Origin of the sequence: Halopseudomonas sp., from assembly GCF_036960865.1 — a bacterium.
Classification (GTDB): Bacteria; Pseudomonadota; Gammaproteobacteria; order Pseudomonadales; family Pseudomonadaceae; genus Halopseudomonas.
Window position 1 is genome coordinate 287,290 of sequence record NZ_JBALWE010000003.1, and the last position, 115,343, is coordinate 402,632.

A 115,343-nucleotide genomic window follows, 5' to 3' on the forward strand; every position below is an offset into this window, starting at 1 on the left:
AATACGCCCATCGCGCGCGCTGGCGGCCAGGGTAAAGGGCTTGATGATCTGCCCGGTGAGAGTGACCTGCTGCAATGCCAGGCTGCCGTCCACGTCCAGGGAGGCCAGGCGTTCCAGCGGCAAAACCGCATCATCGCTCCACTCCTGTGGCGCTGCGGTCGACTTGCTGCCCCCGGTTGCCTGCCCGGCGCTGCCATCCTTCTCTTCAGCCGGTGGCAGGTAGTTGTCCAGGTTGAAGCTGTCGCCAGCCAGCTTGAAGCGCAGGGCCTGCCGATCAAAATCAGCCAGACCCAGCTCGCCCTTGAGCGTTGCGCCATCAACCACTAGCGTCAGATCTCTAAGCATCAGGCTGGCGGCGTTGCCGTCCAGCCGGGTGGCCAGCGAAATCTGCGACAGGGCGCCCGGGTCTGCCATGTCTGGCAGCTCTTGGCCTAGGTCACGCAGTAAATCACGGCCGTCAAAATCCGCAACGTTGAGCTGGCCAGCCAGCTTTGGCTCTTTATCCAGCGCGGTGACTTTCAAGGCACCGGTAGCGCGCATGTCACCCAGCGTCATGCGTAGTTGGTTCAACTCCGCGACCTGCGCTGTAAGATCAAGCAGGCCATCACCCTGCAGCTGCAGATTGACCGCACGGCCGGAGAAGGGCTCGCCGCTGGCATCGACTTTCATGTCGAGTGCATCCAACTGATAACGCTTGAGCCCCAAGTCAAACTGAGCAACCGTCTTCACATCCAGCCGCACGCGCAGCGCGGGTTTATCGGTGGTCAGCATGCCGAGGAAACTGACATCGAAGGGCTCGCCTTCAATCAGCGCGCCGGTGGTCAGATTCGCCTGATCCAGAGTCAGTATCTGGCCGCTCTGCCGATCCTCGTAACGCACGCTGGCGTTGGTGATCTGCACGCTTTCCACGGCAAAATCCATTTCCTTGTCTTTGGTACTGGGCGCGGGTGTGCTGTCGCCGCTCACCGAGGCGTCATCAGCAGACTGTTGCGGGCCAATATTGGCCCAGTTGCCCTCGCCCTCTGCCGACTTCACCAGCTGCAGACGCACATCGTCGAGAATCACATCACTCATGCGCAATTGCCGGCGTAGCAACGGCAATACCTTGACGCCCAGCCCAAGCGAGCCGACCTGCGCCAACGGTTGGTCCGGCTGCTCGGTGGGGGCTACACCTACGCCCTTGAGCTCGATACCCAACCACGGGAAGAGCGACCAGCCGATATCACCACCCAGTGTCAGTTCGATATTCGCCTGCTCACGGGCGGCTTGTTGAATGTCTTCTTTATAGTCATTCGGATCGAACATGCGCGTGAGAAAAAACAGTACACCAATGGCCAGCACCACAATGCCGAACACCACCAGCCCCACTACCTTGGCAAAGGCTTTCATCATCTCTCCTTATGTTGGCCTGCCGCGTATTTCCCGCAGGGCAGCGCAATTCAGTTCATGTCAGCGTCCAGCATCCGCTTGACCCTTTCGGCCAGCGCCAGACTGGCGGTCAGCCCTGGCGATTCGATACCGAACATGCTGACCAACCCACGCACACCATGACTTGTATGGCCTTGGAGGACGAAATCCATGGCCGGTTCCCCCGCGCCGCTCAGCTTGGCCCGCACCCCAGCGTAGGCCGGCTGCAAACGCGCCTGGTCGCACGCCGGCCAGTAACGTCGCACCGCCGCGCCAAACGCCTCGCGCAAATGCGCATCTACCTGATAATCCAATTCATCGGTATAGCGCACATCCGGCCCAAAGCGTAACTGCCCGGCCAGATCGAGGGTCGCGTGTACCCCCAGACCGGCGTTATTCGAATCCGGCATAGGGTAAACCAGATGGCGAAAGGGCGACGACCCGGCGTAGCTGAAATAGCGTCCCTGGCACCAGTGAACCGGCGGCACCTGTATGGCGCCGGCCACGCCCCGCTGCAGCGTTTGGGCGAACAGCCCCGCGGCGTTAACCACCTGGCGGGCACTGATGCTGAATGCCTGACCATCACTATGTCCGGTCACGCACAAACCCTGCTTGATTGGCGTGATGCCCTGTACCCAGGCACGACAGCTCAGCATGCCGCCGGCGCGCTGCAAGGCAGCCTCAAACGACTGCATCAGGGCGTGGCTATCGATTATTCCCGTGAGCGGCGAAAACAACCCGGCCACCGCGCGCACCTGCGGCTCCAGCGCGTGCACCTGCGCCGCGTCCAGCCACTGCAGGTCAACCCCATTGGCGGCAGCATTGGCCTGCAGGCGAGTCATCGCGGCAACTTCCTCAGGTTCAACCGCCACTAGCAATTTGCCGACCTGTCGATAGGCCACGCCGTGCTCGGCACACCAGGCATAGAGCAAATCCCTGCCCTCAACACACAACTGCGCCTTCAAAGAGCCCGGCGCATAGTAGATGCCAGCATGAATGACTTCGCTGTTGCGGCTGGACGCATGCTGGCCAATCCAGGCCTCCTGTTCCAGCACCAGCACGCTGCGGCCATCGCGTGCCAGGCGCTGGGCCACCGCCAGCCCCACCACGCCGGCGCCTACCACCACCAGGTCAAAATCAGTCGCCATCGTCTGCGCCCATGCTCCGCAAGTCACCACTGTCCTGCATTCTGCCGTGCTCAGTCACGCAATGACAGCGGGGAGCCCGGTCGGGGCGATCAGCACAGGCAATCAGCCGGCTGTAGCCCACTACCCCGCAGCCACGTATAATGCCCGCCTTTGACCGACAACTTCAGCGGAGATTAACCATGGCGGAGCGCAAGGCCAGCGTCGCGCGCGACACTTTGGAAACCAAGATCAATGTCGCCATCAACCTTGATGGTACCGGCGAGGCCGACTTTGATATTGGCGTTCCCTTCCTTGAGCACATGCTCGACCAGATCGCCCGACACGGCCTGATCGACATGACCATCAAGGCCCGTGGCGACCTGCACATTGACGATCACCACACCGTTGAAGACGTGGGCATCACCCTGGGCCAGGCCTTTGCCAAGGCCATTGGCGACAAGAAGGGCATTCGCCGTTACGGCCACGCCTATGTGCCACTGGACGAGGCCCTGTCACGCGTGGTGATCGACTTTTCCGGTCGTCCCGGCCTGCAGATGCACGTGCCTTATACCCGTGCCAGCGTGGGTGGCTTCGATGTTGACCTGTTCATGGAGTTCTTCCAGGGCTTTGTGAACCACGCCCAGGTGACCCTGCATATCGACAACCTGCGCGGTGTGAATACCCACCACCAGATCGAAACCGTGTTCAAGGCCTTTGGTCGCGCACTGCGCATGGCTATCGAGCAGGATGAACGTATGAGCGGCATCATGCCCTCCACCAAGGGCTGTCTGTAAGCATGTCGACTCATGTAGCCGTCATCGACTACGGCATGGGCAACCTGCATTCGGTTGCCAAGGCACTGGAGCACGTGGGTGCACAGCAGGTTGAGGTAACCAGCGACCCACAGGCCATCCTCAACGCCGACCGCGTAGTGCTGCCAGGCGTGGGCGCTATCCGTGATTGCGTCAGCGAACTGCGCCAGCTCGGCCTCGACCAGGTAGTGCATCAGGTCGCCAAGGAAAAGCCTCTGCTCGGTATTTGCGTGGGCATGCAGATGCTGCTGGAGCACAGCGAAGAGAATGGCGGCGTCGACAGCCTCGGCCTGTTCCCCGGCGAGGTAAAATTTTTTGGCGACGAACTGTACGATGGCGATGTGCGCCTGAAGGTGCCCCACATGGGCTGGAACCAGGTACAGCAGACCCTCGACCATCCGCTGTGGCACCGCATTGAACAGAATGCCCGCTTCTACTTCGTGCACAGCTATTACGCCGCGCCAGGCAAGACCACCCAGCTGGCCGGCCGCTGCCACTACGGCGTCGACTTTGCCGCTGCGCTGGCCCAAGACAACGTATTCGCCACCCAATTCCACCCCGAGAAAAGCCACACCAACGGCCTGCAGCTGCTGCAGAACTTTCTTGCCTGGGATGGGCGCTGGTAACGATCAGAGCCGCGAGGCACGGGCTGCAGGCAACAAGCACAACCGCTTGAGGCCCACAACCTGAGACTTGAAGCTCTTTTTCCAAAGGAAAAACTTATGCTCATTATTCCCGCTATCGACCTCAAAGACGGCGCCTGTGTGCGCCTGCGCCAAGGCCTGATGGACGATGCCACCGTGTTCTCCGACGATCCTGTGGCCATGGCGGCCAAATGGGTCGAAGCCGGTTGCCGCCGATTGCACCTGGTCGACCTGAACGGCGCCTTTGAAGGCAAGCCGGTCAATGGCGCGGCAGTCACGGCCATTGCCAAGCGCTACCCCGACCTGCCGATTCAGATTGGCGGCGGTATCCGCTCGCTCGACACCATTGAGGAATACATCAAGGCTGGCGTCAGCTACGTGATCATCGGCACCAAGGCGGTGAAAGAGCCCGAATTTGTTGCCGAAGCCTGCCGTGCCTTCCCCGGCAAGGTCATCGTTGGTCTGGACGCCAAGGATGGTTTTGTTGCCACCGACGGCTGGGCCGAGGTCAGCAGCATTCAGGTCATCGACCTGGCCAAGCGCTTTGAAGCCGACGGCGTCTCCGCTATCGTCTACACCGACATCGCCAAAGACGGCATGATGCAAGGCTGCAACGTGGAAGCCACGGCCGCACTGGCCAACGCCACCTCGATTCCAGTGATCGCCTCAGGCGGCATTCACAACCTGGGCGACATTCAGACCCTGCTCGACACCACCACACCCGGCATCATCGGCGCCATCACCGGTCGCGCCATTTATGAAGGCACCCTGGATGTGGCCGTGGCACAGGCGCTGTGCGATGAGTACGCGGCCAGCAACGAGCGATAAGCCGGCACTTGCTGGCACCGCCTTACAGATTTTGCTTGCAGCCTGAAGCGCACCGCTCCCAGCTGCTCTCGGAGAAAGCCCATGCCCCTGGCCAAACGCATCATCCCCTGCCTCGACGTCGATAACGGTCGCGTGGTCAAGGGCGTCAAGTTCGAGAACATCCGTGACGCCGGTGACCCGGTGGAGATTGCACGCCGCTACAACGAGCAGGGCGCCGACGAAATCACCTTTCTCGACATCACCGCCAGCCACCAGGAACGTGACACCACGCTGCACACGGTCGAGCGCATGGCCAGTCAGGTATTCATTCCGCTGACCGTGGGCGGCGGCGTGCGTACCGTGCAGGATATTCGCAATCTGCTCAATGCCGGCGCCGACAAGGTCTCGATCAATACCGCGGCGGTATTCAATCCGGAGTTTGTGGGTGAGGCTGCCGACCGCTTCGGCTCACAGTGCATCGTCGTGGCTATCGACGCCAAGCGGGTTTCCGCTCCGGGCGAGCCAGGCCGCTGGGAGATTTTCACCCACGGCGGGCGCAAGCCCACCGGGCTGGACGCCGTTGAGTGGTCACGCAAGATGGAACAGCTGGGCGCCGGCGAAATCCTGCTTACCAGCATGGATCAGGACGGGGTCAAGAGCGGCTACGATCTGGGTGTCACCCGCGCCATCAGTGATGCCCTGCACATCCCGGTGATCGCCTCGGGCGGTGTCGGCAATCTGCAGCACTTGGCCGACGGCGTAACTCAGGGCGGCGCAGATGCCGTGCTGGCCGCCAGTATCTTCCACTTCGGTGAATTCACCGTGCACGAGGCCAAGGCCTACATGGCCGAGCGCGGTATCGAGATGCGTCTCTAACCCACAGACGCCTCAGTGCGGCTGGCGCAGCAACGCCTGCACGCTAACCAGCCGCACACCTTCACGCCTCTCCAGCCCCGGCAACTGCCGCTCAAGAAAGGCCAGGGTTTCCGGATACGGATGGCCAATCAACACCGCAGCCCCCTGCTTTCGCGCCCGCTCCAGAGCCAGGCGAAACTCCCGATCCAGCTCAACTTGCGTGCGCTCGTTGTCGAGAAATACGTCGCGCGACACGCTCGGCACACCCGCCGCCTGCGCAGCGAAGGCCGCCTGGGTTTCCTTAGTGGTGCGACTGTCGACAAAGAACAGTTGCCGCGCGGCCAGCTGCGTCATCAACCAGTCCATGCGCTCACGGTCGGCGGTCAGCTTGCTGCCCATATGATTGTTGACGCCTTGAACTGGCGTGAAGGCATTCAGGCTAGCCTGCAGCTGGGCCTCAAAATCGGCCCGGGACATGCGCGTGCTGAGACCACCCTCGCCAATCGCCAACCCGGCCAGATTTTCCATCGGCAGATGCAGCATCACCGGCTTGCCGGCTTCAGCTGCCAGCGTGGCCAATGCTTGCGCGTTGCGGGTGAAGGGCATGATGGCCAGCGCCACCGGCGCCGGCAGCGCGATAATCCGCTCGCCAGCACTGCGGCTATTGCCGACGTCATCGATAATGATGCCCAGCCTCGGCAACGCCTCAGCTTCATCCGAGGCTGCAGGTGCCACCTCGGGTGACTGCTCAGGCGGTTCCTGCTCCGCTGGCTGCGGCGCGGGTAACGGCTCCAGCGCTGGCATGCCCAAACCATAGGGTGCATCGGCGCCATCAGCCGCTGAGTGGGCAGGCGCTGCCGACGCTATGGGCTCAGGGGGGTTATTTTCCGTCGGCGGCTCGGCGATTTCGGCTGCGGGCGCAGTGACCACAGACTCACTCGGCTGACCAGCACTCTCAGCCGACTCATCCTCGGAACAGCCACCCAGCAGCACGGCTGCCAACAGGACAGCAACCAGCACGCCTGCGCCACCGTTGCGGTGGCGCCTTGCTTTCGCCAAGAACACCGGCGGCGCTTACTGCACGCGGGTACGCGCGACGTTCAACCCTTTGAGCAGGCTCACTGCCTGGCTCAACTGGTAATCATCCGCCAAGGGGCTGTCACCACGCGCTGCCGCGGAGGTGGGCTTTTCGTTGCCACTGGCGTTGTTCAGGTGACCGGCCAGATCCGCTTCACGGTAGCTGATTTCGGCTTCATCCAAGGTCAGGTGCGCGCGTTCGACACGAATATCCGGGACTATGCCCTGGGCCTGAATCGAGCGCCCCTTGGGCGTGTAATAGAGCGCAGTAGTGAGCTTCAGGCCACGGTCATTATTCAGCGGCAACACGGTTTGTACCGAGCCCTTGCCGAAGCTGTCGGTGCCCATGATCACGCCGCGCCCAAGATCCTGCAGCGCACCGGCCACGATCTCGGAAGCCGACGCCGAGCCGCCATTGATCAGCACCACCAGCGGGATATCACCAGAGGGGTTGTTCGCGGTCGCACTGAAGCGCATTTCGGCGTTGCTCAGACGGCCCTTGGTGTAAACGATCAGCCCCTTGTCGACAAAGGTGTCCACCACTTCAACGGCTGACTGCAGCACGCCGCCCGGGTTGTTGCGCAGATCCAGCACCAGGCCGTTAAGCTCACCCTCGGCTTTCAGGCGGTTGAGGTTGGTACGCAGCTCGTCACCCGTATTAACCTGGAACTGGGTCACTCGCAGATAACCGTATCCGGGCTCCAACATCTCCGACTTGACGCTCTTGACCTTGATGATGGCGCGCTCAAGCTTGACCTCGAAGGGCCGGCCATTATTGCGTACCAGCGTCAGCCGAATGCTGGTGCCGGGTTCGCCGCGCATCTTGTCAACCGCGTCCATCAGGCTCATGCCCTTGACCGGCTGATCATCGATCTTGACGATCAAATCACCCGCTTCGATACCGGCCGCAGCAGCTGGGGTGTCATCGATGGGCGAGACGACCTTGAGGAAGCCGTCTTCCTGGCCAACCTCAATCCCCAGACCACCGAAGTGTCCCTGGGTGCTGTCCTGCAGGCCGGCAAACTCATCCGGCCCCATATAGGCAGAATGCGGATCGAGCCCTTCGAGCATCCCGCGAATAGCGTTTTCCAGCAGAGTGGCGTCATCGACCGGCTCGACATACGCCGTGCGAATACGCTCGAAAACTTCGGCGAAGGTCCGCAAATCGTTCAACGGCAGAGGTGCAGCAGCCTCCTGTTGTGCTTCTTGCGCATGGACAGGGACCAGACTGAGACTCAGGCTCAGACCGGCAACCAACAGACTACGCACTGCAATCATTTAACTCTCCCAACGCAAGAAAAGCGGACGATACCCCTGATGGCCTGGGGCACAGCGGCATGAGGCATCACCCCGACAGCATACACCACGCCAACGGGTCGAGGGCCTGGCCCTTGTGGCGAATAGCGAAATACAGCGAAGGCTCGGACAGGCCTCCGCTATTGCCTACCGTAGCAACGGCCTCACCCGGCTGCACCCAGCTGCCCACTTCACGCAACAGGGTCTGATTGTGGCCGTACAGGCTCAGATAACCATTGCCATGATCGAGAATCAGCAACAGACCGGAGCCACGCAACCAGTCGGCGAAGACCACGCGGCCGCCGTGAATAGCCTTCACTTGCGTGCCGACGGCGGCGGAGATCAACAAGCCATCCCATTTCAAGCGGGCATCACCGCCGCGCTGACTGCCGTAGCGCGAGGTGATCCTCCCACGCACCGGCAAGGGCATTTTGCCGCGTGCCTGGGCAAATGCCAGGCCGCCCGCCGACCAGCGGGCGGGCGCCTGAATCGCAATCGGGTTCTCACTGGAGCCTTGAGGTTGCGCCCGTGGCGGCTCTGGCGTAGGCAGACTAGTGATCGCCTCGTCCAGTTGCTTGATCAACTTGTTCAGAGCCGCCCGTTCGGACTCCCGCGCAGCGAGTTTCTGCGCTTCCGAGCGGCTCTGCCCCTGCAGCGAGGCCAGCAACTGCGTGCGCTTTTGCTGTTGCGTTTGCAGCGCACTTTCACGTGCCGCCAGGTCCTCGCGCGCGCTCTGCAGGGCGGCCTGTTCGCGCACGATATCGGCGCTGGCGAGCTGAATTTGGCTCAGGGTGTCGTTGAAGCGGTTGATCTCCTCAACGCGCGCCTGCCCCACGTACTCGTAGTAACGCATCATTCGCGCCATGCGGCCCGGATCATCCTGATTCAGCAGCACCTTGAGGTAGCCCTGCTGCCCGGCCATGTAGGCTGCTCGCACCTGCTGAGCGATTTGCTCCTGCTGCGTTTCCAGCGAGGCTTGCAAGGCCCTGGCCTGATCGCGCAGATCCAGCAGGCGGGTTTCGCCGTCACGGATCTGCTGCTCCAGCTCATTGCTTTCGCGCTTGAGTCGACCAATGTCGGTCTCGCTTTCCTTCAGCTCAGACTCCAGGCCGGAGACTTCCTGCTTGAGTCCATCCAGCATGTCTTTCAGGCGCTTAATGTCAGCCTGGGTCTTTTCCAGCTCGGCGCGGGCCTCACGCGAATCGGTTTGCTGTGCGCTGGCGGGCAGCGCCGCGCTCAGCAACAAGCCGCTCAGCGCTGCCGCCGCCAGCGGCAGGCTGTAACGGTGTGCCTGCTTCTTCAGCCACTCCATTGGCTCTGCCTCCGGTTTCAGGTGAATGGGTTTCAGTCCAGCTAGCGTCAGACCCGCGTCACTATCGAGCGACCGGTCATTTCTTCCGGCTGCGGCAGGCCCAGCAACGTCAGCATGGTAGGCGCCACATCAGACAGAATGCCGCCGTCACGCAGCTCGACATTGCGCGGCCCGACATAAACGAAGGGGACTGGCTCGCAGGTGTGGGCGGTGTGTGCCTGGCCGGTGTGGTCATCAGCCATCTGCTCGACGTTGCCATGGTCAGCGGTGATCAGTGCTTCGCCGCCAACCTTGCCCAGCGCCTCGGCAATACGGCCAATGCACTTATCCAGGCACTCCACCGCCGCGACCGCCGCATCGAATACGCCGGTATGCCCGACCATGTCGCCATTCGCGTAGTTGACGATGATGACGTCATAACGCTGCTGCTCAATTGCCTCGACAATACGGTCGGTAACCTCGGGAGCGCTCATTTCCGGCTGCAGATCGTAGGTAGCGACCTGTGGCGAGGGAATCAGGATGCGCTCTTCGCCCTCAAACGGCTCTTCACGGCCGCCGGAGAAAAAGAAGGTCACATGCGCGTATTTTTCAGTCTCGGCGATACGCAGCTGAGTCTTGCCCTGCTTGGCCAAATATTCGCCCAGCACGTTATCGAGCGACGCAGGCGGGTAGGCGCAAGGCGCCGGAATGGACGCCGCATACTGAGTGAGCATAACAAAGCCGGCCAGCTGCAACGCGCGTGGCCGGACAAAACCGCTGAAGTCGGGCTCGACAAAGGCGCGGCTCAGCTCGCGTGCGCGATCAGCGCGAAAGTTCATGAACACCACGGCATCACCGTCCTCAACCCGCACCGGCTCGCCCACGGTGGTGGCTTTGACGAACTCGTCGCTCTCGCCGCGCTCATAAGCTGCGGTCAGAGCGTCGGTCGCGGTCTGCGCAGCAAACTCGCCCTGGCCTTCGGTAATCAATCGGTAGGCGGCCTCAACGCGATCCCAGCGGTTGTCGCGATCCATTGCAAAGTAACGGCCAATCAAACTGGCGGTGCGGCCCTTGCCAAGGCGCGCGTAGGTGTCTTCCATCAGTTGCAGCGACGGCGCAGCACTTCTCGGTGGCGTGTCACGGCCGTCGAGAAAGCCGTGTACATAGATGTATTCGGCGCCGCGCTTGGCCGCCAGCTCGACCATGGCCGCGAGGTGCTCCTCATGGCTGTGTACACCGCCTGGCGACAGTAGGCCAAGCACATGCACCGCGCGCCCGGCACTGACCGCCTTATCGACGGCGGCGCAGATGTTTTCATTGGTGAAGAAGTCGCCATCGGCGATGGCCTTGGTTACGCGAGTGAAGTCCTGGTAGACCACCCGCCCGGCACCCAGATTCATGTGCCCCACCTCGGAGTTACCCATCTGCCCATCCGGCAGGCCTACATCCATACCCGAACCCGACACCAGGGTGTGCGGTGCACTAGCCCACAGCTTGTCCCATATCGGGGTGTTCGCCGCCATGATGGCGTTGGAGTCGGGAGTTTCGCTGTGACCGAAACCGTCCAGAATCATAAGCACTACGGGCTTGGGGGCTGCTGTCATACTGAAATTAACTCACAGGTTGAATTGGGCGAGAAGGGCCACAGCCAACCAGGGCTGCGCCAGGCGACAAAATCAGGCCCACAGTTTACTTGCCGCGCCGCGGCCTGTCATGCTCGACGCAGCAACCCTCGGGCTGCTAGCCTGCCTCGCTTGCTTGCAGCTGACCAACGCGCGCTTTTCCGGCGCAGCCTTGGTGTATACTCGCCCACTTTATCGATTTCGGAAGCATCCCCATGCAGTTTCTCCAACACCTGATTGAATTCATCAGCGCGCACTACCTGCTGACCACCGCCTTCCTCGTTGTACTCGGCCTGCTGCTGTTCACCGAAGGACGCAAATCCGGCGCTGCCGTCAGTACCCAGCAGGCTACCGCCATGATCAACCGCGAGAACGCTGTCGTGGTCGATGTTCGGCCGAAAAAAGACTTTGCCGCAGGCCATATCGTTGATTCGATCAACATTCCCTTCGATAGTTTGGCGACCCGCCTCAGCGAGCTGGACAAGCACAAGGGCAAGCCATTGCTGCTGGTCTGCGCTGCAGGCCAACATGCCGGCGGCTGTGCCAAGCAGCTCAAGGCAGCAGGTCACGAAAACGTAGCACGGCTATCCGGCGGTATCGGCGGCTGGCGCTCAGACAACCTGCCGCTGGTGAAATAACGTGGCCAAGGTCGTCATTTATAGCAGCAACTACTGCCCTTTCTGCATTCGCGCCAAGCAGCTGCTTGATCGCAAACAGGCCGATTACCAGGAAATCAATGTCGATGGCCGCCCTGCCGTTCGCGCAGAAATGACGCGCCTGGCTGGCGGCCGCACCTCGGTACCGCAGATCTGGGTTGGCAAGACCTATATCGGTGGGTGCGACGAACTCTTCGCCTGTGAGCGCGCTGGACAACTCGACAGCCTGCTGGCAGGGTAATCAGCCAGATTTATCTACCGCTTTAAACCACACTAACGAGCATATTGATTAAGGATCGAGCATGGCCGACGAAAACCAGAACAATCAAGCCGCCAACGGCGCAGCCAGCCAGCCGCAGTTCAGCCTGCAGCGCATCTACGCCAAGGACATTTCCTTCGAGTCACCCAAGGCGCCCAGCGTCTTCCAGGCCCAGTGGAACCCGCAGGTCAATCTCGATCTGAACACCCGTCACACTGAGCTTCAGGAAGGCATGTACGAAGTCGTACTGACCCTGAACGCCACGGTAACCAACGGCGAAGACGAAACTACCTTCATCGCTGAAGTGCAGCAGGCCGGCATCTTCGCCATCAATGGCCTGGAAGAAGCCGCACTGCGCCACACGCTGGGCGCTTTCTGCCCGAACATCCTGTTCCCCTATGCGCGTGAAGCGATCGACAATCTGGTTCTGCGTGGCAGCTTCCCTCCTCTGATGCTGTCGCCGGTCAATTTCGACGCGCTCTATGCTCAGGCAGAGCAGCGCCGCGCTCAGGAAGCAGCCGGTACCGCCTGATTGCAACCGATGTGGCGTGCCCTTGCAAAGACGCGCCACACCTTTCATCTGCCTGTTTCTACCGTCCACAACTACAGCCCCTCGTAAACCGACTTTTGCCTTGTGCGCCACGCAGCGCATGCTCTAAGGTAAGCAACCGCAAATTTGCAGAAGACGGACTATCGCATGACCCTGCCGGCCTCCCGCCCCCTTTACCTGCTTGCTTTCATCGTCTGTGTACTTCTGATGGGTACCGCCCTGTATCTGGAACACGTGGTTGGCCTGGAGCCCTGCCCGCTGTGCATCCTGCAACGCGTGGCGGTGATTGTGATTGGCCTGCTTTGCCTGGCTGCCGTACTGCACAATCCGACCCCACGCAACGGCAAGCGCACCGGCGCACGGATCTATGCCGTGCTGCTGATCGTTGCCAGTCTGTTCGGCGGAGCAACAGCCGCGCGCCAGGTCTGGCTGCAGCATCTGCCCGCCGACCAAGTGCCTACCTGCATGCTGCCACTGGATTACATGTTAGAAGCCCTGCCCTTCTGGGAAGTGCTCAGCCAGGTATTCAGCGGCACCGCCCAATGCGCTGAAGTCACCTGGACCTTCCTTGGCCTGAGCATCGCCGAAGGCACGCTCATTGCCTTCGTCTGCTTTACCGTTTTTGGCCTGATGCAGTTACTGCGCAAGGTCGACTGAACCCACCGGGAGCTCGGTATGAAAACGCTACTGATACTGCTGTTGTGCTGCACGCTGGCAGCCTGTGCCAGCTCCGATGTGGAGCAGTATGCCGCCGAGCAACCGGCGCTCTCCTTGCAGGATTATCTGAACGGAGATCTGCAGGCCTGGGGCATGTTCCAGGATCGCAGCGGCAAGGTCATCAAACGCTTCCATGTGAAGATGACGGGCCAATGGCAAGGCGATACCGGAACCCTGGATGAGCGCTTCACCTATTCCGATGGTTCGACCGAGCGCCGCGTCTGGACGCTCACCCGGCAAAGCGACGGCAGCTGGCAGGGTACTGCTGATGACGTTGAGGGCGTAGCAACCGGCAAAGTGGCCGGCAACGCCTTCCACTGGGCCTACCGATTGCGTCTGCCAGTGGATGGTAGAACCTGGGTCGTGGATCTCGATGACCGCATGTACCTGATAGATGACAAGGTGATGCTCAACCGCGCGATCATGAGCAAGTGGGGTGTCACTTTGGGCAGCATCACACTCAACTTTTATAAACCTTGAAGCACAGCCATCGACTGGCCTATTCTGTTGCGACAACGAGACGAGACACACCCATTTTGCCGGCATGCCGGCCCCTTCGACGAGGTGGAAGATGCTGGACAGTTGCACAAACTCCCAGGAGCGCTGGGGCGGCGTTCACCAGCTGATCGACCGCTGGCTTGCCGAGCGCAAGCAGATGGTCATGAACTACACCCAATTGCGCAAACGTCAGGCGCCGAGCAGCGCACCCGATACCGAACTCGCGGCCTTCTGCGATGCACTGGTCGACTACCTGTCTGCCGGGCACTTCGAAATCTACGAACAACTGATGCGCGAAGCGGAAGACTTCAAGGATCAGCGCGGCATCGAACTGGCCCATCAGGTTTACCCACGCATTGAAACCATTACCCGTGAAGCGGTGACCTTCAACGACACCTACGGCCAGCCCGATTGCGGCGTCGATGAAGAAACCATGCAAACCCGCCTGCATCACCTGGGCGGCCTGTTGCATGAGCGCTTCGAGCTGGAAGACTGCCTGATCGAAGTACTGCATACCGCTCACAAGGACATGCTCAGCACTGTCTGAGCCACAGGAAACCCCAGTGACCAGCACCGACAACAGCAAAGCCGCCAAAGCCAGCGACCCGGTATCCAACCCACTGCATCTGCTGCAGACCATGACCAGAACGCTCAACGAGCACCTGACTGACGCCTGCGCCCGAGCAGAGCAGGATGCCCGCAAGGCACTGGAAAAGCTGCAGCGCCAGCAGGAAAAGCTCGACCTCAAACTTAGCCAGACCCAGCAGAAACTCAGCAGCCGTGAAGCCGAGCAGCCTGACAAGCCAGCCAACAAGACGCGCAAGAAACTGGCCGAGCTGGAAGCTGCAAAGGTGGAACTGCATGAAGCGCGGCAAAAGGCCGAGAGCTACATCAAGCAACTGACCAGCGACGTGCGCCAGACGCTACGCCTGGCCAAAGGCCTTGAGCGAATCGACAACCAGGTTGCCCAGGCGCTCGACAAGCGTGACAACCCAAAGCCTGCGGCCAAGCCGCGTGCCCGTCGCCCAGCCGCCCAGCGCAGCAACAAGCCCGCCGCGCGGAAGCCGAAAGCGGCCGCTACCCCGCCGGCGAACTGAAACCGATCTGCGCCGCTGCTTCGGCAGCGGCCGCGTACCTCTCCAGCAAATTCTCCAAGCGCTCACCACAGCTCGGCTGCTGCACGCTACTCAGCGCCAGCAAGTGCTCACGTAATTCGCCGCCCCCGGCCTCCGCCACCGCCAGCGCCCAGTCCTGCAACCGTGCCATCTGCAACAACTCTGCTTCCAGCTCCAACCGCTTCGCCTGTTGATACAGCGCTTGCGCCGCCGGGTCCTGCTTCAGACGACGACGTACCACCCGCACGGGATCAATGACCTGATGCTGCCAGGGACTATGCAGCCCCACCAGCCAGGCCAGCTTCTGGCCCGGCACGGCTCGCCCCTGCGACCATAACCAGGTGACCGTCAGCAACAGCAGCACATCCTGCGCGCACTCATCTTGCAGCGCCAGCAGCGCGGGCGCTATGCCCGGCCGGGCATAACAGTCCAGCGCCCAACTACGTAGATCCGGATTAACCTCGTTCATTACTCACTCCACTGCTCACAGCGACACGGCGCGCTGATATACTCGCGCCCCATGATCACCATCGAATCCCTTACGTTGCAACGTGGCCCGCTGCGGCTGCTCGACAACGCGAATCTTACCCTGCATGCCGGCCAGAAAGTCGGCCTGCTGGGTACCAATGGCGCCGGCAAGTCCAGTCTGTTTGCACTGCTGCGCGGCGAGCTCGAACCCGACGGCGGCGAATGCGGTCTGCCGGCGGACTGGCGTATCGCCCATATGCGGCAGGAAATCGAAGACCTCGACCGCCTCGCCGTAGACTATGTGCTCGATGGCGACCACCGCCTGCGCGACATCCAGCGCCGCCTGCAACAGGCCGAAGCGCAGCAAGCCGCTGAGCAACTGGGCAGCCTGTACGGCGAGCTGGAGAGCCACGACGGCTTTACCGCCGACAGCCGCGCACGCACGCTGCTGGCCGGCCTGGGCTTTACCACTGAACAGTGTGAGCAGCCGGTGGGCGACTTCTCCGGTGGCTGGCGCATGCGCCTTAATCTGGCACAAGCGCTAATGCAACCCTCCGATCTGCTGCTGCTCGATGAGCCGACCAACCACCTCGACCTCGACGCTATTCTCTGGCTTGAGGACTGGCTGCGCGGCTACCCCGGCACCCTGCTGCTGATCTCCCACGACCGCGACTTTCTCGACGCCGTGGTCGAGCACATAGTGCACGTAGAAGGTCAGAAACTGAATCTCTACCGCGGCGCCTACAGCCAGTTCGAGCGCACCCGCGCCGAGCGCCTGGCGCAGCAGCAGTCCGCGTTCGAGAAGCAGCAGGCGCAGCGCGAACATATGGAGAAGTACATCGCCCGCTTTCGCGCCCAGGCCACCAAGGCCCGACAGGCACAGAGCCGGCTGAAAGCCCTGGAACGGATGGAGGAGCTCAGCCCGGCGCACATTGACTCGCCCTTCTCGTTCAGCTTCCGCGAGGCGGCCAATCAGTCCACTCCGCTGCTCGATCTCGACAAAGCCCAGCTCGGCTACGAAGGCAAACCCATCCTCGCCGACGTCAAACTGCAACTGGCACCCGGTGCCCGCATTGGCCTGCTGGGCCCCAACGGTGCCGGCAAGTCAACGCTGATCAAGTCGCTGGCCGGCACCTTGCCGTTGCTCAGCGGCGAACTGAAAACCGGCGAGCACTTGGCCATCGGCTACTTTGCTCAGCACCAGCTCGACAGCCTTGACCCCGCCGCCAGCCCGTTGCTGCACCTGGCCAGGCTGGCGCCCGATGAGCGCGAGCAGACGCTGCGCAACTTCCTCGGCGGTTTTGACTTCCAGGGTGATCGCATCGATCAGGCGGTAGAGCATTTTTCCGGTGGCGAAAAGGCCCGCTTGGCGTTGGCGCTGATTGCCTGGCAAAAGCCCAACCTGTTGCTGCTCGACGAGCCGACCAACCACCTCGACATGGAGATGCGCCACGCGCTGACCATCGCTCTGCAGGCGTTCGAAGGTGCCATGCTGCTGGTCTCGCACGACCGCGCGCTGATCCGCGACACTACGGACGAGCTCTGGCTCGTCGCTGACGGCAAGGTTGCCACCTACAACGAGGACCTGGACAGCTACACTCGCTGGCTGGCGCAGTTCCGTCAGCAGCAGGCTGCTGCCGCGCAGCCCGACAGCAGCAGTGCACCCAAGGTCGACGCCAAGGCGCAGCGCCGCGCCGCTGCCGAACAGCGGCAACGTCTGGCCCCACTGAAAAAGGCGGCGGACAAACTGGAGCAGCAACTGGCCTCAGCCAATGACGAACTCAGCGAAGTCGAGACCTTGCTGGGCGACAGCACACTGTACGAAGCGGCCAACAAGGATGAGTTGAAGCAATTGCTGGCCCGCCAAGCCAGTAGCCAGCAGCGCGTTGCCGAGCTGGAAGAGGCCTGGCTGCAAGCCCACGAAGAACTGGACAGCCTGCAGGCTGCATTGGCGGCCGAATGATTCTGTGGATTGATGCCGATGCCTGCCCCCGTCCGGTGCGCGACGTCGCGGTCAAGGCCGCGCGACGCAAGCAGATAGAGCTGGTGCTGGTGGCCAACAGCGCCCAGCAGCTGCCACCCGGACCCGGCGTGCGCCAGGTAATCGTCTCGGCCGGTGCGGATGCCGCCGATCATCACATCATTGAACAGGCGAGCCCCGGTGACCTGGTGATTACCGCCGACATTCCACTGGCAGCCGGCCTGGTCGACCGTCAGGTGACCGCGATCAACCCGCGCGGCCAAGTCTACGACAAAGCCAGCATCGGCGACCGACTGGCAATGCGCAATCTGATGGATGAACTACGCGGCGCCGGGTTGGCAGGGCGCGGCGGTCCTGCACCCTACAGCGACCGCGACAAGCAGGCCTTCGCCAACGCGCTGGACCGCCTGCTCACGCGGGGCGCCTGAGCCTCAGCCGCGCCCACTGGTAACAAACTGACTGACGTCGCCCTGTAGCTGACCGCGCACCTGTTCAAGCTCCGCAGCCTGTTGGGCCAATTCGGCTGCCTGCTCGGCGTTGGCCAGTGCAATGTCCCCAATCCCCTGCAATCGCTGCGCGACGTCGTCACCGACTGTTGCTTGCTCCTGCGTAGCCGCTGCGATACTGCTATTGAGCTTGGCGATGCCAGCAACTTCACCGACTATGCCGGCCAGCGTGTGGACGCTGTCGTCCGTGACGGTCATACAGCGTGTCACCGAGGCCTGACTCAACTGCATGGCACCGCGTGCCTCTTCAGAGGCCTGCTGCAGACGCGCGATAAAGTCTTGAATCTCTGCCGTTGAATGGGCAGTGCGCTGCGACAGATTCCGCACCTCGTCGGCGACCACGGCAAAACCACGCCCCTGCTCACCGGCGCGCGCTGCCTCAATCGCTGCATTGAGCGCCAGCAGGTTGGTCTGCTCAGCCACGCCCTTGATCACATCCACCACCTGGTCAATATCTACTGCCAGCTGGGCAGCCCCGTTAACCGCCTCCCCGGTACGCCGAATATTGGCCTCCAGCGAGCCCACCTCTTGACGGATGTCCTGCATCGCCTTGTGCCCCTGCTGTGCATGGCGATCGGCATCTTCCGAGGCACTGGCCGCTTCGGCGGCGTTGCGGGCCACCTCAGCGGTCGCATGACTCATCTCATGCATTGCCTGCACCATGTAATGGGTTTCATCCTGCTGGCGTTCAGCACTCTGGCGCACGGCGCCTGACTTGCTGGTTACCGTCTGACCTACCTGGGCCAGCCGCTGCAGATTGCCCTCCACATCCGCCACCATGGTGTCGAGACTCGCCACCAGGTTGTTAAACGAATCAATCATGGGCGTGCGCATCGGCACGCGGTAAGTCAGGTCAACACCTTTGCCCGAGGCCAGCATCATCGCCGTGGCACGCGCCATCGCTTCACCTTCAAGCGCATCGCGATAACCTAGCCGCGCCAGATAAATCAGCACTGCCGCCTCCACCAGCACGTAGCCGGCGTGGACGAAAACCAGCCCAAAGGTCACGCCCTTGGCGAGCCAGACACCCAACTGCTGGCTTTGCAGGTAAAAGAACATGAAATGGTGAACCGCGATCACCAGCGTCGCCACCGCAATTGGTAGCCAGTCACGGTAGTAGATGAGAAAGGCTAGCAGCACGAAAATGGAAAAGTGCATCTCCAGGGTGCCGTGACTCTGATTGATGTGCAGTGCAGCCATGACCATGAAGGCCGCCCCCATAGCACAACGAAAAATGCGCCGCCCCTTGGCCAGTGCGTGCAGGCCGTGCATAACCAGCAAGGTGCCGCCGCCAACAATCAGCGCCTGCGCCCAGGTGCCGTACCAACTGGCCAAAGCCAACGACGCCAAAAAGCACAGCCAAAGCACACCCAGCATGACCCGATCGGCCTGCAGATAATGAGCATCAAGGCTGAGGGATTGGGGAATACTCGGATTCATCGACAGACCTCTCACCAGGAACAAGATCACACAGGCAAGCCACCGCATCCTGGCGTGTGATGCTTACTTTTCGCCCGGCCAGCAAGGCTTGCACCACCGGCTCGACAAAACTGCTGTCCGGCGTACAGTGCGCTCCATCACTGTAGGGGCCCACATAGGCCAGATTCCCCTGCGCATCCCAGATGGCAATGGACGGCGCGCCCGGCCAGTCTTCCCATACCTCGGGTATCGGCCAGTAGGGCAAGGCCTTGAGACCATCGGTCAGGCCATCGGTGGCACGCTGACCGGCGCGCGCAAACTGTACACCCTGCGCGCTGAAACGCTGCGTCATTTCATCTACGTAGCTTTCGTGTCCGGCGCTACAAGGACAAACGGACTGCCACACATGCAGCACCTGCACCTGCCCCGGCGCAAAAGGCGGCGAGACCGCTTCACCCTGAAAGTACGCTGGGCGCTCGAAAGATTTGATATAGCGCGCCTCAAACCACCAATAAGCCCAAACCAGTCCAGCGAGCCAAACCAGTAGCAAAAGCACAGTGAGTAGTCGGCGAATACAGGGGCTCATTACATCGTTCCGGAGGCAGGTCAAGGACGCCGCGTATTGTGCCACACCCGTTCACCATACCGGCATGGCCGGGACGCGACATTGGCACATGGCCGGCGTATCGATCCAAGCCCCGCACCACAGCCTCCCACCGTGCGACATCGCACCGCACATGTGCATCGATTTGTGCAAACCCCGCCACATCTTGGCCAATCAGCCAGTCTTGACGCCTTTGCAGCCGGCCAAGCTTGGTTTACCGTTGCAGCAACCCGAGACAATACCCCGATTATTCCCGTGGGTATGGCAGCCGCATCCAGCAAGCTGCCGCTCTAGCCCATGGATGACTACGCACAGTGCCGGCCGCCCCCGCCGCGCAAGGACACTCTCTGCTGATGCTTGCCGCACTCGACCTCACTACTTTGACTGTCACCCTGACTCTGGTGACCCTGAGCATGACCCTGCTATTGGCATTGGCTGCCTGGCACGCCGGCACCGAGCAGGGGTTGCGGCATTGGGCGCTCGGCAACTGCGCACTGATGCTGGGCCTGCTGCTCAACGTCAACCAGGAGCACCTGCATCACAGCCTGTCTATCGTACTTGCCAATGGCCTGATGACCCTCGGGCTCGGCGTCATCTGGCTTGGCGTCAGGGCCTTCAAGGGCAGCAGCCAGCCACAATGGGGGACCATCTGTGCGGCCGCCGTGATCATGGTGTTGCTGTGGTTCTTCCGCTTTCAGGTGGACCGTCTCGACATCCGCTACGCGATCAGTTCAGTCATCCTGGGCGGACTCTGCCTGATGTGCGCCAAGGAATTGCTGATCCGCGCAGCGCAACCGTTGCGCACCGCCTACTGGTTCAGTGGCGGTATCGCCCTGCTGTACGGCTTCTGCCTGGTGGCCCGCCCGGTGGCGGCACTCTTCGGCTGGCAGGCCGAACTGCCATTACTTGATAGCCCACTGCAGAACCTCACCCTGCTGGGCGCGATGCTCGCACAGATCGGCATGGCCAGCGGCTTCATCCTGATGACCCACTACCGCACGGCCGAAGCCCTGCACCGGCTGTCCGAGCGCGATGCGCTGACCAACACCCTGAACCGCCGCAGCCTGCAGGAGCAAGCCCACGTACTGCTGGAACTCATGGCCCAGCGCAGCCAGCCCGTCACCTTGATCATGGTCGATGCCGATCACTTCAAGCGCATCAACGACGAATTCGGCCACCAAACCGGCGACGCGGTGCTCTGCCACCTGGTCGCGCGGATCTGTCAGCACCTGCGCAGCGACGACCTGCTTGGGCGCTTCGGCGGCGAAGAATTCACTCTGATTCTTCCCGGGCTCGACACCGAACGCGCCGCCCAGGTAGCCGAGCGCATTCGCCAGGGCCTGTGCAGCAACCCGTGGGAGTCCGAGTCAAAGCCGGTATGGTTGAGCGTCAGCTTGGGGGTCGCCTGCTCCGAACATCATGGTTACGATTTCAATACCTTGCTGGGCGCTGCAGACGCTGCGCTTTACCGCGCCAAGGCTCTAGGACGAAACCGCGTCGAGCTGGCACCAGCACCCGGCGCCGACCTTGAAGATCAAATGGCCTTACGTCTGCTGTCACAATTCCGTCATAATCTGGACGTATAAACGTCAACCAGATAGGTGCATAGTGGACCCCATTCCACCGCATCAACGGAGTTATTGTGAGCCAGTCTTTTGTCCAGCGTCCTTTCCCCCTCAGCCGTCCCCGCCGTATGCGCAAGGATGACTTTTCCCGCCGCCTGATGCGTGAAAATACCCTGACAGCTGACGACCTGATCTACCCGGTGTTTGTACTGGAAGGCGAAGGTCAGCGCGAAGCCATTGCCTCTATGCCCGGGATCGAGCGCCTGTCCATCGATCTGTTACTGGACGAGGCCGCCGAGCTGGTCGAGCTGGGCATTCCAGCTATCGCACTGTTCCCGGTCACCCCGCTGGAGAAAAAATCGCTAGACGCTGCGGAAGCCTACAACCCCGATGGCTTGGCGCAACGTGCTACCCGCGCGCTCAAGGCACGCTTCCCCGAACTCGGCGTGATAACCGACGTGGCCCTGGACCCCTTCACCACCCACGGTCAGGACGGCATCATCGACGAGCACGGCTACGTGATGAACGACATCACCGTCGAGACCCTGGTCAAACAAACCCTGTCCCACGCCGAAGCCGGTGCCGACATCGTTGCGCCCTCCGACATGATGGACGGCCGCGTGGGTGCCATGCGCGCAGCGCTGGAAGACGCCGGGCTCGTACATACGCGCATCATGGCCTACTCAGCCAAGTACGCCAGCGCCTACTACGGCCCCTTCCGCGACGCGGTTGGCTCCGCCGGTAACCTCGGCAAGGGCAACAAGGCGACCTACCAGATGGATCCGGCCAACGGCAACGAAGCCCTGCAGGAAATCGCCGCCGATCTGGCCGAAGGCGCCGACATGGTCATGGTCAAGCCGGGCATGCCCTATCTGGATATCGTCTACCGGGTAAAGGATACCTTCAAGGTACCGACCTTCGTCTATCAGGTCAGTGGCGAATATGCCATGCACTGCGCCGCAATCAATAACGGCTGGCTCAGCGACGCGGTGATTCTGGAATCACTGATCGCCTTCAAGCGTGCCGGCGCCGACGGCATCCTCACCTACTTCGCCAAAACCGCAGCGCGCCAACTGCGCGAACGACAATCAAACTGAACGAGGCCCCCATGGCAGAGCTCAACAGCAGCCGCGAAAACCGCCAGCCCGAAGCGGCAACCAGCACCGCCGAGACAGCCCCCAAGGTCGAACTGGTACCCCGCCCGGCCCCCGTCAGCGACAAGCCTGCGGATAACGCCGTCTTGGCCGACATCAACGCGCCCGAGCTCTACATTCACCGCGAGCTGTCGCAGCTGCAGTTCAACATCCGCGTGCTGGAGCAGGCGCTGGACGAGTCTTACCCGCTGCTGGAGCGGCTCAAGTTTCTGCTGATCTTTTCCAGCAACCTGGATGAATTCTTTGAAATCCGCGTGGCTGGCCTGAAGAAACAGATCACCTTTGCCCGCGAGCAAACCGGACCTGACGGTCTGCAGCCGCAACAGGTGCTAAGCAAAATCAGCGAAATTGCGCATCATCACGTCAGCCGCCAATACAGCCTGCTGAACGATATTTTGCTGCCGGCACTGAGTGAAAAAGGCATCCGCTTTGTGCGCCGCCACCAGTGGACGCACAAACAGACCCTGTGGATTCGCCGCTTCTTCCGTCAGCAGGTGGCGCCGGTCATCAGCCCTATCGGCCTTGACCCGACGCATCCGTTTCCACTGCTGGTCAACAAGAGCCTGAACTTCATCGTACAGCTGGAAGGCGTTGACGCCTTTGGTCGCGATTCAGGCCTGGCAATCATTCCGGCGCCGCGCTCACTGCCGCGCCTAATTCGGTTGCCTGACGAGCTGTGCGATGGCGGCGACAACTTCGTCTTCCTGTCGTCGATGATCCATGCGCACGCAGACGATCTGTTCCCCGGAATGAAGGTGCTGGGCTGTTATCAGTTCCGCCTGACCCGTAACGCCGACCTGATTGTCGACCCCGACGAGGTTGACGACTTGGCCCGTGCGCTGCGTGGCGAGCTGCTGTCGCGCCGTTATGGCGATGCGGTGCGCCTGGAAGTGGCGGACAACTGCCCCAAGCCACTGACCGACTTTCTGCTGCGCCAGTTCGGTCTGAGCGAAGCCGAGCTCTACGAGGTCAATGGCCCGGTCAACCTGACCCGGCTGTTCTCAATTACCGGCCTGGAAAATCACCCCGAGCTGCAATTTCCGACCTTCAGCCCGGGCATCCCCAAGCTGTTGTCGAGCGCCGACAACCTGTTCCAGGCCATCAGCAAGCAGGACATCCTGCTGTTGCACCCCTATGAGTCGTTCAGCCCGGTCGTCGACCTGCTGCGCCAGGCGGCGCAGGACACCAACGTGCTGGCGATCAAGCAGACGCTGTATCGCACCGGTGCCAACTCCGAAATCGTCAACGCCCTAGTAGAAGCAGCGCGAAACGGCAAGGAGGTCACTGTGGTGATCGAGCTGCGCGCGCGCTTCGATGAGGAGTCCAATCTGCAGCTCGCCAGCCGCCTGCAGCAGGCCGGCGCCGTGGTCATCTACGGAGTGGTTGGGTTCAAGACCCACGCCAAGATGATGTTGATCCTCCGCCGCGAAGAGAAGAGCCTGAAGCGCTACGTGCACATGGGTACCGGCAACTACCACGCAGGCAACGCCCGCCTGTACACCGACTACAGCATCCTGACCTCGGACCTGGCGCTGACCGAAGATGTGCACAAACTGTTTAACCAACTGATCGGCATGGGCAAGACGCAGCGTATGAAGAAGCTGCTGCAAGCACCCTTCACACTGAAAAAGCGCCTGCTGGAGCTGATCAACCGAGAAACCCTCAACGCCCTGGCCGGCAAGCCCGCACACATCATCGCCAAGGCCAACTCCTTGACCGACGCCAAGATCATCAAGGCGCTGTACAAGGCGTCGCAGTCGGGGGTGAAGGTAGATCTGATCATTCGCGGCATGTGTTGCCTGCGCCCGGGCATTCCCGGCGTATCGCACAATATCACCGTGCGCTCGATTATCGGCCGCTTTCTGGAGCACAGCCGTGTGTACTATTTCCTCAACGAGGGACAGGATCAGGTGTGGATGTCGAGTGCCGACATGATGGAGCGCAATCTGGATAAACGCGTGGAGACTTGCTTCCCGCTCGAAGGCAAGAAGCTGATCACCCGCGCCAAACAGGAGTTACAGGTGTTTCTGACCGACAACACCCGCAGCTGGATACTGCAGAGCGACGGTTCCTATGTACTCAGCTCACCCAGCGGCAACCAGAACCCGCGCAGCGCGCAAACCGCGCTGCTGGAGAAACTAGCCAACTCGCCTCAGCGCGCCGTCAACCTGTAACCGGCCTTGGCCCAATACAGCGCCTCCTGGTCGAAGTCAGCCTGCGTCAGCGGGTTGGCTTCGAGCCAGCCTTCCGGGAAGTTCAGCACCAGATAGTCTTGCCCTGCCTCCACCGCCAACTCGGGCATATCCTGATTACCCCGAATGTGATGGTAGAGAATCGCCAGTCGCAAGATCATGCACAGGCGTAGCAGAGTGCCTGCATCATCGCCAAATTCACCCAGACGCTCGGCATTCGGCAGGTTGCGTCTGTGCCCACGAACCAGCAACGCCAGCGCCTGCTGGTCCTGACGAGAGAAACCCGGCAGGTCCGAGTGCTCAATCAGATAGGCGCCGTGCTTGTGGAACTGATGGTGCGCGATATCCAGCCCGACCTCATGCACCCGCGCTGCCCAGATCAGCAGGTCTGCCTGCTTGCTGGCCGACAGGTGCCACTGGTCATCCACCTTGCGCATCAGGCGAAGCGCCTTGTCCTCAACCCGCGCGGCCTGCTCGAGATCTACGTGGTAACGTTCCATCAGCGCGCTCAGGGTACGCTCACGCACATCCTCGTGCTGCTGGCGCCCCAACAGGTCGTACAGCACCCCCTCACGCAGCGCGCCTTCAGAGTGCGCCATGCTTTCAATGCCCAGGGCGTCGAACATGGCTTCAAGAATCGCTAGTCCCGCCGGCAGAATTGGCTGACGGTCGGACTTCAGCCCCTGAATATCCAGCTTGTCGACATGCGCCGCCTTCAATACCTTGCGCTTGAGCCACTGCAGGCCCTCACGATTGACCTCGCCCTGCCCCTTGCCGGCGGCCTGAATGCATTGCCCGATCGAGCGGATGGTGCCGGAGGCACCCACGGCTTCGGTCCAGCCGAGGCGATGAATTGCCTGTTCGATATTCATCAGCTCCAACCGCGCCGCCGTGTAAGCCTGGCTGTAACGGGCTGCGGTAATCTTGCCGTCGGCAAAGAACTGACGGCTGAAAGACACACAACCAACGCTCAGACTCTCGCGCAGCAGCGACTCAAAGCGCTCACCAACGATGAACTCGGTACTGCCACCTCCTATATCGGCTACCAGCCGGCGCCCGCCATCGTCAGCCAGGGTGTGCGAGACCCCCAGATAGATAAGACGCGCCTCCTCACGCCCGGAAACCACCTCGGCGCGATGCCCAAGAATCTGCTGCACCTGGCGAATGAACTGGCCGCGGTTACGCGCCTCGCGCAGCGCATTGGTACCGACGATGCGTACCGCGCCAGGCGGCAGGCCATTGATCAGCTGAGCGAAACGACGCAGACAGTCGAGGCCGCGCTGCATGGCTTCGTCGCTGAGCATTCGATTTTCATCCAGACCCGCGGCCAGCTGCACCTTCTCGCCCAGCCTTTCCAGAATCCGTATCTCGCCCTGATCAACCCGCGCCAACACCATGTGAAAGCTGTTGGAACCAAGATCAATCGCTGCTACCAGCGAGTGGTCATTCTGTTGTGAGTCAGCCATGCATTCGTCCCTTGAGTCGGTTATGCCTCGATTCTAGCACCCGATAGGTGACAGTTGTCTGCTGCACCGACCACGCCAAGCGCTGTCTGCCCTCCAGCTTCCGCTTCGCCGACAGGTGGTGCTATGATGTTGCGATTCCGCATTTAGAAACCCTTGGAGAAACGCATGAGCGATTTGATTGTGCATGTCACTGACGGCAGCTTCGAAGATGAAGTGCTCAAGTCCGACACCCCCGTTCTGGTGGATTACTGGGCAGAGTGGTGTGGTCCCTGCAAAATGATTGCCCCGGTTCTGGACGAAATTTCCAAGGACTACAACGGCAAACTGAAGATCTGCAAGCTGAACATCGACGAAAACACCGACACACCGCCCAAGTACGGCGTGCGCGGCATCCCGACCCTGATGCTGTTCAAGGACGGTAACGTCGAGGCCACCAAGGTCGGCGCTCTGTCTAAATCACAGCTGGCCGCCTTCCTCGACAGTAACATCTGATACCTTGAGCCCCGGCCATTACGCTCCGGGGCTGACTTTTTCCGGCAAAACCTAGACGCCACGCCTCAGCGGTGCTAGATTTGCTTTCCAACTCCTGGTCGCCCCCTGCGACAGTGGCTTATCGTTACCACAGCCAAACCCATCGCCCCATTCCAATATGGCGGCCGAAACCCAACCCTTTCCTGCCGATACTACTATTGCTCACCGACCCTATGAACCTGACTGAACTCAAACAAAAACCTATTACCGAACTGCTTGAAATCGCCAACAACATGGCCCTGGAAAATATGGGTCGCTCGCGCAAACAGGATGTGATTTTTGCCATTCTGAAAAAGCACGCGAAAAGTGGCGAGGATATCCATGGCGATGGTGTGCTGGAAATCCTGCAGGACGGTTTTGGTTTCCTTCGCTCCGCTGACTCGTCCTATCTGGCCGGCCCCGACGACATCTACGTTTCGCCCAGCCAGATCCGCCGTTTCAACCTGCGTACCGGTGACACCATCGCCGGCAAGATTCGCCCACCGAAAGATGGCGAGCGCTATTTTGCCCTGCTGAAGGTCGACTCGATCAACTTTGATCGCCCGGAAAACACCAAAAACAAGATCCTGTTCGAAAACCTTACCCCCCTGTTTCCTGATGAGCGCCTGGTCATGGAAGCCGGCAACGGCTCCACCGAAGACCTGATGGCGCGCATCATTGATCTGTGCGCACCGATCGGCAAAGGCCAGCGCGGCCTGCTGGTCGCCCCGCCAAAGGCCGGTAAGACCCTGATGTTGCAAAACATCGCCTCGAACATTGCCCGTAACAACCCCGAGTGCCACCTGATCGTACTGCTGATCGACGAGCGCCCGGAAGAAGTGACCGAGATGCAGCGCACCGTGCGCGGCGAAGTGGTGGCTTCTACCTTCGACGAGCCGCCAAGCCGTCACGTGCAGGTAGCCGAGATGGTCATCGAGAAGGCCAAGCGCCTGGTCGAGCACAAGAAAGACGTCATCATCCTGCTCGATTCCATCACCCGTCTTGCCCGTGCTTACAACACCGTGATCCCCAGCTCCGGCAAGGTGCTCACCGGTGGTGTTGACGCGCACGCTCTTGAGAAGCCCAAGCGCTTCTTCGGCGCCGCGCGCAACATCGAAGAAGGCGGTAGTTTGACCATCATCGCCACCGCGCTGGTGGATACCGGCTCGAAGATGGACGAGGTGATCTACGAGGAGTTCAAAGGTACCGGCAACATGGAGATCCACCTGGATCGCAAGATCGCCGAGCGCCGCACTTTCCCGGCGATCAACATCAACCGCTCCGGTACCCGCCGTGAAGAGCTGCTGACCAGCGAAGACGAACTGCAACGCATGTGGATTCTGCGCAAGATTCTGCACTCGATGGACGAAGTCGCTGCGATCGAATTCCTGCTGGATCGTCTGAAAGATACCAAGACCAACGACGAGTTCTTCCAGTCGATGAAGCGCAGCAAGAACTAAGCTGCAGGCAACAAGCTGCAAGCGGCCCCGCGTTGCTTGCAGCTTGTTGCACTTTAGGCCACCCGACAGACTACGCTGTCGGCATAATGTGCTTCTGACCAAACACCCCAGGCTGCCGCATCCTCGCACTGCTTGCAGCTTGCCGCTTGAGGCTTGAAGCTGCCATGCAATACTCCGATTTACGTGATTTCATCAAAGGCCTGGAACAGCGCGGCGAACTCAAGCGCATCCAGACACCTGTCTCCCCCGTGCTGGAAATGACCGAAATCTGCGACCGCACCCTGCGCAAGGGCGGCCCCGCACTGCTGTTTGAAAACCCTACAGGCTTTGAGATGCCGGTACTTGGCAACCTGTTCGGCACGCCGGAACGCGTGGCCATGGGCATGGGTGCCGACCAGATCAGCGAGCTGCGCGAAATCGGCAAGCTGCTGGCCTTTCTAAAGGAACCCGATCCACCGAAAGGGCTTAAGGATGCCTGGTCGAAGCTGCCGATCTTCAAGCAGGTGATCAACATGGCGCCCAAGGTTGTGCGCGACGCTCCCTGCCAGGCCACCGTTTTTGAAGGCGACGACGTTGATCTGGGTAGAATTCCAGTGCAAACCTGCTGGCCCGGCGACGCTGGCCCCTTGATTACCTGGGGCCTGGTGATCACCAAGGGTCCGCACAAGGAGCGCCAGAACCTCGGCATTTACCGCCAGCAGGTGATCGGCCGCAACAAGGTAATCATGCGCTGGCTCAGCCACCGCGGCGGCGCCCTGGACTTCAAGGAATGGCAGGAAAAGCACCCCGGCCAACCCTTCCCCGTTGCCGTGGCGCTTGGCGCTGATCCGGCAACCATTCTGGGCGCAGTTACCCCCGTGCCCGACAGCCTCTCGGAATACGCTTTTGCTGGACTCCTGCGCGGCCAGCGCACCGAACTGGTGAAGTGCCGAGGCAGCGACCTGCAGGTACCCGCCAGCGCCGAGATCGTGCTGGAAGGAGTGATCCATCCCGGCGAAATGGCCGATGAGGGCCCCTTTGGTGACCACACCGGTTATTACAACGAGGTTGATCGCTTCCCGGTGTTTACCATCGAGCGCATTACCCAGCGCGAGAAGCCCATCTACCACAGCACCTACACCGGCCGGCCGCCGGATGAACCTGCAGTCCTTGGCGTCGCGCTGAATGAGGTGTTTGTGCCGCTACTGCAAAAGCAGTTCAGTGAAATCACCGATTTCTACCTACCGCCCGAGGGCTGCTCGTACCGCATGGCCGTGGTGTCGATGAAGAAGCAGTACCCCGGGCATGCCAAGCGCGTGATGCTGGGCGTATGGAGCTTCCTGCGGCAGTTTATGTACACCAAGTTTGTCATCGTGGTCGATGACGACATCAACATTCGCGACTGGAACGACATTATCTGGGCCATCACCACCCGCATGGACCCCAAGCGCGATACGGTGATGATCGACAACACCCCGATCGACTACCTCGACTTTGCCTCGCCGGTCTCAGGCCTGGGCAGCAAAATGGGGCTCGACGCCACCAACAAGTGGCCGGGAGAAACGGCGCGCGAGTGGGGCACCGCAATTCATCAGGACCAAAGTGTGATCCAAAGAGTTGATGCACTCTGGGCAGAGCTGGGCATTGATTGATGAGAGTAATCTTGCAGCCTTCGGGGCTGACCCTGAACACAGAACCCGGCGAACGTATTCTAGATGCGGCACGGCGCCTGGGATTTGATGCACCACAAAGCTGCCGCAACGGCAACTGCCATGTCTGCGAAGCCTCCTTGCTGAGTGGCCGCGTTAGGCTGGCCGACGGCACGCAGGTCAGCAGTGGCGAGATATACACCTGCGTGGCAACGCCCGAAAGCGACTGCGAACTGCAGTGGGAGAACATTCTGGCGCCCGGCGAGCTGCCCGTGCGCGAACTGGCCTGCCAGGTCAGCGAGTGTGTCGATATTGGCGCGGACGTCTGGCGGGTGCGCCTGCGGCTGCCGGCCGGCAAGCCCCTGCGCTATCACGCGGGACAGTATCTGTTGCTGGAACGTGAAGGCGCGGAGCCTGCGGCTTTCTCGATCGCCTCCGCGCCTCAGGAAGATCGCTCTCTGGAGCTGCACATTCTTACCCGCGACCCGCTGACCCAAGCCGTGATCGACTACCTGCAAACCCACCGCATCGCGCGCATCCAGGCCCCCTTTGGTGACGCCTGCACACGCCAATTGCCACAGCAGCCGCTGGTACTGATTGCCGCCGGTACGGGTCTGGCGCAAATGCAGAGCCTGATCGAGTTCTGCCTGGCCGAGGGCTTCAGCCAGCCTATTCATCTTTACTGGGGCGTACGCCACAGCGAAGATTTTTATCAGGCGCCACACTGGGAGCGCTGGCAGGCTGCACCGAATCTGTATCTGCACAAGGTGGTCAGTGACGAGGCACAGTGGTCGGGGCGGGATGGCCTGCTGCACCAGGCGGTGTGCGAAGATATTGCCGATCTGGCGGATTACCGCTTTTTCGTCAGCGGCTCACCGCCCATGGTCTACGCCACCCTGGATGCGCTGGTGGCCGCCGGCATGCCGGCAGAGCAGATGCATGCCGATGCTTTCGCCTACGCACCGCGCGAACCGATCAGCGACTGATCAACGGCTCGGCAGCGGCAGCGCCGGCAGGCTCTCTTCCATCAGCACGAAACCTTCGTCGATGATAGCGCGCGAGGCCTGTACCTCCCCCATGCGATCCAGCAAGCGTGCCAGCTCGGCACAGGTCTGAATGTCACGCTTGCTGGCGAAGCTGGCTTCAAGGTAATCCCGCGCCTTGCCCCACAGGCTGTTGCGTTGCGCCAACCGGCCCAGCGCCAGCAATAGGGTGGCGTTATTCGGGTGGGACTGCAGCCACAGCTCTGCAGTGCTCAACTGGCGGGCCGAATCCCGCCCCTGCAGCAGCCCGTATAGATGCACCAGGCGATCGTTGTAACTCGCCTGTAGGGCGGTACGCAGCGCTTCTTCCGCCAACTGCTCGCGCCCCTTGGCGCGCAACTGTAAACAGTAGGCTTCCACCACTACAGGGTCCTCGCGCATGCGCCTCGGCATGCGCTCCCAGGCAGCAATCACCAGGCTGGCCGGATCGGCATCAGCCGCCGCAGCACGCTGCCCTGCCTGTTGCAGTAGCGCACTGTGGACCTGATATTCCAGCGCGTCCTGCTCTTGCGGGGTGAGCACCTGCTGCTTTTGCAACTCGGGCAGCAGTTCCAGCAGGCGCGCCCAATCTTCCAGACGCAGATAAACCTGGCTCATCAACTTGAGCGCATAAAGGTGCTTGGGATGATCTTTGCGCAGACGCGTCAGCGTCGCCAGTGCTTGCTCCAACTGGCCTCGCCCCATCTGCAGCTGTGCCTGAGTCACCGCAATGGCCACATCGGCCTTGGGCGTGCTTTCGTAGGCTTCACGCAGCAGGTTGTCGCACTCGGCGTAATCCCCCATCTCCTGGGCTGCTCGCGCAGCGGCCAGGTAGTTGATCAGGGGCAGCTCGGCATGTGGCGCAGACTTCTTCAGCAACCGCAGCGCGGCCTTCCAGTGGCCTTCGGCAAACTCCAGCAAACCGCGGGTGGCAATCACGTTGGCGCGCTGCTGCAAATTGCGCCGAGACCAAGGGTTGATGCGACGGCCCGAGGCGTTCAACACCCGCACCAGTGCCCGCACCAGCAGCACCAGCAACCAAAGCGCCAACAGGAAACCCAGACCAACCCAGATACTGGTTTCAATGGAAAAATTACGCCAGGCGATCAGCAGGTAACCCGGATCTTCTGCCACGGCCATGCCCAATAGCGCAGCCACCAGCACTACGGCGAGGATCGCGATGTAGCTTTTACTCATCAGCGGCCTCCGGCTGCTGGGCAGCGCTGGAGGAGCGGCGAGCCTGAATGTAGGCGGCCAGGCTTTGTTGCAGCGGCGCCAGTTCAGGCGGATTCAGGCTGACCGCTTCGTCGTGCAAGGCCTGCAATTGCTTTTGCATGCCCTGCACCTTCGGGTTCTTCAGCTCGAAGTACTGCTGCAGCATCTTGTCTGCCCGATCCAGGCTGGCCTGATAGACCTGCTCTTCTCCGCGCAGCGCGGCCCATTGGGCCTGCTCCAGTGTCAGCTGCAGGGTGCGCTGGACGCGCTGCATCTCTGCCTCATCCAGCAGCGGGGTAATCACTTTGCCGCGCTGAAAATCAACTCGCACATAACGTTCCAGACGCATCAACACCCGATCCCAGCGATCGCGACGCTGCAGGCGGTCGGCATATTCTTCTTCGGTGGTTACTTCATCGGGATCAAATTCGGGCACTGGTAACAGCACCAACCGCTCGACCTGATCGCGCAGCGCCGCCAGACGCAGGAACACGCCTGGGCGATCCAGCTCGGGCAGAGCTTCAAGTTCGGCCTGATACTGCGCCAGCTGTTCGCGTACGCCATACAGTCCGCTATCGGGCATGGATTTGAGTATGCCGTCGACCGTCGTCAGCAGCTCACGCGCAGCACTGACATCCTGGACTGCCAGCAAGCGCAGCGATGCCAGACGCAGCAAATACTGCGCCTCGGCAAGTTTCCAGTCTTCCCGGCCATCGCCTTGCAGGATATCCAGACGCTCGCCAATGGCCTGCTGGCTACGCTGCATTTCAGCGACCAAGCGTTGCATGGACTGCCAATCGGCACCTTGCGGCACGCCTTCCAAGCGGTCATCCAAGCGTTGCTGACGCTGCTCGCCGCCGGCTTGCAACTGTTCCAGCAACTGCTTCAGTTGCGCTTGTTGTTGCTGCCATTGCCAACCGCTGAACGCAAGTGCGCCCAAAGCAATCAGTAACGCCAGCCAAACCAGACCGCGGCCGCCGCTTCTGGCGTTGGGCACACCGGCTTGACGTGGCGGCGCGGCAGACTTGGCCTTTTTCGCAGAAGCGGCTGGCTTAGCCTCAGCGGTGGGTTTTCCGCCATCGACTGGCGAACTGGCCGCCGCGGGAGAGGGATCGGGCTTATTGGCCCCCACGCTGCTCGCCGACGCATCCTGCGTGCTGCTTCTGTCAGTGTTCTTGTTTGGTTCGATTGGTTCCACGCGTATCCCCTTTAATCCTTCAGCGGGTGGGCTTGCACCGCCGCAAATATGGCTGCGTCATCCGCACCCCCGCAGATTACTACATCGTCACAGCCAAGGTCTGCGGCCAGCGCCGCAACCCGCGCACTGGGCACCCAGCATCGCCAATGGCGCTGCTGCGACCAATGGGCTCCGGCGCTCTCGCGCCAATGCGTCAGCGCCTGGGTGCTGAGCACCACTATTCCGTCGACACCAGTGGCAGCAACCGCTGCCAATTTGATCTCCAGATCCGGCGGCGGTTCACGTCGATACAATTCAAGGTAGTCTACCTGACCGCCTGCGGCACACACCTGCTCGGCCAGGTGCTCACGGCCACCCACCCCGCGCCAGATCATTACCTTCAGGTCAGCGTGGGAAAAATGCGACTGCCACAGCGGCAGGCGCATCAGTGCTTCGCTGTCCTGACCATCACCGGGAAACTGCACCGGCAACGCGTAGTCGCTCAGCGGTGCGGCACTGGCGGGCCCAACGGCCAGCCAGTCGATGCCGACCGGCGCCTGCGGCCAATAACGGTCCAGCAACTCGAGCCCCAGGGTCGCGGCCAGACGACTGACCACAATGACCACCTGATAACGATCCAGCTCCAGCATCAAGCGACGTTGCGTGTCCGTTTCTTGCAACGGAACCAGCGCCAGCAGCGGCAGGCTTTCACACGCCACCCCCAACTCGCACAATCGCTGTGCCAGGCGCTGATTATCGTCCGGCTGCCGGGTCAGCAGAATGCGGCTCACCGAGGCGGCTCACCTGCATAGACGGCATCCAGAATAGCCTGGGCCCCCTGGCTCAGCAGATCTTCAGCGACGGCGATACCCAGGCTTTCCGGATCCACCTCACTACCTCGGGCCTCGGCGCGCAGCATGGTGGTCCCGTCCGGGTCACCGACCAAGCCACGAAGCCACAGGCTGCCGTTTGCGCGCTCGGCGTAACAGGCAATCGGCACCTGGCAGCCACCATTCAGGCGGGTGTTCAGGGCACGTTCAGCGCGCACGCGCAGCGCGCTATCTTCATCGTTCATCTGCGCCAGCAGCGCATGCAGCTGAGTATCGCTAGTGCGACATTCGATACCTACCGCGCCCTGCCCGCCGGCAGGCAGGCTTTCCTCCGGTGGCATTGCGTAACGGATACGCGACTCAAAGCCGAGACGCATGAGGCCTGCGGCGGCGAGGATAATGGCGTCGTACTCGCCGGCATCCAGCTTGGCCAGCCGAGTGTTGACGTTGCCGCGCAGAAAGCGCACTTGCAGATCCGGGCGACGGGCCATCAACTGCGCCTGACGGCGCAGGCTGGAGGTGCCGACGATGCTGCCGGCAGGCATGCTGTCGACCCGGTCGTACTGGTTGGAGACAAAGGCGTCGCGCGGATCTTCACGCTCGCAGATGGCGTAGAGTCCCAGACCCTCCGGAAACTGCATGGGCACATCCTTCATCGAGTGCACGGCCAGGTCGGCTTCGTCGTTAAGGATGGCGGTTTCCAGCTCCTTGACGAACAAGCCCTTGCCGCCGATTTTTGCCAGCGGCGAGTCAAGCAACTGGTCGCCACGGCTGACCATAGGCACCAGGCTAACTTGGATGGAGGGATCGAGTTGTTCGAGGCGCGCCTTGACGTATTCGGCCTGCCACAGGGCCAAAGCGCTCTTGCGGGTGGCAATTCGCAGATGTCGAGTCATGGGATTCTCATTTAAAACCAGCCTGCATGATACGCCATGCCCCTGCTGGCATCCATGCGGGCGGCTGCCGCACTCGACTCACAAGCGATCCATCAAGCGGCGCACCCCCGGCACGTGACGTCGACTGACGGTCAGGGTTTCGCCCTCCAGATCCTTGAGGCAAAGCTCAAAGTGGCCCATGGAGGTGCGTTGCAGACATTCAATACGACTGCGCGCGACCAATGCATTCCGGTGAATGCGGACAAACTCGTCGCCAAACTCTTCCTCCAGCGACTTCAGCGGCTCGTCCAGCAGAACCTCACCATGCAGATGGCGTAGGGTGACGTATTTGTGATCGGCAATAAAATAGAGCACATCTTCAATCGGGATCAGTTCGATCCCCTTGCGGGTACGCGCGCTGATGTGGCTGCGCGCCTGGCCGGTCTCGGCCTGATTGCCGGCCTTGCCGAGGCTGGCCAGCTGCATGCGGTTGGGCCGCTGCGCCTTGGCCAGCGCGCTGGCCAGATCTTCGCTGCGTACCGGCTTGAGCAGATAGCCCACGGCGCTGACGGCAAAGGCGTCGAGCGCATACTCCCCGTGCGCCGTACAGAACACCACCGCCGGCGCGTCGCTGTCTTCACAGAGCTTGGCTGCGGTCTGCAGGCCATCGAGGCCTGGCATCCGAATGTCCAGCAGGATAATGTCCGGCCGTTGTTCCTCAACCAGGCGCAGCGCTTCGTGACCATTGCTGGCCATCTCCGGCAGCGCCTTGTAACCGGGCAAAGCGGCGACCAGGCGGGCCAGCCGCTCGCGTGCCAAGGGTTCATCGTCAGCGATCAGTACTTTCATGCCTCAATGACTTCTCTGCTGTAGTGAAGGCGTTTGCCTACAAGGATAGACCAGCCTGCTGAAGAAGCATGCGCCTTCACGCCACAGCTCCACGCGCGCCTGCTCGCCGAACAGAGCCTGCAGACGTGCGCGAATATTTTCCATGGCCATGCGGGCGCCCTGATGGTTCTCCGTTTGCTCAGGACAGGTGTTACGCACCAGAAGTTCAACCTGCTGTTCACTATAGCGCGCAGTAATTTCAATTTCGCCGCCATCCAGGCGTGGTTGCAGTCCATGCAGGATGGCGTTTTCCAGTAGTGGCTGCAGCGTCAGTAGCGGCATGGGCGTGCTGTCAGGCAGCGCCTCAACCTGCCAGCTGACGCGCATCCGCTCACCCAGGCGGTATTGTTCAATACGCAGGTAGCCTTCACACAGGCGTCGCTCTTCGCCCCAGGTTGCCAAAGCGTCCGCGCTGCCGAGATTGGCGCGAAACAGGTCGGACAAATCCAGCACAGACTGCTCCGCCTTGTGCGGATCAGAGCCAATTAGGCTGACGATGCTGTTCAGGCTGTTGAATAGAAAGTGCGGTCGAATACGCGATTGCAGCGCCTGCAATCGCGCGCGCAACTCTGCCTGGTTCTGCCGCTGCCACTGTTGCTGCAGATAAAAATAGCGCAGCAGCAGACTGGTCATGATCAAGGCGATCACGCCGTGGCGCAGCAACTGCTCGATTTGCCAGTGCAGCGCGCCCGTCATGCCGCGATAGACAATCCAGTCACCCAGCACGGTAAAGGCCAGCGTCAGCCCCACCACCACCGCAAAGCAAACGGCGATCGCCAGCCCAAGCGGGCGGCGCTGCATCCAATTGCGCAAATGGCACAGGAGCGCCGCAGAAAGCAGTACGATCCACTGTACAAACAACGAGGCCATCGCCAGCCCTAGCCAGTTGAAACCCTCGGTCACCGGCTGCGCCAGCACCCAGACCAGAACCACCAGTTGTGCCAGCACCACCAGGGTGAAAACAGCAACTGACGAGCACAGGTCAGGGAGGAAAAAATCCTCACCGGCGTAGGGCTGTTTAAGCAACGACCAGAATCCATTCTTCATTGCGCAAGTGTCCGCCAGCCGGGCGCCATCGTGCAAGCGTGAAATGGTATGCTATGGGCTTTTACTCGCAGCGGAACAGTCCGACACATGAGCCAAGACCAGACAACCAATCAATCCTGGGGTGGCCGGTTCAGCGAACCGGTTGATGCCTTCGTCGCCCGCTTCACCGCCTCGGTGGATTTCGACAAGCGCCTCTACAAGCACGACATTCAGGGCTCCATTGCCCACGCCACCATGCTGGCCAAGGTCGGCGTACTGAGCGACGCCGAGCGCGACACCATCATCGAAGGTCTGCGCGCCATCCAGACTGAAATCGAAGCCGGCGAGTTCGCCTGGAGCGTCGAGCTGGAAGACGTGCACATGAACATCGAAGCACGCCTGACCGACCGCATCGGCATCACCGGCAAAAAGCTGCATACTGGCCGGTCTCGCAACGACCAGGTGGCTACCGACATCCGCCTTTGGCTGCGTGACGAGATCGACGTCATCCTTGCCGAGCTGGAGCGCCTGCAAACCGGCCTTCTGGACCAGGCCGAGCGCCACAACGCGGTGATCATGCCCGGGTTCACGCACCTGCAAACCGCGCAACCGGTCACCTTCGGCCATCATCTGCTGGCCTGGTTTGAAATGCTCCAGCGCGACCGCGAGCGCCTGCTCGACTGCCGCAAGCGGGTCAATCGCATGCCGCTGGGCAGCGCCGCATTGGCTGGCACCACTTACCCGATTGACCGCAGCATCACCTGCGAGCTGCTGGGCTTCGATGCCATTTCCGGCAACTCGCTGGATGGCGTATCAGACCGCGACTTCGCCATCGAATTCTGCGCTGCTGCGGCCCTGGCGATGATGCACCTGTCGCGCTTTTCCGAAGAGCTGGTGCTCTGGACCAGCGCGCAGTTCAACTTCATCGAGCTGCCCGACCGCTTCTGCACCGGCTCCTCGATCATGCCGCAGAAGAAGAATCCGGATGTCCCCGAGCTGGTGCGCGGCAAGTCCGGCCGCGTTTACGGCCACCTGATGGGCCTGCTGACGCTGATGAAGAGCCAGCCACTGGCCTACAACAAGGACAACCAGGAAGACAAGGAACCCCTGTTTGACGCCGTCGACACACTGCGCGACTGCCTGCGCGCCTTTGCCGACATGATCCCAGCGATTCAGCCGCGCGAAGAGATGATGCGTGAAGCGGCGCTGCGTGGCTTTTCCACCGCCACCGACCTGGCAGATTACCTGGTACGCAAGGGCCTGCCGTTCCGCGACTGCCACGAGATCGTCGGCCACGCGGTCAAGTATGGCGTCGACAGTAAAAAGGATTTGGCCGAAATGAGCCTTGATGAACTGCGCCGCTTCAGCGATCAGATCGAGCAGGACGTGTTCGAAGTGCTGACCCTGGAAGGCTCGGTGAACGCCCGAGATCACATCGGCGGTACCGCACCGGCCCAGGTATTGGCCGCCGTGCAGCGCGGCCGCGCGTTACTGGGCGGCTAAGCCCTCCGGCGCAATAACAACAAACCCGCCAATCGGCGGGTTTGTTGTTATTGGCTGCGGGCCCGGGCTCTGCCGGGCTAACGCTGCAAACTCAACCTTCGTCTGCCAGCTCCACCGACAGGACGTAGGTACCGTTGCTACGGTCGTCGTAATCCTTGCTGATCAGCTGGTAGGTGCCGGCGTCCAGATAACGACCGATACGCGAATTGGTGCCGCCGGCACCATCATCGTCCTCCAGGTCCAGCCCACCACCTTGCAGGCGCAGCAGCGCATCAAAGTCCGCCGAGATCAGGTCGACGTGATAGAAGCCCGGCTCGCTGATAACCAGAGTCGTCTGGGTACCCTGCTCGCTAGTGATACGCCCCGCAATCAGCTCGCCCGGACGAATGCGATTGCCGTCACCACTGATAGGTTGCAGCGAGCTGGTCAGTTCAAACAGCCCCGCCCCGCCATCGGCGGTCGTCGCCCCTGCGCGGTAGGTACCTGGCTGCACCAGCGCGGTGATCAGGGCATCCAGATCGCCGCCGCTATCGTCATCCTCAACATCCACACCCGAGCCCTGCAGGGTCAGATAGCTGTCTACTTCAGATGAACTCATGCGCACCCGCAGCAGGGCACGTTCCGGCACCACCAACTGATACTGTCTCGGGCTGCTGTCCGCCAGACCGGAGATTGTCTGGCCAATGCTCAACTCGCCGCCGTTGGTCAACTCTACGCCCTGAGGCAGCGCACGCTGACTGACCTGCAGGTCATAGGTACCTTCAGCTGGCTGGTCCAGCGCGGTAGCGGTAACCTGGTAGTTGCCCGGCTGCAGCTGCGCAACCAGTTGCGAGTCGGTGCTCTGCCCGTAGTCATCATTTTCCAGCTCCAATCCACCGCCGCTGAGTTTGAGCACGGTATCGAGCTCATCCGAACTCATGCTGATCTGATAGAGCCCGGGCTCACTGACACTGAGCTGATAGCTGTTGGCGTCCTGCCCGGGGCTCAATAAGCCATAGATCGACTCATCCAGCACCAGTGCGCCGCTATTCTGCGGCGTGATCTTCTCCAGCTCCAGGGCAAAGGGGCCGTAGCCATTATCGGCGCTGCCGCTGACACCCAGGCGGTAGCGACCGCTGGCCTCGGGCGCCAGATGCAGGCCACCCTGGCGTGGACCGTTGACCAGTTGGCCACGCTCATCCAGCAGCGTCAGCACGGCGTCTTCCAGCGCACCGGTGACACGCACACGCACCAGATCGCCCTGCTGCAACTTCAGATCAAAAATCTGATAGTGCGAACCGTCGCTTATATTCAGCGGGCTCGAACTGGTAATTTCGCCCTGCAGGCGGGTGGTGTCCTGGGTTGTCAGATCGGTGGACGAGGGCAAACCGGCACAGCCGGTCAGCCCGATAGCCAGAGCGACAGCGAGAATGGAACGGGGATAGGGGAATATCGAGGCAGTAGAAGACCGCATGCAAAATCCTTCTGGAAGTTGAATCATCCTGCGAAGGCCTGAGATAGAGGCCTTCGCTGCGCAACGCAGAGGGATTATGCCGTATCGGCTTGCCGCGGTGCCATGCCCACTTTCGGGTATGTGCGCTACTGCCACTTTTCATGGCGCGGCATTGAGATATCCAGACTTACCAGATGAACGAGCACATACCGGCTTGCCCACGAGCCGCGCCGGTAGTCAATCCGGTAATCTGACGTCCCTGCGCGCAGGTCTGAATGTGCGGACCGCGCGGATGGAAACGCAAAACGGCGTTACACCCGAGGCCATCAGACGCTCCCGCTCAACCCGCCAGCGGCTGCTGCTGGGTAATGCAGTGAATATTGCCGCCGCCAAGCAGTATCTCGCGCCCCGGCACCGTGACCACCCGGCGCTCGGGAAAGAGTTGCTGCAGTATTTCCAGGGCGGCGGCATCCTGCGGGTCGTCGAAGGCGGGAGCGACGATACCGTCGTTGACGATCAGAAAGTTGACGTAGGAGCCGGCCAGTTGAATGGCAGGGTCGCGCGGCTGGCTGCCGGGCACGGTCAGCACACCGGCGCATTCTTCACTGGTGGCAAACAGTGGCCCGGGGATAGGGATACGATGCACCAACAGCTCACGCCCCTGCGCATCACGGGCGTCTTCCAACACCCGGGCCGCCGCCTGACAGCGTGCGAAATTGGGGCTGCTTTCATCGTCGGTCCAGGCCAGCAACACCTCACCGGGGCGGACGAAACAGCAGAAGTTGTCGACATGGCCGTCGGTTTCGTCGTTATAGAGCCCGTGCGGCAGCCAGATGACTTTGCTGATGCCCAGGTGGTCGGCCAGCATCAGCTCTATCTCTTCGCGCTGCAGGTGCGGGTTGCGATTGGCATTGAGCAGGCACTCCTCGGTGGTCAGCAGCGTGCCTTCGCCATCCACATGAAAGGAGCCGCCCTCCAGCACAAAGCCCTCGGTGCGATAACGCGGGCAGTGCTCCATGGCGAGAATCTTGTCGGCCACCTGATCATCCAGCGTCCAGTCAGCGTACAGGCCACCGTTGTGTCCACCCCAGGCATTGAAGGTCCAGTCCACCCCGCGCAGGCCGCCCTGGCCGTTAATCACGAAGGTGGGGCCGGTGTCGCGCACCCAGGCATCGTTACTGCTCATCTCCACCACACGGATGCCCGGGTGATCCAGCATGGCTGACGCGTTGGCATAGTGCGCCGCACTGGCGCAGACGGTCACCGGCTCGAAGCTGGCGATCGCCTTGGCCACGTCGGCAAAGGCCTGTTGCGCCGGAGCGGCCTGATCACGCCAATTGTCGGGCCGCTCCGGCCAAACCATCCAGGTCTGACGGTGCGGCGCCCATTCGGCGGGCATGAAGTATCCATCCTGGCGCGGCGTGCTGTGCAGGGTATACATGGGTCTCAGGACTCCTGTGAACCGTCCAGGGTTTTGATCGGGCCGTACAGGTTAGGCCGACGATCACGAAACACACCCCAGGCGCTGCGAATGTGCTCCAGCGCATCCAGATCGAACTCCTGCACCAGCACGCCGGTTTCAGTCTCGTTCAGTTCCTGCACCTTTTCACCAAACTGGTTGGCGATGAACGAGGAGCCATAGAAGGTAATGTCGTAATCGCCCTGCTCTTCCTTGCCGATACGATTACTCGCCACCAGCGGCATCAGGTTAGCCCCGGCGTGCCCCTGCTGCACGCGCTGCCAGTGATCGCGCGAGCTGATGGTGGCGTCGTGCGGTTCGCTGCCGATAGCGGTGGGATAGAACAGAATCTCGGCGCCCATCAGCGCCATACTGCGCGCGCACTCGGGGAACCACTGATCCCAGCAGATGCCCACGCCGATTTTGGCGTAACGGGTCTGCCAAACCTTGAAGCCGGTATCGCCGGGGTTGAAGTAATACTTCTCGTGGTAGCCGGGGCCATCTGGAATATGGCTTTTGCGGTACACGCCCAGGTTGCGGCCGTCGGCATCGATAATCGCGATGCTGTTGTAACGTGCACGACCGGCCAGCTCAAAGAAGCTGATCGGCAGTACCACGCTCAGCTCCTTGGCCAGCGCCTTAAAATGGGCAATAGCGGGGTTCTCGTCCACCGTAGTGGCGAGCTGCAGGTAGTCGGCATTCGGCTTTTGGCAGAAGTAAGGGGTTTCAAACAGCTCCTGGATCAGGATGATCTGCGCGCCCTGCGCGGCAGCCTCGCGTACCAGCTTTTCTGCCTGCGCGATATTGGCTTCACGATCCCAGGAACAGCTCATCTGGGTTGCAGCTACGGTGACAGTACGGGTCATGACGCACTCCTGACGAGAAATAAGTTTGACGCATTTATATTCGATAAATATCGGCAAATCAACAATAAAACAGCAGCCTGCCGCGTGCCGACACCTTGCTTGCCGAATAAAATCGGCTTTATCCGCTGCAGGAACGACTTTAGCGGCGCTGGCAAACGCCCCTCTTAGCCTAGCGCGCGAGCGGCGCGGTGCGTACCGGCGAGCGGGTCTTGCCGATAAAAATCGGCCAAATGGCGGTAGACCTTAGGCCAGGTGTGCTGCAGCACACCTGGCCGCTCAAAAAAGGTTTCTGACAATACGGCGAAAAACTCGGCGGGCGCTTCCAGCGCATAGGCATCAATCGGCAACGGCTGGCCAGCGGCGGCGCGCTGTCCCAGATCCTCCCAGGCAGCGGTCATGTCTTGCTTCCACGCCGCCGGACTCATGCCATGGTGCAGCGGCGGCGCGCCATTGGCACCCTCGTGCAGCATATCAAGGGTATGCGCCAGTTCATGGATGACCACATTGTAGCCATCACGCTGGCCGGAGAGCCGTACGTCCGCGAGCGACAGCACCACGGGGCCACGCAACCAGGCTTCGCCACTCAGTTCACGGCGTCCCTCATGCACTACGCCAGCTTCATCCTGCCAGCTGTGTTCGGCATGAAAGGGGCCGTCATAAAGAATCAGCGTGCGCCAGCGTTCGTACCAGTCCAGTCCCAACTCCAGCACCGGAACCACCGCCATTCCGGCAATGCGCAGGCAGAGCTCATCACTGGCCTCGGCGTCGCCGGCGGCGTGCAGATTCTTGCGCAGCAATAGTCGCAGCGCCATATCCTGCAGCTTGTTGCGGCGCGCCTCACTCAGTTGCTGATATACCGGCCAGTCGTCAAGCGCCTGCTGCCACTGCGCCGGGCTGATATTCAGCTCCGCCAGTTGACGATCCTCACGCCACTCAGCAAAACGTTTGAACAGACTCATCGCGATTCCTTGTCGGCGGGCGCCAGCAGCGGTGGCAGGTAAAGGCCAAGATAGGCCGTTAACATGCGCGTGGCTTCACGGCACAGCGCAGGCGTTAACTGCCCGTGCTGTTGGTAGTCAACCGCCAGCAGCTTGTCCGCGGCCTGCATGGCCAGGGTGAACACATCTACATCGGAGGGCAGCCTTGGCAGTTGAAAGTAGTCTTCCAGGCAGGCACGAAAACGCAGCCCCAACTGGCGATCGTGCAACTGGTCAGCCTGGCGCACTGCACTGAGCTCGTGCGCACCAAGCAGCAGTTCGCGCGCGGCGGCATTCTCCTGATAGTAGTTTTGAAACCGCTGTTCCAGTTCGGCGGCCAGTGCCATCCAGTTATCGGGTGTGGCTGCGCAGGGTTGCTGCAATACCGCATCCAGCTCGGCAAACACCTGCTGCGCCAAGGAGCCCAGAACATCACCCACCTGCGGGAAGAAGTGATAAACCGATGAGGGTGGAATGCCGGCCTGTTCCGCAATGGCGTAAATCGACAGCTCCGCCAGGCCTTGCCGATCCAGCAGTTCACGTGTCGCCTGCAGGATGCGGTCGATGCGTTCCTGACTGCTGGCGCGGCGTTTAGGGGCAGGGCGGCTCATGGCGAATCTCGTTCAGCGGCTATCCTGCAGACGATACCACAGCAGCGCCAGCGCCCGGATGGCGGTCTGCAGCGGTGTGCCGGGCGGCACCGGCCAATGCTTGCTGCGCGCCAGCAAATCAAAACCGGCGGCTTCGCCCAGTACCGTCTGCGCCATCAGCTTGCCGGCCATACCGGCCAGCGCGACACCCTGACCGGAATACCCCTGTGCGTAGAGCGTACGCATACCCACACGGCCGAATACCGGCGCCTTGCTCAAGGTCATGGCCACCTGCCCGCCCCAGAGATACTCAAAGTCTTCCTGCGCCAGCGCCGGAAACACTTGCCTCATGCGCTGGCGCATGGTGGCGCGCAGGGCACTGGGTTGGGCATCTCGGGCGCTGGCGCGGCCGCCAAACAGCAGGCGGTTGTCGCTGCTCAGGCGGTAATAGTCGATCAGCGTGTTCATGTCGCAGACTGCTGCACGCGAGGGAATCAGTTGCATTGCCAGTTCGCCCAGCGGGCGGGTCGCGCCAATATAACTGCCAATCGGCATGAAGCCCTTGCGATACCACGGCAGCAGCTTGCCCAGGTAGGCATTGCCGGCCAATAGCAAATGATCTGCCTGCACACTGCCTTGCGCGGTGCGTACCCTTACTCCCGCGCCCTCATCGCAGTAATCGAGCACCGCCGAGCGTTCGAATATCTGCGCGCCAGCCGCTTCCGCCGCCAGCCCGAGCCCCTGCGCGTATTTCAGCGGATGCAAATCACCGCCGCCCCAGTCCATCACCCCTGCCTGGTAATCGGCCCGCAGCAATTGCTGCAGAGAGTCGCGCGGATGATACTCCAGTTGGTCGTAACCTAGCCCTTGCAGCTGCTGCTGCCACGCCTGGAGCTCAGGCACATGGCGCGGCTTGTTGGCGACCAGCAGAATACCAGCCTTGAGGTCGCAGTCGATGGCGTACTGGGTGACACGGCTGCGCAGCAACGCGACCCCATCCAGAGTGAGCTGCCACACCTTGCGCGCATCCTCGGTGCCCAACTCTGCCACAGTCCGACTGTGATCACAGGCCAGTCCGGGGTTGATCTGCCCGCCATTGCGTCCGGAGCAGCCCCAACCCACCTGCTCTGCTTCCAGCACCGCCACGCGCAGACCGGCCTCGGCCAGTTCCAGCGCGGCAGACAGACCGGTAAAGCCGGCACCCACCACGCACACGTCGGCGCGCAACTCGCCCTGCAAGCTGGCGCGAGCCGAGGCGCCAGCAACGCTGGCGCGATACCAGGAATCGTTCATCGACATGCTGTGCTCCTGCGCATAAACAAATCCCGCCAAGCGGCGGGATTGTCGTGGGCTGCAGCGCCGCTGTTATACGGTGTGCAGATACCACATGTACTCGAGATCGGAGATGGTCTTCTCGAACTCTTCCATCTCGCTCTCTTTACAGAGCACGAAGACGTCGAGGTACTCCTCGCCGATGTACTCCTTCATCACTTCCGAGGTTTCCAGCGCGCGCAGAGCGTCGCGCAGGTTGGTCGGCAGTGAAGCCTCATGCTGATCGTAGGCGTTACCCTCGGTCATTTCCGGCGGCTCAATCTTGTTGCTGATGCCGTAGTGAATCGCTGACAGCAAGGCCGCCATCAACAGATAAGGGTTGGCATCAGCGCCCGCCAGGCGATGTTCGATACGCATGGCTTCCGGCTCGCCACCCGGTACCCGCACCGCAACGGTACGGTTGTCGATACCCCAGGTCGGCGCGCAAGGCACGAAGAAGCTCGGGCTGAAGCGGCGGTAGGAGTTCACGTTCGGGCACAAAAAAGCCATGTACTCGGGCAGGGTCTGCAGCAGACCGCCAACAGCCCAGCGCAACTCGTCGCTCAGAGTACCATCGGCCTTGGGTGCGAAGATGTTGTGGCCCTGCTCGTCGGTCAGACTGACATGCACATGCATGCCGTTACCGGCCTGATCATAGTAGGGCTTGGCCATGAAGGTAGTGTCCATCTCATGGTCATAGGCAACGTTCTTGATCACGCGTTTGAGCAGCACGTTGTAGTCACAGGCGACCACCGGGTCGTCGACGTGATGCAGGTTGACCTCGAATTGCCCCGGGGCAGATTCGGCCACGATGGCGTCAGCGGGGATGCCCTGCTCGTGGGCAGCTTCGATGACGTCCTCAAGAAACTCGGCATACTCATCCAGGTCATCCATCGAATAGACCTGAACCGAATTCGGGCGCTTGCCAGACATGGGTGAGCGCGGTGGCTGCGGCCGGCCGGTGAGGTTCTCCTGGTCAATCAGGTAGAACTCCAGCTCAAAGGCAGAAACCGGGGTCAGCTTGAGGTCCTTGAAGCGTTCGACGATGCGTTGCAGAACATAGCGGGGATCAGCGAAGAAGGGAGTCTTGCGGTCAAACTCGTACATGGTCATCAGCAACTGACCGGTTGGCCGTTTCTGCCAGGGCTCTATATTGAGCGTGCCCGGGATTGGCAGACAGATCCGGTCGGCATCGCCGATTTCCAGACCCAGGCCGGTTTCTTCTACTGTTGTACCCTGAATATTCAGCGCGAAGACCGAGGCTGGCAGTGCGATACCTTTTTCGAAGGCCTTGGGCAGTGCGGATCGGTCGATTCGCTTGCCGCGCACAATGCCGTTCATGTCGGCAATCAGCAGGTCAATAAAGTGTATTTCCGGATGCTCGGCCAGAAAGGCCTCCGCTTCCTGGACGCTGGCGGGCTCTTTGGCTGTCGCAGCATCCGCTCCGGCTTGGGCTTGCATGGGTTGTCACCTGTTGTTTGTAAAATATATCAATCACGAAAGTCGCAAGGAGAGAGTTAATCCGAAAGGCCGCATGGAGTCAATAGAGCCGCAGCTGCACACTATAGGTGCATGCTGCACCATTTAAGGCCGCCAGAGGCATTTTCGGCGCCCATCTCGGGGTGATTCGTTCTGCCGATCTGGCCTTTTGTGTTAAATATTTTTTATTGCTATTGTATGAAAAATCGAACAACAATGGCTTCGCGTAAGTTATTCACCACAGACCTTGGACCCCTCCGGCTATGTCCGTCGCACGCAAACCCGTAATCGGCATTTCCTGCTGCACCGACCAGATCGGCTTGCATCCTTTTAATATTGTTGGCGAAAAATACATCATGGGGGTGGTTGACGGCGCCAATGGGCTGCCGCTGCTGATCCCTGCCCTGGGCGCGGCGCTCGACACCGAGCAGTTGCTCGATCTACTCGACGGCATCCTGTTCACCGGATCACCCTCTAATGTAGAACCGCACCACTATGCCGGCCCAGCCAGCGCCGAAGGCACCAAACACGACCCTAAGCGCGATGCCACTACCCTGCCGCTGATTCGCGCCGCCATTGAGCGCGGCGTGCCGGTACTGGGGATCTGCCGCGGTTTCCAGGAAATGAACGTGGCCTTTGGTGGCAGCCTGCATCAGCGCCTGTATGAAGTGGGCGGTTTTATCGAACACCGCGAACAGAAAGACCAACCGGTCGCTATTCAGTATGGTTTATCCCACGAGGTTCAGGTCGAACCGGGAGGATTGCTCTACGATATAGCAGGCTGCAGCTCGGCCCAGGTCAATTCCCTGCATACCCAGGGTGTTGACCGCTTGGCGCCGGCGCTGCAGCCTGAAGCCAGAGCATCCGATGGGCTGATCGAGGCATTCTCGGTCCGCCAAGCACCCAATTTCGCTCTCGGCGTACAGTGGCATCCCGAATGGCAGGTCAAGGACAACGCCTTTTACCTGTCAATTTTCCAGGCGTTTGGTGACGCCTGCAGAGCCCGTGCGTCGCGGCACTCCTGAGGCATTTATGAACAAGATTGAAGCGTGGCTGAAAGAACACAAGATTACCGAAGTGGAATGCATGGTCAGCGATCTGACCGGCATTGCCCGCGGCAAAATCGCCCCGACGATGAAATTCATCTCGGAGAAGGGCATGCGCCTGCCCGAGAGCATCCTGTTGCAGTCAGTTACCGGCGACTATGTCGAAGACGACATCTATTACGACCTGCTCGACCCGGCCGACATCGATATGATTTGCAAGCCGGATGAAAACGCCATCTATTTAGTGCCGTGGGCGCTGGAGCCGACCGCGCAGATCATTCACGAGTGCTTCGACAAGATGGGTAACCCCATCGAGATGTCGCCGCGCAACGTGCTCAAGACCGTGCTCAAGCTCTATGAAGACAAAGGCTGGCAGCCGATTGTGGCGCCAGAGATGGAGTTTTACCTGACCAAGCGCAACGAAGACCCCGACCTGCCGCTACAGGCACCGGTGGGCCGCTCGGGCAGGCAGGAGACAGGCCGTCAATCGTTCTCCATTGATGCTGCCAACGAATTCGACCCGCTGTTCGAGGATATGTACGACTGGTGCGAGGCACAGGGTCTGGATTTGGACACCCTGATCCACGAAGAGGGCACCGCACAGATGGAGATCAACTTCCGTCACGGCGACCCGCTACACCTGGCAGACCAGATTCTGGTATTCAAGCGCACCATGCGCGAGGCCGCACTCAAGCACGACATTACCGCGACCTTTATGGCCAAGCCGATCACCAATGAGCCGGGCAGTGCCATGCACCTGCACCAAAGCATCATTGATCGCAAGACCGGCAAGAACATCTTCTCCAACGAAGACGGCAGCATGAGCGAGTTGTTCCTGCATCACATTGGCGGCCTGCAGCGCTACATACCGGAGGTGCTGCCGCTGTTCGCCCCCAACGTCAACTCTTTCCGCCGCTTCCTGCCCGACACCTCGGCGCCGGTCAACGTGGAATGGGGTGAAGAGAACCGCACTGCCGGCCTGCGCGTGCCGGACTCTACCCCACAGAACCGCCGGGTGGAGAACCGCCTGCCAGGCGCCGATGCCAACCCCTACATTGCCATTGCCGCCAGCCTGCTGTGCGGCTATCTGGGCATGGTCGGCAAGATGTCGCCCTCGGCTCCGGTCAAGGGCCGCGCCTATGAGCGCCGCAACCTGCGCCTGCCGTTCACCCTCGAGGCTGCGCTGGAACGCATGGAACAGTGCAAGGACGTGGAAGAGGTGCTGGGCAGCAAGTTCTGCCGCGGCTATGTGGCCGTCAAGCGTGCCGAGCACGAGAACTACAAACGGGTAATCAGCTCCTGGGAACGCGAGTTCCTGTTGCTGAGCGTATAACCCCAAACCCAGGTACAGCGTCCGGCCCGCCACACCGGCCGGACGCACGGAGATCAGGAGTCCCGAATGACCAGTCAAAGCAAACTCAATACCGCCGAACTGCAGGCCATGGATGCTGCGCACTATCTGCATCCGTTTACCGACCACAAGGAACTCGGCGCCCGCGGCACGCGCATCATCGAGCGCGCCGAAGGCGTGTACCTATGGGACAGTGAAGGCAACAAGGTACTCGACGGCATGGCTGGCCTGTGGTGCGTCAATATCGGTTACGGTCGCAAGGAGCTGGCCGAGGCGGCGTATAAGCAGATGCTGCAGCTGCCCTACTACAACAGCTTCTTCCAGTGCGCCAACCCTCCGGCAGTACAGCTGGCCAAGGCAATTGCCGACATCGCGCCGGCGCACATGAATCACGTGTTCTTTACTGGTTCCGGTTCGGAGTCCAACGACACAGTGCTGCGCATGGTGCGCCGGTACTGGGACCTCAAGGGCAAGAGCGGCAAGAAGACCATCATCAGTCGGATCAACGGCTATCACGGCTCCACCGTGGCCGGTGCCAGCCTGGGCGGCATGTCGGTAATGCACGAGCAGGGCGACCTGCCGATTCCCGGCATTGTGCATATTCCGCAGCCCTACTGGTACGGCGAAGGCGGCGACATGAGCCCCGACGAGTTCGGTATCTGGGCCGCTCAGCAGCTGGAAGCCAAGATTCAGGAGCTGGGCGAGGACAAGGTCGCCGCCTTTATTGCCGAGCCGATTCAGGGCGCCGGCGGTGTCATCATTCCGCCGGACACCTACTGGCCTGAAATCAAGCGCATTCTGGCCAAATACGAGATTCTGCTGGTGATCGACGAGGTCATCTGCGGCTTTGGCCGCACCGGCGAATGGTTCGGCAGCCAGCACTACGATCTGACCCCCGACTTCATGCCGATCGCCAAGGGTATGACCTCAGGCTACCTGCCCATGGGCGGTGTGGTGGTCAGCGACCGCGTTGCCGATACGCTGATTGAGCATGGCGGGGAGTTCTTCCACGGTTACACCTATTCCGGCCACCCGGCGGCCGCGGCAGTCGGCTTGGAAAACTTGCGCATCATGCGCGACGAAAAGCTCATTGAATACGTCAAGCAGGAAGCGGCACCCTATTTGCAGGAGAAGATTGCCGAGCTGGCGGAGCACCGTCTGGTCGGCGAAGTACGCGGTGTCGGATTGCTTGGCGCAATCGAACTGGTAAAAAACAAGGCTACCCGCGAACGCTTCCCTGACAAGGGCACCGCTGGCACATTGTGCCGCGATCTTTGCGTCAGCAATGGTCTGGTGATGCGTGCGGTAGGCGATACCATGATCATGTCGCCGCCGCTGGTGATCAGCAAGAGCGAGATCGACGAGATGGTCGGCAAGATCCGGACCGTACTGGATCAGACAGCCGCGCAGCTGGGCGTGTAACCGCCCGGCCCGGCAAACGGCTATGCTTGCCAAGGGACGTTTTACCCGACGGGGCGCGCAAACACCCCGACACTGCATTTCCAATAATGGATGGAGAGCTGAAAGATGATGAAGCATCTGGGCAAGACACTGCTTGCAACTGCTACCGCTGTATCCATCAGCGCAGCAGCCCAGGCAGAGGGCGTGGTAAACGTATACAACTGGTCCGACTACATAGCCGAGGACACGCTGGAGAACTTCCAGAAGGAAACCGGCATCCGCGTGGTCTACGACGTGTTCGACAGCAATGAAGTGCTGGAAGCCAAACTGCTGTCCGGCAGCTCCGGATTCGACATCGTCGTGCCGTCCAACCAGTTCCTCGGCAAGCAGATCAAGGCCGGCGCCTTCATGCCGCTGGATCGTAGCAAATTGCCCAACTGGGACAACCTCGACCCTACGCTGCTAAAGGCGCTGCAGACCAACGACCCCGGCAACCAGTACGCCTTCCCCTATCTCTGGGGAACCACCGGCATCGGCTATAACGAAGCCAAGGTCAAAGCGGTTCTGGGCGAGGACGCCCCGGTGAACTCCTGGGACCTGGTGTTCAAACCGGAGAACATGGAGAAACTGGCCTCCTGCGGCGTAGCCTTCCTTGATGCGCCGGCCGAAATCATTCCCTCGGCGCTGTTCTATAAAGGCCTCGACCCCAACAGCACTGATGCCGCCGATTATGAGAAGGCGCAGGAGCTGATGATGTCGGTGCGGCCACATATCGCCTACTTCCACTCTTCGAAGTTCATTACCGACCTGGCCAATGGCGATATCTGCGTGGCTGTGGGCTGGTCGGGCGACATTTTGCAGGCCGCAGCACGCGCCGAAGAGGCCGGCAACGGCGAAGTCGTCAAATACGTGATTCCGAAGGAAGGTGCTGCCATGTGGTTCGACATGATGGCCATGCCCAAGGACGCAAAAAATGTCGATAACGCCTACACCTTTTTGAATTATATTCTGCGCCCCGAAGTCATCGCCGAGATTTCCAACTATGTGGCCTACGCTAACGGCAACAAGGCCTCCAAGCCCATGGTGGATGACAGCGTACTGAGCGATCCGGGCGTCTACCCAAGCGACGAAACGCTGGACAAGCTCTTTACCCTGGCCGAACTGCCGCAGAACATTGAACGCGTCCGCACCCGTGCCTGGACACGTATCAAATCTGGCCAGTAATCGCCCAGCTCACTGAACCCGGCCGGTGGCATACGCCCCGGCCAAACCCAAAAAATCAGACCAGGCACTGTGCTGGAGTCTGAATAGGAGAGACCATGAAGCGTCCCATGCAAAAAACACTGCTGGCCATGACCACGACAGCCCTACTCGGCGGCGTTGGCGCTGCCCACGCAGACGGCAAGCTGAACATCTACAACTGGTCGGATTACATTGCCGAGGACACCATTGCCAACTTCGAGAAAGAAACCGGCATTCAGGTGACCTATGACGTCTACGACTCCAACGACGTTCTCGACGCCAAACTGCTGACCGGACGCTCGGGCTTCGACATCGTCGTGCCCTCCAACAACTTCCTGACCAAGCAGATCAAGGCCGGCGTGTATCTTGAGCTTGATCACAGCAAGTTGCCCAACATGAGCAACCTGAACCCCGAACTGATGAAGCAGATGGAGAGCATCGACCCGGATAGCGCACACTCGATCCCCTACCTGTGGGGTACCAACGGTATCGGCTACAACGTTGAAAAGGTCGAGGCGGCACTGGGCGGCGAAGCACCACCCAATTCCTGGGCATTGATCTTCGATCCCCAGTACACCAGCAAGCTGTCAGGCTGCGGCATCAGCATGCTCGACTCGGCCGATGAAATGCTCCCCAACGCGCTGGCCTACCTGGGCCTGGATCCAAACAGCAACAACGCCGACGATATCAAGAAGGCCGAAGAGCTGCTGCTGGGCGTGCGCAAGGACATCACCTACTTCCACTCCTCGCGCTACATCTCCGACCTGGCCAATGGCGACATCTGCGTCGCGGCCGGCTTCTCCGGCGATATCTTCCAAGCGGCTGCGCGCGCCGAGGAAGCCGAGAACGGCATCGACATCAAGTACATTATTCCCAAGGAAGGCGCGACCCTGTGGTTCGACATGCTGGCCATTCCGAAGGATTCGTCCAACCCGGATAACGCCCACGCTTTCATCAACTACATTCTGCGTCCTGACGTGATCGCTCCGATTACCGATTACGTGGCCTATGCCAATCCGAACAAGGCCTCCAACGAGCTGGTTGACGAGGAGATCCTCAACGACCCGGCCATCTACCCCTCCGACGAGGTCATGAGCCGTCTGTACGTCAACGTGCCACGCTCCATGGCCGGTCAGCGTCTGATGACGCGCGCCTGGAGCCGCATCAAGTCCGGCCGCTAAGAGCCAACAACAATAAGGGCTGCCCATGGGCAGCCCTTATTGGATACACACCCGATTAAAAGCTCGCCGCGGTGCATACGCCGGGGCGGTAACAACAAGTGCATTCTGCGCGGCAAACTGCGCAGAAGCAGGTGGGAAGATACGCGGAGAACACTATGGTTGGTGCAGCAGGTGCCATGAAACAGGCCATGGCCAAGGCCGAACCCGATGAGTATGTAAAGATCGAGCGCATCAGTAAGCGCTTTGACGAGGCTCTGGCGGTCGATGACGTCAGCCTGACCATCAATCGCGGCGAGATCTTTGCGCTGCTGGGTGGCTCAGGGTCGGGCAAATCGACCTTGCTGCGGATTCTTGCCGGGTTCGAGCGACCAACCGAAGGACGCGTGTTGCTCGATGGCCAGGACATCACCGATCTGCCGCCGTACGAGCGCCCGATCAACATGATGTTCCAGTCCTACGCGCTGTTTCCACACATGACAGTCGCGCAGAACATCGCCTTCGGCCTCAAGCAAGACAAGATGAGCAAGGCCGACATCGACGACCGCGTCACTGAGATGCTCAAGCTGGTACACATGACCGAGTACGCCCGACGCAAGCCGGATCAGCTGTCTGGCGGCCAGCGCCAGCGGGTGGCACTGGCACGTTCACTGGCCAAGCGGCCCAAGGTGCTGCTGCTGGATGAGCCCATGGGCGCGCTGGACAAGAAACTGCGCTCGCAGATGCAGCTGGAACTGGTCGAGATTATCGAGCGTGTAGGCGTGACCTGCATCATGGTGACCCACGATCAGGAAGAAGCCATGACCATGGCCCAGCGTATCGCCATCATGCACCAGGGCTGGATTGCCCAGGTCGGTACACCGATGGATATCTATGAAAGCCCGCTGAGCCGTCATGTCGCCGAATTCATCGGCAGCGTGAACATCTTCGAAGGCGAGATCACCGCCGACATGGAAGATCATGCCATCATCCACTGCGACTGCCTGGACCACCCGATCTACGTGGGCCACGGTATTTCCACCCGCGCCCAGGACAAGAACATCATCTACGCCCTGCGCCCGGAAAAAGTCTGGGTTTCGACCGAGAAACCGGACACCGAACACAACTGGTCGCACGGTGAAGTGCACGACATCGCCTACCTCGGCGGGCATTCGGTGTACTACATCAAGCTCGACAGCGGCAAGATAGTGCAGGCCTTCATGGCCAACTCGGAACGCCGCCTGCCGCGCCCGACATGGGAAGACGAGGTTTACATCAGCTGGGAAGACGATAGCGGGGTCATTCTGCACTCATGAAAACGCCATCGCTCTCACGACTACTGCCGAGCGGGCGCCTGTGGGTTATCAGCGTGCCCTACCTGTGGCTGCTGCTGTTTTTCCTGCTGCCCTTCGCCATCGTACTGAAGATCAGCTTTTCCCAGGCGGCGATTGCCATCCCGCCCTACGATCCGATCTTCCAGTATGTAGAGCAAACGCTCAACGTAGTGCTCAACTTCGGCAACTACATCTTTCTCTCCCAGGATGGCCTGTATCTGGCCGCGTACCTTGGTTCGCTGCAGATAGCCTTCTTCTCGACCATCATCTGTCTGCTGGTGGGCTATCCGATGGCCTATGCCATCGCCCGCGCGCCCAAGGACAAACAGCTGGTGTACCTGCTGCTGGTGATGATGCCGACGTGGACCGCCATTCTGATTCGGGTTTACGCCTGGATGGGTATTCTCAGCAACAATGGACTGCTCAACACCGCGCTGATGTACATTGGCGTGATCGACCAGCCGCTGCAGATTCTCAACACCAACATTGCGGTGTATATCGGCGTGGTCTACGCCTACCTGCCCTTCATGGTGCTGCCGCTGTACGCCAACCTGGTCAAGCACGACAACAGCCTGCTCGAAGCCGCCATGGACTTGGGCGCCGGCAAGATCAAGGCGTTCTGGAGTATTACCGTGCCCCTGTCCAAGTCCGGCATCATCGCTGGCTCCATGCTGGTATTCATTCCGGTGGTCGGTGAGTTCGTTATTCCCGAGCTGCTGGGCGGCCCGGAAACCCTGATGATCGGCAAGGTGTTGTGGCAGGAGTTCTTCAATAACCGCGACTGGCCCGTGGCCTCGGCGCTGGCGATCGTGATGCTGCTGATCCTGATCGTGCCGCTGATTCTGTTCCACTATAACCAGGCCAAGGAAATGGAGAAGAAGTCATGAGCAAGCGCCCCGGTTTCTCCACCATCATGCTTTGGCTCGGGCTGGCCTTCATCTACATTCCGATGATCATCCTGGTGATCTACTCGTTCAACGCCTCGCGGCTGGTTACCGTGTGGGGCGGCTGGTCGGTGCACTGGTACGTTGGCCTGCTGGACAACACCCAGCTGATGAACGCGGTCAAACGCAGCCTGCAGATAGCCTTCTTCACCGCCTGTGCTGCGGTCTGCCTGGGCACCCTGGCAGCCTTCGTGATGACCCGCATCAAGCGTTTCCGTGGTCGCACCATGTTTTCCGGCCTGGTCACCGCACCGCTGGTAATGCCCGAGGTGATTACCGGTCTGTCATTGCTGCTGCTGTTTGTGGCCATGGCGCAGATGATTGGCTGGCCGGCAGAGCGCGGCATGGTCACCATCTGGATAGCCCACGTGACCTTTTGTACGTCCTACGTCGCCGTGGTGGTCAGCGGCCGTCTGAGCGAGCTGGACCAGTCGATAGAGGAAGCCGCCATGGATCTTGGCGCGCGTCCCTGGAAGACCTTCCTGCTGATCACGGTGCCAATGATCGCGCCCTCGATCGCCGCCGGCTGGCTGTTGTCCTTCACGCTGTCGCTTGACGACCTTGTGCTGGCCAGCTTTGTTTCAGGCCCCGGTTCAACCACCTTGCCGATGGAAGTCTTCTCTTCGGTACGTCTAGGTGTGAAACCGGAGATCAACGCCATTGCCAGTGTGATTCTGCTAGCGGTGTCGATCTTCACACTGATCGCCTGGTTCATTGCGCGTAGCGCCGATAAGCGCCGTGCACAGCCGCCAGAGGACGAGGACAGCGTCAGCTGGCAGGCCGTGATCGAAAGCCGCCGCAACTAGGCACGCGCAACACACTGACGGGCGGGCAAGCGTCAACCGCCCGTCAGCTGTTTGCGTTTTCCCGCCATCACGCGACGCCTTCTTGTTACCCCGGTACCCGTCTAAAAAACAGCTTGGCATTTGCTCTTCTGGCGTTTACTCTCTCAACATGAATGAACATTCATTCATAGCTGCTGCAGTTCTGCATGCCGCGCCCTGGCGCTGGCATGCGAGCTGTACAAACTGGCGATAGTGGTTAGAATGCGCGAATGAACACTCATTCAGACCCCGCGAAAACAGTCCGCCCGCGCATCAGGGACAAACGTCAGGCGATTCTCGACGCCGCCCTGACCGTCTTTGCCGCTGGCGGTGTTAACGGCGTGCCCATGCCCGCCCTGGCCGAACAGGCGCAGGTCGGTACTGGCACTATCTATCGCTATTTCAGCAGCAAGGAAGCCCTGGTCAACGAACTCTTTCGTGAGCAGAAGCGGGCAACCAGCCTGCGGCTGTACAGCGGCCTAGATCAGACGCTGCCACCGCGCGAGCTGTTTGCCATCGTCTGGCAGCGCATGGCGGACTTCAGCCGCAGCGACCCCGACGCCTACATGTTCATGGAGCTGCAGGATCACCGGCCCTACCTCGATGAAGACAGTCGGGCACTGGAAAAGAAAGTGCTCAAGCCGATCGTCGAGCGTTACCGACAGCTGCAGGCTGAAGGAGTGTTTCGCAGCGATGTGCGCCCCGAAGTGCTGATGAGCATGGTGTGGGGTGCCTTCGTGAACCTGATTCGGGCTGAGCGCGACGGGCACCTGAGCCTGCAGCAGAGCGACATTGATGCTGCATTCAACGCCTGCTGGAGCCTGTGCACCGGCTGATCGCCTCCTTGCTGCCCAACCGACAACAACAGGTAAGCATATGAGCAAGGCAGCAAAATCCATCAGCGCGCTGGGCCTCGCCGCAGCGCTCAGCGGAGGTGTTATGGCAGGGGAAGCAGAAGACAGGTTCATGCAGATGATCGACAGCGGCGAGGCCTATTCGGCAGACACCCTGATGCCGCTATTCAAGCAACTCGAACCGGTCGATCTCCAGTTCATGCTGGGCACCTGGCGCGGCGGCAAGTTCGATGGTGGCGCCGAGCCTGATCCGCTGAACTGGTACGGCAAGCGCTTTACCAGCGTCAACGACGTGGAGCCGATTCTGTACCCCGGCCCCGACGGCACTCTGCAGAATTACGACAAGCTAGGCCGCGCGCAAATTCGCGAAATGGTCTTCGACGGCCAAGTCTCGGCGGCGCTGATCTACGACCAGCAGCCGATTATCGATTACTTCCGCAAGGTCAACGACGATGTGGTCATCGGCCTGGGTGACATAAAGGGTAAGCCGCTGGAGTTCTTCTTCCACCTGACCCGCGACAAATAGCCCGACGGCGCCACGCCGGCGCTGCGTCAGCCGGCAAATCGGGTTAGGATGTGGCATCGCCAACGCCGGCTCACGCTGGCGTTTTTCTGCCACCCGTCTGGAGAATGCACTCCGTGTCCAAACTGGTCCCCGCCATCGACCCCGAAGGCCTGCTCGAATACTCCGTGGTTTTCACCGACCGCTCCTTGAACCACATGTCACAGACCTTTCAGCAGGTCATGCGTGATATCTCCGGCACCTTGAAAGAGGTCTATAACGCCGACGCCGTCGCCGTGGTACCGGGTGGCGGTACCTTTGGCATGGAAGCGGTTGCACGACAGTTTGCACAGGATAAAAAGTGCCTGGTTATCCGCAACGGCTGGTTCAGCTACCGCTGGAGCCAGATTTTCGAGATGGGCCGCATACCCGCCAGCGAAACCGTGCTCAAGGCCAACAAATCCGACGAGGGTAGCCAGCCCGAATTTGCCCCGGCAGCGATCGAAGATGTAATCGCCGAAATACGCAGCAACAAGCCCGATGTGGTTTTTGCCCCGCACGTGGAAACCGCCGCCGGCATTATCCTGCCGGACGACTATCTGCGCGCCGTCGCCGACGCCGTACACGAGGTAGGCGGTCTGTTCGTGCTCGACTGCATTGCCTCCGGCACCGTCTGGGTGGATATGCAGGCTTGCGGCGTCGATGTGCTGATCAGCGCCCCGCAAAAAGGCTGGAGCGCTTCGCCGTGCAGCGCTCTGGTAATGTTCAGTGAACGTGCCGAAAAAGCGCTGGAAACCACCACCAGCAGCAGCTTCGCCGCAGACCTGAAAAAGTGGCGACAAATCATGCAGGCCTACGAAAACGGTGGCCACGCCTACCACGCGACCATGCCTACCGATGCCCTGAAGGCCTTCCGCGACACCATGCTGGAAACCCGCGACTACGGTTTTGACAAGGTCAAGCAGGAGCAGTTGGAGCTGGGTCGTTCGGTACGCGCGCTGATGCGCGAAAAGGGTTTCAAGAGCGTCGCCGCCGAGGGCTTCGGCGCGCCCGGCGTGGTCGTCAGCTACACCACCGACGACGGACTGCAAACCGGCAAAGCCTTTGGCGCACTGGGTCTGCAGACCGCTGCCGGCGTACCGCTGATGTGTGACGAGCCCGAGGGCTTCAAGACCTTCCGCATTGGCCTGTTCGGTCTGGACAAACTGCACAACATCGACCGCACCGTCCTAACGCTCAAGCACGCCCTGGAAGCGCTCTAGGGGCCACGCCCTGATGCAAGCGAACCCGGCCTTGCTGCCGGGTTTTTAGTGGCTGGGGATTTGGGCCCGCTTGTCGTTTAGGGTTTATAGCCTTCAGCTAACGCGGCACACGGTGGCTTTCAACCCTTCGGCGGTGTCGCCATGATCTCTTCCATCTTCAGCCCGGTCAGGCCGTGGATGGTACGCCAAATGTAGAAGAGGATGCCCATCATCATGATCATCGAAGGGATGGCAATCATCGGATAGCTGACCAAGGTCATCTGGCCCAGCTCTTCGTTGAAGGCTTCGGTGCCTGCGGGACTGACAACAATCCACTTGGCGACGATGTAATTCATCACGGAGGAAAAGAAGAAAGTGCCGGCCAGAAAGTAGGTCGCCCGGGACAAACGCTGGTTGAAGATCTCCACCAGGCCGCGTTCCTGCAGGCGCTCTTGCACACGCGCCACGTTGATCACCTTCTCGTTATACAGCAGCGTGCGAATAAGCGGATAGCGAGTGCGTGTGGACACCAGCACGGCAATACCTATGAGGCCCGGCACAGCGGCTTCCTTGACCGCCAGCCACTGCGGATCGAGCTTGAGCAGGCCAATGCCGCCAGTCAGCAGCACGCTGACTACGCCCAGCAGCGCGATGAAATTGAATTTGCGATATTGAAGCAGCTCAAACAGGCCCCAGCAGACCGGGAAAGCCAGCGCCAGAACCAACGCGTTGGTGGCTCCCAGATTGGCCTCACCGCTGAACTTCATGAGGATGATGGACGGCAGCACTATGCTGACCAGCAGGTCGACCATCGGACGAGGTTTGTGTTGCGGTGTGGCGGTATTCGCTTCAGTCATGGGGAAGACGGCAATCTCGGCTGCGAAGGAAAAAACATCATACACCTGCCATCTGGCCGCTCACAGTCTGCGGCGACCAGATAAGCTGCCTACTCAGCCGAGAATGGAGTAAACCAGATAGCCGGTATAACTCAGATAGGCGCACAGCAGCAGGGCACCTTCCGGCCGGCTGACCTGCCCTTCGCGCCCGCGCCGGGCAAAGCCCATGGCAAACAGCGCCAGAGTCAGCGCAAACATCACTATCCAGTCGCGTTGCAGCACCACCGGATCTACCGCCAGCGGTGCGATGCCGGCGGCAATACCGACCACCGCCAGTGTGTTGAACAGGCCGGAGCCAATTACGTTGCCCAGCGCCAGATCGTGTTCATTACGGCGAATCGCCGCCAGCGAGGAGGCCAGCTCTGGCAGTGAGGTGCCCACGGCAACCACGGTGAGACCGATGATCAGGTCACTAACGCCCATGCTTTCCGCGATGTAAACCGCGCCCCAGACCAGCACCCGAGAGCTGACAATCAACAGCACCAGGCCCAGCACCAACCAGAAAATCGCCTTGCCCAGCGGCATCGCGTGGCTGGCCACCTCGCCCTCATAGTCTTCTGCCAGGCTGTCACCGCGTCCACGCATACCCTGCACGATAGACCAGCCCATGATCAGGAAGAACACGCCCAGCAGTACCCAGGCGTCCATGCGCGACAAATGGCCGTCGATCAGCTGGTAACCCACCAGCAGAGTAATTGCCAGCAGGATCGGTAGCTCCTTGCGGATCACCTGCGAGTGCACCTTGATCGGACTGATCACCGCCACCAGACCGATGATCAGCGCAATATTGGTAATGTTGGAGCCAAACGCATTACCCAGCGCCAGGCCAGGGTTGCCCTGCCCGGCGGCCAGTGCAGAGACCACCATTTCGGGCGCCGAGGTACCAAAGCCGATGATCAGCATACCGATCAGCAGCGGCGGCATACCGGCATGGTTGGCGGTCGCCGAAGCCCCATCCACAAAGCGATCGGCACTCCAGACCAACAACGCCAAACCTGCAATTACCGCCGCGATTGCCAACAACATCGTCAATACCCGCTATTAATAAGAAAGGCGCCATTATCAGGTAAAGCGCTGCGGGGTAACAGGGGGCACAAAGAAGAGGTTTTACCAAATCATTCAGTAATGACCCAACTGGCCGATAACCTGCAGACTCGTCCACCGCTTGCGGCGAGACGAGCATGCACGCCTGGTAACGGCAACACACCCAGGCTCAGGGATGGCCGACCAACAACGCGACCGCAAAAGGTACTCCCATGGCTTTGAACAGCTCGCTTCGCCAACAGACACTGCTGCTGATGGGCGGCAGTCTGACGCTCATGCTGCTGGTGGCGCTTGCCATCGTCAGCTCACTGGCTGGCAGTGTCAGCAACTACCGGCAATTGCTCGACAATCCAGTGGCCGCCGCCAACCTGATCAACCAGGCGAACCTGGAGTTCAAGGGCCAGGTACAGGAATGGAAAAACGTGCTGCTGCGCGGCAGCAACCCCGAGGACCAGCAGAAGTACTGGGCCCAGTTCGAGACCGCAGAGCAAGCCGTACAGAGTGATCTGCAGCAAATACTCGCGCTTGATCTGAACGCAGCCACCCGCGCCGAGATAGAACAGCTGCGTAGTCAACACCAGCAACTGGCGAACCGCTATCGCAGCAGCCGGGAAGCTTTCATCGCAGCCGGCCTGGACCCGGTAGCAGGTGATCGCAGCGCGCGGGGCATCGACCGCGAGGTAAGCGAGAATATGCACGCGCTGTCCACTCGGCTCAGCGCCGAAGCACAGACGCACAGCCAGCAAATCAACCAAGCCGCCGGCCAGGCAATCTGGCTGGGACTGGCGCTGCTATGCGCAGCGGCGCTGATCATCGGCCTGCTGAGTCTGTGGCTGGTCAACCGCCGTTTGGTGAATCCGATCACTCTGCTGATTGGCCAGATTGATCAGCTAAGTCAGGGCCGCATGGGTGCACCGGTTCCAGCTGAACGCCGCGATGAACTGGGCACCCTGGCACGCGCCGCCAACCAGTTACGCGGCTTCCTCAGTGACACGTTTAGCCAGCTGCAGCGCAGTACCACTGAGCTGGATCGTGCCAGCGGCGAACTGAACACCATAGCCACCCGCATGGCTCAAGGCAGCCGAGATCAATTCTCACGCACCGATCAGGTAGCCACCGCCATGCAGGAAATGTCGGCCTCTGCCGCCGAGGTGGCGCAGCATGCTGCCGAGGCGGCGCGCGCTGCAGACGCGGCTGACTCCAACGCCCAGCAGGGGGGCCAAGTGATGCAGCAGACCATTGCCGGCATGCAGGAGATGTTGCAGCAGATCACCCTGACCACCGAGGTCATCCGCCGCCTGGAAGGCGACAGCAGCCGTATCGGCAAGGTGCTGGACGTGATTCAGGGCATTGCCGAACAGACTAACCTGCTCGCACTGAACGCGGCGATTGAAGCCGCGCGCGCGGGTGAAGCGGGACGGGGTTTCGCAGTGGTGGCCGATGAGGTACGCACCCTGGCGCAGCGCACAGCCGAGTCGACGGCCGAAATCCAGCAGATCATCAGCAATGTGCAAAATGGTGCGCTGGAAGCGGTCAAGGCCATCGAGAATGGCCAGTCGCGTAGCGAAAGCAGCATGGAACACGTGACGCTGGCCGGAAATCGCCTGGGCGAGATCACCCTGGCCATCGAGTCGATCCGCGACATGAACCGGCAGATCTCCACTGCGGCCGATGAGCAGACCAGCGTAGCCGAAGATATCTCGCGCAACATCACCGAGATCACCGACATTGCCAGTGCCAATCAGGCCGAAGTCGACAACACCTCACGCGCCAGCCAGACGCTGCACGGGTTATCGGGCGAGTTGAATATCCTGACCCAGCGCCTCTCGGCGTAAGCGCACCGCGGGTGGCGTCAGCCACCCGCAACACCTTCAGGCGGTGGCGGTGGCCGCCTGCTTCTGCTTTTCCTCTTCGTAGAGTTCTTTCTTCGAGAGCTTGCCGACCGGGGTTTTGGGCAACTCCGGGCGAATTTCCATGCTCTGCAGGCGTTCGTGCTTGCCAAGGCGACTGGCGAGAAAGTCCTGCAGGGTCTCGAAAGTGAAAGGTTCTACGCCAGTCTTCAGTTTGATGAAGGCCTTAGGCGCCTGGCCTCGATAGGCGTCTGCCACGCCAATGACCGATACCTCCTCCACGCCGGGAAACTCGTAGATGGCCTCTTCAATAGTGCGTGGATACACGTTATAGCCGCTGCACAGGATCATGTCCTTGGTGCGATCGACGATATACACAAAGCCGTCGGCATCCATGTAGCCAATGTCGCCGGTGCGCAGAAAGCCGTCACTGGTCATGGCCTCGGCGGTGGCATCGGGACGGCGCCAGTAACCGGCGGTGATGTTCGGCCCCTTGATGCAGACTTCACCCTTCTCGCCCACCGGCAATTCGGTTTCGCCACCATCGAGCGGCAGGATGCGGATGTGCGAGCCCGGCACCGGCACACCGCAGGAGCCTGGGCGCGGCGTCGCGTCCTTGGGTGTAAAAGTGCCTGTCGTCGTCGTTTCGGTCATCCCCCAGCCTTCGCGCAGGGTACAGCCTGAGCGGTTGAAATACTGCTGCTGCACCTCAACCGGCAAGGGCGCACCACCGGAGTTGGACATCTTCAGCGATGACAGATCGTAGTCCGCTGTGCGTGGATGACTGAGCAGGCCGATGAACATGGTCGGCACACCGGGGAAGGTGGTGATGCGGTTCTCGCTGATTTCCTTGAGCACCGTCATCACATCAAAACGCGGGTGCAAATACAGCTCCGCCGCGGCGCGCAGACCAAAGATCATGTTTACCATAAGCGCGTAGATATGGAACGGCGGCAGTACCGCCAGCACCCGCTCCTGCCCCGGCTCGACCGCTGCACTCAGCACCTCGCGCAGCTGCGCGCAGGAAGCAGTGACGTTGCCGTGAGTGAGCATCGCGCCCTTGGGCACGCCAGTGGTGCCGCCGGTATATTGCAGCACGGCCAGGCAATTGGAGGGATCCTCGATGGGATACGCTTGATAATCACCCTGGTTGTCCAGCAGCTGCGCAAAGCTGCTGCAGTCGACGCCCAGTTGTGGAGCAGCCTGCGGCCCGAGCAGGTCGCGTTGTTCCGGCGTGGCACTGGTGCAGAACTCGGTCAACTCGCCCACGACCAGATGGCGCAGCCGGGTACGTTCCAGCAAGGTGGCCATGCGTGGGTAAAATGCCTGCAGCCCCAGCGTGACCATAATATCCGTCTCGCTGTCTTCGATCTTGTGCTCCAGGGTGCGCTCGGCATCCAGCGGTGAGTAGTTCACCACGGTGCCGCCGGCGCGCAATACACCCAGAAAGCTGATGAAGTAATGCGGGCAGTTGGGCAGATACAGCCCCACATGCACGCCGGGCTTGACGCCCAGTTGCTGAAAGCCACGCGCCGCCTGCGCTACCTTGTGGCTCAACTCACGGTAGGTCATTTTGCTGCCGAAGAAATCGATGGCCGGATTGTCCGGAAATTCAGCCACCGCCGCGTCCAGCAAAGCCGGTATGGGTTGCGGTTCAAAAGGCAGATCCCAACGAACGTTTTCGGGATAGGACGGTATCCAACGCGGTGCAGTAGCCACAGACAGTGCCTCCAGATAGGGGATTCGGCCCTGACACCAGCGCGCCGTGTCGGGCAGTTTTATTTTGTCTCACGGTAGACCCACAATCGCATCAGGAGAACCCATATCCATTGCAGATATGTCGCTCCATAGGTGGCACATCTGCCTGTCGCGCGCACGACAATGCTCCCCATGCACGAAGGGCACGCAAGGCCCTTGCCCCGTAAGCGAGCAACAGGCTATATAGAGCGGTCAAAACAATAACTGCCCGATTCGGACTTCCCATGCGTAAACGCCTTGTACCGATCCTGATCATTGCCGTCGGGATTGTCATCTTCATTCTGCTGCGCCTCACCCGCGATGAACCCGCCCCAGTGGGCTCACTGGAGCGCAGCTGGCGGGTCGCCACCGAAGTTATCCAGCCGGACGCCTTTGCACCACGGCTCACGCTGTATGGCGAGCTTGAATCACCGCTGCTGTTTACCGTGGTGGCGCCCATGGCCGGACGCGTGGCCGCCCTACCGGCGCAAGATGGCGAGCAGGTTCCGCAGGGCGAGTTATTGATGGCGCTGGATGAAGCCGATATTGCGCCGCGCGTAGCGCAGGCAGAGGCAGACCTGGAAGACGCCAAGGCGCAGCTGCAGAGCGAGCAGACCGCGCACCAGAACGACTTGCGTGCATTGAAGCTCGAGCAACGCATTCAGGCCAACGCGCAGACCAACGTCGGCCGAGTTGAGCAACTGATTACCCGCGGCGCCCTGCCTGCTGCCGACCTGGAAAACAGCAAGGACGCGCTGGATCGCGCCGCCCTGACCGTGGCTAACCGCCAGCGCAGCATCAACAATTATCCCTCGCGACTCAAAGCGGCACAGGCCCGGGTGGCCCGCGCTCAGGCCACTTTTGACAGCATGCAGCGCGATGCCGAGCGCAGCCGTTTTACCGCACCCTTTGATGGCATCGTCGGCAACGTGCAGGCCGCGGTGGGTGACCAGGTTAACGCCAACGCCGCACTACTCGACTTCTATCCGCTGGAAGGCATGGAGCTACGCGCCGTGGTGCCGCAGGTACACAGCCAGAGTTTCATGCAGGCGCTGCAGGACGGCGGCCAGTTGCAGGCGCGCAGCCTTGACCTGGAACCGGCGATCACCCTGACTCTCAAACGCATCGCTGGTCAGGCCGATGCGCGCGGCGTGGAAGCGATCTTCAGCGTCGACCAGCCACAGCCCGGCCTGCGCCTGGGCAACCTGCTGGCGATCAGCGTTGCCCGCCCGGTACGGGACGACAGCGTAGCCCTGCCCTACAGCGCGCTCTACGGCAACGACACCTTGTATCAGGTGCTGGACGGCCGCCTGCAGCGTATTGAAGTGCAGCGCGTCGGCGAAACCCTGAACGAACAGGGTGAGCGCCGCGTGCTGGTGCGCTCACCCAAACTGAGCGGCGGCATGGAAATCGTTACCACCCATCTGCCCAACGCCGTGCAGGGGCTCAAGGTGGATACCGGCGCGCCCGCGTCCACTACTGACGACAGTACAGGGCCGCAGCCATGAGCGAGCGCAGTCCACTGGCGTTTTTTGTCCGCCACAAGGTGGCCGCCAACCTGTTGATGCTGGTCATGCTGATGGGTGGCATGCTGGGCCTCAGCCGCATGAACATCCAGTTCTTTCCGACCTTCGCACTGGACTTCGTCACTATTCGCGTGGTCTGGAACGGGGCCGCCGCCGAGGATATCGAGCAGGCCATCACCATTCCACTGGAGCAGCGTCTGCGCAGCATCCAGAACCTGAAAAACATGACCTCGACCTCGGCCCAGGGGGTATCCAGCATCACCCTGGAATTCCGCGAAGGCACCAACCCGGTGGTGGCGCTGGACGACGCGCGCCAGCAGGTCGACGAATTCCGCAATCTGCCCGCCGACGCCGAGAAGCCCGAAGTCGTGCGCGTCGCCCGCTACGACCCGATTGCCAAGTTGCTGCTTTATGGGCCCTACGCTCCCCATGAGCTGCGCATTATTGCCAACCGGCTGGAAGATGACCTGCTCACCAGCGGCATCGACCGTATCGAAATTGCTGGCCTGCCGGAGCAGCAGATCAGCATCGAAATTCCCAATACGACCCTGCAGCGCCTCGGTCTGTCACTCGATCAGGTAGCCGACCGGGTCAACGCCGAATCACGCGACCTGCCCGCGGGCCAGGCCGGCGAGCAGGACTCGGCGCGTGAGCTGCGCGCCATTGAACAGCGCCGCGACGCCGAAGAGTTTGCCAATATCCCGCTGCAACCCAACGGCACTAGCCACCTGCGCCTCGGCGATATCGCCGAGATTCGGCAGGAGCCACGGCGCAATCAGGTCTTGCTGCGCTACGCTGGCCAGCCGGCGGTTGAGCTATCACTGCAGCGCGCTGAAGACGGCGACTCGCTGGAGGCCGCGCAGGCACTCAACGCCTGGCTGGAGCGAGTGCAGCCCAGCCTGCCACCAGAGCTGAAGATCCACGTTTACGATCAAGCATGGCAACTGATCAACGACCGTATCAGCCTGCTGGTGAACAACGGTCTGAGCGGCCTGGTGCTGGTAATGGTGCTGCTGTACCTGTTCCTGCCAGCGCGGGTTGCGCTCTGGGTGGCCGTCGGGATTCCCACCGCCTTTCTTGCCGCCATGGCGGTGTTCTGGCTGATTGGTGGCTCGATCAACATGATCTCCCTGTTCGCGCTGATCATGGCGCTGGGGGTGATCGTCGATGATGCCATCGTCGTGGGTGAAGATGCCGACGCGCATTTCCGCGGAGGCGAGCAGCCGCAGCGCGCCTCGGAAGGGGCCGCCAAGCGCATGCTCTGGCCGGTGGTGGCCTCGTCGCTGACCACCATCGCCGCGTTCATGCCGCTGCTGATGGTTGGCGGCATCTTCGGCAACATTCTCGGTGACATTCCCACCGTGATGATCTGCGTGTTGATTGCCTCGCTACTGGAATGCTTTGTGGTGCTCCCGCATCACCTGCGCTCGGCTTTCCACCCAGGCAGCAAAAAGGCGGCCGGCACCTCACGCAGCGCGCGTCTCGTTGCCCGTATCGACGGCGTACGCGAACGCTTCGATAGCGGCTTCAACCGCTTCCGCGACGGCCGCTTCCGCCGCTTTTCACAGCTCGCGCTGCGTTATCGTGGCGCTACCCTTGCTAGCGCGCTGGTCGCGGTCATGCTCACCATAGGTTTGATGAGCAGCGGCCGTATCGGCTTCAGCTTCTTCCCGACTCCCGAGCCGCAGATGCTGCAGGCCAACGTCAGCTTTGTGGCCGGTACCCCGCGTGACACCATGATTCGCTTCATGCGCCATCTGGAGCAGACCCTGGAGCAAACCGAGAGCGAGCTGGGCGGTGATCTGATCCTGACCGCGGTCACCCGCGAGGGCCAGGTTATCAGTGAGAACGCCGGCGCGCGGCAAGGCGACAATCTGGGCGCCATGCTGATCGAGATGGTCTCGCCGGATCATCGCACGGTACGCAACAAGACCTTTATTCGTGCCTGGCGTGAACGTATTCAACTGGTGCCCGGCATCGACCAGCTGAACATCACCGAGCAGGCCGGTGGCCCACCCGGCAAAGATGTGGATGTGCGCCTGACCGGCAGCGATCCCGAGCAATTGAAGAACGCCGCCGAGGCACTATCGATCATGATCGGTTCGATTGAAGGCGTACTCAGCACCGAGGACGATATGTCCTGGGGCCGCGAGCAACTGGTTTACAGCTTGACGCCCTACGGCCAATCGCTGGGCCTCAGCATCCAGAGCGTGGGTCGCCAGTTGCGCGCCGCCTATGATGGCCGGCTGGCACAGATCTACCAGGAAGATCAGGATGAGATCGAGGTGCGCGTGCAGCTGCCGCGCAGCGAACGTGAAAGCCTTGCCAGCCTGAACGAGCTGAGCATTCGCCTGGATGACGGCCGCTTCGTGCCGCTAGGCCAGGTGGTGCAGTTCGGCAACAATCAGGGTTTCGAGGCGCTACGCCACGCCGATGGCATGCTCGCCACTGACGTTACCGCCGATATCGACCTGTCGCAAACCACCGCCGGCCAAGTGCTGGACAGCATCAGCCGCGAACTGCCGGCGCTGAGCAGTCAGTACAATGTGCGCTACAGCTTCGAGGGCCGCTCGGTCGATCAGCAGGAAACCATGTCCGACATGGGCACCGGGCTGATCATCGGGCTGCTGCTGATGTACGCGGTACTGGTCTGGGTGTTCTCGTCATGGAGTACACCGCTGATCGTCATGTCGGTCATCCCGCTGGCCCTGGTCGGCGCCGTGCTGGGCCATTGGGTGATGGGGCTGAACCTGACCATCCTGTCGTTGTTCGGCCTGTTTGGTCTGTCCGGCATCGTGGTCAACAACTCGATCATTCTGGTCAGTTTCTATCAGGAGCAGCGCAAGCGCGGGCTGGTGGTCAACGAGGCGTTGAACGAGGCCGTGGTGCAGCGTGTGCGCGCGGTACTGCTGACCTCACTGACCACCATTGGCGGCCTGCTGCCGCTGCTGTTCGAGACCTCCCTGCAGGCCCAGTTCCTGATTCCGATGGCCACCTCCATCGCCTTTGGTCTGGGCTTCTCGACCTTGCTGGTGCTGATGGTGGTACCGGCGTTGCTGTCATTGCTGGAGGGCTGGAAGGCGCGGCGCGAACAGAACCGTGCTAATGTGTCAACCAATTGAAAAGTCGACGTTAATCTATAAAAAGTATTCTCTGAATCGGGCATCTGCCATTGGGTGATATTCAGCGCGCAGTTAAATTGCTTCTTGACCTGATCAAGCGGTCACGTAGTCATGTAGTCATGACTTTTGGGCGCACATGATCGTTGTATTGCATCTACTTATGGTGGCATCCTGCCCCTAGAACCATACTAGGAGCAAGGATGATGGAAGAGCTAATAAAGCCATGGATCTTAGACAAGATAGCTCATGGAAAAGCAGTGCTATTCCTAGGCGCCGGCGCCGCGTTTGGAGCACGAGGCGATAACGGAGAGGTCTCCTTATCTGGAGCGGGTCTTAGGGACGCCATATCTGAAAGATTCTTAGGTGGCGAAGAGAAGAAAAAAACCCTCATACAGGTAGCCGACTACGCAAAACATGAGGCAGGACTTTTTGAAGTCCAGCAATTTATCAGAAAAACATTTCTGCCTTTAAAACCCGCAAAGTTCCACCAGATAATACCTTCCTTCCGCTGGCACTCAATATTCACAACAAATTACGACCTTGTCTTAGAGCGCGCTTACTCAGACCATTCCCAGCGCATGCAGAGCATCGCACCAATCACACGCGACGGAGACAATTTCAGCGAAGTAATGAGCGACATAAATTTAGTCCCATATTTCAAACTTCATGGGTGTATTAATTCGATAAATGACAGAGAACTTCCATTAATACTTTCAAGCGAAGAGTACGCGAAGCACAAAAAAGGGCGTATCCGTCTCTTTCGCCACCTCGCTGACTTTGGGCTAGAACACCCAATTATTTTTTGTGGCTATCAGCTCGGCGACCCCAACGTACAACAAATACTTTTCGACCTAAACGACATGGGCATACATCGCCCAACTTATATGCTCGTAGATCCCAGCCTCGGAAAATACGACATAAAGATGTGGTCTGGCCAGAGAGTGGAGCCTATCAAGGCTACACTTGAAGAATTCTTGAACTTTCTCGATAAAAAAATAGAGAAACCAAAAAGGGTTCTGGCAAAAATATCAATGTCCGACAAAAGCCCGATATACAAACACCTAAGAGCAGACGCAACACTTTCCGACCAACTGAAGACATACTTAAATACAGAGCTTGAACACATCTACCCCGGACTCAGCAGCAGCGGGGTCCGCCCCATGGATTTTTACAGAGGCCTAGACTCTGAGTGGGGCGGCATTCAGCAGGACCTTGATATAAAACGCCGCATCAGCGATCAAATAGTAATGGACTCAGTCATTGACTCAAACCTATCTGGCGTTAATACATTTCTACTTAAAGGATACGCAGGAAGTGGAAAGTCTACAGTCCTGAGAAGGGTTGCGTGGTTCGCTGCAAATGAATTAAATTCGGCAGTAGTTAGAATTCGCGATGGCGCCATACTTAGACCATCACTAATCAAAGAACTCGCATCCAAATGTGATACAAAGCTTATTCTAGTCATAGACGACGCTGCGTCAAACGCAGACGACCTACTCAAACTATACAGAGCCCTAGAGTACGAGCCGGCCGAAATCTCCATACTCACGTCCGCTCGAAACAACGAATGGAATCAATATGGAGACGAGCTAGAACAGTACATAAATTCCGAGTACGAGCTTTCAACTCTTTCCGAAAAAGAGATAACCGAACTAGTCCACAAGCTAGAAAAACACAACTGCCTAGGAAACTTTAAAAACAGCAACATCGACGCTATAAACAATCACTTTTCCTTAACCGCCGACAGGCAGTTGCTTGTGGCACTGCATGAAGCTACATCCGGCAAGCCTTTCGAGGAAATAGTACTGGATGAGTACGAAAGAATTACCCCGGCAGAAGCCCAGATACTTTACATGGATGTTTGCACGCTGAATCGTTTGGATGTACCTGTGCGCGTGGGTCTTATTTCTAGGGTTTCTGGTATAGGGATAGAGGACTTCCGAAATAAGTTTTTTGCCCCACTAGAGCATGTAGTCAAAGTATATATGGACTACAGTTCTCGCGACTACGCGTTCACCGCCCGTCACTCACTGATTGCAAAATTTGTGTTTGAGCACGCCCTGAGGAGCCCTGAAGAAAAGGCTTCACAAATAGTCAGGGTACTTGAACATCTAAACCTAGAGTACTCAGCAGACAATGAAGCTTTTTCTCACTTAATTAAGGGAAAGCAATTAGCCGAGATCTTTGGCGACAAATCCTTGGCAATAAAGATATATGAGGCTGCAAACAAAACCGGCGCAGATGCACATTACATTTTCCACCAAAAATCAGTTTTCGAGCTACACCATCCTGGCTGTGATACGAAGGCAGCTCTAAGTTATATCTTGCAGGCAGAGAAAGCTCTACCCGAAGGCAGAGCAGACAAAGCGATCGCGCATACGAAAGCATTGATATACAAACGTTTAGCGAGAGAATCTAGAACCTCTTTGGAAACCGAGAAATATCGCACAGAGGCGCGCATCATATTTGAACGCCTGGTTTCAGGGCATAAAGATTCACGAGCAATCAATGGTCTCGCTGAGCTTCAGCTTGACGAACTTGAGTCTAAAATAAATGACATTAGCAACACCGAGTCGGATGATTTAATGGAGCGGGTATTTGTAGAGCAGGTAAAAAAAATAGAATCTACAATTTACACCGGACTTCAAAAATTCCCAGGCGACGAATACTTACTGACTCGACAAGAGGATTTAGCCAGAAAACTTCTAGACAACGCCAGAGCAAAATCAATACTTGAAGAGGCATACAAAAAAAATAGCTCCAGTGAGTTTGTATCTATCCGACTTGCTAGGCAGCGCAACGTATCGGGGGAGTTGGCTGATGCGGAGCAAATTCTTCGCGATGGAATTACGCATAACCCAAACAGCAAACCTTTACATTTAGAGCTAGCAAAACTACTCATCAAACAAAACGATGAGCAGAAAAATACTGAAATTGAGCACCACTTAAAGCGTAGCTTCTCACCATCGGATTCAAACTACGACGCACAATTTTGGTACGCGCGTCACCAGTACTTACATGGGGACCGCCTCAAGTCTAAAGAGATATTTGCATTCCTCAAAAAAGCTAGGATGGCGCCTAGGCAAAAGAACGCCCTGCATGGCGACTCTCTAAATGCTGTAGGAGAAAAGATAATTTATCACGGGCACATTACATCCGAGCATGTGAGCTTTTGCTTTATAAGATGCATAGAACTCAATGATAGTATTTTTGCGCACACAGACCGATTTGACAATCTTCCTGCCGAGGGATTGAAAGCCAACGTTGACGTTACGTTCAATCTATCTTTCACGATGAAAGGCCCATCAGCTTATGCTGTAAATATAGTGTTTTGAAAATCGATTTGCCTACACCCGCTAGGCCAATGCAGGCTTCCAAGCTGGATTAAGCTATTGGGAATAGGCTCAAGCAAGCGAAAACCCGAAGCAGCGGCAAGCTGATCAAACATAGTAAGAACGGCTCCTGCAGGAGCCGTTTTCGTTCAGCGTGCCACTTACTTCTTGGCCACTTCCAGCGTCTTGGTGATCGCCGCTACCGCAGAGCCGATATTGCTCAGCTCCGCCGGCAGGATCATGGTGTTGTTGGTTTGCGCCAACTTGCCGAATTCCTTCACATACTGTTCGGCGACGCGCAGCGACACCGCCTCCTGGCCGCCCTGAGTGTTGATCGCCTCGGCGACGCGACGCAGGCCCTCGGCGGTTGCCGTAGCGATCAGCTCGATCTCGCGGGCCTTACCTTCGGCCTCGTTGATCTGGCGTTGCTTGTCGGCTTCAGACAGGTTGATGGTTTCCTGTTTCTGACCTTCAGAGACGTTGATCTTGGCTTCACGCTCACCCTCGGACTGCGCTACCACCGCACGGCGTTCACGCTCGGCGCGCATCTGCTTTTCCAGTGCATCCAGAATGGTCGCAGGCAGTTCGATGTCGGCAATCTCGTAACGCAGCACCTTAACGCCCCAGGGCTTGGCCGCCTCATCCAGCGCCTCGACCACCTGCACGTTGATGGTCTCGCGCTCTTCAAAGGTCTTGTCCAGATCGATCTTGCCCACTACCGAACGCAGCGTGGTTTGCGCCAGCTGCATGGAGGCGTAGCGGTAATCGTTGATGCCGTAACTGGCCAGTTTGGGGTCAACCACCTGCAGATAGAGCACGCCATTGACCACCACCTGGATATTGTCGCGGGTCACGCAGGCCTGACTGGGCACATCGATCGCCTCTTCCTTGAGAGTGTGCTTGTAGGACACCCGGTCGACAAAGGGAATCAGCAGATGAAAACCGGCTTCCAGGGTCTTGGCGTACTTGCCCAGACGCTCGACGATAAAGGCTGAACGCTGCGGAACTATGCGTGCGGTTTTCGCCAGGGTGACAACGACCAGGGCGAGAAATGCGAGTGAGAGAACAGTGGCGATTTCCATGCTTCAACTTCCTTGAGTGTGGGTGATTCAGGGTTGGCTAGGGCGCTGGGCGCTGACCTGCAAGACGATACCACTGTGGTTCAGGACCCAGGCCGTGTCCCCAGCCTTGAGCGGTTCGCTGGATTCGGCATCCCATTTGGCGCCGTTCAACTGTACATCGCCGATGCCCTGCGCAAAGTCGGTGAGTACGGTCACTCGGGCACCCAGCAGACCGGCGTCGTCCTGATCGCGTGCCGCCAAATCGGCCTCACTGCCGCGCAGCCAGCGAGTAAAGTGCCGGCGCAGATACCAAAGGGCAATCAGACTGATCAGGGAAAACAGCAATAACTGGGAGGGCAGCGTGTCGATCACGCCAAACAGGGTCAGCAGACCGACCACCAGCGCACCAATACCGAAGAACACCGCCACCATGGCGGGAATGAAGAACTCCGACAGCAGCAGGGCCAGACCCAGCAGCAGCCAGAATGCATAACTCGTCAAATAGCCTGTCAACATGTCGCCATCCTTTCATGCAGTGCCGCCAGTGCAACGGCCTGCCGCGAGAGTACCAGATTGCCCCCGCGAATGCGCAGCCGGTAGCGTCCTCCGGCGCCGCAAACCTGTCAGTACCGGCCAGCTTTGTTAAGCTGTTGGCAAACCACAGGGAGTGCCGCATGCCTTTAAGAATAATCCAGCTGTGCCTGTTTCTGGTGCTGAGCGCCGGCACCAGCCTCGCCCAGGCCAAACCTTTGCAGGTCGGCATTACCGAAGTGCCGCCCTTCGTGATCAAAACCGAGCAGGGCGAATGGGAAGGCATCAGCATCGACCTGTGGCGCGCCGTCGCACGGGAGCAGCAACTGGAGTACGAGTGGGTGCCGCTGTCGTTTTCCGAGCTGCTCAGTCAGGTCGAAAGCGGCAAGATCGACGTCGCCGTGGGCGCCCTGACCATGACCGCCGATCGTGAGGCCGCGTTCGATTTCAGTCACCCCTTCTACCAGACCGGGTTGTCCATCGGCGTGCCGCACACCCCCAAGCACGGCATACTGCAAAGCCTCAAGGCGCTGTTCAGCTGGGAGTTTCTCAGTGTCATCGTAGCGCTGGGCCTGCTGCTATTTGCGGTTGGCGTGGTGCTTTGGGTCTGCGAACGGCGCGCCAACCCCGAGCAGTTCGGCGGCAAGGCCAGTGAGGGTATTGGCGCCAGCTTCTGGTGGGCTGCCGTGACCATGACCACCGTAGGCTATGGCGACAAAGCGCCGGTCACCCTGGCCGGTCGGCTGGTCGCGCTGATCTGGATGTTTGCCGGCTTGATCATGGTGGCGAGCTTTACCGCCGCCATCACCTCGTCACTGACCGTCAGCAATCTGCAATACCAGATCGGCGGCCCCCAGGACCTGCCGGGCAGCACCGTTGCCACCATCCCCGATACCGCCAGCGCGCGCTATCTTGAAGAAAATCACGTGGTGCACCGCGACTACCCCAGCCTCACCGACGCCATGCAATCGGTACTCGACGGCAAGACCGACGCCGTGGTGTACGACCGCCCGCTATTGCAATTTCGCAACCAGCAACTGGGCGAGCAGCGCCTGGACCTAGTACCCGCCGTGTTTGAGCAGCAATTGTATGCCTTGGCGTTGCCCGCTGGCAGCAAGCTGCGCGAGCCCATCAGTGAAGAGATTTTGCGCATCACGGAATCCGAAGAATGGCGCGCAATTCAAGCGGCCTACCTGGAAGAAACCGACTAAAGAGCAGGCCGGGCGTCAGTCTGCGACCGGCCTGAACGCAAAACAGAAAGAAATGAACTGCAGTTCATCGGATTATCCCGGTGAATGACCGCAGGCCAGAGCCAATGACCCGCCGGTCACAAACCGCACCCTGCAACTACGTCACAAAGTCTGCTCCCTACCCTTCATAAGCGTCTCACCGCTGACTATTCTCAGTCACCTCAGGCAAAGACCTGACTGTCTCAAGACGATACAAACAAAAACAAGCACAAGGAGTTTCGTCATGTCGAAAAAGACTCGACTGAGTGTGGCCTGCGGCCTGGTTGCCGCGCTGGGTGTCAGTACGCAAGCCCAGGCCTTCTGGTTCAGCTCGTCGCAGTACACCCAGACCAAGTACCCGATTGTTCTCACCCACGGCATGCTCGGCTTCGACAGCCTGCTCGGGATCGATTACTGGTATGGCATCCCCGCCGCACTGCGCAAGGATGGCGCCACCGTCTATATCACCGAAGTGAGCCAGCTGGACACCTCCGAAGCCCGCGGCGAGCAACTGCTCGAGCAGGTCGAGGAGATCGTCGCCATCAGTGGCAAACAGAAGGTCAACCTGATTGGCCACAGCCATGGTGGCCCAACCGTACGCTACGTCGCCTCGGTACGCCCTGATCTGGTCGCCTCGGTCACCAGCGTTGGCGCGCCGCACAAAGGCTCGGCTACTGCCGACTTCCTGCGCCAGATCCCCGAGGGCTCGGCCGGTGAGACTGTACTGGCCGGTCTGGTCAACGCCATGGGGGCCTTTATCAACCTGGTGTCCGGCAGCAGCTCGATGACCCCGCAGAACGCGCTGGGCTCGCTGGAATCACTCAACTCCGCAGGCGCGGCCGTGTTCAATGCGCGCTTCCCTGAGGGCCTGCCGACCAGCGCCTGCGGTGAAGGCGCCTACAAGGTCAACGGCGTGCGGTACTACTCCTGGAGCGGTACCAGCCCGCTGACCAATGTGCTGGATGTTTCCGATCTGCTGACCGGCGCGGCCTCACTGACCTTCAATGGCGAAGCCAATGACGGCCTGGTTGGCCGCTGCAGCTCGCATTTGGGCATGGTGATTCGCGACAACTACCGCATGAACCATTTGGATGAGGTTAATCAGTTCCTCGGCCTGACCAGCCTATTCGAAACCGATCCGGTCACGGTCTATCGGCAACAGGCCAACCGCCTGAAAAACGCCGGTCTGTAACAGGGCAGGTGCGGTCAGCCCTAGGCTGGCCGCACGCCCCGCCTACTTACTCGCTCGAGTCGACTATGAAATACCTCGTCTACCTGCCACTGGTTGCCGGCGCCCTGCTACTGGGCTGGCAATTAATGCCCGAATCGAAACCTGCGGCCAGCGCACCGGCGCTGACCGGCATTACTGACCAGGCGCGCTCGGCAACGCTACCGCCGGCAACTGCCCTGTCCGCCGCGAGCACAGCTACGCAACCGCTACCGGCCTCACTGCGCGGCACCGACGTCGACGGCCGCCTGCAGGTGGACGCCGACGGTAACCTGTTGATCAATGATCAGTTGCGCCACTTGTTCGATTACTATCTGAGCGCCAACGGCGAGGAACCCCCAGAGCAGGCGCAGGAACGCGTACGCCAATACCTCAGCCAGCAGTTACAAGAGCCAGCCAGAGCGCAGGCACTGACTATCTTCGAGCACTACCTGAGCTACCTACAGGCAGTCACCGAACTGGAACAGGACTTTCCGGTACTCGACGACCTGGACGCTCTCTGGGCCCGCGAGGAGGCTGTACAGCGCCTGCGCGCCAGCCTGTTCGACCCGGCAGTGCATGCAGCCTTCTTCGCTGGCGAAGAGGTCTACAACCGCTTTACCCTTGAGCGCCTGGCCATCAACCGCAACCCGGGCCTGAACCCCGCAGAACGCGCGGCCGAGATCGAGGCACTGCGCGAGAACCTGCCGGAGGCGTTACAGCAGTTGCTGGTGCCGCAACTACATCAGGATCTGCGCCAGCAAACCCGGTTACTGACAGAGCAAAACGCCAGCGCCAACGAGATTCGCGACCTGCGTCTCGGCCTGGTCGGCCCCGAGGCGACCGCGCGGCTGGAAGCGCTGGATCAGCAACGCGCCGAGTGGCAGGCCCGAGTCAGCGACTTCAGCCGCGAGCGCGCTGCCATACTGCAGCAACCCGGCCTCGCCGAGCAGGACAAAAAGGCTGCAGTTGACGCTTTACTGCAGGCGCGCTTTGCCCCCAACGAACAACTACGCTTGGCCAGCCAAACCCGCCCTTGACCCGGATACCCTGCGCACTGCCATACTGTCAGTTCACCCCCAGCGTGAACGAGGAGGCAGCCATGCGCGCCGATGAATTTCTCAAGAAGCACGGACTGGATCAGGACGACGACAAGGACTCGAGCCTGCGCGGGCAGGCACTGGAGCGAGCACTCCACCCCAGCCGCCCGCATGCCGGTACTCCCCACGACTGGGAGGACTGGCAACGCTATCAGGCCGAGCAACAAGCCAAAGCCGAGCAAGCTGACGACGCCCCCGCAAGCGATGACGACTGACACCCTGCGCGCAGTCCTGTGCTGCGCCGCACTGCTTTCAGTGAGCAGTCAGGCAGCGCCACGCTATAGCCCGGAAGCGCTGCTCAACTGGCAAGTCAGGGACTTCGCCGAACACACCCACTACCAGCTTGAACCCAGTGCCAAAGGCACCCGTCTACAAGCCAACTGCCAGCCCGGCCAGGCCAGCGCGCGCTATATCGAGCAAAAGGTAGACCTGACCCAAACGCCCATTCTCAGTTGGTCGTGGGCCGTCAGCGGGGTGTTCAGGGGGATCGACGAAACCAGCAAAGAGGGGGACGACTACCCGGTACGGGTTTACGTGGTCAAAGATGGCGGCCTGCTACCTTGGCGCACATTGGCCGTGAATTACGTCTGGTCCAGCGCGCAGCCAGTCGGCACACACTGGCCCAATGCCTACACCAGCAACGCGCAAATGCTCGCGCTGCGCAGTGGCGAACCCTCCGAAGCCGGGGCCATGCTCAGCGAGCAGCGCAATGTGCGGGAAGATTTTTTGACGCTGCACGGCGAAGATCTGCAGCAGGTTGATGGTATTGCGTTAATGACCGACTGCGATAACGCCGGCCAACCGATAACCGGCTGGTACGGCGCCATCGAGTGGCTGCCAGCTACTTCCGCAGCTACTTCTTCACCCAGCCGCCGTTGACCTTGATGTACTGCCCGGCAGGCGTGCGATCGATCGCCTTCTGCCCGGCAATGGTCTCGACATCCTTGAGCGCGATACCATTGTCACGCGCCACCCGCTGGTACTCTTCTTTGCGCGCGGCGTTGATCTGCTGTGCTACCTCGCTGGCGTTACCCGAGGCCTTGATCACACCCAGATAGCCATCGGGTTGCTCGCCGAGCTGGCCCGCTTCCTTGGCGGCCGGCAGCGCACTCATCGCCTCGTTCAGACTCAACGCCCAAGCCGCACCGCTGCCCAGCAGCAACAACATGCAGAAGGTAAAAACTGTTTTCTTGCCCATTGCGATTATCCCTGTTGCACGCGCGCTCAGAACAGCCCGCTGGATTCATTGAAGATTTCATCCAATTGCTTATCCACCTTGATGTAGATCTCGTGCTCGATCTTCACATTCAGGTTGATATTGATCGGCTCACTCGGCGCTGCCAGCTGCACCGTCGGGCCGGCACAGGCCACCAGCAACAGACCCGCCGCTCCCATCAACAACCCTCGCCAGTGCATAGCTACTCCTTGTTGGGCTGCAGGCGCTGCTCAAGCAGGCGCTGCTGTACCCGTTGCTGAATGATGTCGCTGACCTGACTGCTTAGCTGCAGACTGGTCAACAGGGCCGGAATGTTCTCCTGCAGGTTCACGTTGAGATTGACCTGCCGCCCCTGCTGAAAATTCGGGTTATTGCCCTGCAAGCGCAAACCCAGCTGCAGCGTACCGTCTTCGGCGTAATTCACCTGGCTGCTGAGCACAGTATAGTGAAAGTTCTCCAGCGCCCCGGCCAGTTCGCGCATACCGCTGTTGCTCTGCGCCAGACGCTGTAGCTTGTCGGACTGATAGCGCAGCACACCGCCCGGCTCGCGAGCCGCCACGGCGCCCTCATCAACCATCAGCTCGCCGTCACGCAGCACCACCGGCAAGCGGCCATCCAGTGTGCCACGACCGCTCAGCCCCTCTGTTGGGTAGACTTCAAACAGGGTGTCCAGTTCCAGCCCGCTCAACTCGAGGGTCATGCGTTGTTCGGCAGCAGCAAAGTCGAGCGTCACCGGTTCGGCGCTGATTTGACCACCCAGCAACTGCAGCTGCGCGCGGTCCAGTTGCAGGCGCCCTTGCGTCACCTGGTCCAGCGATGCCTGATAACTCGCCGCCGCGCGCAGCGGCCCCATGGCCAGGCCAGGGTTCACAGAGTCCAACTGCAGGTCGCTGCTGCCCAGCTGCAGCACATTGTTGCGCAGACCCAGCTTCAGCGGCGCGGACAATCCGCTGAAGGCGCTGCGGTCATAGATGCCCTTGATGCCCGCAAGGTTGAGGTCCCCCGTCAGCGCAAGCTGATCACCACCGGTAACCTGAACTTCGCCACGGAGCTGCCCACTGGACAGGCTCAGCAGCGCTGGCCAGCTCGCCAGGGTCTGCGCCAACGGGTTACCAGCCCGAAAGAACAGCGGCGGCAGGTTAACCGTCGCTTGCCAAGGCTGTGCAGCGGGCAGGCTAAAGCGCGTATCCAACGCCAGGTCGGCCGAGTTGCCTAGCTTGCCCGCCCATTGCAGAGCGCCTTCGGCGTAGCTCCAGCGCCCGCCCAGCGTCCAGCGCTGGGTCTGCAGTTGCGGTTGGGTAACGGCAGCGATGGTGCCTTCAAGCCGACTACCCGCCTGCAAACTGGCCGCATCCTGCCATTGCTGTTGATAAGTCAGGTCTTGCAGCTTGAGGTTGGTGCTGCCCAGCGCCAGCTCGGCGGCATCGATCTGCAGGCGCGACCAAGCCAATTGCCCGCCCTTGCTTGCCTGCAGCGTAGCGCCCTGGCTATCCAACTGGCCGCGCAGCGGGGTGGTCAGTTGCAGATCGCGCAAGACAATACCGGGCTCACGCCAGCTAGCCAATTGCAGCCCCAACTGGGTATCGACCAACTGCAACTCCCAGTCTTGCGCCAGGCGCAGCGACAGATCACCCTTGAGCCGCCCTGACAGGCCATTGGCACCCTGTACGCGCAGCTCGGCGCCAAACGGCAAGGCATCGCCTTTGCCCAGCGCGGTGCTGGCCGCCGGGGTGATCTGCAGCTGTATCTGCTGCAATTGCAGGTCGCCAGGCAAGACCGCCAAGGCCGCTAGCTGCGGCTCAGTCAGCAGCAGCCGGGCGTTGCCCTGCAGCAACTGCCAGCGCCCCTGCTGCCCTCGCAACGCCAATTGCAGCTCGCCAGCGAGATTACCCAGCTGCGCAACGGCCCAGGGTTGTGGCAGCGCGATCTGCGCATTGAATGCAGCCTCACCGCCCAGCCAATCCGCCCACTGCACCGGCGGCTGCGCGGCAGCCAAATCCCAGTCAAGCGACAGCTGCGCCCCCGGCGGCAAGCTCGCGACCGGCAGGGTACCCAGTGAAAACCAGCTGCCCAGGTATTCATAAAGCCCCCGGGTCTCCGGCCAGCCAGGCACAGAGAGACGACCTTGCCACTGGGTAAGGCCTTGCCAGTCAGATGACAATTCGGCGGCTGGCTGATCATCAATCAGTAACTGACTATGCAAGCTCAGCCGGTTGCTGTTCGCCTGCACTGTTTGTTTCAGTAAGAAACGCTGCTGCGCGGCCTGCAACGCCAGTTCAGCCTGCGCCACAACCGGCGTGTCCGTCTCAGGATCGGCTGCAGTGCGGCTGGCCTGCAGGGAACCGGCCAGTTCGCAGGTGCCGCTGCGGCAGGGCAGCGCTGCGCTCAATTGCGCAATCGAGACCTGATCCGGTAGCCAGTCCACTATGTTTTGCCACAGCTCCGGTGCGGTCAGGCTCGCGGCCTGCATACCCGCGTCTTCGCTTTCCCTCTCGGTCGCATCAAGGCGCAGCACTGCATGCCCTACCTCAAGCACGCGCAAACGCGGCCCATCACGCCAACCCGGCACCAGTCGCAGCTGCTCCAGTGCGACTGATCCGCTGGGCAGGACAAAAGATAGGCCAGCCAATTCCAGGCCGCCCTGCTGCCAGCCCACGCCCTGCCACTCCAGCTGCTGCACACCCGCTGCCGAGAGGGCGCGCTGCGCCCACCAGACGGATACTCCCAGCCCAAGCGAAGCCAGCACCAGAACTGTAATCACCACCCCAAGCGCCTTGCGCATGCTCGCCCTCATAACCAGTAGCAGGTCACAGGTTAGCACGCAGCAGAGTTCTCGAGGTTGACCCGCCAGTCCGTCTGCGACCTATAATCGGCGGCGGGATTGCAGGCTAGCCTGCACGACCGAAAGGGAATCACGCTGCGGAGTCGGTAAACCCGCTGAAGAGCGTAAAGCGCCACCCCTGTGTGAGCCAATAACAATAAACAACAAGGAATACGCATCTTATGCATTGGTATCTGGATGTTCTGAAAAAATATGCTGTTTTTCAGGGAAGGGCCCGTCGCAGCGAATACTGGTTTTTCGTCCTTTTCAATTTCATTGCCATCGTCTTACTCAGTGCAGTCGACTATGCGTTGGGCATGTCGATACTCGCCCCGCTCTACGTTCTGGCAACCTTCCTGCCGTCACTCGCGGTCGCCGTGCGGCGCTTCCATGACACCGGTCGCAGCGGCTGGTGGGTACTGATTTCGCTGGTGCCGGTGGTAGGCTCCATCATCTTCCTGATCTTCATGTGCATCGAAGGGGAAGCGCAGGCCAATGCCTATGGCGCCAACCCCAAGGCCGACGTCAGCAGTCCGGTCGCGGCCTGACCCGGCAAGGGGCATGCCGCTGCATGCCCCTCCCTGACCCACTTGCCTTGCATCAGCTCAGGCGTCAGGCTGGTGCTCTCTACCGCTGCCACCGATGAACCTCATGCCCCGTCCCCGCTCCGCCTTCCGCCACACCTTTTTAGCCTTGCTACTCGCCCTCGTCGTCAGTGGCGTACTCAGTTCCTGCCAAAGCATGCCAGATGGGCTGTCCGTCCACGCGCCGCTGCGCCCTGCCGAACAACTGCGCATATTGACGGACCAGACCTACCAGACTGCACAGGGCGAGGAGCAGATAGAGCAAGCGATATTCGACGCCGCCTTTGCACTGATCGATCAGGCAGAGAAACTGGTGGTGGTCGACATGTTCCTGTTCAACCGCTTTGCCGGCAAGGACAGCTACCGGCCGCTCTCGCAGCAGCTGACCCAGGCGCTGATCAACGCCAAGCAGCGCCACCCGGCAATGCCGGTGGTGATGATTACCGACCCTTTCAATACCCTGTACGGCGGCGTTAAGGCGCCCGAGCTGGAACAGTTACGCGCCGCGGGCGTCGCGGTGGTACTTACCGACATTGATCAACTACCCGCCTCCAACCCGACCTGGACCAGCATCTGGCGCCTGTGCTGCAGTTATCTGGGCAACAGCACCGACGGTGGCTGGCTGCCCAACCCGGTGGGTGAGGGCAAGGTGACTCTGCGCACCTATCTGCACCTCCTGAACTTCCGCGCCAACCACCGCAAGACCCTGGTCGTCGATTATGGCGACGACTGGCGCGGCCTGGTCACCTCCGCCAACCCGCACGACGCCAGCAGCAAGCACCACAACAGCGCCATCGTGTTCAGCGGTGCGGCCGCACTCGATCTGCTACAGACCGAGCGCGCCACAGCGCAACTATCGGGCTATACCCCCACCGATTGGCCCGTCGCGCCGGCAGCCAGCGACGTCGGCAGCATGCCGCAGATTCAGGTGCTCACCGAGGGCGCGATAGAACGCGCATTGCTTGACCTGTTGGCGTCTGCACAGGCCGGCGACCAACTGGATATGGAGATGTTTTATCTGGCCTCACGGCCAGTGGTGAAGGCACTGATCGAGGCACGGCAACGCGGCGTAGCCGTGCGCGTCATCCTTGATCCAAACCGCGACGCCTTTGGCCGCGAAAAGAACGGCATACCCAATCGGCAAGCCGCTTGGGACCTGAAGGAAAAAGGGATCGCGGTGCGCTGGTGCGCAACCGAGGGTGAGCAGTGCCACCGTAAATGGGTGAGACTGGAGCGGACGCAGGGCACCACCGAAGTGATCAGCGGCTCGGCCAATTTCACCCGCCGCAACCTGCATGACCTGAACATGGAAACCAGCGTGCGCCTGATTACGCAGTCCGACAATCCCGAGATACAGGCGATGCGTGCAGGGTTTGAGCGAGCCTGGGGAAACCAGGACGGGGCAACCCACAGCCTGCCCTACAGCGCCTTCGCCGATCACAGCTACTGGCGCTACGGACTCTACCGCTTCATGGAAGCCAGCGGCCTGTCTACCTTCTGATAGACAAGCCGCCAGCAGAAGTGACTACGCCAGCTCGGCAAAACACTCGGCGATAATATCCATACCGGCCTGCACTTCCAGGTCGGTCGCGGTCAGCGGCACCAGAATACGGATGACGTTGCCGTACTGGCCGCAGGACAACAGGATCAGCCCCTTCTCGCGCGCCTTGGCGACCACCTGCGCGGTGAGCTCCGCGTGCGGACGGCCGTCTGCGGTGAACAGCTCGCAGGCCACCATGGCGCCCAGCCCACGCACATCGCCGATGCGCTTATCGTTAACCGCCACCTCACGCAGGCGCCCGCCGATCAGCTCACCCAGGGTGCGGCTACGCGCCAGCAGATTCTCTTCCTCGAACACCTCCAGCACCGCCAGCGCTGCGGCACAGGCCAGCGGGCTACCGGCATAGGTACCGCCCAGCCCGCCTGGGGCAATCGCATCCATCACCTCGGCTCGGCCGCATACGCCCGCCACCGGAAAACCGCCGGCGATGGATTTGGCAAAGGTGGTCAGATCCGCTGCAACGCCCATCTGTTCCATCGCGAAGAAGCTGCCGGTACGCCCAGCGCCGGTCTGCACCTCATCCGCCACGAGCAGGATACCGTGCAGATCGCACAGCTCGCGCAGCCGCGCCATGAACGCCGGGCTGGCAACATAAAAACCGCCCTCGCCCTGTACCGGCTCGATAACGATGGCGGCGATATCCTGCGGCTGCGCATCGTTCTTGAAAATGCGCTCAATGCTGGCGATCGCGTCGTCGTCACTCACGCCGTGGAGCGGGCAAGGGAACTGCGCACGGTACACGCCACCTGGCATCAGGCCCATGCCGGCCGAATAGGGTGCCACCTTGCCGGTCATCGATAGTGTCATCATGGTGCGCCCGTGGTAGCCCCCGGTGAAGGCAATCACGCCAGCCCGACCGGTAGCTGCGCGCGCGATCTTGACCGCGTTTTCCAAAGCCTCTGAGCCGGTGGTAACCAGCAGGGTCTTCTTGTCGAAATCACCCGGCACTAGCTGGTTCAGCTTTTCACACAGCTCGATGTAAGGCTCGTAGGCCAGCACCTGAAAACAGGTGTGGGTGAACTGCTCCATCTGGCGCTTTACCGCATCCATGATCTTGGGGTGGCGGTGGCCAGTGTTGAGCACGGCAATGCCGCCGGCAAAGTCGATGTACTGGTGCCCCTCGACATCCCAGACGGTCGCGTTTTCAGCACGCTGCACCACCAAGGGGTGGATCTGGCTGACGCCGCGCGCGACTGCCGCATTGCGCCGCTGCATCAGGGACTCATTACTCTTGCTCATAACCGCCTCGCGCTTGATAAAGGGGAGCACAGCTCCGGAAGTCACGCCATCAGGGCGGTCAGATGCCGCCCAGACAGAGGTATTTGATTTCAACGTACTCTTCAATGCCGTACTTGGAGCCTTCACGGCCCAGACCAGAGGCCTTCATGCCCCCAAAGGGTGCTACTTCGGTGGAGATCAGGCCGGTGTTGATGCCGACCATGCCGTACTCCAGGCGCTCGGCCACGCGGAATACCCGGCTCAGGTCGCGGGCATAGAAATAGGCGGCCAGGCCAAATTCGGTATCGTTGGCCTGGCGCACCACATCGGCCTCGTCACTGAAGCGGAACAGTGGCGCCAGCGGGCCAAAGGTTTCTTCGCGCGCCACCAGCATGCTGCTGTCGACGTTGGTCAGAATGGTCGGCTCAAAGAAATTGCCACCCAGCGCGTGCGCCTTGCCGCCGGCCAATACCTGGGCCCCCTTGGCAGTGGCATCGGCCAGATGGCGCTGCACCTTGGCTACCGCATTGCCGTCGATCAGCGGGCCGGTGGTCACGCCGGCTGCGGTGCCGTCGCCCACTTTCAGTTGACTCACGGCTGCCGCGAGTTTCTCGGCGAAGGCGTCGTAGACCGAGTCCTGCACGTAGATGCGGTTGGCGCAGACGCAGGTCTGGCCTGCGTTGCGGTACTTGGAGATCATCGCGCCTTCCACCGCCGCGTCCAGATCGGCATCATCGAACACGATAAAGGGCGCATTACCGCCCAGCTCCAGCGACAGCTTCTTCAGGCTGGGCGCGCACTGCTCCATCAGCTTGATGCCTACGCCGGTCGAACCGGTGAAGGACAGCTTGCGCACGATGGGATTGCTGCACAGCTCGCCGCCGACAGCACGCGAGGCATCCACGTCAGCGGTAATCACGCTGAACAGACCCGCAGGCAGGCCAGCCTGCTCGGCCAGAAGCGCCAGTGCCAACGCGGAAAAAGGGGTTTGCGGGGCCGGCTTGAGCACCATGGCGCAGCCAGCGGCCAAGGCGGGGCCAGCCTTACGAGTGATCATGGCAGCCGGGAAGTTCCACGGCGTGATTGCCGCAGTAACGCCCACCGGTTCCTTCTGTACCAGAATGCGCTTGTCGCTCTGGTGGCCGGGGATCACATCGCCATAGACCCGCTTGGCCTCTTCGGCAAACCACTCCAGAAAGGAGGCGGCGTAGCCGACTTCACCACGGGCCTCGGCCAGCGGCTTGCCCTGCTCGGCGGTCATGATGCGCGCCAGGTCTTCCTGGTGCTGCAGCATCAGCTCGAACCACTTGCGCAGCACCTGGCCACGCTCCTTGGCGGTACGCTGACGCCAGGCCTGCTGCGCCTGTTGAGCAGCCTCGATGGCACGGCGGGTTTCCGCTGCGCCCATGTTGGGCACGCTGCCCAGTCGCTCGCCATTGGCCGGATTGAATATTTCGGTACGCGCGCCGCTGTCGGCCTCGCACCAGTGGCCGTCAACAAAGGCTTGTTGGCGAAAAAGTTCGGGGCAATGCAGTTCCATCTAGCGAGTCCTCATGAAGGCAAAACCAAAGCGGGCGTAACGCATTTACAACAGCAGCGTTTGAAATTTCAAACATGCTATGCGCAGCGCCGCATTCAGGCAATACCCCGAACGAGAAAAACCTTGGCTAGGAAATACAGGGAGGACGGCCGGCAGAGTACACGGCGAAAACTAGAGCGCCTGACCCACGAGCACGCGGGTCAGGGAACGCAATCAGGCTGCTGTTTCGCCTTCAAAGAGTTCAGCCGGAGTTGTTTGCCCTTCTTCGAGCAAACCGGCAACGCGCTGCAGACTGGCTAGCAGCATCAATTGCTCCCAGTCGGCCAACTTGCCAAAGCGATCCAGAAAAGCCGACGGCAACAAGGCCGGCTCGGCCTGAATCACCGCCGCGCCCTTGTCGCTGAGCGCCAAATGGACCTTGCGCTTATCGCTTTTACTGCGAATACGCTGCAGCAGCTCGCGGTTTTCCAGGCGGTCGATAATAGTACTCAGGGTGGCCTGAGACACGCTGACCTGCTTGGCAAGATCGCCCAAGGTACTTTCACCCATGGCCTTGATGCTGTGAAGGATCAGCAGCTGAATAGGCGTCAGACCGCTATGACGGCCCAACCGCTTGGCGTGAATCTCGCTGGCGCGCTGCAGGCGGCGCAGTGCCAGATATAGGTCGTGCATCATGTGCATATACAACTCCGGGCCAGCGCAAAAAACAGCCGGCATTTTGCCATAAAGTCTAAATATTACAGTAATAACTAGATGCTTTTTGTGCAACACTGCTGCGCGGCCGCTATCACGGCGAAAAGCGCATTAAAAACACCCGAATGCGGCCAGTATGCCACGATTTTTATTTTTACTTCAAAGCAATTTTCCAGCAGAAACCTGACCGCCCGTCCATCTTCCTGCGCAGTGAGGGCATAAACTGGTGTGCTTTCCGTCCCCAGCTGCGGCTTTCTGTGGCCGCCGCCGCACTGCTAGACTGCCCTGCATAAAGCCGCTCAACGCCACAACAACAAGCCAGGACACATGACCCGAAACCCCGTATTCACCAGCGTTTTCTTCCTCTGCTGCGCCAGCCACACGCTCGCGGCTGACGGCAGCCTGAAGCTGCCGACTCAATTCATTCTGGCAGCCGACCCTGCCGACGCGGCCGATACATTGCCCTCGGCCAGCAGCCATCTCGACAGTCAGGCGCTCAGCCCTTTCAATTTGGGAGCAAACCTGTCGGAGTCGCTGCAGCGAGTTCCCGGCGTGCTGGCCCTGAATCGGCAGAACTACGCGCAGGATGTGCAAATCTCCTCACGGGGCTTCGGTGCCAGGGCACAGTTTGGTGTGCGCGGGGTACGCCTGATTCAGGACGGCATTCCCTTGACCATGCCCGACGGTCAGGGCCAGCCGGCCTTGTTCGATCTTGACGGACTGCAATCCATCGATGTGCTGCGCGGCCCGCTCAGCGCCCTCTACGGCAATGCTTCGGGAGGCATCATTCAGGGCTACAGCGCGGCGGCGCCGCTGCACCCCACCCTCGACAGCCGCACTGCCATCGGCAGTGACGACCTTTGGCGCTCGCGCCTCAAGTACGGCGGTCAACACGGCGCTTTGAGCATCAACGCCAACGTCTCCCGGCTGGAAACCGACGGCTACCGCGACCACAGCCAAGCGCAGCGCGACATGGCAAACCTGCGCCTGGGCTGGGATATCGACGATGCGTCCAGCCTGACGCTGCTGCTCAATAGCCTGGATCAACCGGAAACCCAAGACCCGCTCGGGCTGTCTGCCGCCGCCCTGGGCGAGGACCGCGAGCAAGCAGTGGCTCGTGCCGAGCAATACAACACGCGCAAGACCGTACGCCACAATCAGGCAGGCCTGAACTACCAACGCCGCCTGAGCAACGACGACCAACTGACCCTGATGGTCTACGGCGGCGAACGTTACGTGGAGCAGTACCTGGCCTTCACCGGCGATGATCCCTTTGCCGGCGGCGGGGTGATCGAACTGGATCGCCGCTTTGGCGGCGGCGAGCTGGGCTGGCAGCGCGATACACAGGTATTCGAGGTGCCGGTCGAACTCGCCGCCGGGCTCACCTATGGCTATCAGGGCGAGGGTCGCAAGGGCTTCGTCAACAACGACGGCCGCAAGGGCGACCTCAAGCGCGACGAATTCAACCGCGTCGATAGCAAAGAAGCCTACCTGATCAGCACCTGGGCGCTGACTGATCAATGGAGCCTGACCGCCGGCGTGCGCCACAGTCGCGTGGAGTTTGAGTCCGAGGATGATTTTCTCAGTGACGGCAGCGATGACAGCGGCAGCGTCGATTACCGGCAGACCACGCCGGCGCTGGGCGTCAGCTATCAATGGAGCCCGGACCTCACCCTCTATGCCGCCGCCGGGCAGGGCTTTGAAACGCCGACCTTTCAGGAGCTCGCCTATCGCCCAACCGGCAGCGGGCTGAACTTTGCGCTGCAGCCCAGCGAGTCGGTCAACACCGAGGTTGGCTTCAAGCTGCGCCAAGGTGATACGCGCGTTGATGCCGCGCTTTTCTACACCCGCGTGAACGACGAGATCATCACCGGCGTAGAGCAAGCCACCACGGACCGCTCAACCTACGCCAACGCCGGCAAATCGACCCGCCGGGGCCTTGAGCTGGCGCTGGAGCAGCGCCTGCCCTGGGACCTGAATGCCTACCTGGCGTATACCTATCTGGACGCCAAATTTGACCAATACACCGATGGCAACGGCGACGACTTTGCCGGCAACTACCTACCGGGCGTGCCGCGTCACAGCGTCTATGCCGAGCTTGCCTGGGCACCGGCCGGCGGCTTCAGCACCGCACTGGAGGCGCAAAGCCTGAGCAAGCGCTATGCGACCGACGACAATCAGGCCAGCGCACCGGGCTATGCGGCGTTCAACTGGCGTGCCGGGTATCGGCATGAACTGGGTGACTGGGCACTGGAGCCCTTTGCGCGCATCGACAACCTGACCGGCAAGGACTATATCGGCTCCCTGATCGTCAACGGGGCCGGTGCCCGCTATTACGAACCCGCGCCCGAGCGTAACTGGCTGGTGGGTATCGGCCTGCAGTACCACTGGCGTTAGGCCGAAGCGCCTCCTGTAGCTCTCGGCACGGCCACCTCGGCAAAGGCATCTCGGCGCCAGGCCAGCAGCACAAATACCAGCGCGGCAACAGCCATCATCATCGGCAGCGCATGGGTGTTGAGCCACTCGCTGGCGGCGCCAGTCGCCACCGGACCGAGCAGGCAGCCTAACCCCCAGAGCATGGCAATGTGCGCGTTGGCGCGCACCAGGGCGTCGTCGCGGAAACGCTGCCCCACGAGAATGATCGACAGCGTATAAAGCCCTCCCGCACTGGAGCCAAACAGCACCAGCACCGGCCAGATCAACACCGTATGCAACACCAACGGCATTGCCAGGCTGCTCAGCAGCAGTATCACGCCGCAGCATTTGAACAACGCGGTGCGTGAGAACTTGTCCGCCAGCCAGCCGATCGGCACCTGCAGCACGGCATCGCCCACCACCACCGTACTGACCATGATCAGCGCCAACTGCTGGGCAAAGCCTTCGCGTATCAAGTATACCGGCAGCAGCGTCAGCGTCATGGTTTCAAAGCCGGCAAACAGCACCATGGCCCAGGCGATGGCCGGCATCTTGCGGATGAACTGGCGCAGACCGCGGCCAGCCGCCGCAGCCGGATCGACCACAGGGGCGCCGTTCACGCAGAACAGCATGGCGACACCCGTGATCAGCAAGCCAGTGGCCAGCCAGAACCCCCTGTCATCCAGGGTGCCGATCAGGCCCAGCAACAGCGGACCGCACAACTGACTCAAGGCAAAGGCGCTGCCATACACCGCCACCAGCCGACCACGCAGACGGTCCGGCACCAACTGATTGATCCAGCTTTCACCGATGACGAAGGTGACCGTGAGCGAAATACCCAGCACCAGACGCAGCAACAGCCAGACCGGATAACTGGGCCAGATTGCCAGCAGCGCGACCGAGACTGCACTGCAGCCCATCACCAGCCGCAGCGTATTTTCCGAGCCCAGTTGCCCAGCCAGGCGACCGCTCAGCTTGGAACCCAGCACAATGCCTACCGCCGGCATGCCAGCCATGATGCCGATGGCAAAGGTGCTGTAACCCCAGTCGTGCAGGCGCAATGAGACCAGCGGCAGGGTCACGCCCAGCGCCAGACCGACGATGACCACCGCCGCGGTGACGATGCTGTAGGCCTTCCAGTTCATACGTGAATCCGTGAGAAAACGCCCCAGACGAACAAACGGCAATCAGCCGCGCAGCGGTGCGCGGCTGATCGACGTCCTGGCTTGCTGCTTGCCGGCTCGTAGCTAGCGAGCCGGCAGCTGGATCAGAGCTTGATCCAGGTCGACTTCAGTTCGGTGTACTTGTCGAACGCATGCAGCGACTTGTCACGACCGTTGCCCGACTGCTTGAAGCCACCAAAGGGCGCGGTCATGTCGCCACCGTCATACTGGTTGACCCACACGCTACCCGCGCGCAACGCTCTGGCTGCGCGGTGCGCCTTGGACAGGTCTGCCGTCCATACAGCGGCAGCCAGGCCGTAGATGGTGTCGTTGGCAATCGCCATGGCCTCATCAAAGTCGTTGAAACTGATCACCGAGAGTACCGGTCCGAAGATTTCCTCACGCGCAATGCGCATGCTGTTGTTTACGTCGGCAAATACCGTGGGCTCGACAAACAGGCCGCCGGTGTCCTGCATCACGCGGTTACCGCCCAGCACCAGGCGCGCGCCGTCTTCACGGCCCGCTTCGATGTAGCGCAGTACGGTGTCGATCTGTGTGGTATCCACCAGGGCGCCGACCGCGGTGTTGGGGTCCAGCGGATGGCCGGGTGCCCAGCTGGCCTTGAGCGCGGCAGCGACCTTCTCCACAAACACATCCTTGATCGACGCTTCTATTAGCAGACGCGAGCCGGCGGTGCACACCTCACCCTGGTTGAAGGCGATGGCGCTGGCGGCAGCCTCGGCCGCAGCGTCAAGATCCGGCGCGTCGGCAAACACCACGTTCGGGCTCTTGCCGCCGGCCTCCAGCCACACACGCTTCATGTTCGACTCGCCGGCATAGATCATCAGTTGCTTGGCCACGCGGGTGGAACCGGTAAACACGATGGTATCCACATCCATGTGCAGTGCCAGTGCCTTGCCCACGGTATGGCCGTAACCCGGCAATACATTGAGCACACCGGCCGGCAGGCCGGCTTCCAGCGCCAGCGCGGCAATGCGAATGGCGGTCAACGGCGATTTTTCCGACGGTTTGAGCACCACCGAGTTACCGGTGGCCAGCGCCGGGCCCAGCTTCCAGCTGGCCATCAGCAGTGGGAAATTCCAGGGCACGATGGCGGCCACCACACCCACGGGTTCGCGGGTGATCAGACCCAGCTCATCGTGTGCGGTAGGAGCGACCTCGTCGTACACCTTGTCGATGGCCTCGGCCGACCAGCGGATAGCGTTGGCAGCACCGGGAATATCGACCGCCAGCGAGTCGCTGATCGGCTTGCCCATGTCCAGGGTTTCCAGCAGGGCCAATTCCTCGGCATGCTGCTCAAGCAGGTTGGCAAAGCGCTGCATGACTTTCTTGCGCTTGGCCGGAGCACTGCGCGACCACACGCCGCTATCAAATACCGCACGGGCGTTGGCAACGGCTTGTTCGGCGTCGGCCTGGTCGCAGCTGGCGATCTGCGCCAGCACACGGCCGTCAATCGGCGAAATACAGTCAAAGGTCTCGCCGCTGGCGGCACTCTGGTACTGGCCGGCGACAAAGGCCTGCCCCTGAATCTGCAGGGCAGCGGCGCGCTGCTCCCAATCCTGACGGCTGATAGATGCAGACATGACAATAACCTCGCTTGGCAGCCCCGCGGCGGGGCATTCGACTGAATGGAAGGACAATGTCGGCCACAGTAATGAGGCGCCAAAAAAAATTCAATATATTTGACACACAACCCCGCAATTGACGGCTAATTTCTTTGCAAAACCCTCTTTTTCGTTTGTTATTTTTGACATAGACTCTGCAAACACCCATGCACAGCGCCACCACGGCCGCCCGCACTCACCCGTTTCAATGGCACCCGCCAGGAAGGTCACATGAACAGCATGCAACAAGCCACGCCCGCCCAGCAGGATCTCAGTCTGGATCCGTTCTGGATGCCTTTCACCGCCAACCGCCAGTTCAAGGCTCGCCCGCGCCTGCTGGCCAGTGCCGAAGGCATGTTCTACACCGACGTGGAAGGCCGGCAGGTGATGGATGGCACCTCCGGGTTGTGGTGTTGCAACGCGGGTCACGGCCGCCGCGAAATCGCTGAAGCCGTGAGCAAACAGATCAGCAGCATGGATTTTGCCCCGACCTTCCAGATGGGCCACCCGTTGCCGTTCCAGCTAGCCGAGCGCCTGATCGAACTGTCACCGGCCGGTCTCAACCGCGTGTTCTTCACCAACTCCGGATCAGAATCAGTCGATACCGCGCTGAAGATCGCGCTGGCCTATCAGCGTGCCATTGGCCAGGGCACTCGTACACGCCTGATTGGCCGCGAACTGGGCTACCACGGTGTCGGCTTCGGCGGTATTTCGGTGGGTGGCATGGTCAACAACCGCAAGGCATTTGGCACGCAGCTGCCGGGCGTCGATCACCTGCCGCACACCCTGGACCTGGAGCGCAACGCCTTCACCCAGGGTCTGCCGCAGTTCGGCATTGAGCGCGCCGAGGCACTGGAAGCACTGGTGACCCTGCATGGCGCGGAGAACATTGCCGCGGTGATTGTCGAGCCCATGTCCGGCTCGGCGGGGGTCATCCTGCCGCCCCAGGGTTATCTCAAGCGCCTGCGCGAGATCACCGCCAAGCACGGCATCCTGCTGATTTTCGATGAAGTGATCACCGGTTACGGCCGCGTCGGCGCCCCCTTCGCAGCGCAGCGCTGGGACGTCACGCCTGACATCATCACCACCGCCAAGGGCCTGACCAATGGCGCCATTCCCATGGGCGCGGTCTTTGTCAGCCAGGCCATTCATGATGCCTTTATGCAGGGCCCGGCCGGCGCCATCGAGTTTTTCCACGGCTACACCTACTCGGGCCACCCGGTTGCCGCGGCCGCCGCGCTGGCGACTCTCGACATCTACGCCCGCGACGGCCTGCTGACCCGCGCCGCCGAGCTGGAAAACTACTGGGCCGAGCTGCTGCACAGCCTGAAGGGGCTGCCCAATGTGATCGACATTCGCAATACCGGCCTGGTGGGCGCCATTCATCTGGCCAGCCGCGAAGGCGCACCCGGCGCACGCGGCTACGAGGTGTTCGACGGCTGCTTCTGGCAGGGCGCGATGATCCGCTGCACCGGGGACATCCTGGCCATGTCACCGCCGCTGATCGCCGAGAAACAGGACCTGGATCAACTGATCGAGATCGTCGGCAAGGTCATCAAGCAGACCGCCTGAGCCAACCCCATTCATGGCCCGGCACCACGCCGGGCCTTCATTTCGACTTCTGGTGACTTCCCATGACATTGCAACTGACCCACTACATCAACGGCCAACGCAGCGCCGCCAGCGCCCGCACTCAGGCCACCTTTGAACCCGCCACCGGCCAGCAGCGCGGTGAAGTCTCGCTGGCCAGCGCCAGCGAAGTGGAGCAGGCCATCGCCCACGCCAAGGCAGCCTTCCCCGCCTGGGCCGCGACCACGCCGCTGAACCGCGCACGCGTGCTGTTCAAGTACAAGGCACTGCTGGAAGCCCACGCCGATGAACTGGCCGAGCTGATCACCCGCGAACACGGCAAGGTGTTCGACGATGCCAAGGGTGAACTGACCCGCGGCCTGGAAGTGGTCGAGTTTGCCTGCGGCATTCCGCACCTGCTCAAGGGTGAGCACAGCGAGCAGGTCGGTGGCGGCGTGGATGCCTGGTCGCTGAACCAGGCGCTCGGCGTGGTGGCCGGTATTGCACCGTTCAACTTCCCGGCGATGGTGCCCATGTGGATGTTCCCCATTGCCGTCGCCTGCGGTAACACCTTCATCATGAAGCCTTCCGAAAAAGACCCGAGCGTGCCGCTGCGCCTGGCTGAGCTGCTGACCGAAGCGGGTCTGCCCGATGGCGTGTTCAACGTCGTCAACGGCGACAAAGAGGCGGTCGACGTGCTGCTTACCCACCCCGATGTGCAGGCGGTGAGTTTTGTCGGCTCTACGCCGATTGCCGAGTACATTTATGCGACCGGCTGCGCACACGGCAAGCGCGTGCAAGCTTTGGGCGGCGCCAAAAACCACATGGTGGTAATGCCCGACGCCGACCTGGATCAGGCGGTCAACGCCCTGATGGGCGCGGCCTACGGTAGCGCCGGCGAACGCTGCATGGCGATTTCGGTTGCCGTAGCCGTAGGCGATGTGGGTGACAAGCTGATTGCGGCGCTTGAGCCCAAGGTGAAGGAGCTGAAGATTGGCAACGGTCTGGATGCCGGCATGGAAATGGGCCCACTGGTCTCTGCCGCCCACCGCGACAAGGTCAAGGGTTATGTTGATCAGGGTGTGGCTGAAGGCGCGACTCTGGTCGTAGACGGCCGTGACGTTGTGGTCGATGGCCACGAGCAGGGGTACTTCATTGGCGGCTGCCTGTTCGACAACGTCAGCAGCGACATGGTGATCTACCAGGAAGAGATTTTTGGCCCGGTCCTCTGCGTGGTACGCGTGCCGGACTACGCCAGTGCAGTAAAACTGATCAACGCGCACGAGTTTGGTAACGGCACTGCCATCTTCACCCGCGACGGTGATTGCGCGCGTCAGTTCTGCAACGAGATCCAGGTGGGCATGGTCGGCGTCAACGTGCCGATCCCCGTACCCATGGCCTTCCACAGCTTCGGCGGCTGGAAACGCTCGCTGTTCGGCCCACTGCACATGCACGGCCCGGACGGCGTGCGTTTCTACACCAAGCGCAAGGCGATTACCTCACGCTGGCCGACCGGCATTCGCAGTGGCGCCGAGTTCGCCATGCCGACCATGAAGTAACCCTCTCGCCCCGGCCACCGTGCCGGGGCTTTTGCTTGCCATCACGGAATTCGAATCATGAGCATCAACAACGTCATCGATTTTGCCAGCGCCGACACCCCGGCCGAACACTACCGTCCCGACGCCGCCAAGGTGATCAAGGGCGATCCGGCGCAGAACGTACGCAACCATTACAGCAGTCCGGATCAGCAATTCTCTGCTGGCGTCTGGGAATGCGAGCCGGGCCAATGGAAGGTCAGCTACAGCGAATACGAGTACTGCGAAATTCTCGCGGGTGAGTCGGTGCTGCATGACGGTCAGGGCGGCAGCCGCACCCTGCGCGCCGGTGACCGCTTTGTCATTCCCGCCGGATTTACCGGCACTTGGGAAGCCATACAGCCCACCCGCAAGGTGTATGTGATTTTCGAGCCGAACAGCGACAGCTGATATTCGTCGGAAGCATCAGCGCAAAGCTTGACCCGCGCAGTAACAACCCCTAGCTTTGGCGGCCGCTTTCTCCGGAGTTGCCCATGGCGCCTTTTCAGGGCCGTATCTGCTGCCTGCTTCTGGCTCTGCTGCCCTGTCTCGCACAGGCGCAGGAGGCGCCGGTCGACATCGTAATTGCCAATGTCCCGCCCTACATACAGGTTGACCAAAATGGCCTGCCTACAGGCCCGGTGGTCGACCTGGTCGCGCGCCTGTTCGCTGACCTGCAACAGCCCTACCGAATCAGAGACATGCCGCCAAACCGCATCGGCCTGCGACTGAGCCGCGGACAGGCGGCACTGACCATCGCTTCGGGTGGCAACCCTGGTCTGTCCAGGCTCGCCCGGCAGGGTAATGAAGCGTTGGTGTCAATGGATTTGAATGTATACCGCAAGCCCGGAACGCCCGCTATCAACAGCGTTGAAGACTTTGCCGGCAAACGCGTGATCGTCATTACCGCCTACAGCTATGGCAATGTTGACGCAAAGCTTGCGCAGAATCAGCCGCCAACGCTGAAAATCTACGCCAACAGCCATGAAGCCGCTTTGCAGATGTTGCTGCATGGCCGCGCCGAATACCTGCTGGATTACGCCGAGCCACTGCTGGGCCACCTGAAGACACTACCGTCCGGCAGCGTAGCGGCAGACAGTATTCGCAGCATACCCATGTATTGGTACCTCTCCCGCCAGTACCCGCACCCCGAACTGCTTGATCAACTGGATCAAGCAGTTCGCACGCAACGCGCTACCGGCGAACTGCAGCGTTTGATGGCATTGCCAACGGACTAACAGCCCCGACAGTTGATTGCGAGATACACCAAGCGCAAGGGACTCGGCACTGTCCTGTGCATCCCTTGTATCGTGCATTCTTGCGGGCATTGCGCAGGCTCGACAAAACCCACCCGCTATTCAGAGCCAGCCGGCGCGCGCCGCCCCTGCGGGCAGCGCCAGTTGGCAGGATTGCATAAACTTACTTGGTCTAAACGTGACCAACGAGTTACATTCCTCGTCAACCTGTACGTTCAAACAAACCCAATTACGTAATTCAGTCCGGCCCGCGCGCAACGCCCAGCACAGCGCCAGGCAGCCCACAGGACTGCCCCGAACGGACCGTGTGAGGAGCCAGCAAGATGTCGCGTTTACCCGTCATAGTCGGATTCGGTGGCTACAACGCCGCCGGGCGAAGCTCATTCCACCATGGCTTCCGCCGTATGGTGATCGAATCGCTGCCCGCCGCCGAGCGCCAGCAAACCCTCGCTGGCCTGGCCGTGCTGATGAAGCTGGTAAAGGTCGAGAACGACAGCTATCTGGACGCAGACGATCAGCCGCTCAGCCTGGAAGACATCGAGCGCCGCTTTGGCCAGCAGATTCTCGACGGCACCCTGGTGCGGCGTATCGAAAAGCGCTATCTCGACGTAGATGCCGCCCACTGGCAGAAAAACCTCACCATCACCGGCGAAGCGGGCAAGCCCTTCTCCTTCATCACCCTGAACAAGCAACTGCCTGAGCCGCTCCCCAGCGATTGGGCGGTCGAAGCCCTGAATGATACCGAGGTGATGGTCACCGTCTACGACGGCTGCGACATCAAAGTCGACAGCTATCGCGCCCTGGCGGTCAAGTCTGCCGGGCAGCTGCCCAGCGGCCTGGAGCCAGGCGAGCTGTATCCCTCGCGCTTTCATCCGCGCGGCCTGCAACTGACCATCGTCTCAGCGACCGATGCCCTGCGCTCGGTGGGTATCGACTGGCAGACCATCGCCGATGCGGTCGAGCCCGACGAAGTGGCGGTGTTTGCCAGCAGCGCCATGAGCCAGCTGGACGAGAACAGCTTTGGCGGCCTGATGCAGTCGCGCCTCAAGGGCGGCCGGGTCAGCGCCAAGCAGCTGGCACTGGGCCTGAACAGCATGCCGGCCGACTTCATCAATGCCTACATTCTGGGCAGCGTGGGTACCACCGGCGCCATCACCGGCGCCTGCGCCAGCTTCCTGTACAACCTGCAGAAAGGCAGCGACATGATCACCAGTGGCCGCGCGCGCGTGGTGCTGGTGGGTAACGGCGAGGCGCCCATCACCCAGGAGTGCATCGAGGGCTATGGCGCCATGGGTGCACTGGCCACCGAAGAGGGATTGCGGCAGATTGGCGGACAGGACGAGGTTGATTTCCGCCGCGCCAGCCGTCCGTTCAGCCATAACTGCGGCTTCACTCTGGCCGAGTCCGGGCAGTTTTTCGTATTGATGGACGATGAACTGGCCATGCAGTTGGGCGCCGATATCCACGGCGCAGTGCCGGACGTGTTCATCAATGCCGACGGTTTCAAGAAGTCCATCTCCGCGCCCGGCCCCGGCAACTACCTGACCATGGCCAAGGCCGTGTACGCCGCCATGCAGATCGTCGGTCCGGAAGCCGTGCAGCAGCGCAGCTTTGTGCACGCGCACGGCTCCAGTACCCCGGCCAACCGCACCACCGAGTCGGAGATTCTCGACCGCGTGGCGGACGCCTTCGGCATCAGCAACTGGCCAGTCGCCGCGGCCAAGGCCTATGTCGGGCATTCGCTGGCCAGTGCCAGCGCTGACCAGTTGGTGGCGACCCTGGGCAGCTTCCGCTATCAGATCATCCCCGGCATCAAGACCATCGATGCGGTGGCCGAGGACGTTCATCAGCAACACCTGCAGATCAGCACCACCGACGTTGACCGCCACAGCAAACCGCTGGAAGTCGCCTTTATCAACTCCAAGGGCTTTGGCGGCAACAACGCCAGCGCCCTGGTACTGGCCCCCAGCGTGGTCGAGCGCATGCTCGCCAAGCGCTACGGCGAAGAGGCCTTTGCCGACTACAGCGCGCGCCGGGAGCAGACCCGCGCCAACGCCGCCGCCTATGACGCCCGCGCTCTAAAAGGCCAGCTGGACATCATCTACAACTTTGGCCAGGGGATGATTGATGAGCAGGGCATCGAGATTAGTGACGCGCACATCAGTATTCCGGGGTTCAGCAAGAAGCTGACGTTCCGTAAGGATGAGCGGTTCAAGGATATGCTGGACTGAGGTTAGGTTGGCGCTAGTGGAGCCCTGGCCGTTTTCGGCTGGGGCTTTTTTGTAGTCGGCGCAAGTTCCGTCGTACCGAGACCGAGGTTCGCTTGAGTGCTCGGCGGACATGGCTTCGGCAACGTCTTCTGGCTTGATTCAGCCTTTCGCCTCTAGGCGAGTCAGGGAGAGATGCTTGCCCATCCCCCCTAACAACCCCCTCGGGCACCCAGCTGCGCGGCCCTTCGGGTTCGCTGCGTTGCTCAAGCTGCCGGGGGCGCTCAGATGGGAACTGGTGGGCCGTGCAAACGTTGGTTTTGGTGTTTAAATCTTGACCAAAACAACCAAACTCGAAAACCACACCGATCTCATGCCCTTGGCCCCCTTCCAAGCTGCCGAGTAACGCAAGAGTTGAGCGAGAGAGCCGAGGACTGTCTGAGGAGCGCAGCGACGAGTTCCGCAGGCGCGCTCAACTCTGAGTAACGCAGGGGAGCCGTAGGCCTGTTTGGTCGGCCCAGGCTGGTCGCGTGGATTTCTTTCGGTTACGGCTCGATGGCCATACAAAGAAAAGTAACTCGCCGGTCAGGCGAAAAAAGAGCGTTATAACGACCCAGGCAATCAGCGCCCCCTCATGTGATATGGGTCTAGCCTACAGAGACTATTGTCCATCCAGCTTCGCCAACCAACCCGCCTTTTCATCGTCCGACAACATGCTCGCCGTAATGCTATTGCGCGCCAGCGCAACGGCTTGCTCGCGCGTCATATCCAGCGCATCCCGCACGGCAATGAAGTTGGCCAGCAGATAACCTCCAAAATAGGCCGGGTCATCCGAGTTGATGGTCACTTTCACGCCCTGCTTCAGCAGCTGCAGAATGTTGTGATCCTGCATTTTGGCGAAGACTTTCAGCTTGGTGTTGGACAGCGGGCAGACGGTGAGCGGGGTCTGTTCGGCAATCAAGCGCTCGACCAGCACTGGGTCTTCCACACAGCGTACGCCGTGGTCGATACGCTCGACACGCAGCAGGTCCAGTGCCTGCCAAATGTAGTCTGCAGGGCCTTCTTCGCCGGCATGGGCCACTGCTCGCAGACCCTCGGCACGCGCCATGTCGTAGACCTTCACAAAACCGTCCGGCGGATTGCCCTGTTCGGAGCTGTCGAGCCCCACGGCGACAAACTGATCCCGCAGCGGCAGCGCCTCTTGCAGCGTGGCAATGGCATCGTCTTCGCTGAGGTGGCGCAAAAAACTGAGGATCAGCCGCGAGCTGATGCCCAGCTTTGCCTGGCCGTCGGACAGTGCGCGGCTGATGCCGGCCAGCTGGGTGGCAATGGTGATGCCGCGCTCGGTGTGCGTCTGCGGGTCGAAGAAGGGTTCTACGTGCACCACGCCATCGGCGGCGCAGCGCTCAAGGTAAGCCCAGGTCAGGTCGTAAAAGTCCTGCTCGGTCTGCAGCACTCCCGCGCCCTGGTAATAGATATCGAGAAAATCCTGCAGGTTGCTGAACTGATACGCTTCGCGCAGGGCGTCAACGCTGGCATAGGGCAGCGCCACGCCATTGCGCTCAGCCAGTTGAAACAGCAACTCTGGCTCCAGGCTGCCTTCCAAGTGCATGTGCAGCTCGGCCTTGGGCAACTGGCGTAGAAAGTCGTTATCGGGGAAGCTCATGGGCGGTTTCCTCATCGGCAAGGGCTATAGCGCCGACGATAGGCGAGTGCGTCCGCCACGTCCATGCAAAACAGCTGCAATCGCCGCTGCAGAGCGGCGATTGCAAGGGGCACCGGCTTACTTGCGCGCCTTGGCTGCGGCGATGAAGGCCGCCATTTCGGCGTTCTTGTCAGCCTCGATCTGCTGCACGTTGGGGTTCTTGGCCAGCTCCGCCAGCAGCGCCTTGGCCTCCGGCAGATCGGCCAACAGGTCGATGCCGAACAACTTGCCCGCCACCGCCGAGGCCAGATCGATGCTGAACAGGAACATCAGGTCGGCAATGGTCATTTCACTGCCGGCCACATAAGGCGCGAACTTGGCATGACGCTTGAGCGTGGCAATGCCGGCCAGCAGATCGGCCTTGGCCTTATCCTTCACCGCCTGATCCACCTTGCCACCGAAGAACACTTCCATGTAGCAGCTGCGCGCCGGTAGCTCAATGTAGAGTTCGATCTCCTTGGTCAACGCACGTACATAGCCGCGTTCGTAAGGGTCGCTCGGCAGCAGTGCCTTGCCGCCCTGGGTTTCTTCGATGTATTCGAGGATCACATTGGTTTCGTTGAGAAAGCCCTTGTCGGTCTCCAGCACCGGTACCTTGCCGCGCGGGCTGATGGCCAGAAAAGCCTCATCCTGGCTACCGTGAACGTTGACCATCTCGAAATCGGCACCCTTCTCCAGCAGTGCCAGCTTGACCATGTTGAAGTAATTGCTGACGGCAAAGCCGTGAAGTTTGATCATCTTGTTGTTCTCCATTGTCCTGCGGGTGTGAAATGCTGCACTCTTGTAACGCTGCCTGAGCAGAATATCCAGCGCCATCATGACAATGAATGGGGCGCAAGAGATCACCCGGCACCACAGGCTGATCTCGGCTTTACTGTCTCTGGACCGCACGCCATTCCAACAAGAGGTAACGCCCCGATGCTGACACCCGATGAAATCGCTGAAATCAACCTGCTATGCCAGTTCAACCTGGCCAACTCGAAGGAAGGGCTGAAAATCCATCAGCACGACGCCGACCCGGCTACGGTGGCCGCCGCTGAGCGTCTGTTCCGCCAAGGTCTGGTGACCCAGCAGGACGGCGGTTATCTGACCAGCCTGGGCCTGGACGCCGCCGAGCACAGCCAGGCGCTGCTAACCATACTGCGCGCAGACCCGGCGTAAAGGGCAACCCATGGCGCAGGCAGGTGAAATTCACCCACTGATCGACGAGGGCATTGATCGCAAGGCGCTAAGCACCCTGCGCAAGCGCTTCATGGCCCTCAATCAGACCCGCCTGCGCCGAGTGTTGCAGGCGCTGCCTACGCGCCAGTACAACGTGCTGCAGTTGATCCCTTTGCTGTTTGACGTCAACTACCACCTGCTGCCTGGCTTCGTTTCTCGCACCACGCCCCACGGCCTGGCCGGGTACGAGGCCGAAACCGCCGCCCTGCAGAGCGCACAGGCACTAACCCGCAGTTATCAGTATCGCCGCCATCCCGCCGGCTTTGTACCGGAGATACTCGGCCTGTATCTGATGGGCAGCGGCGGCACCATTGCCCAATCAGAACAAAGCGACCTGGATATCTGGGTCTGCCATCAACCCGACCTGCCACCCCATGCGCTCGCCGAGCTGGCCAGCAAATGCCAGCTGATTACCGACTGGGCAGCCACCCAGGGCTGCGAAGCCCACTTTCACCTGGTGAACCCTGCCAGCTTCAGCCGCGGTAACCGCGACAATGCCCTCAGCGTGGAGGACTGCGGTAGCACTCAGCACTACCTGCTGCTGGATGAGTTTTACCGCACCGCGATCTTGCTCGGCGGTCGTTATCCATTGTGGTGGCTGGTACCGGAATATGAAGAAGAAGGTTACGCCAGCTACACCGAGCGCTTGCTCAGCAAGCGCTTCATCCGCGAGCATGAAAGCCTCGATCTCGGCCACGTGGCCGGCATACCCGCTGGCGAGTTTGTCGGCGCCGGGCTCTGGCAGCTGTACAAGGGCATAGACTCGCCCTACAAGTCGGTGCTCAAGCTGATGCTCACCGAGCTCTACTCCAGCGAGCACCCGCAGGTACGCTGCCTCAGTCTGGAGTTCAAGGCGGCGGTCTATCAGGGCGTGCTGGATGCCGACGAGCTGGACCCTTATGTAATGCTGTACCGCCGCCTCGAACGCTACCTGCTCAGCCGTAATGAGCCGGAACGACTTGAACTGGTGCGCCGCTGCTTGTACATCAAGGCCAATGTGCGTCTGAGTAAACGCAGCGGCCTGCTCGACTGGAAGCGCAACCTGATGGAAAAGCTGGTGCGCGAATGGCACTGGGGCCCGCGCCAGCTGCAGCAGATGGACAGCCGCCAGGAATGGCGCATCCGCGAGGTCAGCAACGAGCGCCGCAAACTGGTCAACGAGCTGACCCACAGTTACCGACTGCTCTCGCATTTTGGCCGTAGCCAGGGTGTGATCAACCAGGTCACCAGCCGAGACCTTTCTCTGCTGGGCCGGAGACTGTACGCCGCTTTCGAGCGCAAGGCAGGCAAGATCGAGTTCATCAACCCCGGCATCAGCCCCGATCTTAGTGAGGACCTGCTGACCCTTGCCCAGGCGCCCGCCAATGAGCCTGGCGAAGCCTACTGGAACCTCTACTCGGGCTCGCTATCCGCTAGCGAGCTGAGCGACCAGCCGCCCCTCAAACGCTCCCGCCATTTAATGGAGCTGCTGGCCTGGGGATACCGTAACGGCTTGATCGACAGCGCTACCCGTTTTGCGTTATTCCCTGGAGACAGTGCACTAAGCGAATTTGAACTGAGTAATTTGCTGCTCAGCCTACAGCAGCAGTTTCCGCTCCCCCTGCCAGCCCTGACTGAAACCGCCCTCTCACGCGCCAGCGAACCCTGCCAGGTACTCTTGCTCGTGAACATCGGCCTGGACCCGCTGCCCGGCAGCAGCCAGAAAAACCAGCACCTGATCAGCAGCCATACCGACGCGCTCGGCTACTCGGGCCTGCGCGACAACCTTATTCTCAGCATTGACCAGGTATCGCTGAACAGCTGGAACGAGCTACTGGTTACCCACTACGACGGCGAGCAGGCCTGTATGCAGGCGCTGTGCGACTACCTCAATCAGGGTCGCGTGCACCAGCGGCTGCCAGAGCTGGAGGTGCGCTGCTTCTGCCGCAACCGCTCCAGCTCCATCTCCGAGCGCGTCGAAGGCCTGTTCCGCGAGGCGGCACGGCATTTGCTGGCCACGCCGCCGGAGCGCTTTCTGGTACAAGTGCAGAACGCGTATCGCGTGCTGGAGTGGCGCGATGAGCAGATCAACATGCTGGAGCTGGAAGACCGTGACGCGCTGCTGCGCCATCTGGGCCGCTCCCGCCCGCGCCACAGCAAACTGGCGCTGGACGCCTACGCACTGCAAGGGCAAGACCTGGCGCTGATACTGCAACATGACCAACCCGGCCGCATCCAGCTGTTCTACCGCCTCAAACCGCAATGGCAAGTCGAAATCAGCCTGCTCGATGAGCGTGGCGCCCTCTGGACGCATCAGCAAAGCTACCGTGACGAACAGACCATGCTGCTCCCGCTGCTGCGCTTTCTGAATGGCATCCGCCTGCGCCGACAGGTCAAGGAAAGCCTGGAGCACAGCCAATGGGAAGGCGACATTCAGCTCTACGCAATCCTGCCCGCGCAAGACGGCAACCCGCTGCGACTGGAAGCCAAACCCCTGCCACGCGCGGGCCTCAGCCCCGACTTCTACCCCGTGCAGGCGATCGCCGAACCCGGCGGAAAACGCAGCTTCAACGTCACCATCTTCTGCGACCACCGCGAGTTCTCAGAACTGGAGCACGGCCCACGGCTGTACACCGAAGTCGCCAAACACATCCTTAGCCAACGCCAAAGCCAGGAACCCTACCCCTGCTACATCACCGACCTCGACCTCTCCGCCATCGACCCGGGCGAGCGCATGCAGACAGCGCAGTATTTGCGTTATCGGCAGCAGTTGGAGGGGGCGTTGAATGAGGCGATGGGGGCGTTGCGGTAGAGCCCCAATGAGCTATCTGCGAACAACCCCATGTTATGCAACGCAACCAGCGGACGATGCCCCCAGTCATCAAAACGGCAGCGTGCGCCTAGGGGGTGGCGGTGCAGTAAGCCCTTTATGCAGTTTCGTCAGCGGCTCGCGCGAATAGACTTTCCTGCGCGCGGATGGCCTGATCAAGCTCGAGAGACCGTGTTGCCCACTGGTCAGGCGGTAAGGGCTTGGACCATTCGATAGTTTCTGGCGCTGATAAATTAGGGAGATTTGCCAGTTTCTTGCGGGCCAGGTGTAAATACAGCACATCGTTAAATACCAACGTGCCCAGGCCCTCCCATAGAAAAGCGACTATCCAGCCCCTAGCAGCCACCCCCGCTTTGAAATCATGAACAAAGCTTTGCCATAACGTCATTCCGGCGTTGTGAAAAATGGATGGCTCAGGAACCACTTCTGGTCCAACTTCCATGAAACTGCGAATGCACTCCCACTGCGCCATTGAAGAAATTCCGCCACCCGTATTGACCATCAGCGCCCAGCCTTCTTTGTCTGGCGCGTACTCCTCATGCTCTTGCCCCTTGAGCGGAAACCACAACAAAAGACTACCCTGCTGACTGGCCCCGCCCGTATTGAGACTAAGCGCGCTGGGAGCGATGGCGTGTACCCGCTCCCAAGGCACAAACCAATAGTTTCCATCAGGCTCGGTGATACAGACTTCACGGCGCTGACGGTTGAAGCGGATGGGCGGGTATAAGGGCTTGCGCCACTGCTTGGAAAACAAATACCAGAGGGTTCCCATCAGCCCCCCCCCATAACCGCAAGAATCGCAAGACTGAGCCAAATATCTCCGCTGGCCGCAATCCAGGCTGAAATAGCCAGAAACATCACCGAACCCATATGCAACGTCATCCAACCCGCGCCCATAACAAAACTGCCTATATCCATATAAACATCATTCTTACGCCAGATGATATTCATCAGATCGCTGGCGGATTGACCGGTAGGGATCGGTAGCGGGGCAAGGTGCTCCTGCTTCCAAAGCAGGCCTTGCTTTACCTCTTGGGCACGTTCGGTCATCAAATCTCCTTGGGTTGCAGTAAGTTGGAGCTGACCGGCAAGGCGCTGCGCGATCAATGGGGTCAGAGTAATTGATCCTTGTTCTCCCGATACGCCCCGGATCTCCTGTCCCCACCCCGTCCCAGCGGGGTAGTGCGTCGCCCCGTCCTAGCTTCGATTTGAGCTTTGAAACGGTCATTGCCTAAAACCCAGCCCTTGTTGGTAGTATCACGGATCGCCGTTAATACTCGCTCTGGCATGGTGCCCCGGAATAGGGATGTGTAGGCCTCCTGACGCTCTGCATCTGTGTCACCCAGTCGCAGATACAACGTGTGGGGTGTGAGTAAATTGATCGACTTTCCCGCGGCATTTGACTGGTAGCTGGACCAAGGGTATTCCGATGCGTGAGACACCATGCGTGCCCGCACGGGGTTGAGTTCAATATAGCGATAAACCGTTCGATTGTTGCCGCGCTGGATTACGTGTTGGGCGCAGCCGGGAAAATAGAGGCGCGGTAGGCGGGCCATGTGAAATCTTCCTTGATGTACAGGGCATGCTAGGCGTATTTGAGAAGCGGGATCAATTACTCTGACCCAATTGATAGTGCCCGTGTTTGGGCAGAGGCCCAACAGGCCTCTTATGCAGCCGCGTCAGAGCCTGCTACCAGCTGACTCTCCTGCTCGCGGATGGCCTGCTCAAGCTCGGGAGAGCGTTTGGCCCATTGCTCAGGGGGTAAGGGTTTGGACCATTCGATGGTTTCGGGCGCGATCAGATCAGGAGTGTGCTCTAGTTTTTTGCCCATCAATACAACAACCCAAGGGATGCCAAAAATAGTGAGACCACATAATGTAGTTACAGCTGGGCCGACGTCCTTAGTTTTAACCTCATCAATGAATTGTGCAGCGTAGCTCTTCCATGCTCCCCAATAACCCTCCCGCTTGATCTTATCAGACGTCTCGGGAATTGAGCTGCCGGGCACAACTTCCGGTCCTATCTCCATAAAACTGCGAATACACTCCCACTGCGCCATCGAAGAAATCCCGCCACCCGTATTGACCATCAGCGCCCAGCCTTCTTTGTCTGGCGCGTACTCTTCATGCTCCTGTCCCTTGAGCGGAAACCACAACAAAAGACTACCTTGCTGACTCGCACCACCCGTATTGAGGCTGAGGGCACTGGGAGCAATGGCGTGTACCCGCTCCCAGGGCACAAACCAATAGTTTCCATCAGGCTCGGTGATACAGACTTCACGGCGCTGACGGTTGAAGCGGATGGGCGGGTACAAGGGCTTGCGCCACTGCTTGGAAAACAAATACCAGAGGGTTCCCATCAGCCCCCCCCCATAACCGCAAGAATCGCAAGACTGAGCCAAATATCTCCGCTGGCCGCAATCCAGGCTGAAATAGCCAGAAACATCACCGAACCCATATGCAACGTCATCCAACCCGCGCCCATAACAAAACTGCCTATATCCATATAAACATCATTCTTACGCCAGATGATATTCATCAGATCGCTGGCGGATTGACCGGTAGGGATCGGTAGCGGGGCAAGGTGCTCCTGCTTCCAAAGCAGGCCTTGCTTTACCTCTTGGGCACGTTCGGTCATCAAATCTCCTTGGGTTGCAGTAAGTTGGAGCTGACCGGCAAGGCGCTGCGCGATCAATGGGGTCAGAGTAATTGATCCTTGTTCTCCCGATACGCCCCGGATCTCCTGTCCCCACCCCGTCCCAGCGGGGTAGTGCGTCGCCCCGTCCTAGCTTCGATTTGAGCTTTGAAACGGTCATTGCCTAAAACCCAGCCCTTGTTGGTAGTATCACGGATCGCCGTTAATACTCGCTCTGGCATGGTGCCCCGGAATAGGGATGTGTAGGCGTCCTGCTGCTCTGCATCTGTGTCACCCAGTTGCAGATACAACGTGTGGGGTGTGAGTAAATTGATCGACTTTCCCGCGGCATTTGACTGGTAGCTGGACCAAGGGTATTCCGATGCGTGGGACACCATGCGTGCCCGCACGGGGTTGAGTTCAATATAGCGATAAACCGTCAAAAGATAATTTTCCGCGTCCACCAGGGTGGATTTATAGCGACCCTCCCCCAACGTACCTGTGCGTCGATGGGTGAAGTTGAAATACCGAACATATCTGCGGCCTAAAGTCTGCATCATCCCGCTCACGCCTTGCTCGTTGCTGGCCGTCACCAGTATATGTACATGATTGGTCATAAGCACTAAGGCATGGATGCGGACCTGATATTGGTCCGCCGCCTCCTTGAGAAAGGTCAGGTAGGTTTTGTAGTCCACGTTGGTGTAAAAACAGGCATTTCGGTTGTTGCCGCGCTGGATTACGTGCCGGGCGCAGCCAGGAAAGTGGAGGCGCGGTAAACGGGCCATCTGAAATCTTCCTTGATGTACAGGGCATGCTAGGCGTATTTGAGAAGCGAGATCAATTACTCTGACCCCATTGATACATTGATAGATCACCACGATACATCTCAGCAAGAATCACAGCGCGTGATAGTTCACATACCGGGTCATCAGGTTTGTGCGCTGCAGGGTGTTGATATGCGGGATGCGTTCGGTCATTTCCCGGACTTTGGCGTTGAATGTGTCATCGTCCATATCACGCCAGTAACGCGGTTCGCGGCCGGTCTGCCGATCGTACTCGGCGGTGGTTGGGTCCAGGTGACGATAAGGTTCCATTTGGGGCGTATCTGGAAGTGGCTGGGTGATATCCATGTAGTTCTGCAAATAGTCCCATAGCCCGCAAGGCTCGGACGCACTGCCGCTGGGCGCAACGAAGTTAGCCATATTGATCCAGCTATCCTGATAACGGTGGACAACACTCAGCACATTATTAGGGAAGCCCTGGCGATCAGGCGAGACCGTAACGTAGGCATCAAACTCATAAAAAGGCGCCACCTTCTCGCCGACGGTGCCGTCTTTTTTGTACTCGCCGTCGTTATCGTAATCAAAAACGGTGACTAAGCCCGTGCGGCGGTTGAACTCCCATAGAGGGCCTTTGGATGGTTTTATCCAAAGCTTGGGGAAATGGTTAACAACTATCCATCCGATAAACCACGACACAAATAGAGGTAGAATGAGTATTGGAAAAACCGAGAAGAACACGTCAAAGATAGACAGGAAATAGTTTCCTTCCAAAAACGTGGCCATGTAAAGACAAACAGGCAAAAGTAATGGAAGTATTACAACTAAGCCCCACTTACCAATCCCATTCATATATAACCATAACTGAGAACTGGCAGGCAGCCGCGCGTGCCGAATCCTCTCGTTGTCGAAACGCACGTGCAGGTCTATATGCGCAAAAGGCCTAGTTGTTCCCGTTTGTTCAAGCTCTTCCTGATAACGCAAAGTATCAGGCGTAACATTCTTTAGAACACTCGGCGGCATCATATCCTGAGTACTACCCCAAGGCAGGCGCAGGCTACCAAAGCGCTTAAACCTGGGTTGCTTGATCGCCGGTGGCTGCTCAGGAATGGCATCCGGGCGATAGGCGCCAGGATGGTAAAAGTCATCAGGTTGCGGCATGGGTTTTCTTATCGTCCAGTTAACGCCCGGAGGTCACCCAAGTAGACGCAAGCGGTGCAAGCCGATCACCACGATACCCCTCAGCAAGAATCACAGCGCGTGATAGTTCACATACCGGGTCATCAGGTTTGTGCGCTGCAGGGTGTTGATATGCGGGATGCGTTCGGTCATTTCCCGGACTTTGGCGTTGAAGGTGTCATCGTCCATATCACGCCAGTAACGCGGTTCGCGGCCGGTCTGCCGATCGTACTCGGCGGTGGTTGGGTCCAGGTGTCGGTATGCCTCTAGCTCCGGCGTATCCGGTAGCGGATGGGTGATATCCATGTAGTTCTGCAAATAGTCCCATAGTCCACAAGGCTCAGAGGCACTGCCGCTGGGTGCAACAAAGTTAGCCATATTGATCCAGCTATCCTGATAACGGTGGACAACACTCAGCACGTTATTAGGGAAGCCCTGGCGGTCGGGCGAGACGGTAATGTAGGCATCAAACTCATAAAACGGTGCCACTTTTTCGCCGACGGTACCGTTCTTTTTGTACTCGCCGTTGTTGTCGTAATCGAAGACAGTGACTAGGCCCGTGCGGCGATTGAACTCCCAGAGCGGGCCTTTGGATGGTTTTATCCAGAGCTTGGGGAAGTGGTTAACGACTAGCCATCCAAAAAACCAGGCCAATAGGAGCGGTAACATCGTGGTCATGAATGCTAAAGAGAACGCACTAAGAAAAGATTCAAAATAACCGCCATCCATAACCGAAGCAACAAAAAGAGAAACAGGTAAAAAAAGCGTCAGCATTATTACAAAGCCCCACTTACCAATCCCGTTCATATATAGCCATAACTGAGAACTTGCAGGCAGACGTGCGTGCCGAATCCTCTCGTTGTCGAAACGCACGTGCAGGTCTATATGCGCAAAAGGCCTGGGCACTCCCGTTTTTTCAATTTCTTCCTGATAACGCAAAGTGTCAGGTGTAACATTCTTGAGAACACTTGGCGGCATCATATCCTGAGTATTGCCCCAAGGAAGGCGCAGGCTGCCAAAGCGCTTAAACCAGGGCTGCTTGATCGCCGGTGGCTGCTCAGGAATGCTCTCCGGGCGATAGGCGCCAGGGCTGTAAAAGTCATCAGGTTGCGGCATGGGTCTTCTCATCGGCCCAGAAGGGGCTATCGGTTTCGCTGAAGTCTAACGGGTATTCGCCCACCGCATTGGCTTTGCCCATATTGATAGGCGGTGCGGGGAACAACAAGGTTGTGGTGTTCAGTTGGCCTTGCTGACCGCCATTATCTAGCAAGAGCTTGAATTGCGCGCGCACCTGCCAGTCGTAATAGCGGCTGACATCAATCTTGCCATAACTCCAAAAAGACGTTGATGGCGAGCCAGGCTCCGCAGCGGGCGTGTTGACATAAAGCTCACAGGATTCAGCAAGCGAACGCTTAGCTACTAATGCTGAGGTCTTGTAGCTGTGTGTCGGCGGGTAGGGGGCGCCGTTACCACGATATCTTACTTCACTGACACGCAGGCGACAGTGCGGCTCAATCGCCGTATTACCCAAATGCCCCAGAAGGCCAGGCAAGTTGCTCGATATGCTAATACGAGTATTAGCGGTGACCAACTTGGCCAAGCAGGCATCCTGGTTTATATCGATTTTGGCATCTGGTTCATAGAGCGGGTTATTCTCAATCGCGATACGGATGCCGGCAAAGATAGAGGCGAGACGATACAAGGCTTCCTGCCCATCTTTTACCAGGTATGGAGTCTGCTTCTCGCCGAAGGGGCCGTTCTCTAACCAGTCTTCCAGCTCGGTACTACTAAGCCAGAACACCAAACCAGCCCCGACCAGCACCAACACCAACGCAGCGAGGCCAAAGGGATTCATGCCGCCCAGGGCGGCGCTGCCGCTGAAAAAGGGGGCAATCGCCCCCATAAGCGCGCCCGCCGCCATCACACCATAACCCCAGACCGCCTCATCCCCCTTGCGCCAGGCATGCACCGCTTCAAGGATACAAACGACCATAGTGACAAGGCTGGCTGCCGCAGAGACGAGCAGACGAATAGAGATCTGTGTAACAAGAGCATCCCCAAGCGCTGGACCAAGGAAACCGACAAAACGCCTGGGATCGAGAGTCCAGCGGGTGGCACGTAAAAGCGTTGAGAATCGATTTGCCTCTTTCATCTTAAAGGCCAGCATCTCAACAGCAATAAATGCATCGAGAACAGCTGCACCTGTACCAAAGATCACTCTAGAGAGGCCTTTTTCCTGAAAGGTGCTCCCACTACTCTCCAACTCAACAGACAAATTCCAAAGTTCCAGAAAAGTCACAGCAGCCGAGAACGCACCACTGTTAAGCACCTTGAAGAAAGCATTACGCTGACCCGCTTCAACAGTTTGAGTCAGGTCATCCAGCGTTTGCTGGGCTTGCTGCAACTCAGTCCGTGCCGTTCGAGCCAGCTGCTCGGCCTGCTGCAGACGTGCAGCGGCTGTATTCTCACTAGCTCGTGCCGCTGCCGCAGAACGGCCGGCAATGGCTGCAGAGGCCGCTGCAGCAGCATTCGCCTCTTGTGCCAGGCTCTCTGCCTGCTCAAGCATCATTCTTGCGTTGGTATGGCGTTGCAGCGCAGAAACCAGCCGGGTGGTAAGGTGGTTCTTCGGCATTGCAGCAACCATATAGTCTTCAGTAACTGCCGTTACACCATGCCTGGAGGCAATGCGCTGATTGGTCGAACTAATGATGTTGCCAGCGCCATCCTGGATCTCGCCATACACTCGAATTGAGCGTTGGATATCCAGCGGCGCGTCGCTGACCCCCAATATGTAATGGTCGCCAGCCAAAGCGGCACTGCGACGCATCAGGCGTAACGCACCAAACTCTTGCGGCATCATGCTGCGTAACTGCTCGATGCCCATGCCATGCATGCGCACTTTCATGGGGCGCAGGGAGGCGGCAATCCGGCGCTGAGCAGCCTTTTCACGCGCTTGCGTACTCGCTCGTGCCTGGGCACGCTGATCTAGCTCTGCCTGCGTCGCTTTCTGCTTATTGGCTGCGTCCTGGTGCTCTTGCTCCGTTTGTTGGCGATCCTGCGTTGCCGCATTTTTCTCTCGGTGCGCGGTGCCCTGCTGGTTTTGTGCTTGACTGGTACCCTGGCGACTAGCATCACGGTCTAGCTCTGCTTGCTCTTTGGCACTGATTGCTGTGCGGAGGGCGCCATCAAGATGCTCGTAGATAGTAATCAATGCGTTGCTGACGCTTTTGGAGTCAGTAATCGCAGTACTGGCAAGCATGCCGTTTTCTAGCGCGCCCTGTAAGCGCGCAGCGTCGAAGGTATTCTGGCCCGCTGAATCAGCAGCCCGACTTTCCTGCGCGGCGAGCTCGGCCGCGCGAAAAGCACCGTTCCCGATGTTCTGAGCTGGCGTTTCCGGCGGAACGTAATCCTCCTCCAGCTCTGCTATGTTGCACTCAGGCCAAAACATCGCATGCAGTGGATGCTGATCTTGCTCGGCTATCTGCAGGACGAACTCACGCCCCTTTGAGTATTTTTCGCTGGTATGCGCACGCCCTGCAACCGCATCTATCAATCGGCGGCTTTCGACCGCGAGCGGATCATGATCGGCTGGCGTTTCAGCCAGCGCCTGAATGGCCTGCGCGGCAAATTTCAGCGCGCTGGTGTAACAGAACCCATCCAGACTTAAATGATCTGCCAAGGTTTGCTGGCAACCGGCATGCTCAAAAAGGTCAATCAAGCACTGCTGACTGGCCTGCATCGTCCACCAAGCTTCCATCCGCTCGATGGTCGCCGTACACCGGTTTAAGTCTTGTAAGCCCGCAGGGGTAACTCTACTAATACAGGAGTGCAGCTTGTTTTCACCGCCGCCCACACTTCTCGGCACGACGGTCTCTTTTATAAGCAATGCGCTGGAGAAATGCTCATTGAGTCTGGCGTACGCCGCACAGGTCTGAAGTAGCTCCTGACTATCTGTGATTCTGGACCACAGGTGGCGCATGCGAAAATGATGATCGTCCAGCAACACTGCGCAAAGCTGTCTCTCGCGTAATGGGGCCAAGATATCTGACTCACTTGCCTGGGCCTCCCATACCGGCGCCTCACACATGAGCGAGCTATCTTCAGGTGTCTGGCTAGCAAGCTTCTCCTTCATAGCATGCTTCATCGCCGCCATTTCCATGTCAGGCGGTGCTGCCGCTGTTTCGCCAGCGGCACACGCGGTGAGAAACGCTTTTGCTGCGTTCAACTGCTCAACTGAGAACTGACCTGTCAGGTCGCAAATATAGCTACCCGGATGGTCAAGCAACCACTCGAAGCCCGGCTGACGAGATCGCTGCGGTGCCACCACGCTAAGAGGGAACGCCCAAAGGTCTAGGTTTCTGCGCACGACACGGGCGTGATTGTGACGCGAACCTGCGAACCCGTCCTCTTTGTAAGCTTCGATTATCTCTAGCCCGTCAGGCTTACCTTTAAACAACTCATCCAGCCTAGCTTTCGACACATCCAATTGAGGCTTGCTGGTGCGCGCGCTGCGCGCGGCGGTATCGCTTTCAAGGTAATTCAAACGAGCAGCATTGAGCTGAATCTCAGAAAAACACAGCTCAATGCCAACTTCTTTGTGATCGTTCCACTTGGCCGGCAACCAAATTTCTTCTAAACCGACACCGACCGCCTCGCGCAGATCCTCGTTGAAGCCATTACTCTGGCGATAGCTGTCTACCCGCACATCGTGATAGGACAAACCGCTCTCACCATCACGCACTTCCAGTTCGCGCCATAGCTTGCCGCGACGGAAGACATATACATAGCCTCTACGTAGGGCAACTGGGGTGCCCAAATCGTAGGTACTCTTACTGCCTGATAGCGCCGTCATGGGTACAACGGGGACAATTTGATTCCACTGATCACTGTGCTCAGGCTGACGCGGTGTCGTGCCCAACGCCTCTAACAACGGAAGGCAGATCGGAGCACCTTCATTGGTGGCAATCTCAAGGCAGAGACTGTTCTTGGACTGGCACTCCCAATCCCACACATGCAGCACGCTGGCAAAGGTATCGCTAATCTGAGTTTCCGGCTTATCCTTCTGAGTAATTTCTTCCAGCCTGGCTTCAACAGCCTTATCGTAGATGGCAAGTTTCTGTGTGGTTGGGTGATCCTTACCCACCACTTGCACGATCAGCTTGCCGGGCTCGCAGGCGGCACCGTTGCTAAGATTGAATACGCTATTACTCATGCGGTACTTTCCTTGTCGTTCGTACATGCAGCCAGTTGCTGGGCAAGGTTATCAAGGCGTTCTTTGTCGCTGCCGATAGGTATTGAAGCTGGAGGCGTGGCGTGCGGATAGGTAGTGCGCAGGTTGAGATAAACAGTTAGCGACTCGGCCGAGACGAAGCCTGCTTGCATACCCTCTTTAAGGAAGGTCCACGCTGTGGCGAATGGAACTTGGGGTTGTTGCTTCCACCATTGAAAAAGGAAATGCTCACCCTGCTGTTGCTGAAGAGCGCTTTCCTGTTGTGGGTTGAGATGCAGTTCGCCTGCTGTGCTCGAAGAGCGCCACACGCTCGCAAGTTGATGCTCGACAGAATGCCAATCTTCGGCGCCTTCGGCTTTCTCTCGCCAAGTCCCGCCGTACCAGCTCACTCGATCAATTGGCCCAAGCCAGATAGAAAGCGTCTCTCTATCACAAGCAGGAAAGAAGTAACTCGCCGTTCGCGGATTTGAATAGCGCAGCACGCCTCGGCGCTGTGCATCGAAGCGAACGAAAAGAATATGACGCAGATGAGCCAGAAGATCACCGACGGAACTAGCACTTTCCAGCAACAGACCAGCCCAATCAGCTGGCTCACGCTGCACGGCCGCTAGCAGGTTAGGATTTTTCCATGCCCTTATGAGTATGGGACTTTGCTCACTACAAGCCTCCAACTCTGTGCCGTCAAAAAGCTGGATGGGGTCTGGGTCTTCACCCAACTGGTACAACTCTGGCAACACATGTTCTGTACGCTCGAGAAGCAACCACTGCCCTTTTATCACGCGCTTGCTCCGGAATTCATTGCGTTACGGCAAGGGCAATCGCTGAGCGGGCATTGCGCCGGCGTGCCGCCTTGCGGTTTTTGACAAAGCTCGACAACGGGCACCTCCTCCCGTAGCCGCTGCTTTAACAACGCTCCCGCCTCACTCACATCCACAGCCGCCACTGCCCCCGGCAACACCGGCGCGGCCCCACTACCGTTACCCGGTCCACCACCCGAGTTGATCTTCACACTCGGGCCGACCAGCGTCACGCCACTGGGGTCGAGTTTGACGAAGCTGCCGCCGACCTTGAAAGTGATTTCCATGCCGGCTTCGAGCACGACTTTCATGCCGCTGGAGAGGTGAATTTCGCTGCCGGCTTTGACAAGTTGGCTGTCACCCAGTTTGACGTGCTGACTGGTGCCGACGGTGAGGTGATCGTTGGCTTTGATTTCGGTCTTGCGGTCGCTGTGGGTGGTGCGGTGTTCTTCTGCCTTGAACTCGCTGTAGCTGTTGGCCTCGACGGTGTCGTGGCGTTCGTTGCCAACGCGGATGGTCTGGTTGTTTTCTATGTTCTCGTCCCAGTCTTTCTGCGCGTGCAGGTAGATCTGTTCTTCGCCCTTTTTATCCTCGATGCGCAGTTCGTTGTAGCCACCCCCACCGGGGCTGCTGAGGGTTTTGAATACGCTGCGGGTGTTGTGCGCGGGTAATTCGTACGG

At 60.1% G+C, this 115,343-nt stretch carries 100 protein-coding genes (2 of these 100 only partly in view); 51 read left to right on the forward strand and 49 right to left on the reverse strand.

Translation table 11 applies throughout. From position 1 onward, the window contains the following. Both V7747_RS05880 and V7747_RS05885 read right to left on the reverse strand, forming a co-directional pair. Nucleotides 1–1,389: the 5' portion of an AsmA family protein gene (locus tag V7747_RS05880; protein ID WP_335615120.1), read on the reverse strand. The gene continues 774 nt to the left of window position 1, outside the view; only the first 1,389 of its 2,163 coding nucleotides appear in the window; the start codon lies at nt 1,387–1,389; the stop codon falls past the left edge of the window. Between the two features lie 50 nt (nt 1,390–1,439). Beyond that, entirely contained in the window at nt 1,440–2,555 is a 1,116-nt protein-coding gene (locus V7747_RS05885) for an NAD(P)/FAD-dependent oxidoreductase (RefSeq protein ID WP_335615121.1), read from the reverse strand. A 179-nt stretch (nt 2,556–2,734) separates the two neighbouring features. Between V7747_RS05885 and hisB the strand changes: the two genes are divergently transcribed. The 4 genes from hisB (at nt 2,735) to hisF (ending at nt 5,673) form a co-directional block, all read left to right on the forward strand. After that, on the forward strand, nt 2,735–3,328 hold the full coding sequence (gene hisB, locus V7747_RS05890; protein WP_092286246.1) for an imidazoleglycerol-phosphate dehydratase HisB: 594 nt from the start codon (nt 2,735–2,737) through the stop codon (nt 3,326–3,328). Nucleotides 3,329–3,330: 2 nt separating this feature from the next. Continuing rightward, nucleotides 3,331–3,972 carry an imidazole glycerol phosphate synthase subunit HisH gene (gene hisH / locus V7747_RS05895; protein WP_335615122.1) on the forward strand — a complete coding sequence of 214 codons (642 nt, stop codon included), beginning with the start codon at nt 3,331–3,333 and terminating at the stop codon, nt 3,970–3,972. A gap of 96 nt (nt 3,973–4,068) precedes the next feature. Beyond that, entirely contained in the window at nt 4,069–4,818 is a 750-nt protein-coding gene (hisA, locus tag V7747_RS05900) for a 1-(5-phosphoribosyl)-5-[(5-phosphoribosylamino)methylideneamino]imidazole-4-carboxamide isomerase (RefSeq protein WP_335615123.1), read from the forward strand. Nucleotides 4,819–4,899: 81 nt separating this feature from the next. Next, a complete protein-coding gene (gene hisF, locus V7747_RS05905) occupies nt 4,900–5,673 on the forward strand; it encodes an imidazole glycerol phosphate synthase subunit HisF (protein WP_335615124.1) in 774 nt (257 codons plus the stop codon). Between the two features lie 12 nt (nt 5,674–5,685). On the opposite strand, the gene V7747_RS05910 is transcribed toward hisF, so the two are convergent. From V7747_RS05910 to gpmI, 4 genes are all read right to left on the reverse strand, one after another. After that, nucleotides 5,686–6,672 carry a divergent polysaccharide deacetylase family protein gene (locus V7747_RS05910; RefSeq protein WP_335615125.1) on the reverse strand — a complete coding sequence of 329 codons (987 nt, stop codon included), beginning with the start codon at nt 6,670–6,672 and terminating at the stop codon, nt 5,686–5,688. A 54-nt stretch (nt 6,673–6,726) separates the two neighbouring features. Continuing rightward, entirely contained in the window at nt 6,727–8,007 is a 1,281-nt protein-coding gene (locus tag V7747_RS05915) for a S41 family peptidase (protein ID WP_335615126.1), read from the reverse strand. A gap of 67 nt (nt 8,008–8,074) precedes the next feature. Continuing rightward, complete coding sequence (locus V7747_RS05920) at nt 8,075–9,337, reverse strand: murein hydrolase activator EnvC family protein (protein ID WP_335615127.1); 1,263 nt, start codon at nt 9,335–9,337, stop codon at nt 8,075–8,077. Nucleotides 9,338–9,384: 47 nt separating this feature from the next. Continuing rightward, complete coding sequence (gpmI, locus tag V7747_RS05925; protein ID WP_335615128.1) at nt 9,385–10,920, reverse strand: 2,3-bisphosphoglycerate-independent phosphoglycerate mutase; 1,536 nt, start codon at nt 10,918–10,920, stop codon at nt 9,385–9,387. Between the two features lie 233 nt (nt 10,921–11,153). Here gpmI and V7747_RS05930 point away from each other — a divergent pair, with 233 nt between their 5' ends. The 7 genes from V7747_RS05930 to V7747_RS05960 all read left to right on the forward strand — a co-directional run bounded on the left by V7747_RS05930 (nt 11,154) and on the right by V7747_RS05960 (nt 14,715). Continuing rightward, complete coding sequence (locus V7747_RS05930) at nt 11,154–11,576, forward strand: rhodanese-like domain-containing protein (protein WP_335615129.1); 423 nt, start codon at nt 11,154–11,156, stop codon at nt 11,574–11,576. 1 nt (nt 11,577) lies between these two features. Beyond that, nucleotides 11,578–11,835 carry a glutaredoxin 3 gene (gene grxC / locus V7747_RS05935; protein WP_335615130.1) on the forward strand — a complete coding sequence of 86 codons (258 nt, stop codon included), beginning with the start codon at nt 11,578–11,580 and terminating at the stop codon, nt 11,833–11,835. Between the two features lie 61 nt (nt 11,836–11,896). After that, complete coding sequence (gene secB / locus V7747_RS05940; RefSeq protein ID WP_335615131.1) at nt 11,897–12,385, forward strand: protein-export chaperone SecB; 489 nt, start codon at nt 11,897–11,899, stop codon at nt 12,383–12,385. Between the two features lie 165 nt (nt 12,386–12,550). Continuing rightward, a complete protein-coding gene (locus V7747_RS05945) occupies nt 12,551–13,060 on the forward strand; it encodes a disulfide bond formation protein B (RefSeq protein WP_335615132.1) in 510 nt (169 codons plus the stop codon). A gap of 18 nt (nt 13,061–13,078) precedes the next feature. Then, nucleotides 13,079–13,600: a DUF3833 domain-containing protein gene (locus tag V7747_RS05950; protein WP_335615133.1), complete on the forward strand. Its 522-nt coding sequence runs from the start codon at nt 13,079–13,081 to the stop codon at nt 13,598–13,600. A gap of 91 nt (nt 13,601–13,691) precedes the next feature. Continuing rightward, nucleotides 13,692–14,165, forward strand: a complete 474-nt coding sequence (gene rsd, locus V7747_RS05955) for a sigma D regulator (protein ID WP_335615134.1) — start codon at nt 13,692–13,694, stop codon at nt 14,163–14,165. Between the two features lie 16 nt (nt 14,166–14,181). Then, entirely contained in the window at nt 14,182–14,715 is a 534-nt protein-coding gene (locus V7747_RS05960; RefSeq protein WP_335615135.1) for a hypothetical protein, read from the forward strand. Here V7747_RS05960 and V7747_RS05965 read toward each other — a convergent pair. Continuing rightward, nucleotides 14,696–15,202 (reverse strand): TIGR02444 family protein, encoded by a 507-nt coding sequence (locus tag V7747_RS05965; RefSeq protein WP_335615136.1) that lies wholly within the window; start codon nt 15,200–15,202, stop codon nt 14,696–14,698. The two genes, V7747_RS05960 and V7747_RS05965, sit on opposite strands and share 20 nt — an antisense overlap. A gap of 51 nt (nt 15,203–15,253) precedes the next feature. On the opposite strand from V7747_RS05965, the gene V7747_RS05970 reads away from it, so the two are divergent. After that, nucleotides 15,254–17,164 (forward strand): ATP-binding cassette domain-containing protein, encoded by a 1,911-nt coding sequence (locus tag V7747_RS05970; protein WP_335615137.1) that lies wholly within the window; start codon nt 15,254–15,256, stop codon nt 17,162–17,164. After that, the gene (locus V7747_RS05975; RefSeq protein WP_335615138.1) at nt 17,161–17,610 is read left to right on the forward strand and encodes a YaiI/YqxD family protein; all 450 of its coding nucleotides are present in this window, start codon (nt 17,161–17,163) and stop codon (nt 17,608–17,610) included. The genes V7747_RS05970 and V7747_RS05975 overlap by 4 nt, the downstream gene beginning before the upstream one ends. Nucleotides 17,611–17,613: 3 nt before the next feature. Here V7747_RS05975 and V7747_RS05980 read toward each other — a convergent pair whose 3' ends face one another. Next, nucleotides 17,614–19,128, reverse strand: a complete 1,515-nt coding sequence (locus V7747_RS05980) for a methyl-accepting chemotaxis protein (RefSeq protein WP_335615139.1) — start codon at nt 19,126–19,128, stop codon at nt 17,614–17,616. Next, entirely contained in the window at nt 19,094–19,693 is a 600-nt protein-coding gene (locus V7747_RS05985) for a DUF6436 domain-containing protein (protein WP_335615140.1), read from the reverse strand. Before V7747_RS05985 ends, V7747_RS05980 begins: the two co-directional genes overlap by 35 nt. A 371-nt stretch (nt 19,694–20,064) precedes the next feature. Between V7747_RS05985 and V7747_RS05990 the strand changes: the two genes are divergently transcribed. The 3 genes from V7747_RS05990 to ppk1 are packed head-to-tail and all read left to right on the forward strand — an operon-like array spanning nt 20,065 to nt 24,604. Then, the gene (locus tag V7747_RS05990; protein ID WP_335615141.1) at nt 20,065–21,297 is read left to right on the forward strand and encodes a GGDEF domain-containing protein; all 1,233 of its coding nucleotides are present in this window, start codon (nt 20,065–20,067) and stop codon (nt 21,295–21,297) included. Between the two features lie 56 nt (nt 21,298–21,353). Further along, entirely contained in the window at nt 21,354–22,373 is a 1,020-nt protein-coding gene (hemB, locus tag V7747_RS05995) for a porphobilinogen synthase (RefSeq protein WP_335615142.1), read from the forward strand. An 11-nt stretch (nt 22,374–22,384) separates the two neighbouring features. Then, complete coding sequence (ppk1, locus tag V7747_RS06000; protein ID WP_335615143.1) at nt 22,385–24,604, forward strand: polyphosphate kinase 1; 2,220 nt, start codon at nt 22,385–22,387, stop codon at nt 24,602–24,604. Here the strand turns inward: ppk1 and ppx are convergent. Continuing rightward, nucleotides 24,583–26,088, reverse strand: a complete 1,506-nt coding sequence (ppx, locus tag V7747_RS06005; protein WP_335615144.1) for an exopolyphosphatase — start codon at nt 26,086–26,088, stop codon at nt 24,583–24,585. The two genes, ppk1 and ppx, sit on opposite strands and share 22 nt — an antisense overlap. Before the next feature lie 165 nt (nt 26,089–26,253). Between ppx and trxA the strand changes: the two genes are divergently transcribed. From trxA to V7747_RS06025, 4 genes are all read left to right on the forward strand, one after another. Continuing rightward, nucleotides 26,254–26,580 carry a thioredoxin TrxA gene (gene trxA, locus V7747_RS06010; RefSeq protein WP_335615145.1) on the forward strand — a complete coding sequence of 109 codons (327 nt, stop codon included), beginning with the start codon at nt 26,254–26,256 and terminating at the stop codon, nt 26,578–26,580. Between the two features lie 212 nt (nt 26,581–26,792). Beyond that, nucleotides 26,793–28,058, forward strand: coding sequence for a transcription termination factor Rho (rho, locus tag V7747_RS06015; RefSeq protein WP_092286299.1), 1,266 nt, complete (start codon nt 26,793–26,795; stop codon nt 28,056–28,058). A gap of 164 nt (nt 28,059–28,222) precedes the next feature. Next, a complete protein-coding gene (gene ubiD / locus V7747_RS06020; RefSeq protein WP_335615146.1) occupies nt 28,223–29,689 on the forward strand; it encodes a 4-hydroxy-3-polyprenylbenzoate decarboxylase in 1,467 nt (488 codons plus the stop codon). Next, nucleotides 29,689–30,672 carry a CDP-6-deoxy-delta-3,4-glucoseen reductase gene (locus V7747_RS06025; protein ID WP_335615147.1) on the forward strand — a complete coding sequence of 328 codons (984 nt, stop codon included), beginning with the start codon at nt 29,689–29,691 and terminating at the stop codon, nt 30,670–30,672. Before ubiD ends, V7747_RS06025 begins: the two co-directional genes overlap by 1 nt. Here the strand turns inward: V7747_RS06025 and V7747_RS06030 are convergent, their stop codons facing one another. The 6 genes from V7747_RS06030 to V7747_RS06055 all read right to left on the reverse strand — a co-directional run bounded on the left by V7747_RS06030 (nt 30,673) and on the right by V7747_RS06055 (nt 36,740). Next, a complete protein-coding gene (locus tag V7747_RS06030) occupies nt 30,673–31,905 on the reverse strand; it encodes a heme biosynthesis protein HemY (RefSeq protein WP_335615148.1) in 1,233 nt (410 codons plus the stop codon). After that, nucleotides 31,898–32,920 (reverse strand): uroporphyrinogen-III C-methyltransferase, encoded by a 1,023-nt coding sequence (locus tag V7747_RS06035; RefSeq protein ID WP_335615149.1) that lies wholly within the window; start codon nt 32,918–32,920, stop codon nt 31,898–31,900. Before V7747_RS06035 ends, V7747_RS06030 begins: the two co-directional genes overlap by 8 nt. Nucleotides 32,921–33,132: 212 nt before the next feature. After that, entirely contained in the window at nt 33,133–33,891 is a 759-nt protein-coding gene (locus V7747_RS06040) for a uroporphyrinogen-III synthase (protein ID WP_335615150.1), read from the reverse strand. Beyond that, a complete protein-coding gene (hemC, locus tag V7747_RS06045) occupies nt 33,888–34,826 on the reverse strand; it encodes a hydroxymethylbilane synthase (protein ID WP_335615151.1) in 939 nt (312 codons plus the stop codon). The genes V7747_RS06040 and hemC overlap by 4 nt, the downstream gene beginning before the upstream one ends. Before the next feature lie 78 nt (nt 34,827–34,904). Next, on the reverse strand, nt 34,905–35,654 hold the full coding sequence (locus V7747_RS06050; RefSeq protein ID WP_335615152.1) for a LytR/AlgR family response regulator transcription factor: 750 nt from the start codon (nt 35,652–35,654) through the stop codon (nt 34,905–34,907). A gap of 3 nt (nt 35,655–35,657) precedes the next feature. Next, complete coding sequence (locus tag V7747_RS06055) at nt 35,658–36,740, reverse strand: sensor histidine kinase (protein WP_335615153.1); 1,083 nt, start codon at nt 36,738–36,740, stop codon at nt 35,658–35,660. Nucleotides 36,741–36,827: 87 nt separating this feature from the next. On the opposite strand from V7747_RS06055, the gene argH reads away from it, so the two are divergent. Further along, nucleotides 36,828–38,222, forward strand: coding sequence for an argininosuccinate lyase (gene argH / locus V7747_RS06060; RefSeq protein WP_335615154.1), 1,395 nt, complete (start codon nt 36,828–36,830; stop codon nt 38,220–38,222). Between the two features lie 91 nt (nt 38,223–38,313). Here argH and V7747_RS06065 read toward each other — a convergent pair whose 3' ends face one another. The 7 genes from V7747_RS06065 to V7747_RS06095 all read right to left on the reverse strand — a co-directional run bounded on the left by V7747_RS06065 (nt 38,314) and on the right by V7747_RS06095 (nt 46,318). Then, complete coding sequence (locus tag V7747_RS06065; RefSeq protein WP_335615155.1) at nt 38,314–39,675, reverse strand: hypothetical protein; 1,362 nt, start codon at nt 39,673–39,675, stop codon at nt 38,314–38,316. Nucleotides 39,676–39,994: 319 nt separating this feature from the next. Then, a complete protein-coding gene (aguA, locus tag V7747_RS06070) occupies nt 39,995–41,095 on the reverse strand; it encodes an agmatine deiminase (protein WP_335615156.1) in 1,101 nt (366 codons plus the stop codon). Between the two features lie 5 nt (nt 41,096–41,100). Beyond that, entirely contained in the window at nt 41,101–41,979 is an 879-nt protein-coding gene (gene aguB / locus V7747_RS06075) for an N-carbamoylputrescine amidase (RefSeq protein ID WP_335615157.1), read from the reverse strand. A 164-nt stretch (nt 41,980–42,143) separates the two neighbouring features. Then, complete coding sequence (locus V7747_RS06080; RefSeq protein WP_335615158.1) at nt 42,144–42,938, reverse strand: zinc-dependent peptidase; 795 nt, start codon at nt 42,936–42,938, stop codon at nt 42,144–42,146. Beyond that, on the reverse strand, nt 42,935–43,567 hold the full coding sequence (locus V7747_RS06085) for a TetR/AcrR family transcriptional regulator (protein WP_335615159.1): 633 nt from the start codon (nt 43,565–43,567) through the stop codon (nt 42,935–42,937). Before V7747_RS06085 ends, V7747_RS06080 begins: the two co-directional genes overlap by 4 nt. Before the next feature lie 12 nt (nt 43,568–43,579). Then, entirely contained in the window at nt 43,580–44,845 is a 1,266-nt protein-coding gene (locus tag V7747_RS06090) for an NAD(P)/FAD-dependent oxidoreductase (protein WP_335615160.1), read from the reverse strand. 66 nt (nt 44,846–44,911) lie between these two features. Then, nucleotides 44,912–46,318 carry a glutamine synthetase family protein gene (locus V7747_RS06095; protein WP_335615161.1) on the reverse strand — a complete coding sequence of 469 codons (1,407 nt, stop codon included), beginning with the start codon at nt 46,316–46,318 and terminating at the stop codon, nt 44,912–44,914. Nucleotides 46,319–46,599: 281 nt separating this feature from the next. Between V7747_RS06095 and V7747_RS06100 the strand changes: the two genes are divergently transcribed. The 11 genes from V7747_RS06100 (at nt 46,600) to V7747_RS06150 (ending at nt 58,253) form a co-directional block, all read left to right on the forward strand. Then, on the forward strand, nt 46,600–47,361 hold the full coding sequence (locus V7747_RS06100) for a gamma-glutamyl-gamma-aminobutyrate hydrolase family protein (protein ID WP_335615162.1): 762 nt from the start codon (nt 46,600–46,602) through the stop codon (nt 47,359–47,361). A gap of 7 nt (nt 47,362–47,368) precedes the next feature. Next, complete coding sequence (locus V7747_RS06105; RefSeq protein WP_335615163.1) at nt 47,369–48,715, forward strand: glutamine synthetase family protein; 1,347 nt, start codon at nt 47,369–47,371, stop codon at nt 48,713–48,715. 66 nt (nt 48,716–48,781) lie between these two features. Then, entirely contained in the window at nt 48,782–50,155 is a 1,374-nt protein-coding gene (locus V7747_RS06110) for an aspartate aminotransferase family protein (protein WP_335615164.1), read from the forward strand. Nucleotides 50,156–50,263: 108 nt separating this feature from the next. Beyond that, nucleotides 50,264–51,358: an extracellular solute-binding protein gene (locus V7747_RS06115; protein WP_335615221.1), complete on the forward strand. Its 1,095-nt coding sequence runs from the start codon at nt 50,264–50,266 to the stop codon at nt 51,356–51,358. A 95-nt stretch (nt 51,359–51,453) separates the two neighbouring features. Next, nucleotides 51,454–52,557: a polyamine ABC transporter substrate-binding protein gene (locus tag V7747_RS06120; RefSeq protein WP_442909185.1), complete on the forward strand. Its 1,104-nt coding sequence runs from the start codon at nt 51,454–51,456 to the stop codon at nt 52,555–52,557. Between the two features lie 155 nt (nt 52,558–52,712). Next, nucleotides 52,713–53,849 (forward strand): ABC transporter ATP-binding protein, encoded by a 1,137-nt coding sequence (locus V7747_RS06125; protein WP_335615165.1) that lies wholly within the window; start codon nt 52,713–52,715, stop codon nt 53,847–53,849. Continuing rightward, on the forward strand, nt 53,846–54,754 hold the full coding sequence (locus V7747_RS06130; RefSeq protein ID WP_335615166.1) for an ABC transporter permease subunit: 909 nt from the start codon (nt 53,846–53,848) through the stop codon (nt 54,752–54,754). The genes V7747_RS06125 and V7747_RS06130 overlap by 4 nt, the downstream gene beginning before the upstream one ends. Then, on the forward strand, nt 54,751–55,617 hold the full coding sequence (locus V7747_RS06135) for an ABC transporter permease subunit (protein WP_335615167.1): 867 nt from the start codon (nt 54,751–54,753) through the stop codon (nt 55,615–55,617). Before V7747_RS06130 ends, V7747_RS06135 begins: the two co-directional genes overlap by 4 nt. A gap of 248 nt (nt 55,618–55,865) precedes the next feature. After that, nucleotides 55,866–56,471 carry a TetR/AcrR family transcriptional regulator gene (locus V7747_RS06140; protein ID WP_335615168.1) on the forward strand — a complete coding sequence of 202 codons (606 nt, stop codon included), beginning with the start codon at nt 55,866–55,868 and terminating at the stop codon, nt 56,469–56,471. A 40-nt stretch (nt 56,472–56,511) separates the two neighbouring features. Next, nucleotides 56,512–57,015 (forward strand): DUF4334 domain-containing protein, encoded by a 504-nt coding sequence (locus V7747_RS06145; protein WP_335615169.1) that lies wholly within the window; start codon nt 56,512–56,514, stop codon nt 57,013–57,015. 113 nt (nt 57,016–57,128) lie between these two features. Beyond that, nucleotides 57,129–58,253: an aminotransferase class V-fold PLP-dependent enzyme gene (locus tag V7747_RS06150; protein ID WP_335615170.1), complete on the forward strand. Its 1,125-nt coding sequence runs from the start codon at nt 57,129–57,131 to the stop codon at nt 58,251–58,253. 119 nt (nt 58,254–58,372) lie between these two features. On the opposite strand, the gene V7747_RS06155 is transcribed toward V7747_RS06150, so the two are convergent. Beyond that, nucleotides 58,373–59,089 (reverse strand): VC0807 family protein, encoded by a 717-nt coding sequence (locus tag V7747_RS06155; RefSeq protein ID WP_335615171.1) that lies wholly within the window; start codon nt 59,087–59,089, stop codon nt 58,373–58,375. Between the two features lie 93 nt (nt 59,090–59,182). After that, nucleotides 59,183–60,154, reverse strand: coding sequence for a calcium/sodium antiporter (locus tag V7747_RS06160; protein WP_335615172.1), 972 nt, complete (start codon nt 60,152–60,154; stop codon nt 59,183–59,185). Nucleotides 60,155–60,384: 230 nt separating this feature from the next. Between V7747_RS06160 and V7747_RS06165 the strand changes: the two genes are divergently transcribed. Further along, nucleotides 60,385–62,007, forward strand: coding sequence for a methyl-accepting chemotaxis protein (locus V7747_RS06165; RefSeq protein ID WP_335615173.1), 1,623 nt, complete (start codon nt 60,385–60,387; stop codon nt 62,005–62,007). A gap of 36 nt (nt 62,008–62,043) precedes the next feature. Here the strand turns inward: V7747_RS06165 and V7747_RS06170 are convergent, their stop codons facing one another. Beyond that, entirely contained in the window at nt 62,044–63,741 is a 1,698-nt protein-coding gene (locus tag V7747_RS06170; protein WP_335615174.1) for a long-chain-fatty-acid--CoA ligase, read from the reverse strand. Between the two features lie 263 nt (nt 63,742–64,004). Between V7747_RS06170 and V7747_RS06175 the strand changes: the two genes are divergently transcribed. The 3 genes from V7747_RS06175 to V7747_RS06185 all read left to right on the forward strand — a co-directional run bounded on the left by V7747_RS06175 (nt 64,005) and on the right by V7747_RS06185 (nt 71,742). After that, nucleotides 64,005–65,267: an efflux RND transporter periplasmic adaptor subunit gene (locus V7747_RS06175; protein ID WP_335615175.1), complete on the forward strand. Its 1,263-nt coding sequence runs from the start codon at nt 64,005–64,007 to the stop codon at nt 65,265–65,267. Then, nucleotides 65,264–68,407 (forward strand): efflux RND transporter permease subunit, encoded by a 3,144-nt coding sequence (locus tag V7747_RS06180; protein ID WP_335615176.1) that lies wholly within the window; start codon nt 65,264–65,266, stop codon nt 68,405–68,407. The genes V7747_RS06175 and V7747_RS06180 overlap by 4 nt, the downstream gene beginning before the upstream one ends. Before the next feature lie 200 nt (nt 68,408–68,607). Beyond that, on the forward strand, nt 68,608–71,742 hold the full coding sequence (locus V7747_RS06185) for a P-loop NTPase (RefSeq protein WP_335615177.1): 3,135 nt from the start codon (nt 68,608–68,610) through the stop codon (nt 71,740–71,742). A 158-nt stretch (nt 71,743–71,900) separates the two neighbouring features. On the opposite strand, the gene V7747_RS06190 is transcribed toward V7747_RS06185, so the two are convergent. Beyond that, a complete protein-coding gene (locus V7747_RS06190; protein ID WP_335615178.1) occupies nt 71,901–72,821 on the reverse strand; it encodes an SPFH domain-containing protein in 921 nt (306 codons plus the stop codon). 27 nt (nt 72,822–72,848) lie between these two features. Then, complete coding sequence (locus tag V7747_RS06195; RefSeq protein ID WP_335615179.1) at nt 72,849–73,316, reverse strand: NfeD family protein; 468 nt, start codon at nt 73,314–73,316, stop codon at nt 72,849–72,851. 158 nt (nt 73,317–73,474) lie between these two features. Here V7747_RS06195 and V7747_RS06200 point away from each other — a divergent pair, with 158 nt between their 5' ends. From V7747_RS06200 to V7747_RS06220, 5 genes are all read left to right on the forward strand, one after another. Beyond that, the gene (locus V7747_RS06200) at nt 73,475–74,542 is read left to right on the forward strand and encodes a transporter substrate-binding domain-containing protein (RefSeq protein WP_335615180.1); all 1,068 of its coding nucleotides are present in this window, start codon (nt 73,475–73,477) and stop codon (nt 74,540–74,542) included. Between the two features lie 262 nt (nt 74,543–74,804). Further along, nucleotides 74,805–75,752, forward strand: a complete 948-nt coding sequence (locus V7747_RS06205; protein WP_335615181.1) for a triacylglycerol lipase — start codon at nt 74,805–74,807, stop codon at nt 75,750–75,752. A 65-nt stretch (nt 75,753–75,817) separates the two neighbouring features. Next, nucleotides 75,818–76,807: a lipase secretion chaperone gene (locus tag V7747_RS06210; protein WP_335615182.1), complete on the forward strand. Its 990-nt coding sequence runs from the start codon at nt 75,818–75,820 to the stop codon at nt 76,805–76,807. A gap of 62 nt (nt 76,808–76,869) precedes the next feature. Next, a complete protein-coding gene (locus V7747_RS06215) occupies nt 76,870–77,082 on the forward strand; it encodes a hypothetical protein (protein ID WP_335615183.1) in 213 nt (70 codons plus the stop codon). Next, nucleotides 77,072–77,746 carry a DUF3047 domain-containing protein gene (locus V7747_RS06220; RefSeq protein ID WP_335615184.1) on the forward strand — a complete coding sequence of 225 codons (675 nt, stop codon included), beginning with the start codon at nt 77,072–77,074 and terminating at the stop codon, nt 77,744–77,746. Before V7747_RS06215 ends, V7747_RS06220 begins: the two co-directional genes overlap by 11 nt. On the opposite strand, the gene V7747_RS06225 is transcribed toward V7747_RS06220, so the two are convergent. Genes V7747_RS06225 through V7747_RS06235 form a run of 3 tightly spaced genes read right to left on the reverse strand, consistent with a single transcriptional unit; the run spans nt 77,721 to nt 80,865 of the window. Further along, on the reverse strand, nt 77,721–78,035 hold the full coding sequence (locus tag V7747_RS06225) for a YdbL family protein (RefSeq protein ID WP_442909187.1): 315 nt from the start codon (nt 78,033–78,035) through the stop codon (nt 77,721–77,723). The genes V7747_RS06220 and V7747_RS06225 overlap by 26 nt on opposite strands. Before the next feature lie 56 nt (nt 78,036–78,091). Further along, nucleotides 78,092–78,283 carry a YnbE family lipoprotein gene (locus tag V7747_RS06230; protein WP_335615186.1) on the reverse strand — a complete coding sequence of 64 codons (192 nt, stop codon included), beginning with the start codon at nt 78,281–78,283 and terminating at the stop codon, nt 78,092–78,094. A gap of 2 nt (nt 78,284–78,285) precedes the next feature. Further along, nucleotides 78,286–80,865 carry a YdbH domain-containing protein gene (locus V7747_RS06235; protein ID WP_335615187.1) on the reverse strand — a complete coding sequence of 860 codons (2,580 nt, stop codon included), beginning with the start codon at nt 80,863–80,865 and terminating at the stop codon, nt 78,286–78,288. Between the two features lie 221 nt (nt 80,866–81,086). On the opposite strand from V7747_RS06235, the gene V7747_RS06240 reads away from it, so the two are divergent. Both V7747_RS06240 and V7747_RS06245 read left to right on the forward strand, forming a co-directional pair. Next, nucleotides 81,087–81,452 carry a DUF805 domain-containing protein gene (locus tag V7747_RS06240; RefSeq protein ID WP_335615188.1) on the forward strand — a complete coding sequence of 122 codons (366 nt, stop codon included), beginning with the start codon at nt 81,087–81,089 and terminating at the stop codon, nt 81,450–81,452. A gap of 103 nt (nt 81,453–81,555) precedes the next feature. Then, complete coding sequence (locus tag V7747_RS06245) at nt 81,556–82,989, forward strand: phospholipase D-like domain-containing protein (protein ID WP_335615189.1); 1,434 nt, start codon at nt 81,556–81,558, stop codon at nt 82,987–82,989. Between the two features lie 24 nt (nt 82,990–83,013). Here the strand turns inward: V7747_RS06245 and gabT are convergent, their stop codons facing one another. From gabT to V7747_RS06260, 3 genes are all read right to left on the reverse strand, one after another. Continuing rightward, nucleotides 83,014–84,288 (reverse strand): 4-aminobutyrate--2-oxoglutarate transaminase, encoded by a 1,275-nt coding sequence (gene gabT / locus V7747_RS06250; protein ID WP_335615190.1) that lies wholly within the window; start codon nt 84,286–84,288, stop codon nt 83,014–83,016. Nucleotides 84,289–84,346: 58 nt separating this feature from the next. Beyond that, complete coding sequence (gabD, locus tag V7747_RS06255) at nt 84,347–85,807, reverse strand: NADP-dependent succinate-semialdehyde dehydrogenase (RefSeq protein WP_335615191.1); 1,461 nt, start codon at nt 85,805–85,807, stop codon at nt 84,347–84,349. Nucleotides 85,808–86,020: 213 nt separating this feature from the next. Continuing rightward, complete coding sequence (locus V7747_RS06260; protein WP_335615192.1) at nt 86,021–86,482, reverse strand: MarR family winged helix-turn-helix transcriptional regulator; 462 nt, start codon at nt 86,480–86,482, stop codon at nt 86,021–86,023. A 345-nt stretch (nt 86,483–86,827) separates the two neighbouring features. Between V7747_RS06260 and V7747_RS06265 the strand changes: the two genes are divergently transcribed. Next, nucleotides 86,828–88,897, forward strand: coding sequence for a TonB-dependent receptor family protein (locus V7747_RS06265; RefSeq protein ID WP_335615193.1), 2,070 nt, complete (start codon nt 86,828–86,830; stop codon nt 88,895–88,897). Here V7747_RS06265 and V7747_RS06270 read toward each other — a convergent pair. Next, nucleotides 88,894–90,060 (reverse strand): MFS transporter, encoded by a 1,167-nt coding sequence (locus V7747_RS06270; protein ID WP_335615194.1) that lies wholly within the window; start codon nt 90,058–90,060, stop codon nt 88,894–88,896. The two genes, V7747_RS06265 and V7747_RS06270, sit on opposite strands and share 4 nt — an antisense overlap. A gap of 122 nt (nt 90,061–90,182) precedes the next feature. Continuing rightward, a complete protein-coding gene (locus tag V7747_RS06275) occupies nt 90,183–91,682 on the reverse strand; it encodes an aldehyde dehydrogenase (RefSeq protein WP_335615195.1) in 1,500 nt (499 codons plus the stop codon). 261 nt (nt 91,683–91,943) lie between these two features. Between V7747_RS06275 and V7747_RS06280 the strand changes: the two genes are divergently transcribed. The 5 genes from V7747_RS06280 (at nt 91,944) to V7747_RS06300 (ending at nt 98,333) form a co-directional block, all read left to right on the forward strand. Continuing rightward, a complete protein-coding gene (locus V7747_RS06280; protein ID WP_442909188.1) occupies nt 91,944–93,275 on the forward strand; it encodes an aspartate aminotransferase family protein in 1,332 nt (443 codons plus the stop codon). A gap of 62 nt (nt 93,276–93,337) precedes the next feature. Next, on the forward strand, nt 93,338–94,831 hold the full coding sequence (locus V7747_RS06285; protein WP_335615197.1) for a CoA-acylating methylmalonate-semialdehyde dehydrogenase: 1,494 nt from the start codon (nt 93,338–93,340) through the stop codon (nt 94,829–94,831). Between the two features lie 57 nt (nt 94,832–94,888). Then, nucleotides 94,889–95,257 carry a cupin domain-containing protein gene (locus tag V7747_RS06290; protein ID WP_335615198.1) on the forward strand — a complete coding sequence of 123 codons (369 nt, stop codon included), beginning with the start codon at nt 94,889–94,891 and terminating at the stop codon, nt 95,255–95,257. Nucleotides 95,258–95,340: 83 nt separating this feature from the next. Continuing rightward, a complete protein-coding gene (locus V7747_RS06295) occupies nt 95,341–96,084 on the forward strand; it encodes a substrate-binding periplasmic protein (protein WP_335615199.1) in 744 nt (247 codons plus the stop codon). 341 nt (nt 96,085–96,425) lie between these two features. Further along, the gene (locus tag V7747_RS06300) at nt 96,426–98,333 is read left to right on the forward strand and encodes a beta-ketoacyl synthase (RefSeq protein ID WP_335615200.1); all 1,908 of its coding nucleotides are present in this window, start codon (nt 96,426–96,428) and stop codon (nt 98,331–98,333) included. A gap of 637 nt (nt 98,334–98,970) precedes the next feature. On the opposite strand, the gene V7747_RS06305 is transcribed toward V7747_RS06300, so the two are convergent. Together V7747_RS06305 and V7747_RS06310 are read right to left on the reverse strand one after the other, a co-directional pair. Next, nucleotides 98,971–99,975, reverse strand: coding sequence for an adenosine deaminase (locus V7747_RS06305; RefSeq protein ID WP_335615201.1), 1,005 nt, complete (start codon nt 99,973–99,975; stop codon nt 98,971–98,973). Between the two features lie 117 nt (nt 99,976–100,092). Further along, nucleotides 100,093–100,752, reverse strand: a complete 660-nt coding sequence (locus V7747_RS06310; RefSeq protein ID WP_335615202.1) for a glutathione S-transferase family protein — start codon at nt 100,750–100,752, stop codon at nt 100,093–100,095. Between the two features lie 180 nt (nt 100,753–100,932). Between V7747_RS06310 and V7747_RS06315 the strand changes: the two genes are divergently transcribed. Next, nucleotides 100,933–101,175, forward strand: coding sequence for a TIGR02647 family protein (locus V7747_RS06315; protein ID WP_092286409.1), 243 nt, complete (start codon nt 100,933–100,935; stop codon nt 101,173–101,175). A 10-nt stretch (nt 101,176–101,185) separates the two neighbouring features. Continuing rightward, nucleotides 101,186–104,026 (forward strand): class I adenylate cyclase, encoded by a 2,841-nt coding sequence (locus tag V7747_RS06320; protein ID WP_335615203.1) that lies wholly within the window; start codon nt 101,186–101,188, stop codon nt 104,024–104,026. A gap of 115 nt (nt 104,027–104,141) precedes the next feature. Here V7747_RS06320 and V7747_RS06325 read toward each other — a convergent pair whose 3' ends face one another. The 11 genes from V7747_RS06325 to V7747_RS06375 all read right to left on the reverse strand — a co-directional run. Continuing rightward, nucleotides 104,142–104,816: a hypothetical protein gene (locus tag V7747_RS06325; protein WP_335615204.1), complete on the reverse strand. Its 675-nt coding sequence runs from the start codon at nt 104,814–104,816 to the stop codon at nt 104,142–104,144. After that, complete coding sequence (locus V7747_RS06330) at nt 104,816–105,094, reverse strand: hypothetical protein (protein ID WP_335615205.1); 279 nt, start codon at nt 105,092–105,094, stop codon at nt 104,816–104,818. The genes V7747_RS06325 and V7747_RS06330 overlap by 1 nt, the downstream gene beginning before the upstream one ends. Nucleotides 105,095–105,156: 62 nt before the next feature. After that, a complete protein-coding gene (locus V7747_RS06335; RefSeq protein WP_335615206.1) occupies nt 105,157–105,600 on the reverse strand; it encodes a hypothetical protein in 444 nt (147 codons plus the stop codon). Between the two features lie 110 nt (nt 105,601–105,710). Next, entirely contained in the window at nt 105,711–106,403 is a 693-nt protein-coding gene (locus V7747_RS06340) for a hypothetical protein (RefSeq protein ID WP_335615207.1), read from the reverse strand. Next, nucleotides 106,403–106,681 carry a hypothetical protein gene (locus V7747_RS06345; protein WP_335615205.1) on the reverse strand — a complete coding sequence of 93 codons (279 nt, stop codon included), beginning with the start codon at nt 106,679–106,681 and terminating at the stop codon, nt 106,403–106,405. Before V7747_RS06345 ends, V7747_RS06340 begins: the two co-directional genes overlap by 1 nt. 62 nt (nt 106,682–106,743) lie before the next feature. Continuing rightward, the gene (locus V7747_RS06350) at nt 106,744–107,463 is read right to left on the reverse strand and encodes a transposase (RefSeq protein WP_335615208.1); all 720 of its coding nucleotides are present in this window, start codon (nt 107,461–107,463) and stop codon (nt 106,744–106,746) included. 111 nt (nt 107,464–107,574) lie between these two features. Beyond that, a complete protein-coding gene (locus V7747_RS06355) occupies nt 107,575–108,618 on the reverse strand; it encodes a hypothetical protein (protein ID WP_335615209.1) in 1,044 nt (347 codons plus the stop codon). Between the two features lie 90 nt (nt 108,619–108,708). Then, nucleotides 108,709–109,752 (reverse strand): hypothetical protein, encoded by a 1,044-nt coding sequence (locus tag V7747_RS06360; protein ID WP_335615210.1) that lies wholly within the window; start codon nt 109,750–109,752, stop codon nt 108,709–108,711. After that, a complete protein-coding gene (locus tag V7747_RS06365) occupies nt 109,739–113,848 on the reverse strand; it encodes a hypothetical protein (RefSeq protein WP_335615211.1) in 4,110 nt (1,369 codons plus the stop codon). The genes V7747_RS06360 and V7747_RS06365 overlap by 14 nt, the downstream gene beginning before the upstream one ends. Continuing rightward, a complete protein-coding gene (locus tag V7747_RS06370; RefSeq protein WP_335615212.1) occupies nt 113,845–114,645 on the reverse strand; it encodes a DUF4123 domain-containing protein in 801 nt (266 codons plus the stop codon). Before V7747_RS06370 ends, V7747_RS06365 begins: the two co-directional genes overlap by 4 nt. Beyond that, the coding region annotated (locus V7747_RS06375) for a type VI secretion system Vgr family protein (protein WP_335615213.1) crosses the window boundary (this coding region is incomplete at its 5' end): on the reverse strand, nt 114,642–115,343 show 702 of its 917 nt. 215 nt of the annotated region lie beyond the right edge of the window. The genes V7747_RS06375 and V7747_RS06370, both read right to left, overlap by 4 nt.

Excerpts from the sequence above, each read along its gene's own strand:
- V7747_RS05965 (WP_335615136.1), bottom strand. The coding sequence starts at position 15,202 with ATGAACGAGGTTAATCCGGATCTACGTAGTTGGGCGCTGGACTGTTAT.
- V7747_RS06245 (WP_335615189.1), top strand. The coding sequence starts at position 81,556 with ATGCCCCGTCCCCGCTCCGCCTTCCGCCACACCTTTTTAGCCTTGCTA.
- V7747_RS05885 (WP_335615121.1), bottom strand. The coding sequence starts at position 2,555 with ATGGCGACTGATTTTGACCTGGTGGTGGTAGGCGCCGGCGTGGTGGGG.
- V7747_RS06335 (WP_335615206.1), bottom strand. The coding sequence starts at position 105,600 with ATGGCCCGCCTACCGCGCCTCTATTTTCCCGGCTGCGCCCAACACGTA.
- ppx (WP_335615144.1), bottom strand. The coding sequence starts at position 26,088 with ATGGCTGACTCACAACAGAATGACCACTCGCTGGTAGCAGCGATTGAT.
- V7747_RS05915 (WP_335615126.1), bottom strand. The coding sequence starts at position 8,007 with ATGATTGCAGTGCGTAGTCTGTTGGTTGCCGGTCTGAGCCTGAGTCTC.
- V7747_RS06210 (WP_335615182.1), top strand. The coding sequence starts at position 75,818 with ATGAAATACCTCGTCTACCTGCCACTGGTTGCCGGCGCCCTGCTACTG.
- V7747_RS05975 (WP_335615138.1), top strand. The coding sequence starts at position 17,161 with ATGATTCTGTGGATTGATGCCGATGCCTGCCCCCGTCCGGTGCGCGAC.
- V7747_RS06125 (WP_335615165.1), top strand. The coding sequence starts at position 52,713 with ATGGTTGGTGCAGCAGGTGCCATGAAACAGGCCATGGCCAAGGCCGAA.
- V7747_RS06220 (WP_335615184.1), top strand. The coding sequence starts at position 77,072 with ATGACGACTGACACCCTGCGCGCAGTCCTGTGCTGCGCCGCACTGCTT.
- V7747_RS06180 (WP_335615176.1), top strand. The coding sequence starts at position 65,264 with ATGAGCGAGCGCAGTCCACTGGCGTTTTTTGTCCGCCACAAGGTGGCC.
- V7747_RS06320 (WP_335615203.1), top strand. The coding sequence starts at position 101,186 with ATGGCGCAGGCAGGTGAAATTCACCCACTGATCGACGAGGGCATTGAT.
- V7747_RS05985 (WP_335615140.1), bottom strand. The coding sequence starts at position 19,693 with ATGAGCCCCTGTATTCGCCGACTACTCACTGTGCTTTTGCTACTGGTT.
- V7747_RS06350 (WP_335615208.1), bottom strand. The coding sequence starts at position 107,463 with ATGGCCCGTTTACCGCGCCTCCACTTTCCTGGCTGCGCCCGGCACGTA.
- V7747_RS06085 (WP_335615159.1), bottom strand. The coding sequence starts at position 43,567 with ATGAGCCGCCCTGCCCCTAAACGCCGCGCCAGCAGTCAGGAACGCATC.
- V7747_RS06140 (WP_335615168.1), top strand. The coding sequence starts at position 55,866 with ATGAACACTCATTCAGACCCCGCGAAAACAGTCCGCCCGCGCATCAGG.
- V7747_RS06235 (WP_335615187.1), bottom strand. The coding sequence starts at position 80,865 with ATGCGCAAGGCGCTTGGGGTGGTGATTACAGTTCTGGTGCTGGCTTCG.
- V7747_RS06360 (WP_335615210.1), bottom strand. The coding sequence starts at position 109,752 with ATGCCGCAACCTGATGACTTTTACAGCCCTGGCGCCTATCGCCCGGAG.
- V7747_RS06295 (WP_335615199.1), top strand. The coding sequence starts at position 95,341 with ATGGCGCCTTTTCAGGGCCGTATCTGCTGCCTGCTTCTGGCTCTGCTG.
- V7747_RS05930 (WP_335615129.1), top strand. The coding sequence starts at position 11,154 with ATGCAGTTTCTCCAACACCTGATTGAATTCATCAGCGCGCACTACCTG.
- V7747_RS06270 (WP_335615194.1), bottom strand. The coding sequence starts at position 90,060 with ATGAACTGGAAGGCCTACAGCATCGTCACCGCGGCGGTGGTCATCGTC.
- V7747_RS06090 (WP_335615160.1), bottom strand. The coding sequence starts at position 44,845 with ATGTCGATGAACGATTCCTGGTATCGCGCCAGCGTTGCTGGCGCCTCG.
- hisB (WP_092286246.1), top strand. The coding sequence starts at position 2,735 with ATGGCGGAGCGCAAGGCCAGCGTCGCGCGCGACACTTTGGAAACCAAG.
- V7747_RS06130 (WP_335615166.1), top strand. The coding sequence starts at position 53,846 with ATGAAAACGCCATCGCTCTCACGACTACTGCCGAGCGGGCGCCTGTGG.
- V7747_RS06340 (WP_335615207.1), bottom strand. The coding sequence starts at position 106,403 with ATGGGAACCCTCTGGTATTTGTTTTCCAAGCAGTGGCGCAAGCCCTTG.
- trxA (WP_335615145.1), top strand. The coding sequence starts at position 26,254 with ATGAGCGATTTGATTGTGCATGTCACTGACGGCAGCTTCGAAGATGAA.
- V7747_RS06225 (WP_442909187.1), bottom strand. The coding sequence starts at position 78,035 with ATGTTGTTGCTGCTGGGCAGCGGTGCGGCTTGGGCGTTGAGTCTGAAC.
- V7747_RS05970 (WP_335615137.1), top strand. The coding sequence starts at position 15,254 with ATGATCACCATCGAATCCCTTACGTTGCAACGTGGCCCGCTGCGGCTG.
- V7747_RS06215 (WP_335615183.1), top strand. The coding sequence starts at position 76,870 with ATGCGCGCCGATGAATTTCTCAAGAAGCACGGACTGGATCAGGACGAC.
- V7747_RS06290 (WP_335615198.1), top strand. The coding sequence starts at position 94,889 with ATGAGCATCAACAACGTCATCGATTTTGCCAGCGCCGACACCCCGGCC.
- hisH (WP_335615122.1), top strand. The coding sequence starts at position 3,331 with ATGTCGACTCATGTAGCCGTCATCGACTACGGCATGGGCAACCTGCAT.
- V7747_RS06200 (WP_335615180.1), top strand. The coding sequence starts at position 73,475 with ATGCCTTTAAGAATAATCCAGCTGTGCCTGTTTCTGGTGCTGAGCGCC.
- V7747_RS06065 (WP_335615155.1), bottom strand. The coding sequence starts at position 39,675 with ATGCGGTCTTCTACTGCCTCGATATTCCCCTATCCCCGTTCCATTCTC.
- V7747_RS06080 (WP_335615158.1), bottom strand. The coding sequence starts at position 42,938 with ATGAGTCTGTTCAAACGTTTTGCTGAGTGGCGTGAGGATCGTCAACTG.
- V7747_RS05990 (WP_335615141.1), top strand. The coding sequence starts at position 20,065 with ATGCTTGCCGCACTCGACCTCACTACTTTGACTGTCACCCTGACTCTG.
- gpmI (WP_335615128.1), bottom strand. The coding sequence starts at position 10,920 with ATGACAGCAGCCCCCAAGCCCGTAGTGCTTATGATTCTGGACGGTTTC.
- V7747_RS06165 (WP_335615173.1), top strand. The coding sequence starts at position 60,385 with ATGGCTTTGAACAGCTCGCTTCGCCAACAGACACTGCTGCTGATGGGC.
- V7747_RS06120 (WP_442909185.1), top strand. The coding sequence starts at position 51,454 with ATGAAGCGTCCCATGCAAAAAACACTGCTGGCCATGACCACGACAGCC.
- V7747_RS06115 (WP_335615221.1), top strand. The coding sequence starts at position 50,264 with ATGAAGCATCTGGGCAAGACACTGCTTGCAACTGCTACCGCTGTATCC.
- rho (WP_092286299.1), top strand. The coding sequence starts at position 26,793 with ATGAACCTGACTGAACTCAAACAAAAACCTATTACCGAACTGCTTGAA.
- V7747_RS06355 (WP_335615209.1), bottom strand. The coding sequence starts at position 108,618 with ATGCCGCAACCTGATGACTTTTACCATCCTGGCGCCTATCGCCCGGAT.
- V7747_RS06105 (WP_335615163.1), top strand. The coding sequence starts at position 47,369 with ATGAACAAGATTGAAGCGTGGCTGAAAGAACACAAGATTACCGAAGTG.
- V7747_RS06155 (WP_335615171.1), bottom strand. The coding sequence starts at position 59,089 with ATGACTGAAGCGAATACCGCCACACCGCAACACAAACCTCGTCCGATG.
- aguB (WP_335615157.1), bottom strand. The coding sequence starts at position 41,979 with ATGACCCGTACTGTCACCGTAGCTGCAACCCAGATGAGCTGTTCCTGG.
- V7747_RS06310 (WP_335615202.1), bottom strand. The coding sequence starts at position 100,752 with ATGATCAAACTTCACGGCTTTGCCGTCAGCAATTACTTCAACATGGTC.
- V7747_RS06030 (WP_335615148.1), bottom strand. The coding sequence starts at position 31,905 with ATGAGTAAAAGCTACATCGCGATCCTCGCCGTAGTGCTGGTGGCTGCG.
- gabD (WP_335615191.1), bottom strand. The coding sequence starts at position 85,807 with ATGGAACTGCATTGCCCCGAACTTTTTCGCCAACAAGCCTTTGTTGAC.
- V7747_RS05980 (WP_335615139.1), bottom strand. The coding sequence starts at position 19,128 with ATGAATCCGAGTATTCCCCAATCCCTCAGCCTTGATGCTCATTATCTG.
- V7747_RS06275 (WP_335615195.1), bottom strand. The coding sequence starts at position 91,682 with ATGTCTGCATCTATCAGCCGTCAGGATTGGGAGCAGCGCGCCGCTGCC.
- V7747_RS05945 (WP_335615132.1), top strand. The coding sequence starts at position 12,551 with ATGACCCTGCCGGCCTCCCGCCCCCTTTACCTGCTTGCTTTCATCGTC.
- V7747_RS06185 (WP_335615177.1), top strand. The coding sequence starts at position 68,608 with ATGATGGAAGAGCTAATAAAGCCATGGATCTTAGACAAGATAGCTCAT.
- aguA (WP_335615156.1), bottom strand. The coding sequence starts at position 41,095 with ATGTATACCCTGCACAGCACGCCGCGCCAGGATGGATACTTCATGCCC.
- ubiD (WP_335615146.1), top strand. The coding sequence starts at position 28,223 with ATGCAATACTCCGATTTACGTGATTTCATCAAAGGCCTGGAACAGCGC.
- V7747_RS06190 (WP_335615178.1), bottom strand. The coding sequence starts at position 72,821 with ATGGAAATCGCCACTGTTCTCTCACTCGCATTTCTCGCCCTGGTCGTT.
- V7747_RS06175 (WP_335615175.1), top strand. The coding sequence starts at position 64,005 with ATGCGTAAACGCCTTGTACCGATCCTGATCATTGCCGTCGGGATTGTC.
- V7747_RS06280 (WP_442909188.1), top strand. The coding sequence starts at position 91,944 with ATGCAACAAGCCACGCCCGCCCAGCAGGATCTCAGTCTGGATCCGTTC.
- V7747_RS06365 (WP_335615211.1), bottom strand. The coding sequence starts at position 113,848 with ATGAGTAATAGCGTATTCAATCTTAGCAACGGTGCCGCCTGCGAGCCC.
- V7747_RS06110 (WP_335615164.1), top strand. The coding sequence starts at position 48,782 with ATGACCAGTCAAAGCAAACTCAATACCGCCGAACTGCAGGCCATGGAT.
- V7747_RS06160 (WP_335615172.1), bottom strand. The coding sequence starts at position 60,154 with ATGTTGTTGGCAATCGCGGCGGTAATTGCAGGTTTGGCGTTGTTGGTC.
- V7747_RS06205 (WP_335615181.1), top strand. The coding sequence starts at position 74,805 with ATGTCGAAAAAGACTCGACTGAGTGTGGCCTGCGGCCTGGTTGCCGCG.
- secB (WP_335615131.1), top strand. The coding sequence starts at position 11,897 with ATGGCCGACGAAAACCAGAACAATCAAGCCGCCAACGGCGCAGCCAGC.
- V7747_RS06300 (WP_335615200.1), top strand. The coding sequence starts at position 96,426 with ATGTCGCGTTTACCCGTCATAGTCGGATTCGGTGGCTACAACGCCGCC.
- V7747_RS05920 (WP_335615127.1), bottom strand. The coding sequence starts at position 9,337 with ATGGAGTGGCTGAAGAAGCAGGCACACCGTTACAGCCTGCCGCTGGCG.
- ppk1 (WP_335615143.1), top strand. The coding sequence starts at position 22,385 with ATGGCAGAGCTCAACAGCAGCCGCGAAAACCGCCAGCCCGAAGCGGCA.
- V7747_RS05950 (WP_335615133.1), top strand. The coding sequence starts at position 13,079 with ATGAAAACGCTACTGATACTGCTGTTGTGCTGCACGCTGGCAGCCTGT.
- argH (WP_335615154.1), top strand. The coding sequence starts at position 36,828 with ATGAGCCAAGACCAGACAACCAATCAATCCTGGGGTGGCCGGTTCAGC.
- V7747_RS06100 (WP_335615162.1), top strand. The coding sequence starts at position 46,600 with ATGTCCGTCGCACGCAAACCCGTAATCGGCATTTCCTGCTGCACCGAC.
- V7747_RS06230 (WP_335615186.1), bottom strand. The coding sequence starts at position 78,283 with ATGCACTGGCGAGGGTTGTTGATGGGAGCGGCGGGTCTGTTGCTGGTG.
- V7747_RS06240 (WP_335615188.1), top strand. The coding sequence starts at position 81,087 with ATGCATTGGTATCTGGATGTTCTGAAAAAATATGCTGTTTTTCAGGGA.
- V7747_RS06305 (WP_335615201.1), bottom strand. The coding sequence starts at position 99,975 with ATGAGCTTCCCCGATAACGACTTTCTACGCCAGTTGCCCAAGGCCGAG.
- V7747_RS06330 (WP_335615205.1), bottom strand. The coding sequence starts at position 105,094 with ATGACCGAACGTGCCCAAGAGGTAAAGCAAGGCCTGCTTTGGAAGCAG.
- V7747_RS06055 (WP_335615153.1), bottom strand. The coding sequence starts at position 36,740 with ATGAAGAATGGATTCTGGTCGTTGCTTAAACAGCCCTACGCCGGTGAG.
- hisF (WP_335615124.1), top strand. The coding sequence starts at position 4,900 with ATGCCCCTGGCCAAACGCATCATCCCCTGCCTCGACGTCGATAACGGT.
- V7747_RS06265 (WP_335615193.1), top strand. The coding sequence starts at position 86,828 with ATGACCCGAAACCCCGTATTCACCAGCGTTTTCTTCCTCTGCTGCGCC.
- V7747_RS06095 (WP_335615161.1), bottom strand. The coding sequence starts at position 46,318 with ATGCAAGCCCAAGCCGGAGCGGATGCTGCGACAGCCAAAGAGCCCGCC.
- V7747_RS06145 (WP_335615169.1), top strand. The coding sequence starts at position 56,512 with ATGAGCAAGGCAGCAAAATCCATCAGCGCGCTGGGCCTCGCCGCAGCG.
- V7747_RS06025 (WP_335615147.1), top strand. The coding sequence starts at position 29,689 with ATGAGAGTAATCTTGCAGCCTTCGGGGCTGACCCTGAACACAGAACCC.
- V7747_RS06285 (WP_335615197.1), top strand. The coding sequence starts at position 93,338 with ATGACATTGCAACTGACCCACTACATCAACGGCCAACGCAGCGCCGCC.
- V7747_RS06345 (WP_335615205.1), bottom strand. The coding sequence starts at position 106,681 with ATGACCGAACGTGCCCAAGAGGTAAAGCAAGGCCTGCTTTGGAAGCAG.
- V7747_RS06260 (WP_335615192.1), bottom strand. The coding sequence starts at position 86,482 with ATGATGCACGACCTATATCTGGCACTGCGCCGCCTGCAGCGCGCCAGC.
- hisA (WP_335615123.1), top strand. The coding sequence starts at position 4,069 with ATGCTCATTATTCCCGCTATCGACCTCAAAGACGGCGCCTGTGTGCGC.
- V7747_RS06325 (WP_335615204.1), bottom strand. The coding sequence starts at position 104,816 with ATGGGAACCCTCTGGTATTTGTTTTCCAAGCAGTGGCGCAAGCCCTTA.
- rsd (WP_335615134.1), top strand. The coding sequence starts at position 13,692 with ATGCTGGACAGTTGCACAAACTCCCAGGAGCGCTGGGGCGGCGTTCAC.
- V7747_RS06135 (WP_335615167.1), top strand. The coding sequence starts at position 54,751 with ATGAGCAAGCGCCCCGGTTTCTCCACCATCATGCTTTGGCTCGGGCTG.
- hemC (WP_335615151.1), bottom strand. The coding sequence starts at position 34,826 with ATGACTCGACATCTGCGAATTGCCACCCGCAAGAGCGCTTTGGCCCTG.
- gabT (WP_335615190.1), bottom strand. The coding sequence starts at position 84,288 with ATGAGCAAGAGTAATGAGTCCCTGATGCAGCGGCGCAATGCGGCAGTC.
- V7747_RS06050 (WP_335615152.1), bottom strand. The coding sequence starts at position 35,654 with ATGAAAGTACTGATCGCTGACGATGAACCCTTGGCACGCGAGCGGCTG.
- V7747_RS06315 (WP_092286409.1), top strand. The coding sequence starts at position 100,933 with ATGCTGACACCCGATGAAATCGCTGAAATCAACCTGCTATGCCAGTTC.
- V7747_RS06195 (WP_335615179.1), bottom strand. The coding sequence starts at position 73,316 with ATGTTGACAGGCTATTTGACGAGTTATGCATTCTGGCTGCTGCTGGGT.